Genomic DNA, 82,785 nt, shown 5'->3' with positions numbered 1-82,785 from the left:
TCCCAGTGAGTGCAACTCTATGCTTTGATATGCAAGGAAATCCTAAAAATGGAGTGATAAAAGAATACCATGAGAATGGGAATCTTGCCCATGAGGTGGAATTTAAAAATGGTAAGATACAAGGGGTAGAAAAGGCATATCATACAAATGGTAAGCTTAAAGCTAAAACCCCATACAAAGATGGCAAGAAAAATGGTATAGAGAAATGGTATTATGAAAATGGGAAACTTTGGAAAGAAACTCCATACAAAGATGGCAAGATAGAGGGTATAGAGAAATGGTATGATGAAAATGGGAAACTTTGGAAAGAAACTCCATACAAAGATGGCAAGAAAAATGGTATAGAGAAATCGTATTATGCAAATGGGAATCTTCGGAGAGAAGCTCCATATAAAGATGACGAGAAAAATGGTATAGAGAAATGGTATTATGAAAATGGGAAACTTTGGAGAGAAACTCCATATAAAGATGGCGAGGTAATAGTATTTGACTGATGAGGAACTCAAAGATGTGGAGAATCAGTAAGCTGTGCTATGCAGATAATTGATGGAATGATAAAAGGATAAGCAAATATGAAAAAACTAGCATTTATAGCATTGTTTGCGATGATAAGCGTGTATTTTGTGGGTTGTGGGATAAATGAGGATTCTATCCCTACTCCATCAAGCGAGGATTATAGTCATCTCCCAGAGTGTCAAAATAAAGAGGATAAGATAAAAGGTTGTCTATTGATAGATAGTGATGAGAGTGGGAAGTTTCGAAATGAAATGCCATTTAAAAATGGCAAAGTAAATGGTATGGCAAGAGAATATTTCGCTGATAAAACTATTTGTGAAACTCAATTTGTAGATAACATCGCAATGAGCACAGATATATGCTTTGATAAAGATGGCAAACTCAAAAATGGAGCGATAAAAGAATATTATGACGATGACAATCTCGCCTTTGAATACACCTTTAAAGATGGCAGGAAAGAAGGAGTGGCAAAGTCTTATTATGCAAATGGAAATATTCAGTATGAAGTCATATATAAAAATGGTAAAAGAGAGGGTGCAAGGAAGGGTTATTATGACAATGGCAATCTCGCTTTTGAAACACCATATAAAAATGGCAAAATAAATGGTATAAATAAAGGCTATCATAAAAATGGGAAACCCATTTGGGAAGTCCCATATCAAGATAGCCAAAGAGAAGGCGAAGCGAAATGGTATCACAAAAATGGCTCATTGCGTTTTATTATTACTTTTGAGAATGATAAGGCTATCAGTGGTAAATGTGGTAATGGCAAAGAGATAGAATCTCAAAAACTAAGTGAATTTAATGGTTGGGATATAAGCGTGCTTGGGTGTGATTAAGCCAATAGCGAAGCGTGGCGTCTGCTTGTAGTTACGAGTGCGTAGCAAAATCCAAAGCTAGTTTTGTCATTGCGAGATTTTTATGCAGTGGAAATCGTGGCAATCCAAGAATCTATTATATCAAATCTATTTCCTTTCATCATATTTAAGCGTTGGCTGAAGTATCCACAAGCGAATTTACTTTATCTAAAAATATTTAAAGCTATTTTTAAGATTATAAGCTATGCATATTTCGGCTATCGCCCTGAGTGTGATAAGTTAGATTCTATAGATACTTCGGGCAAGCCCCTTGAGTATGACGGATTAAGATTTTATGAGATTGTTTGGGGTTTTGGTTGTTTGGATTCTGTGGAGATTTCGGCTATCACCTCAATATGACGATAAGACTGCATAGAATCTTAATCTCCCAAAAATCTTTATGCTATAATATTATTTCTACAATCGCATCTTTAAAGGAAAACGATGAAAAAGCTAGTGTTGATAGCGGTATTTGTAGCGATAAGCGTGTATTTTGTGGGTTGTGGAGCAAATCTCCCAGAGTGTCAAAATGAAGAGGATAAGATAAAGGGTTGTATGGAGAGAACCTATTATTCTAGTGGGGAGCTTGAGTGGGAAGCTCCATACAAAGATGGCAAGAGAGAGGGTATAAAGAAATACTATTATAAAGATGGGAATCTTATGTGGGAAACTCCATACAAAGACGACAAGAAAAATGGTATAGAGAAAGAGTATGCGCAAGGGAATCTTCGGAGAGAAATTCCATACAAAGATGACAAAAGAGAGGGTATAGAGAAATTATATTTTAAAGATGGGAATCTTTTGAGGGAAGCTCCATACAAAGATGACAAGAGAGAGGGTATGTATAAATTATATAATAAAAATAAGAATCTTCGGAGAGAAGCTCCATACAAAGATGACGAGAAAAATGGTATAGAGAAATGGTATTATGAAAATGGGAATCTTTGGAGAGAAACTCCATACAAAAACAACAAGATAGAGGGTGTGGAGAAGTGGTATCGTGAAAATGGCTCATTGTGTTTTAGTATTACTTTTGAGAATGATAAGGCTATCAGTGGCACATGTGGCAATGGCAGAACAATAGGTTCTGAAAAATTGCGTGAGCATGAGGAATTTACAAGGTCCCGCACACTTGAATTTTATTGCGAAAAGCAATTAAATTAAAGGAGTAATATGAAAAAACTAGCATTTATAGCATTGTGTGCGATGATAAGCGTGTATTTTGTGGGTTGCGGGATAGGTGAGGATTCTCATGGAGATTCTATCCCTACTCCATCAAGCGAGGATTATAGTCATCTCCCAGAGTGTCAAAATAAAGAGGATAAGATAAAAGGTTGTCTATTGATAGGTAGTGATGAGAGTGAGAAATTTCGAATAGAAATCCCAATGAAAAATAATGAAATGAATGGCGTGATGAGGAATTATTATGGGAATACTCTATGTGAAACTAAATTTGTGGATTCTATCCCAGTGAGTGCAACTCTATGCTTTGATATGCAAGGAAATCCTAAAAATGGAGTGATAAAAGAATACCATGAGAATGGGAATCTTGCCCATGAGGTGGAATTTAAAAATGGTAAGATACAAGGGGTAGAGAGAGCATATCATACAAATGGAAAGCCTAAAGGTGAAATCCCATACAAAAATAGCAAAAGAGATGGAGTAACAAAAATATATAATGAAGATGGAAATCTCAGAGCGGAAATTCCATACAAAGATGGCAAAAAAGATGGGGTAGAGAAATGGTATTATGAGAATGGGAATCTTTGGAGAGAAACTCCATATAAAGATGGCAAGATAGAAGGTATAAAGAAAGAGTATGATGAAAATGGGAATCTTAAGTAGGAAACTCCATACAAAGATGGCAAGGCAATAGTATTTGACTGATGAGGAACTCAAAGATGTGGAGAATCAGTAAGCTATGCTATGCAGATAATTGATGGAATGATAAAAGGATAAGCAAATATGAAAAAACTAGCATTTATAGCATTATATGCGATGATAGGCTTAAATGGGGTGGCTTTTGCAGATTCTACAAACATAGAATCTAATCTTCCCGAGTGCAAGACTCATGAGGATAGAATCAAAGGCTGTGCGGAACGAGAATATTATACAAATGGCAATCTTTCTATTGAAATACCATTTAAAGATAGTATGTTGGAAGGCACAAAGAAAATATATGGCAAAAATGGGAATATTCTCAATGAGATTCCATTCAAAAATGGTAAATTTGATGGTATCGAGAGGCAATATTATGAGAATGGGAAGCTAGAGCTAGAAATACCACATAAAGATGGCGAGATACACGGCGTAGCTAAAACATATCACGAAAATGGGAGGCTTAGAGAAGAAATGCCACATAAGAATGATAGCTTAGATGGTGTAGTGAAATGGTATTATGATAATGGACGGCTTGAAGGTGAATTTCCATATAAAAATCACGAAGCAGATGGTATGTGGAAATGGTATCACAAAGATGGCTCATTGCGTTTGAGTATTACTTTTGAGAATAGTAAGGCTATCAGTGGTAAATGTGGTAATGGCAAGACAATAGAATCTCAAAAACTCAGTGAGTTTGATAGGTGGAATATAAGTAAGCTTGGCTGTGAATAAGCCGAAGTAGCATTGCTAGATAAAGATACTGCAAATTAAATAGTATGATGAAAGTTTTATTGATAATGAATGGCTCGTTAAGTTTGAGTTTTATTTTTGAAAATAGTAAAGCTATCAATAGCGAATAATGTAGCGATGGCAGGGAGATAGATGCTCAAAAATTGTATGGGTTGGTTTTGCAAATATATTTTGTCTTAACTTTGGTGAAATAATTTACTAAACACCTTGCTTGACAATTTCTGTATATTTGGACTAAGGGCTATAAACCGACTTCACTAGAAAATATCATAAAAAAATTTACTATAAATAGCATCTAAGTCATAACAATAAAAGATAACAAACAAAAAACTAAAAAACATAGCCATTTAATTTTGCAACATATAGATTTTTAGATTCTAAAATATTATTGATAAGATTAATAGTTGCTTAATCTATGAATTCTCCCATTGAATAGCAACTTCTCGCATAGATTCAAAACTTGTTTGAGGAGCAATTTTGCTATTTTGTTGCACTTCTTTATCTAAATAATCAAATGTACTTTTTCCAATAGCAATACCTCTGTATGAACTTTTCCAGCTAAAAAAACATTTAAAGGCATCATAGCAAGAGGGTGATCCAAATAAAATAATTGCTTTTTCATCAAGTAAAATTTTCTCTTTGGGTGGAACTTTTAAAGTTTTATAAAGAATGATTTCACAAATATTCAACTCGGGCAAAAGATTTGCTATGGGCGTAAAACTTTTTTGTGGACGAAAATAAATAATGGGAAATTCTTTATTAAGACGATGCCTAATTTCTTCCACAAAACGATGTCCATAACCACTTTGTGAACTATAAGTAACCTGCCCACAATAAGAAAGAACTGCCGCTTTTGTCTTTGAGCCAATTACATAACTAAAAGCATTATGGATAGGAATTTGAAGTCGCCTGAGGGCTTCAACACTTTGCTTTGAAGTAAAAATCAATGAAGTATTTTTTAATCTATCTGCAGGAATTTCTTCAGACTCTTTTAAGCCCAACGCATTTTTCCATACTAATGTGCTCGGTGTAAGAAATTCTCTTTGAATGATTGGCAAATTAACAACACCTTCTAATGATTGATTTCCAACAACATAAATCATCAACTGTAGCCCCCCTTTTCTCTCGTTATTGATATTTACGCGAAAATTTTTGAATAAAACCACAACGTTTACAAAGATCTTCTAAATGATTTTTTTGTTTAAAACCACGGATAATTGCTTGTGCGTAGGGTGATTTTAAAATATCTTTCAATGAATGTGTTTGGATATTACCTAAATTCAAAACACCTTCTGAATCAAGGCAACAAGGTACAACAGAACCATCATTTAAAATGCCAATATGGCTTTGCAACCCCAAGCAATAGCCATTTTCCTGTAAGATAGGATTCTGTAAAGATGGCCACTTGAATAAAGAATCTAATTCAAGAATCAAATGTTTTTTAAGGCGAATACGATGGCGTTGATTAGGGGTGAGTAGCGGAATTTGAATCTCTCCAAAGTAAGGTTTCAGCAAATCAAGTAAAATCTTCAGTTTATTACTTTTTAAATTCCAAAAACGCAAATTTAAAAAAAAGTCATTTTTTTGTTGTTCCTCACACACAAACCATATATTTTCCATATAAGATTCAAGAGTAATGGGTAAGGGTGATGAAAATAGGCTCGTTAGCGAAATATTGAGTTGTCTTAATGCAGAATGTGAGAATATTTGCAAATGATGCTGTTTAAAGACTACTCCTGTTGTCGTTAACTCAACTTGCAATCCATTTTTAGTTGCTATATCTAAAAAATCGCTTAAGTGGGGAACACAAAAAGGGTCGCCTAAAATATGTAAAGAGAGTAATGAACTCAATTCCTTTGATTCTTCACAAATTTTCTCAAAAAATTCTAAAGACATTGTACTTTGCTTTCCTGATCTTGTGTGATGAGGGCAAAAATCACAATGTAAAAAACACTCCCTTGTGATTTCAATATGAATACGATGAAATTTAAACATTAAAACGAAAATGTATTACATCGCCATCTTGCACGATATAATCCTTACCCTCAATCCTTAATGCACCTGCTTCCTTTGCACCATTTTCGCCCCTATACTGAATAAAATCTGCATAGCTGATAACCTCAGCACGTATGAAACCTCGCTCAAAATCCTTATGGATCACGGCTGCGGCAGAGGGAGCTTTACAATTTTTTTGAATCGTCCAAGAACGTACCTCTTTTACTCCAGCAGTAAAATAGCTAATAAGCCCTAATTTTGAAAAACCTATGCGAACAATGGCATCGAGTCCAGATTCTTGTAGTCCCAAACTCTCCAAGAATTCCGCTTTTTCCTCTTCATCTAAAGCAACCATTTCTTCTTCAATTTTAGAACAGATTTTCAATACTTCTCGTCCATAAGTTTTTGCATATTCCCTTACTTCTTTTACGAAATCATTATCCTGCCCTAAGCCATATTCATCAACATTTACCACATAAATGACTTCTTTATTGGTTAAAAAACGCAATTCTTTATCTAATTTTAAAAATATTTCATGTTCTTTTTGCCGAAAAAGACTCACACTATTTCCCTCATTGAGATGATTAAGTAAATTCTGTGCAAACTCTAATTCAAGAGTTGCTTCCTTGCTTGATTTAAGAGATTTTTTAAGTCGCTCGATACGATTCTCTAAGGTTTGCATATCACTAAGCAATAATTCTGTTTCTATAATTTCAATATCACGAATAGGATGGATTCCACCTTCAACATGCGTAATGTTTTCATCTTCAAAACAACGAACAATATGCAAGATTGCTTCTGTTTCCTTAATGTTAGCTAAAAATTGATTACCAAGCCCTTCACCTTTACTCGCTCCTTTAACAAGTCCGGCAATATCTACAAATTCAACAACTGAATGCTGGATTTTTTGAGGATTTACAATATCAGCCAAATGGCTTAAACGCGAATCAGGCAATGGTACAATAGCCTTATTTGGCTCAATTGTACAAAAAGGATAATTTGCTGCTTCTGCATTTTGAGTTTTAGTGAGGGCATTAAAGGTTGTCGATTTTCCTACATTAGGCAAACCAACAATTCCAATACTTAATCCCATATGAATTCCTTTACATAAAAATAAAGGGCAATTCTAACATAAATGCTCTTAAGAAAACAAAACTCTCCCTCATTTTTCGGGACTAATAAAATAACATGGCATTCATTAAGTAAACAACATTTTATGCTAAAATTGCAGTTCTCTTTGATAGTTTCTCTATAAATTTTCTCTTTTAAGGTCTATGTAATGTTGCGTTTTTTACTGCTCTTTTTTGTTTCTGTGGTCGGGGTGTATGCTGTAGATGCAGAGTCTTCCAAAAAAACTAAAGATTCCTCTTTAGAAAAAGTTTTACCAACAAGCGGACTTGTGCAATCCATTGCTTTTAATCAAAATAAGGGTCTATTGTATGTGGCAAATGATAATGGTATTGTAGATATTATTTCTTTTGCTAAACAACAACCGATTAGGCAAATTACTCTTGAGAAAATTACCAATTTCATGGGAGAACTTTTAGCACCTAAGATTTTTGAGATTGATGCATTCAATGACACAGTGCTGATGGTTGTTGAGGGCGACAATGGTGGGCGTAATATTTGGCTTTTTCAAAATAATACCTTAAGCAAATTAGCAATTAAAGGTGATTTAGCGATTAAAAAAGCACGATTCATTAATTCTGATTTAATCCTTATTGCCACATTAGGTAACGAAATTGGCCTGTATCACTTACCCCAAAACCATTTCTTATATAAATTTCATCTTTCAAGTTCACGCTTTTCAGATTTTTCCTTAAATGAGGATCGAACACAGGCTGCATTGAGCGATGAAAGCGGTGTTGTTCAGATTTTAGATGTTAAACATGCTTCCATCAAACATCAATTTGAAGAGGTGCATAAGGACAATATTTATCAAATCCAATTTGCTGGAGATAAAGTTATCACTGCTGGGCAGGATAGAAAAGTAGGAGTTATTGACATAAAAACTCTACAAGTCAAAACAATGGAGCAGAATTTTTTAGTTTATGCAGTAGGGTTAAACCAAAAAATGGGTGCATATATGGCTGATGAAGAAAACACCATCACCCTTTTTAACCCCAACGATTTATCAATTTTAACCACACTGGAAGGAGGGGAAACCGTTCCTAATACTTTATTATTTATCAACAAAAACTATCTTTTGAGTGCTGGTGATGAAATGGGTGTATATGTTTGGAATCTTAAGGGGGTAAAACAATGAATATTTCTAGTGTGATTGTATGGTTTAAAGAGGGCTGTCAGCAAAATATACGGCAGGAATTAGCACAGATTCAGGGCGTGGAGTGTCATCAAGAAGAAGCTGGTAAAATGATTGTAACCATTCAGGGTGAAAATGTTAGCGATGAGGTAAAGGCATTGCGGTGCATTGAATCATTGAATGGGGTAATCAGTGCTGAAATGGTTTATAGCTATTCAGAGGAAATTCAAACACAAAAGAATCAAATTGAAGGCTATGCTTATGAATCGCTAAATGACACTAAAAAAGCAGAACAACTTCGCTATGGTGGTAGCGTTTCTATTCAACTAGAAGAAGCTTTGAAGAAATAATCTTTGAATTTTAAGCTTAAAATTAAATTGATAAGGGGATATTTAATTTTAAATGTTACAAAAATAATCAAAAAGAGTAGTCTTGTTTTAAAAAGTAGCCAAAATAGCAGATTTTATGCTATAATCTGAGTTCAACATTATTTACTCGGAGGAGCTTATGAATAAAGCTGAATTTGTAGACTTAGTAAAAGATGTAGGTGGCTTTGATGCAAGAAAAGATGCTGAAAAAGCTGTAACTGCATTTGTCCAAGCGGTTGAGACTGCACTTAAGAAAAATGAATCTGTTGTTTTAGTCGGTTTTGGAACTTTCGAATCCGTTGTTCAAAAAGGAAAAAAAGGAAAAGTTCCAGGTAGTAACAAGGTTTATGAAACAAAAGATAAGTATGTGCCTAAATTCAAAGCAGGTAAGAATCTTAAGGAGAGCGTGGAATCAATTAAAGTAAAATAATCATAAAAATTAGCTCCCCTTTGTATGTTGGGGGGCATCTTCTGTCTTCGTAGCTCAGCTGGATAGAGCATTCGATTCCTAATCGAAAGGTCGTGGGTTCGAATCCCGCCGTGGACACCAACTCATATCTTAGTTTATGCCCACACGATAGTAGTTCAACAATTAAATAGTTAATGGTCAGTGCGTTTGTTCACAAAATATAACAAAGCCTTACAGGTAGCTACTCACCACAATAAAGATGGATAGGCTTATCGTATTTGCATAAAATATTTTTCAATATAGCGATAAGTTAGACTTGAGCAAATGATGATAGCTCCTAAACTAAGTAACACCAGCACCCAATTCAACCAAACTAGCCCAGTATCAATCATCTGATAATCCTCTTGAATCTGTAAAATTTCTACCCCAAAATATCTTGCAACCCGAACGCAAATAATCACGATACACATCCAAACCAAAGTGTGTGTCATATAGATAGAATATGAAATATTTCCAATAAAAACAAATAATTTATTTTTAAAAAAATAATGAAAAATACCCTTTGAAAATACAAAAATAAGAATCAAAAAACTGAATGCAACCACGCTCCATTCTCTATAATCCATAACAATCACAAAATATACAATCACCAAAATTAAGCTCTCCATCAAAGAATACACCCAAAAAGAAAAAATATTTTGAATTTGTATTGAATATAAGAATCTATACAAATAACAACAGAAGATACCAGCTGAAAAATAATATATTCCCTCCAAGACAGCTGTTGTTAAAAATGTAAATTCTAAGGAACTCACTAAAAATAGCACAGAAAAGATCAGTAAACGTATCTTAAAAAATAAAAATATTGAAATTCCAAAAAAAATATAAAGATAATATTCTACACTTAAACTCCACGCAACAGAATTAAAAGAAAGTGGATTGGCAAAACTTAACCATGATTGCAACAAAAACAAATGGGGAAGAATTTCACTGGTTGCATTCGCACCCACAAAGGGAACTGATTGTATAAATCCATATTGATAGGCAATGGCTTTTGAACACTCAAAAGCCAAAAACAGAACAAACATAAATAAATACAAAGGCAAAATTCTTAAACTACGTCTATAGAGAAAATTTTTAAAAGAAAAATTTTCTCTATCATAAGCATAAGTAATAACAAATCCGCTAAGAATGAAGAAAAAGTCAACAAAATAAAAAGAATGTTCAAAAAACTTCCATTCAGACATTGTCGCATTAAAATGAATATGAAAGAGAACAACACATAAAGCAGCAATACCTCTAAATGAATCTAAAACAATGAAATGATCGCTAGATTTCAAAATTTCTTCTTCATTAAATCTTCATAAATATCATTCGCAAGATTCAGCACCCTACTCGCTGTTTCTTCGGTTGTACGTGCCGTCTGAACATTATCTTCATTCGTGGATTCTAAATTATTCATCGCTGTATTTATTTTTTCCATACTATCTGCTTGAAGTGTAATGACTTCAATCACTTCTGTTACACTCTGCACAAGAGTACTAATATTTGATTCAATCTCACTCAAGCTCTTATTAGTTCGTTCAGCAAGACTTCTTACCTCATCAGCTACAACGGCAAAACCACGACCGTGCTCCCCTGCCCTTGCAGCTTCAATCGCCGCATTCAAGGCAAGCAGATTTGTTTGATTAGCGATATCATGTATAACACTTACAATACCGCGAATATTTTCCATTTGCGAAATAACCTCTGAGGATTGATTGCTAACCCCATGCATAGACTCATCCATTTGTTGCAAAATTGTTACACTTTCCTGTAAAGACTGAAATTGCAAAATAGCACCCTCATTCAATGTTGTTACGCTTTTGCTTAAAGTATCTGAATCACTCTCAAGTTGCTTGGCAAAATTATAAGACCTTTTAAGCATTTGACTCATTTCCGTTCCAAGGTGATTAATGCTCAATTCAAACGCACCTTCTGCATTCTCTATTGAAGCACAAAAATTAAATTGATTGTATTCCTTAATAGTTGCTGCAATGCGATTCATATCACAACCAAGATAGCTTTGCAATGTTGATAACATAGAATTAAACAATGCAATTAATTCATTAATCTGTTCATTGTGTGCCTTACTATCCACACGCATACATAAACTTCCTGATTCAACTTCTCGAAGTACAGATGCTACTGACTCAATCACTGCACAATCTTGTTGTAAATTCTGCTGTATTTCATCAACGCTCTTATTAATTGATTGAGCCATTTGACCCAAACGATCTTGTGAATAAAGTGGAATTGCTTCAACGCTTTGGATTTCTCGTCGCAAAAAAGAAAAGAATTGCTCTAAGCCTACATTTAAGGATTTAAGCGATTTAACAAAAGTATAAACTACCCAAATTACAATTGGTATAGCAAATAAAATATAAAAAATAATCGCTAAAAGCACAGCAACTTGCAGGTATTCTTGAAAAGCATTATCTACCTCTACAATCATATGTTCTAGTTTGTCGACATATACACCTGTTCCAATCCAAACATCTTCTAAACCACTCACATTTTTAACATACGAAATTTTTGGCGTATCCACAAAAGTATTTCCAACTTTTTTAGGCCACTCATAATGCACAAAACCACCGCCATTTTTAGCCGCCTTATATAATTCCCGAATTAAATATAAACCATTTGAATCTTGATGATTATATAAATCCTCTCCGATAATGCTTTGTCGAAAATAAGGATAAGCAACAGGTGTATATTTGTGGTATACAAATAAGTAGTTTTCATCTGCACCAAAAATAACATTCTGTAAAAGCTTATTAATTTTTTCTACCTTTTCTTCTTGTGTTCCTTTTTCATTCTCCAAAGCTGCAACAATCATTTTTTCTGCTGAATCTACAACATCTCGTAAGTGCAACTCAGTTTGTTGTGTAATATTTCGCCTTGTATCTTGTTGTGCCTTATTGTTAAGAATAACCCCCATCCCGACAACAACTATTATTGTCATGGCAAGCAAAACTGCAACTAAAATTCCAAGCTTTAATTCCAATCTCATATTACCAAATATCTTCATTTTAAACTCCCTAAATGAAAAAATTTAAGGCATTATAACCAAATTTAAAGCAATGATAAAAAATAAGAAAATACATCAATATTCTCTGATTATTTTTGTAACAAAAATTCACACTTCTAATACTTCATTTTTTGGAACACTAAATGCTTAAATACCTCAAAAGCTGAATTTTTCACAACAGGAGCAAAACAATGAAAAAGATGAGATTAGGCATTCTCTTTGTATTGGGGCTTTCTATTAGCGGTTGCTTGGGACCGCGACCAGAAGCATTTTTGATTGGGACAGGAGTTGGTATTGCAGGGACTTGTTTCTTTTTGTGGGGTAATCCATTTTGTCAAGACGGAAGTCAGTTCAGCAACGCACAATCACGGCGAACAACGCCCTTATGGCAGATTCATGACCCCTATTTTCCAGATGCCTCTGTACCTTATGACATGTATTAAAAATCTGTTTTCAATTATGTTCCTTTTAACCCTAAATGCGTTATTATATTAAAAATGTATTTTATGGTTTAAGAGGAAAATTATGATAGATAATAAGTTGTTATTACAAAACTTTGAGGAAATCAAGGAAAAGTTACAGATTCGTGGTGTCGCAGTAAGCACGCTAGAGCAACTTTACAAAGTCTCCACGGACTATAAGGCACTAAAACAAGAACTTGAGGAATATCAAGCTTTTCAAAATCGTGCTTCCAAACTCTTTGCAGAATACAAACAAAAAGGTGAGGATACCACTTCACTCAAACAAGATCTTGAAGAAAATAAACAAAAAATCTCTCAAAAAGAGGAAGAGCTAAACTTCTTAACAAAACAACTAAGCAAGTTAAGCCACTCTATTCCTAATTTACCTGATTCAATCACACCTATTGGAAAAGATGAGTCAGATAATGTTGAGATAAAAAAAATCCTTACACCAAGAATATTCAATTTTACACCTAAGGAACATTGGGAATTAGCTACGAAAAATGGCTGGATTGACTTTGAAGCAGGGGTAAAGTTGGCTAAAAGTCGTTTTTCTGTACTAAGAAAAATGGGTGCAAAAATCAATCGTGCCTTAATCAATATGATGTTGGATTACAATCAAAAGGCTGGATTTGAGATGGTTGCAACACCCGTGATTGTGAATGCAGAAATGCTATTTGGAACGGGGCAACTACCAAAATTTGAAGAAGATATGTTTAAAATTACCTCACCCCTAGAAGAAGATGTGAATGCAACTTTTTCTAATGATTTATATCTAATTTCTACCTCTGAAATCACCCTAACCAACCTCTATAATGATACAATCATTCCAAAAGAGGAACTCCCTATTCGTCTAACAGCACATACGCCTTGCTTTCGCAAAGAAGCAGGGAGTGCTGGGAGAGACACAAGAGGAATAATTAGACAGCATCAGTTTGATAAAGTGGAACTAGTTGCCATTACTACACCAGAACAAAGTGAAGAAATGCAACAAGATATGCTTCAAGCTGCAAGCCACATTCTAAAAGATTTGGAATTACCTCATCGCTTTATGCAACTTTGCAGTGGTGATTTAGGTTTTAGTGCAAGCAATACAGTAGACATTGAGGTTTGGTTACCTGGACAAAATTGTTATCGAGAAATTAGTTCTGTTTCTAACACACGTGATTTTCAGGCAAGAAGAGCAAAAATTCGCTACAAAGAAAATAAAAAAAATATGCTTGTGCACACACTAAATGGTTCTGCATTAGCAGTCGGCAGAACTCTTGTTGCATTAATGGAGAATCATCAACAAGAAGATGGGACAATCAATATTCCAAAAGCCCTCGAACGATATTTATAAGATAAAAGGAGAATAAATATGGCTGATAACACCATACGTCTTGATGATGAAGTAAATGAAGATACGCATACAGCAGATAAAAAAGAGACAAAAGAGTTAATTCAAGAAACAACAAAAGAGGCGATGGAGCAATCATTAAAAAAATACACCTTAATGGATAAGATGCGTCGTCTTTTTATTGCACTTGGACAAGGCACAAAAGGATTAAATCAATTAGGCAACATTTTAGATTCTCTACCACGTCCGGCTAGACTTGGAATTTACATTGTCGCCGCACTCATTGCATTCTTACTTATTTTACTTTTAATTTATCAAATTGTCAGTAGTTTTTTTGATCAAGAACTCACCTTGCCCGCAATCCCTACAAGACCACAAATTCAAGCGCCCTCAGCCCCACCAATCTTAGACGCTTCCACGATTGAAATGATGATTAAAAAAGCAAATATTTTATATGAACAAGGGCAAAAAAATGAGGCACTGGACTTATTTTCAACTATCTCACGTTATTCGGAATCTCTCTCAAATTTCAATCTTGGTGTAGCACAATTTAATGACAATAACTATCAAGCAGCTATTGAATCATTCCAAAAGGCTATCGATGCTGGGGAAGATCGTGCAATGAGTGCAATTAATGCCGCTATGATTGCATTTTTAATGAGAAATGAACCATTATATAACTATTATGTCAATCTTGCTGAGGCATATTTGACAGAAGCTGCCGGACTTCCACTTTATCCCTTTATTTTTGCTCTTGTGCAATACTATAAAGGAAATTATTTTGAGGCTATTTCACCCCTAATTCACGACCAAACACCTTATTATCGTAAAGAAAAGGACCAGCTCCTTGCAAAACTTTTCCTCTATTATGGTGATACACAAAATGCTTTGGAATATCTCTCTCGTTCTGCGGAAGCAAAGGATTTTTTTGATTTAGGTATGCTTTATGCACGCACAGGAGACTATGTTGCCGCAAGACAGCATTTACTCTCCTATATGGAACAAATTGATAACGAAAGTGTTGCCCCTAAAATTGCCTATGAACTGACTGCCCTTAAAGAAGGGCGTATGGCAATTGCTGCTTCTGTTTTAAACAATCTCAACAAAGATGATGATAATAAAAATGCTACAATATTCCCTATTCGTGTACGGCTTAAAGAATCACTTTTTGATGTGCATGAATCCCAACGCACTTTTTGGAAAGATTTTTCAGAATACAAGGTGAATGCTTATAAAATCTTATTTTATTATGCCCCTTATCGCGTGTTTGATGCAAAACAAGCTTTGGAATTTATTCGCGATGGTGGCATCAATATTGAGCTAAACAACCTAGAAGAAGCAAAAACAGAGCTTACAGCCGGTTCTACAATCTCACGCGTAAATTTGGATATTGCACAAGCCTTAAAAGCTGTCCTAAAGAATCATTCACAAGAGGCTAATCGCCTATTAAAAGGGGCCATTCAACAATTTCCGAATCATAGTATTCTACATTACAATCTTGGCTTATCTTATGCACAATTAGGAGATTTTGACAATGCTTATAAACATTTTTTACGCAGTTATCACTTAGATACTCGTGATATTCTTGCAGGGATTTTTGCAATGATTACTTCTGATCTCACTTACCGCAATCGTACACGTTTAAATAATGGTTTTGGTGAGGATTTAGAGGCAGCACCATTAACGCCTGATGAAGAAGTATTTTTGAAATCTTTGCTAGGCTTTACAAATAATGTCCCTCAACCTCCCCTTGAGTGGATACATACTGCACAAAAGCCACGTAGCATAGACTATGCTTTAGATTATGTTGTTGCAGTGCAAAATAAAAATCAAGCAAGAATGAAAGAAGCGGCAGAAAGGCTTTTAAATCTTAATCAAAATGATATAGTTTCCTCTCTATTATGGCTACTTGCGGATAATTTCGAAAAAAATCCTAAAGAGATGGCACAAAGTGTCAATATTTTTTACAAAGAATCTAATGCATCTTTAGACCCCGTCTTTTATGGACCAACCCTTGCAAGGGAACTTTATGTACGGGTAGGTTACAATATCGGTGCTTTAAGAAGGGTAGAACAAATTCTCAATGATAAAGTCTTGAGTGTTCAAGAAAGTAGTGTGGGTATTATGCAAGCGTTGGCACTCACAAGCATTTATTTACGTGAATTTGAAAAAGCATATATCATTTACAATTCGCTAATTGATGATGCAAAGCAAACTGACGCACAAACAATGTTTTTGGCTTCTGTTGCAGCAATTGGAGCAGGACACAACGAAAATGCCACTGCCCTACTCTCACTTTCCAAATTAGAAGCACCTACAAATTACGAGAGTCGCTATGGACTGGGTTTACTGCATCAAGAGGCTAAAAATTTAAGAGCTGCTTTGATTCAATTTGGTGCAATGGGTCCAGTTGAATTCAAGTCAGAATATTTTGATTTTGAAATCGACACCCATCAAGAATTGTTACCTGTATTGCCCTTTTCAGCAGAACAACCGAGTATGCCCGTAGCACAAACTCAAGAGACAAATAGCACAGCTATTTCACCTATTATTATGCCAACGCAACAATAAAGGATTAAAAATGAGTGTTTTAGATGGATTAAATCAAAAACAAAGAGAGGCAGCCTCTATCATTGATGGCCCTGTATTAATTCTTGCAGGGGCTGGTAGCGGAAAAACAAAAACAATCACGACAAGACTTGCTTATTTTATTGATGAAGTAGGCATTCCGCCCACCCAAACTCTTACCCTCACATTCACCAATAAAGCAGCGGCTGAAATGCGTTCTAGAGCATTAAGTATGATTACAAACCCAAATATTCCGCCACCCCTCTTATGTACATTTCACCAATTTGGGTTAATGTTTTTGCGACTTTATATGCAAGAATTAAATCGAAAAAATACTTTTATCGTGATTGATAGCAATGATAGACAACAGATCATTAAAGATATTCTACAAACTTTTCCTCTATTCAAAGACAAATCACCATCTGTTATTGAATCTGAAATTTCGCGTTTTAAGAATATCTTTTTAACCGCAGAAGAATTTAAAGTTCAAGATGTCGCAAAAAACTCTGATGCAGAGGTTGTGCAACATATCTCTGGTTATTACGAAAAATATTTGATTGAAAATAATTTAGTTGATTTTGATGATCTTTTGCTTTTACCCTATCGCATTCTAAGTCACAATATAGATTTGTGCCACAAAATTAGTGAACAATATCGTTATATCATGGTTGATGAATACCAAGATACCAATGATGTTCAAAATAATTTACTTGAAAAAATATGTTCTGTTTATCAAAATTTATGCGTTGTAGGTGATGATGACCAAAGCATTTATAGCTGGCGAGGAGCAGATATTCAATATATTTTAGATTTTGAAGTCCGCTATAAGGATACAAAAGTTGTAAAACTGGAGCAAAATTATCGTTCTACACATCAGATACTAGAAGTTGCAAACCGCCTCATTGCACACAATGAAAGGCGGTTAGGAAAAGAATTAAATAGTCTTGTTGGAAATGGTGCAAAAGTTGAAGTGCTTGAATCCTTAGGTGATTATGAAGAAATTGGACGCATTAGTGATAAGATTATTCAACTCATTGAAAAAGGAACAAAGAAACAAGATATTGCTATTCTCTTTAGGCTTAATGCTCTAAGTCGCTCTATTGAAGAGGGCTTAATGCGTGCAGGCTTACCTTTTAAATTAATTGGGACAATACGATTTTACGAGAGGCAGGAAATCAAGGATTATATTGCTTATTTTCGCCTAATCGTGAATCTACATGACAATTTCTCATTCAGTAGAATTATCGATAAACCAAGACGCGGTATCGGAAAAGTCAGTCTACAAAAAGCCATCCTTAGGACATTAGAAATGGGTTGTTCTTTATATGATTTCTCCAAAACAGAAGAATTTCTCTCCTTGCTTGGAGGAAATCGTGCAACAATTATTCGCCAATTGTTCGCCGACTTAGAAGAACTACAAAACATAATGCAACATTCCATCATCGACTTCATTCAGGAATTTGACAAAAAAATCCCCCTTAAAGCTTATTATAAAGAACAGGAAAATGGCAATGAAAGAGTTGAAAACATTCAAGAATTCCTCGGTGTTATTGCACAAATGGTTCAAATGAATCCAGCAATTACCTTAGAAGAGATTCTTAACAAAATCTCTCTTAGTAATGCTTCAGATGATATTCTTGAAGACGGAGATGCAATTTTATGTATGAATATCCATGCAAGTAAAGGCTTAGAATTTAAACATGTTTTTGTTGTTGGTATGGAGGAAGGGTTCTTTCCTCTTTTGCACAAAGGGATTGATATTGAAGAAGAAAGAAGGTTAGGCTATGTTGCTTGTACACGAGCTAAAAAAAGTCTAACTTTAAGCTATGTTGATGTTCGATTTTTTTATGGTAAACAAGAACATCGCAAACCTTCAAGATTTTTGAGGGAAATGGGGCTAATTGCACAAGATTCTACAATGCCTAGTTTTTTTTGCAATGACCTTGGATTAAAAAAAGGTGATATTGTCCAACATAAAACTTTTGGAAAAGGTTGCGTTCAAGAAGTCAGTAAAGAAGAAGGGAGAGAACCAAAGGTAAAGGTCAATTTTGGTGGGCTTTATCGTGATATTCTTGCCTCTTTTTTGATTAAAATCGGATAAGGAAAATAAATTCATGTATAAAATTCAAGACATTCAACAAAGCCTCAAAGCACACAAACTCACACAACAAGATTTCAAACAGATTTGTTCTCTTTTGGGCAGAGAACCCAACCTTGTGGAGCTGGGTATTTTTTCGGCAATGTGGAGTGAACATTGTAGCTATAAATCGAGTCGTATCTACCTTAAGGGTTTTCCGACAAAGGCTGAATGGGTAGTACAAGGACCCGGTGAGAATGCGGGAGTAATTGACATTGGAGGAGGAATTGTAGCTGTTTTTAAAATGGAATCACATAACCACCCAAGCTTCATAGAGCCTTATGCTGGAGCAGCAACAGGTGTGGGTGGAATCCTAAGGGATATTTTTACAATGGGTGCAAGACCTGTCGCTTCTTTGAATTCTATCCGCTTTGGTGACTTATGCAATAAAAATACATTAGGCACAAAACATCGTTATTTACTTCGTGGTGTTGTTAAAGGAATTGGCGATTATGGCAATTGTATGGGCATTCCTACTATTGGCGGGGAATTCAGTACGGAATCCTGCTATAACGGCAATATTTTAGTAAATGCTTTCAGTATAGGTATCGCCAAAAAAGAGGAAATTTTTTATGGACGTGCAGAGGGTATCGGCAATCCTGTTATTTATATGGGCAGTAAAACCGGCAGAGATGGATTAGGTGGAGCAGTGATGAGTTCTGATAGCTTCAATGAACATTCTGCTTCCCTGCGTCCAACAGTTCAACTAGGCGATCCTTTCACAGAAAAATTACTTCTTGAGGCCTGCTTAGAAATTTTTAAAGAAAATCTAATTATTGGCATTCAAGATATGGGTGCAGCAGGATTAACAAGTTCTAGTTTTGAAATGGCTGGACGTGCAAATAGCGGAATGCGTTTGCATTTGGACCGTGTCCCTATGCGTGAAAATAATATGAATCCTTATGAATTGATGCTTAGTGAAAGTCAAGAACGTATGTTACTCTGTGCAAAAAAAGGTTGCGAAAAACGTATCTTAGAAATTTGTCAAAAATGGGAATTAGATTGTGCCATCATTGGAGAGGTTTGCGAGGGAGATACAATGGAGTTACTTTGGTATGATGAAGTTTGTGCGAAACTCCCTATTTCTCCCATTAGTGAGAATGCACCTATCCTACAACGACCTGTTAAGATACCTCAATACCTCTCTCAAACCACACACAAACAAGTCGGTTTTCATCCATCGCATTCTTTAGAAGAAGTCTTTAAAACTTTATGGAATTCTTTAGAAATCTCTTCCAAGCAATGGATTTACGAGCAATACGATTCTAGTGTACAGGGAAATACTTATCGTAGCAATGAAGGCGATGCAAGTCTTTTGCGCATCAAAGAAAACGGTGTGGGGTTAGCTTTGAGTATTGGCTGTAATCCAAGATTATGCTATCTAAATCCTAAAGAAGGTGCAAAGAGAGCTGTTGCAAAATGTGGAAGAGAAATTGCAGTATTAGGTGCGAAACCACTTGCACTCACGGATTGTCTCAATTTTGGAAGCCCGGAAAATCCAGAAGTAATGTGGCAATTCAAAGAATCTTGTGAGGGAATAAAAGAAGCTGCAGCATTTTTGCAAACACCCGTTGTAAGTGGTAATGTTTCATTGTATAATCGTAGTGACGATATGGAAATTTTTCCTACCCCAAGTATTGCAATGGTTGGGATAATTCAAAACCCAAATGAAGCAATGGATGCAAAATTCAAAAAAGTGGGCAATGCCCTGTATTTGTTAGGAAAAAACAAATTAGAATTTTCTGGAAGTCTTTACCAAAAGTATTGCCTTAATGAGCTTATGGGGGATTTAGATCCTTTAGACTTGAAAGCAGAGCAACAATTATGGAAATGTTTATATCAGGGAATTCAGACGCATTGCATTCAAAGTGCAAAAGAGGTAGGGAGTGGTGGGATTGCCATCACTCTTGCAAAAATGGCAATTCTAAGTGAATTAGGTTGTAAAATTCAGCTTGATGTTGCAGAATTATTTTCAGAATCTCCATCGTTAGCCATTGTTGAGATTCCACAAGACAGAATACAAGATTTTGAACGCATTACAAAAGAATATGGCATACATTCAACCTACTTAGGTTACATTCTTAAAGAATCTTATGTTCAACTTAATGATATTAGATTTAAAATAAAAGATTTACGCCAAACTTTTTATCATCACTTTGTAGAAATTGCACAAAAACTTTAGAATGTTCAGTATCGCTCCATTCTTAATAGACATTTTCACTATTCTAAAAAAATACCATTTTGAGGGTTATTTAGTTGGTGGATGTGTGCGGGATATGCTGTTAGGTGTTCCCCCCAAAGATTACGATATCACAACCAATGCAACTCCCACACAAATGAAGGAAATTTTTTCTCCCCATTTTTATGTTATTGAAAGTGGAATTGCACATGGGACTTTAAGCCTTTTTCGGAAAGATTTTGGACGCGTGGAGATTACAACCTACCGTAGCGATGGTGAATACATTAACCATCGTCATCCGCGTTGTGTGAAACTTGAAACAAGCCTTAAGCAAGACTTAGCAAGACGAGATTTCACAATCAATGCCCTTGCATATGACCCTTTTGACAACACAACAATTATTGATTTATATGGTGGACAAGATGACCTGCAACATAAAATTATCCGTGCAATTGGTAGCCCTCATGCAAGATTTTCAGAAGATGCATTGCGTATACTTCGTGCATTACGATTCGCTTCTGAAAAAAACTTCATCATTGAAACTAGTTGTGCTGAAGCACTATACCAGCAACATACACTTTTACAGCATATTTCTGTAGAACGTATACGAGAAGAATGGAATCGTATTCTGCTTGGAGAATCTGCATTTAAAGTTATTAATCATTTTTTTTCACTCTTTCAAAATATATTTCCTTACCTAAAAACACAAAAACAAGAATCTTTAGAATCCCTACAATATGCACCATACGACCTAATTGTGAGACTCTGTCTCACTTTTCAACAAGTACCAATGCAAGATATCCAAAGTTTTTTAAATACTTTCAAATATGACAATCACACAAAAAAGATAATTTATAAGCTACTCAATGCAAAGCCAATTCAAAGTTCTAAAATTTCTCTCAAACATCTTGCCCATGAATTATCTATTTCAATATTAGACCAACTTATTGCTATTCAAGAAGCACAATTTTTTCATAAACAACAATACAAACAGGAATTGCAACATACAAGAATACTTCTGGCAGAAATTCAAAAAGAGTGCTACACATATCAACAACTACAGATTAATGGAAAAGATTTATTAATGCTTGGATTTCCAGCATCCTCCATTATCGCAAAAACACTTCAGGAAATATTATTTGCAGTAATTGAGGAAAAAATTCCCAACGAACGTACACATTTAATAGAGTTTGCAAAGCAATTTTTAAAAAACTGAATATTGTAATATCAGCTTATTTTTAGAAAATAAGAAGTATAATTCAAGCCCTTAAAGACAGGTGTCCGAGTGGTTGAAGGAGCACGCCTGGAACGCGTGTAAGGTGCAAGCCTTCAGGGGTTCAAATCCCCTTCTGTCTGCCATTTTTAGACTGGAAACTAGATGTGATACATACTTTGATCCAAAACGCGTTCCTCATACTTAAGAAGATCGACTAGTTTAATATTATATAATTCATTAATTCTTGCATTAACATCACCCCAAAACAAATTTAAAGCGGGGCTATAAGTTTCAATCTCTTTATGCCAAGAACCATTTTCAAGGGTATCTAATAATGTGCCTATTGTAAGATTTTTTGTTTCTTCTGGAATATAATATCCCCCTTTAGGTCCACGTGTACTTCTAAGGAAATTCTTGTTTCTTAAAACAAACAGAAGTTGCTCTAAATAATTTTGTGGCACCCCAATCGCTTTGGAAATTTCTCCTGCTTGCACTGTTCTTTCATGACTATTTAAAAGAATGTAATAGACTGCACTTAAACCATAAATTCCACGAGTAGATATACCCATTTTCTAAAACTCCTTATTAAGACTTTATATTGTATTATTACACTTTTATTAAATAATGTCAACTCAACATATCAAGAAAACCAACCTTTAATTTTTTCAAATAAACTTGTTAAACCACTTTCGTGCGAATTTGCCTCATAACCAAAAGATTGATTGAGTTGCTCCAAAAGCACCCTTTGTTCATCATTAATTCTTTGTGGATAAGTAATCTTAATCTGAACGATTAAGCGACCTTTTTGCTTTGTTCGTACATCTGCCACGCCCTCACCATTAAAAACAAACTGCTCTTTATCCTTCACAAAGGCAGGAACAGCCAAATCAAGTTCCTTGTAAGGAGAGGGGATTTTTAAATTTGCACCCAATGGTACACTTGCAAAAAATAAAGGGACTTCCAAATACAAATCATTACCATGCCGCACATAATGTTCATCTTCAGCAATCGCACAAACGAGGTATAAATTTCCCCTTTCAATTTGTGGTAAAACATTTCCTTTTTTGTACGCACGCAACTGCATTCCGTTATCTACACCTGCTGGAATATCAATTTCAACTTCTTCTTGTTTAAGATGATAACCATTCCCTTTACATTCATTACAAGTTTCCTTAATATTCTCTCCAGAACCCTTACATTGTGGACAAGTTTGAGAAAATTGCAAAAACCCCTGCCTTAAGAATACTTGCCCTTTACCGCCACATTGTGCACAAGTCTGATACTGACCATCCTTTGCCCCTGTACCCTTACATTTTTGACAATACTCCTTATATTCGCTTTGAATAGTTTTTTTTACCCCAAATAAAGCTTCCTTAAAACTTAAAGATAATTCTATTGCAATATCAGCAGAAAACTTTGTCCTTTGTCCTCTTGGACGAGAATTAAACCCTCCACCACCAAATACAGAATCAAAAATTGAACCCAAATCCTCAAAAATATCTTCAAAACCTTTACCAGAAAAACCACTATAACCTTGTTGCTCCAAACCTTGTTTACCATAGCGGTCATATAAGGTACGTTTATTGTCATCACTCAAGACTTGATAAGCTTCATTCACACGTTTAAACATCTCTTCTGCTTCACTACTTCCATCATTGCGGTCTGGGTGATATTTCATTGCCATTTTACGATACGCTTTTTTAATTTCCTCTCCACTTGCATTACGTTCTACGCTTAAAATTTCATAATAATCAAACTCTTCCAAAATATATCTCCCATTTTTGTCGTATTTTTTATAAAACCCACATTGTAACAAAAACTTTTTTAGTATTGGTTAAAAAAAATTAAGATAGGATACACTTATGAAAGAGGAAAAATATTTTAACGATTTAATTAATATTTTACAATCGTTGCCTTCTGTAGGCAAAAAATCAGCCACACGTTTAGCTTATTTTCTTGCTGTAGAAAATAAATTTGCTGCTCTTAGAGTCGCTCAAAGCATTCAAGATGCAGTAACACATATTCATCAGTGCCTTGAATGCGGTGGCGTTAGCGAAGATGAGTTATGTTCAATTTGTGCAGATTCAGGACGTCATAATGGGGAACTTTGTATCGTTCAACATCCAAAAGACATTCTAGTTTTAGAAGAATCTAACTTCTTTAAAGGTTGTTATTTTGTGTTGCAAGAAAACAATGATTTTGCTGTTGAAAAACTCAAAAAAATTATTCGACAACACCATATTCAGGAGATTATTTTTGCCTTTTCTCCATCACTTGCCTCAGATACTCTTGCACTATGGCTGGAAGATAAACTTAAAGATTGCTCATTGTTGTTTACACGAATCGCACAGGGCGTCCCAAGTGGGGTAAGTTTTGAAAATATCGACCAAATTTCATTATGGAAAGCGTTTGAAACAAGAACAAAAATCTAAACAATGAAAAAATACTCACTTTAATATTGTTTTAATTTTTATAGGGCTAAAATTGCTCTAATCCTTAGTGACTTTTTTAAAGTTAAGATAAGGGGAATCTCAAACTAGATGAAAGGAGTATCGAGATGAAAAAAGCAATGATCGTAGGTATTCTTTGTGCAAGTGCAAGCTTGATGGCAGCAGATGGTGCAACAATTTTTAAGAAATGTATCGCCTGTCATGGACCAAATGCAGATAAGGTAGCACCTGGAAGCAAAGGTGGGGTAACCATCAATGGTGCTGACAAAGCTTTGATTCTTGAGAATCTTAAGGGATATGCTGCTGGAACAGCTGATAATGGTGGAGCAAAGCAAATTATGTATAACAACATGAAAATGTGGAAACTCACTGAAGAGGATATGGATGCTGTGGCAGATTATATCTCTAAGCTTCCTGCAACTGCTTCAACTGTAAAGAAGTAGTTTACTTTACAAAATTGGGGGTGCTTTAACCCCCCGTATTAATTAAATAGGTTAGTTTGTTACTCCAAGTCGTTAACTATATTTAAGTGTAATTGCATATTATTGTTAACAATAAAGATTTCAGGATGTAAGCTAGAAACAAGGATTTTATATGGAAGCAGAGCTTATGCGTTTAGCAGTTGAAACATACAAAATTACCCTCACTCTTTCGTTACCTATGCTTCTCTCGGGGCTTGTTATTGGTCTAATGATTAGTATATTTCAAGCAACAACACAGATTAATGAGCAAATTCTTGCTTTTGTGCCTAAAATTCTTGCCGTTGTTGTTGTGATTATCGTAACAATGCCTTGGATGTTAAACCTTCTGATGGATTTTACAACGCGCCTACTGAATCTTATTCCGACTTTTCCCTTTTGATAATGAAGAATGAATGGATTGAAATTGATTTCTCACGCTATACAAGTATTCGGATTGGTGCAAAACATTCTGTAGAAGTAATCCATTCGCTTACACCAAAAGAAAATAGGCAAATCTTAGGACATGGTTTTAATCTTCTCGTTGCCCCATCAGCAAGCCATCTCGCTATTCTTGGTCAAGAATTTTCAACCATTGAAGAACTTCCCCATCACCTCTTAAGAGTAGGTGCAAATCTTTCTGGTCCGCGTCTTTTTTCATACGCAAAAAAACATAACTTAAATGGTTTTGAAATGCTTTCTCATCTACCTGGTAGCGTTGGAGGACTCATCACGATGAATGCAGGAATGAGCTTACAACAAGATGGGCAACTCAAACGATATGAAATTTCCCAAATACTGGAAGGCATTTATACTCAACAGGGCTTTATCCATAGCTGTGAGCTAGAATTTGATTATCGCTATTCAAATATTCCAGATATTATTTATTATGCAGTTTTTCGTCAAGAAAAGGGTTTGGATGAAACATTAATCAAGCATTTTCAAGCTATCCGTAAACGACAACCCAAAGAACCAAGCTGTGGTTCTGCATTCAAGAATCCGCAAGGAGATTTTGCTGGTAGACTCATTGAATCTGTTAACTTAAAAGGTGTACATTACGGCGATATGTGCTTTAGCCCCCAACATGCAAACTTCTTAATCAACTGCGGTCGTGGTACTTTTGAGGAGGCAGATTCATTATTAAAAGAGGCTCAAAGACGCGTCTTTCAAGAATATGGCATCTCGTTAGAAAAAGAAGTGGTTATTATCCAATAAATTGTATAGATTCTTTTTTGCCTCTTAGAAATCTTACTTTTGAATATCTTTGTAGTCCAACAAGAATTCACACTATATCCCGCACTTCATCTTAAATAATTTGAGATAAATCACTCTTTTGGAGAAGATTCTGTTATCTCTTCTTATTTCCCTGCTTTGGGTAAGTCCAACTGGGCGGTTAATTCTATTAATCAGATTGTAAAGATTGATGCTGTAATTGATGTCAAAGAGCTCAGTAAGGCTTTAGGTTTGCCTATGAATGAGTTTGATTGCTTTCAAAAGCGGTTTTGTCTTGTTTCTTTGGTGGATACTTATAGCAGTGTGTGTAGTTTTCATATCTGTGACACTGAAAATTCTTTAGGTGTGGCTAGGGCGGTAGCCCATAGTTCGAAGAATACTTAATATTTATTAAAAAAATATTTAATCATTTAAAATTATTTATTTTTTACAACCCATCTCCCACAAAAAACCTATTATGGAAGTACCTATCCATTCGCTTAAATTTTGGTTTTTTGGTTTAAAAAAATTTTCAAATTATGAATCAACTTTTTCAAGTTCTCTTTTAATTATTTGCTCTATCTTTATGTATTTTTGAATTATTCATCATCTATAGTTTTAGTAAAGACCATATTATCAGTATCTTTAGGTTAAAATCTAACTCATCAAGCCTGTTTCTCTATATTTTGTTTCTTTTAATACTAATTGAAGTCAATTCTCCTTTGTAGGCTTTATCTCCTCATTACCCAAAGCCTCCTGTACATTGCTTTACCCTATTTTGAGATATAGTTTTGTCTAATATTTCAAACCCTCTTTCCATTTGCAATTCTTTACTTAATATGCGTATCACCTTGTTGTAAACAAAATTCTATCTCCCCCACTGATTATATTTATTTTAGATTTTTCGGTCAACTCTGCTCCTTTAACATCCTTACCACTATCCACTTAAACCATTCCCCCTTCTTTACTTCTTGTATATCCCCCTTAAATTTTAAACACAAAGATAAATATATTAGAATATTTTAAATAAAAATCATAAACTTTACAGTAAACTATGGAATATTTTACAAAAACAAGCTATAATCCCATATTCATTTTTTCATTTTAGCAAGGAGATAAGCAGATGATTTACACCATCAAAAGCCCTATTTCAGGTTTAGAGCAAATTGCAAAGGTAGAATTAGAACAAATTGATGATCGATTTGTAAAGGTTCGTGGCTTAAAAGAGGATGACACAGATTGTGGAATTGAGCTTCGTTTGATTAATCCTTACACTCTTAAAAGAGATTATTCTCTCACCATACCGACAAATATCCAGACTTTGCTTGACATTCATAACAATTCAAAAGTTAAAATTTTTTGCATGATGATATTACAAAAACCGATTGAAAGTTCACTTGTAAATTTCCTTGCCCCTATCGCTTTTAATGACGATAACCAGAGTGCTGCACAAATTGAGTTACAGGCAATAGAGTATCCAGATTTTCATGTTGCAGAACCCATTAGCAATTATATTCACATTTACGATGTAAAATCGCCCATTCTCGGTTTTGAACAAATTGTTAAACTTGAATTCATAGAAATTGACCATATGTTTGCAAAGATTCAAGGTTTAAGAGAAGATGGTTCGGAATGTGGCGTGTCGATGACTTTAGCTAACCCCGCAATGTTAAAAAAAGATTATATCTTCGATGTTCCTGTTGCAATTCAAACATTAATGGATATTTCCAAACACACAAAGGTTTTTATCTATTGCCCTGTATGGTTTAAAACACCTATTGAAGAATCAACAGTGAATCTGCTTGCACCCATCATCCTAAATCCGGAAACACATACGGCAGCACAAATTCCTCTACAAGCACATGATTACCCTAATTATGGTATGATTGAACCGATTAAAAAATTAAGAGAAGCACTATCATAAATTGTGAACCTAAATACTGAACAAACTCTTGCCTCCACTGCCCCGCTAGGACATAACCTTATTATTGCTTCAGCGGGGACGGGAAAAACAGCCACAATCGTTGCACGTATCGCTTTTTTGCTTGAGCAGGGTATTCCGCCAACAGAGATTCTTCTTCTCACATTCACAAATAAAGCCGCACAAGAGATGCTCATAAGATTAAATCGCCTTTTCCAGGAAGATATCGGTATAGAGGCAGGGACTTTCCATTCTTTAAGCTATCGCTATCTAAAAACTCATAAAAAAATCACCCTCAAGCAACCACGAGAACTAAAGAAACTTTTTGAAGGTATATACGAAAAATACACCTTTACGCATTCGGGCATAAAACCTTATGGACATTCTTATCTTTACGAACTCCATTCCTACTATCAAAACATTTTTCAAGATTTAGATTTTGGGGAGTGGTTAGCACAGACAAAAGAAGAACAAAATATCCACACCAAAACTTATATGCAAATTCTTACAGAATTTCAAGCATTAAAACAAACTTATGGTTATGCAGATTTTAATGACTTACTAATTTTATACCGCCAAGAGATTCTTCACAAACGGCAAACACAAAATATCTATCAAGAAGTATTAGTTGATGAATACCAAGATACAAATCCACTCCAAGATTCCATACTTAAAGCCTTAAACCCCCCTAGTCTCTTTTGTGTTGGTGATTACGACCAAAGCATTTATGCTTTTAATGGTGCGGATATTTCTATTATTGCAAGTTTTAAAGACCGCTTTGCTTATGCTAAAGTCTTTAATTTATCTAAAAATTATCGCTCCAACGCACCCATTTTAGAATTAGCAAATCGCGTAATTGAACACAATGAACGCATTTATCCAAAAAAATTAGAAGTCGTTAAACATTCTAAAAATGCATCTGAAGTAAAATTGCTTGAATATTCAGAATTATTTGAACAATACAAAGGCATTGCAGAAAAAATCTCACAATCCCATACCCCACATTCAGAAATTGCGGTTATCTTTCGCAATAATGTTACCGCTGATGGAATTGAAGCGTGTTTGCGCGAAATAGGTATTCCAAGTCGTCGTAAAGGAGGAGTTGGATTCTTTGAATCTAAAGAAATTACATTAATGCTTGATTTACTCTCTTTATTTCACAATCCACGCGATATGATTGCTTTTATCCATATTTTAAGCTATGCAAAAGGGGTAGGCAGTAGTATTGCACAAGACATTTATACACAACTCATTGCATTTGGACATGGCGATTTATATCAAGGCTTATTCAAACCAGACCATTCACATAAAATCACCCAAGAACAAATCTCTCTATTTAGTGAGCTAGATAGAAATGATAAAATTTCTACATTCCAAGCAGAAGGTATTCACCAACATTTTTTACATCACCCCATTCTTACTCACCCAAAATTACATTCCCATGCACGTCTTTTTTTGAATGAATTATTTTGCTTACTTAGAGAAAGAGACTTAAGCACAATTCAGCTTATTCAAAAATGTGAAAACTCTAAACTTTTTCAAGATATTATCTCTATTTTTGCACGCGAACGTTCCACAAAAAATGGGCATTTTGATGAAAATCGTTATATAGAATCCTTAGATAAAATCGCTACTAAAATAAAAATTCTAAAAGATCTCAGCAGAAACTATAATCATTTAGGAAGTTTTTTAAATGCAATGATATTGGGTGGAAATGAGATGAGTGAGGGCAGTGGCGTGAATTTATTAAGCGTGCATAGCTCTAAAGGTTTAGAGTATGAAGAAGTTTTTGTAATTGATTTAATGGAGGGACGTTTTCCAAACCGCAAACTCATGGCAAAGAGTAACACTAATATTGAAGAAGAAAGACGTCTATTTTATGTTGCTGTTACAAGAGCGAAAGAAATTTTGTACCTCTCTTATGCAAAAAGCGACCGTGTAAAAAATCTACAATACCAAGCCTCTATTTTTCTAAAAGAGGCTGGTTTCGCCGTAGAAGTTGAAGAATAAAAGATGACAACATTCAATCAAAAGTATAAATTTATAAATAATTTATTACAATAAAAGTTATGTTTTCTGTGTTTCCTGCATTAGCACATTACACCAATATCCACATAAAATGACAACACAAAAAAGTATTTTCAAAAAGACTCCATTCGAGGGACAGAGACTAGCGATTATAGTAGATGCGGATATAGATTTGGCGTTAGGAAAAATCCCTAAAAATCAATATCTTGATATGCTGAAGTTTTATTTAGAGAATCTCTAATGTGGTTTTTATTCTTTTTTATTGTTATTCCATTGGTGCTTTTTGTAGGATTGTATCTTTTTAGTGTAATTGTAATATTTTTAATCAATAAAATACTTCATAAAAAATACTCTCAATATCTTTCTTTGATACTCCCTTGTCTTTCATCTATCTTTTATTTTATGCTCATTATGGGTGGAATCTCATTTAAATCTATAGACCCGCAATATTATGAGTTTAAGAGGTTGTGTGAAGAGGTTAAAAACGAAAGAACGGTGCATAATGAAAACTTGTATAGGATATATCAATATTTCACTAATGGATATGACTATTATTTAGATGATGAAAAAACACAAAAGACATATTATAAGAGTGATTTCACAACAAGAGAACGTGTCCAACTACAAAAAATTTCTAATAAAATAAGCGAATATAAGGAATGGTTATACTATGAAGATATGCCACTGTTATCCTATAAGGATTACACTTACAAGTATTTTGGCATATTTCTTGGTGGTGATGAAGGAGCTGGGTGGCATATAAACCCTAAATATAAGGCATTGGAATGTAAAAATATAAGATATTAACATGCAAACACACTTAGGAAATTGGTAAGGAGTATTAAATGAGTAAAAATATTCAAACTGCTGAAGCAAAATTGGAATTAGTAAGTAAATTCTTGCAATATGCACATGTGGCTAATGTGAGTTATGCAATGTTGTATTATATATACGAAAATGCAGAAAATAAAAAAAGCAAAAGCTGATAACTTAATTTTTAAAGATAAATTAGAGCAAGATATTGAAGTAATGGGTTTAGACAATAAACCAAAATTTTTAAAAAAATAGCACAAGCAGTTAATACTTCTAAAAATGAAAAAAATCAAAAACAAAACCCCAGGAAATCAATCCCTAAACTTAAAGCATTTTATTTTATTCATATCTCATTTATGCTAGAATCCACACATTATTTTCAAAAATCAAGGAATTTCTAATGATTAAGAGGCTTGTTCAGTCTGTTCTTGGCACAAGAAACGATAAGATTATTAAAAAATACTCCAAACGCGTGGCAGAAATTAACGCTTTAGAACCTAAAATGCAAAGCTTAAGTGATGAGGAATTGCAACAAGAATTTGCAAAACTCAAGCAAAGGGCAATTGATGGAGAGAATTTAACCTCTTTGCTTGTCCCATCTTTTGCGATTACGCGAGAATCTAGTCGCCGTATTCTTAATATGCGTCATTTTGATGTGCAACTGATTGGTGGGATGGTTTTACATGATGGACGCATTGCTGAAATGAAAACTGGTGAAGGAAAAACTCTTGTTGCGACTCTTGCTGTCGTTTTGAATGCAATGAGCCAGAAAGGCGTGCATGTTGTTACCGTTAATGATTACCTTGCAACAAGAGACGCCACAGAACTCAAGCCTCTTTATGAATTTTTAGGATATAGTGTAGGCATTATCACAAGCAATTTACAAGGTGATGAATATCGCATAGAACAATATAAGAATCCGATTGTCTATGGGACAAATAATGAATTTGGATTTGATTATTTACGCGATAATATGAAGTATTCCTTAGACGATAAAGTGCAAAATGGACATTCTTTTGTTATTGTTGACGAAGTCGATTCTATTTTGATTGATGAAGCAAGAACGCCACTGATTATTTCAGGTCCAGCAAATCGTAAATTAGAAAATTATAAAAAAGCTAATGAGGTCGCATTATTATTAGTCAGGGAGGAAGATTTCAGTGTTGATGAAAAAAATCGTGTAATTCTTCTTAACGAGAACGGTATTAAAAAAGCAGAAGAAAAGTTTCAGGTTGAGAATCTTTACAGTATTGATAATGCAATTTTATCCCATCACCTAGATCAAGCTCTTAAAGCAAATCATCTTTTCTTGCGTGATAAAGATTATGTTGTGCAAGATGGTGAAGTTATTATTGTTGATGAATTCACAGGAAGATTAAGCATTGGACGACGTTTTAGCGAAGGGTTACATCAAGCTTTAGAGGCAAAAGAGGGTGTAGAGGTTAAAGAAGAATCCCAAACCCTTGCGGATATTACTTTCCAGAACTACTTTAGGCTTTATAACAAGCTAGCAGGAATGACAGGAACAGCCCAAACAGAGGCAACGGAATTCTTACAAATCTACAAACTTGAGGTTATTTCTATCCCAACAAATGTACCAATCCAAAGAAAAGACCTCAACGACCTCGTCTATGGAAGTGAAAAGGATAAATTCAAAGCAGTGATTCAAAAAATTAAATCTTTGCATAAAAATGGGCAACCAGTATTAGTAGGAACGGCTTCTATCGAAAAAAGTGAAGTTCTACATAGCTTGCTACAAAAAGAACGTATACCGCATACCGTTTTGAATGCAAAGCAGCATGCAAAAGAGGCAGAAATCATTAAGAATGCGGGGGTAAAAGGGGCGGTAACAATTGCCACCAATATGGCTGGACGTGGCGTGGATATTAAAATTAATGATGAAATTCGTGCTTTAGGTGGATTGTATATTATCGGCACTGAACGTCACGAAAGTCGACGCATTGATAACCAATTACGTGGAAGATCTGGGAGGCAGGGTGATCCGGGTGTGAGTCAATTCTATCTTAGCCTTGAAGATAATCTACTAAGAATTTTTGGTAGCGACAGGATTAAAAATATTATGCAACGACTAGGTTTAAAAGAAGGGGAACATATTGAATCTAAAATGATTACCCGGTCAGTTGAAGGAGCGCAAAAAAAGGTGGAAACTATGCACTTTGAATCGCGCAAACATTTACTTGAGTATGATGATGTCGCCAATGAACAACGCAAGGCTGTTTATCGTTTGAGAAATGAGCTACTCACCCCCGATTACGACTTAAGCGAAAGAATTATAGATAATCGTCTCACAAGCGTTGAAGCTCTTTTACAACGTTGTGAGATTTTTGAAATGGGTGAAGCAGAAAGTTATGACTATGAAAAATTGCAAGCTTCATTTTTGGAAGAATATAGCATCCCCTTAGAAAGTAAAGATTTACAAATACAGGGTTTTGAGGAACTCAAAAACTCCTTAGTTGCAATACTGCAACAACATTATGAGGAAAAATTTTCTATCGCTGTTGACCAGCGAAGTGAGATTGAACGCATTATTTATTTGCAGGTTTTAGATGGATTATGGAGAGAACATTTATATTTAATGGATAATCTTAAAACAGGAATTGGGTTGCGTGGATACAATCAAAAAGACCCACTTGTTGAATACAAAAAAGAAAGTTATAATTTATTCTTAGAGTTAATTGAAAATATTAAGCTAGAAACAATAAAAACATTACATAGCCTAAGATTGCGTCACAAAGAAGAATCTGAAGAACAGATTGGAGAAGAGATTAAAGAAGCTATTGAACGTAGCGTAGAACAATTAGAACAAGGCGTAAGTGATGCTGTGCGGGGTTCTGAAGGGATTGCAAAAGCACCTCCACAAAAGAAAATCTCCCGAAATGACCCATGCCCTTGTGGAAGCGGTAAAAAATATAAAAATTGTTGCGGGTTAAGTGGACCAAAAAAAGGTATTCTTGCACAAAATATGAACCTACAAGAAAAAGAGTTGTAATAGATTAATGAATGCTGAATCTCTTTTATGTCATCTATTCACACAGCACCATCTTTTATTTTTATGCACTCTCTATGAAGATGAACCGCAGTGTGCACCACTATTTTATGCCTTTGCAAAAAAACCTTATCGCTTAATTGTTGCAAGCGACCCAAAAACCAAACACGCAAAGGCAGCCTTACAAAACCCAAAAGTTGGTGGTGCAATTGGTTTAGAAACATCAGAAATTGGAAAAATCAGCGGTATTCAATTTAAAGGTTTTTGGAGGGAATCTACCCTGCAAGAAAAGGCTATTTATTTTTCTAAATTCCCCTACTCTGCACCTATGCTACCGCATTTATGGTGTATCTTACTTATTGAAACCAAAATTACAGATAATGAGCATTTAGGTTTTGGGCAAAAGGAAATTTTATATTTTTCAACACAAAATATTGATTATTAAGTTTGGATTATGTCCATTTAAAGTAGAATATCTAAATGTGGTTATAAGGAAGAATAATGAAAAAATATATTAAGATAAGTTTATATGCATCTTTATCAGCTCTATTGATTTATGGTTGTGCGAATACCGCACTCAAAAATAGCGATCCTGATCGCTATATGTCCTTATGGGAAGCACACAATCAATATGAAGAGGGCGTTAAACAAGAAAAAGTCGCTTATCTCACCAAACAAAAAAAGCAAAGAGAAAGTAAACGTTCTGATGGCTTGAGTCGAGGTAAAAGATTCTTACTTGCCGCTACCGATATTACATCATTCGCGATTATTGGCACACTTTCACCACTTTACACTAATGAATCCTTAAGTACTCCTAGCTATATTATCGAAGACATACTCTATGATATTCCACTTAATTAGTAACAAAAATAAGTTGCTTCAGCTTTGATAATTTGCATAGCATCACCTCTTAGTGGAATCTCTGCCTGATATTCAAGAATCCTTGATTCAGCAAAAAAGGAAGTGATATGATTTGTTTTACTCGACACTGCAGGCTCTATGCTTGTCCGCAAAATAGGCGGTAAGAATGTTAGATTTTTCAAGTAACATCTTTTATCCATTATTTTTGAATATTCCCTAACCTTAGCGACAGCCTGTGTCATAATAACACTATAGGCTTGTTCTTTTAGTAAATTTAACTCTGTGTGGGTCAATAAATATTCTGTCTGTGGAAGCTGGAATTCTAAAAGCGGATTTTTGCTGACATTTTGTTCTATCTCCTCCATTAATCGGTTAATACTTGTTTTATCATTCTCTCTAAATAGACAATGAATAGGCATTGTTACACGATAACCCATATTCTTCCTCTCTTGTACACTATACTGTGGCTCTAGTAATGGATTTTTTGGTTTACATAATGCATTCAATGCACTCAAAGTACTAATTTCTTTGAAGCTTTCTAAAATTGCCTCTCTTTCTTTTGCATTTAAACTTCCTTTGTTTCTTAAGTGCACGTTCTCTGTAATGATTGGAATGAGTCGCAAAGTAGAGGGTGTAATAGGGTTAGAAATGGAAAACTCATGAACAAGTAATGTCTCTTCTCTTCCCCACAATATTGTAAAAAATATAAATATAATCACAAAAAAACGCATTATTCTCTCCTAAAGTTTTATGATGGTTTTAGCTCTAACAAGGTGATTTCTGCACGTGACATTAAACGCATAGGCGGTCCCCAAAAACCTGTTCCACGATTCACATACAATTGTGTTCTTTCATTTACAGAATACAATCCTTTCAAAAACCCCTGTTGCATACGCACAAGAATAGAGAATGGAGCGATTTGCCCTCCGTGCGTATGCCCACTTAACACTAAATCAATCGGTGCATTTTGTTGTGCGACAAATTCTTTCACGAAACGCGGTTGATGGGCAAGTAGGATTGTTGGTAAAGAAGAATCTACCCCTTCTAACGCCTTATCTAAATCTGGTGGCATACCCAACTTTGCCCCAAACAAATCGCTAACACCCACAACATTAATTAATCCATCAACTACCGCACAATCATTCAACAAAGATCTTATTCCTGCTGATTGCATTGCCCCTAGAGCATCACTAACACCATGAAAAAATTCATGGTTGCCCAAAACATAATAGATTCCAAGCCGACTTTGCATATCACCTAATAAGGCAACAGATGTTGCAATTTGGTGAATTGGTGAATCCGTCATATCACCAGTAAGAAATATTATATCTGCTTGAAGTCTATTAACCGATTCCACAAGTTGACGCACATAAGATTCACCAATCAAGCCACCAATATGCAAATCACTCAATTGCACAGCCTTTAAAGGTTGTTTAAGATTCTTGATTGTAAGTTGCACAGATTCGACCTGTGGAAATAAATGTCCCTCATAAATAGCAGCAGAACTATAGCCAACCATAAACACACTTCCACCCAATGCCGCCATTTTTTTAACACTTTTACGGCGATTTCTTGAAAAAGGAATTAGTAATAAATAACGCAGAACAATCGTTGCAACAGAGGAAAGCATAACAATAAAGCTCATTCCAATCGAAAGCGATAGCAAATGATAAAGCCACAGCGGAACTTCAATCTCATAACGTGCAAAAAAATAGGCCACATTTGCAATATAATTAATAATAAGTAAAAAGATGAAAAGTCGACGCATATTCTGATTCTGCACCCAATAAGATAACCAAAAACGATAGCCAACATAATGAAAAAGGGCAAAAACACTCAAGACAAGCAAGGAGAATAGATTCATTGAAAGCCTTTTTTAGCACTATTATAACAAAATTTCTAACTAAAAGGGTTAAGATTACAGGATTTTATTTGTTTATATGGGAAATATTTGATATTCTCCACTCACAGAAAGAATTGTGTTATAATGATGAGTAAAATCAAATATCTTAAAAGCAGTAAATCGCCCTCTTTTAAGGTGGATTGCACACTGTTGCCTAAGCATTTGATAATGCTTAGATTTGTTATACTATGGATATTAAAGTATGCCCTTGAAATAGGAATTTTATCTACTTCTATATGGTTGATTACTCCAAAATCTACAGAAGTAGTTTATCTTTATAAAGTGGAACTGTAATAAAACTATTTTGTAAACATTTGCCAAGAATCAAAGTGAAGTCTCACTTTGGTTTTATATGAGAGAGCGATTTGAGGCGATACATAGATACCCTCAGATATCCTCATATTTTTCGCTGAATCCTCAAGCTATTTCCTACAACAATTAAGGAACTTAAAGACATTGAGGCTGCCGCTACTACAGGAATAACCATTCCACACAACGCAAGAGGAATACTACACGCATTATAAAATAAGGAAATAAATATATTTTGCTTAATCAACCTAAAAGTAGATTGGCTAATTTCAAAGGATTTTTGCAAACTACTCAAATGCTCATCAAGCAATACAACATCACCCAATGCAATAGCTACGTCAACGCCATTTCCCATCGCAATCGCAATATCACTTTGTGCTAAGGCTAGAGCGTCATTCAAACCATCGCCCGCCATCACAACAACCTTGCCTTCCTTATGTGCTTTTTTAACAATTTCTGCTTTATCCAATGGAGTTTGTTCAGCATAAAACTTCACATTCAATTCTTGTGCGACTTTTTGTGTCGGATAAAATCTATCCCCACTGACAATCATAATTTCTAAACCACTTTTTTGTAAAGATTCAATACAAGTTTTTGCTTCTGGCTTTAAAGTATCTTCTAGTAAAAAAATTGCTTTCAGCTCTGAATTTTTTGCAAAACAAAATAAAGAATATGGCTCTTGCTCTAAAGACTGAGGATAAGAAATTCCTAATTCTTGTAAAAGCGTTAAACTACCACCAACAAAACGATTTTCTCCCAAATACCCAACCATTCCTCTTGCCTTTTGTTCCAAATTCGTTAATTTCTGCTCACAAAAAGATATTTTATTCTCCAAAAAACTTTGCACACCCTTTGCAATAGGATGATGAGTGTGCTGCAATAAATCATACAAAGCCCATTCTTCTTCTTTTTCTAAAGGGATAAGCATCATTTCCTTTACTACTCTCAAAGAACCTTTTGTTAATGTTCCTGTTTTATCTAAAATTAATAAATTTGCATGGGCTAAGGTTTCTAAAAATCTTGCCTCCCTAAAGAGAATTCGCCGTTTAATTGCCTCACTCAACCCCACCACAGATGCAATTGGCGTAGCTAAAGCTAGTGCACAAGGACAAGCAATAATAATCACAGAAATAGCCACGCTAAGACTTTCTTGTACATTTTGTGTTGATATATACCATACAACAAAACCAATAGTGGCTAAAATAAGAATCGTTGATGAAAAATAACGGGAAAGTGCGTTGGCTTGTTCTTGAATCTTTGGACGTTTATTTAGAGATTCTTCAACTAAATTCACAATCGAACTCATTAAAGAATGTGAAAGTTTTTTAGTTGTCTTATAAAGTATCGGGGTTGCCACAACAATAGAACCAGATAAAATTTTATCTCCTTTTTTCTTCTCAATCGGTAGAGATTCTCCATTTAAGGCACTTTCATCACAACTACCATATTCACTTAAAAGCTCTCCATCTAATGCTATACACTCTGCAGGTAATGCCTCAATCACCTCTCCTACCTCAACCTCTTCTGGTGAAATAGAAATTTTTTGCCCCTCTCGCAATACATTTACCTGCAAAGGAATGCTTGCAGACAAAGAATCCAAAGCATCAATGGCAATTTTCTTACCCCTTTGCTCTAGAAATTTACCAATTAAAACAAAAGTAATAATCATCGTAATAGATTCAAAATAGGTCTCAAGCCCAACAAAAGCTGCGTAAATTGAATACAGATAAGCAAGGGTTGAACCACTGACAACTAATGTATCCATACTTAAAGCACGATTTTTGATAGCGTAATACGCCCCTTTCCAAAAAATACTTCCACTAAAAAATAGTGTCGGCGTACAAAGCAAAAAAGAAGCAAAGTCCAAAATAGCCTTAATTTCTCTACTCATTCCACTAAAATAGCCCGCATATTGTGCAACAGCAATCCACATAATATTCATTGTACAAAAAACGCCCACAATCATACGCACATAATATTTACGTCTCTCTTTATTAGCGTATTCCTCCTGCATAGCTGGATCATAAGCATGTGCGTCATAACCAATAGAACGAATTAGCATTACAATAGAAGAAAGAGAAATCTCGTTTTTATCAAAAAGAATTGTTGCTTTATTATTTGTATAATTTATTTTTATATCATATATTCCTGCTTGTCGCATTAAAATTTTTTCATTCAACCATACACAAGCTATACAATGGATATGCTCCAAAATCAAGGAAACTTCATCAAGATGATTTTTCTTAGAGACATATTTTCGCATAAAACCTTCAGAATCAAAACGACTTAAGGATTCTTGGTTTTCAACAACAGGAGAAAGCTCATTTTCCTGCAAACGTTCGTAAAATTCCTCTAAGCCTTGAGAATGCAAAAAAGTATAAACTCGTTCGCAACCCTCGCAACAAAAATATAAAATTTCCTCTCCTTTTTTTTGTTGCTTAAGAATCTCTTCATTAAACTCTAATTGACAATGGCTACAAGCCCTTTTCATAATACTTCCATTTGTTGTGCTAATTTTACTTCAATATTTTTATTTTCATTAAAAATATCTTGCACAGAGGGCAATTCATATTCAAGCACAATCCCCATTCTTTTTAGCTTTTCCAAACCTAAATAATGAATATAACTTTTTAACGCTTTTGCAATTTCAATATGCTCAATACTGCCCTTTCTAGCATTTGCGACAATATCCATTATCGCTGACATTAATTTTGGAATTTCTTGTGCTGGATTCTCACTTAAAGACTCCGCCTCTTGCAATAAATCTTGAAGTGTGGAATCCTTAAGATGTTGAGGGAGATAGATAGAATTCATAAAATACCTCATTGATTTTCTTTAAAACTTAGGGAGAATTTTGACATATTTTTATTTAAGCTTATCTGTTTTTACATAACAAAGTCCAAGATAGCCACACCCTTTTAGTTTTTGTATCCTTAAAATTTACTTAACAGCAAAAGGTAAAAAATGAGAAAATACACTAAATTAGATACTAAAGCAAAGTTCTAAAGTTTATTTAGAATCTTAAAAGCAAAAAATTATTTTGCTATCCAACCATGCTTTTTCCATACCTTCTGTGCGTCTTTACTTTGCACAAATTCAACAAATTCTCTTGCAACCTTATTCTGCAAACTATCCTCAGTAAGAACTATCTCACTTGCACGATAAATCACATTTTCATCTCCTAGTTTGATAAACTTTGCATCTTTACCAATTGCATGTACCCAATGAGGCCAGATAATAAGCGCGTCGATACTTTTATCACTATTCCACCTTTCTACTGCTATTTTAGAATTAGGTGCATAGAATGTAATATTCTTGCGGAGTTTTGCTAAAGTTGTACTATCACCATTTTTAAGTGCCATATCTTCATAAAGACCAACCTGCCCTGCTCCATCAACAACCATCACATGCGTATCAGCTTTCAATAAATCGCTGAATTGAGTGATTTTTTTCGGATTATCAGAACGTACAACAATACCAGACGGACGAACATTCAAAACATTGATAGCCCTAGCATTAAGCTTGGTTGGCATCAGTTTAATGAAGCTATCCATCATTGATGAATTTCCGGAAAAAATAATATTAGCATTTTTTTTCGCATCTTCTATCCACGCACTTGCTGGACCCGCAGTAACAATAATCTTTTCACCACTCTTTTGGCTAAATTCCTGTGCAAGTTCCTTGATAACTGGTGCTGGACCGCCTGGACCATAAACAAATACTTCTGCATTTAACATATTACACAGTATAGCAATAGGCAACATCAATAACTTGATTTTCACTTAATCCCCTTAATTAAAAATATCCTGCAAATTATTTCGCAGGATAGAAGAGTAACACAGAAGTTTTAATCAAGATACAACAACACCAACATTTTATGGAGATAAAAGCAGTCTTCCCCCAGAAGGGGGATAAATATTAATCAAGCATTGGCTTTGGAGTTGCATCTGTAGAAATTGGGAACATAGGATATTCAATCTTTGGTTTAGTTCCTGTCAAAGAACCTAAGAAAGTCTCAATCTGTTCTGCCTCTTTATCTGTAATTTCAATACCTAATTGAACACTACCCATTTCTTTAATAGCATCGGTGAGCTTCCAAATTGCACCATTATGGAAATAAGGAGCAGTCTCTGTGATATTTCTCAAAGTCGGGGTTTTAACCATTCCATTTTTATCACCCTTAAAATCCCCTAAATTAGCAAATTTATATTTTCCGGCAACTTCAAAACTTTGCATTGAACCACCAAGATTCACACCGCTATGGCATGCTATACAACCCTTATCCATAAATACCTTCAAACCTTCCTGCTCTTTTGCACTCAATGCTTTTTTATCACCCGCCAAGAATTTATCATAACGCGATGGAGTAATTAAAGTGCGTTCAAAATTTGCAATCGCATCAGCGATATTATCAAATGTTACGCCCTCTTTTCCATAAACCTTCTTGAATTCACTAACATATTCTGGCAATGAAGAAATTTTCTCTACAGCTAATTTTGCAGGAGTTGCCATTTCAGGTTCTGCCTCAATAGGACCTTTTGCTTGATCCGCAAGAGTTCCAGCGCGTCCATCCCAGAATTGCGTTGTATTCAATACAGAATTATACACTGTAGGTGAATTTAAATGATGAGGATTTGCAGTCCATTTATGCCCAACTGCTGCAGCCACGCCGTCCGTCCCACCTAAACCCAAATTATGACAGGTATTACAGGAAATTAAACCACTTTTAGATAATCGAGGTTCAAAGTAAAGTTTTTTACCTAATTCAGCTTTCTCTTTTGTGAATTTAGACGCCTTTACACCATTCTCTTTAAGAATCGCATCAACACCTTTTTGGTCTTTAGGTAATGGCAACAAGCCAACAGCTTTTGCATCTGCAGCCAAATCTGCGGCACTCAAACCCACGGAAGCAACAAACAAGGGAACCAATGTTCTAAGAACAACTTTTTTCATAACAAGCTCCTTTAAAAATTACAATCAACAGAAAAATTTTATCCATAAGTATATTAAAGAAAGATAAAAGATAAAAGTTTTTATATTTAGTAAATAATAATCATAGGTATTTTTTCTTAACTTCCTACAAATAGCTAGGCACTAAAATCAATACAACACTTTTTTAACGACATCACTCTAAGCCATACTTAACTACTGAAAGCAAGAAAACAATTCTCAATAAGAATGAATTTGAAGTGCTTTTCCCCACATCCCAAGAAGAATGTGGAGAACAAATTAGATATAATTCACCATTGAAAGGGAATTAATTTTAGAAATTGCTGAAAGCAACGATTGATAATTGATTGACTGCTGGATAAATTGGCTAAAAGTTACAGCAATATCTGTATCCATTACTGTTGACTGCAATGACTTTGTTTGTACCATCAACATTTCAGAACGTTCAATCTCATCTTCAAAAGTGTTATATTGTGCACCTGTTTTGGATTGAACCTTAAGGAGTTGGTCTTCAATATGTTCCACCCATTGTTTTCCACCTTGAATTCCTACACTTCTTAAGCTATCATTATAAGCCCCCACTGGCACATCTCCTGCACGGTAGATTTCAAGCTCCACCGCCTTAATGGCTTCATCAAGCTTTTGAAAAATATTCACATGTGGATCATCAAGAACAAGAGCATTATTGCTTTGGAATGTCATCGCTGAACCCGTGCGATAAGGTACATTACTCATAGGTAATTCTAGCTGATTGCCATCAATATCCAATCCAACAGGTGGCATATTGCTATAATCTCCACTCCCATTCGTAAGGTAAGTTTGCTGCACCCCATTCACATTCGTATAAGTGATTTGACGTTGAGACTCATAAAGGCTAAATTCCATCTGTGTAGGTGCTCTCGTATTATCTTTAATCTCTAATTGCCCAAAACCATTGACATACACATCAAGATTATTGTTAGAATCTTTAAGTAACTGCTCATAGGCATCTTTTCTATCTTGCTCTGTGATAGGACGTGCACCAGGAGTGTTTGGAGCAACAGGAGTATTAGTCGTTGGGTCAATCCATACAGGATTACCGCCAGCATCTTGCCCTTCAATAATATCAAGACGTGTCGTATCTGTTCGACTTGAATTCAAAGCAACACTAATTGCATCTGTGAATTGCTGATAAGTCATATTATCTGGTGTAATGGGTTCTACAGTAACGCCATTGGGTGGTGGCATAGAATTATTATCCAGAGGCTTATAAAGTGGCACTTCTACTTCTCGTCCATTATTGTCTGTAAAAGTCAAAGTAACACGATTCTCAAAACCTGGCTTACGATTACCATCCCCATCAACTGGATTATCACCATAGAAGTTAACCACCGCTGTTCGCACATTACCATCAATATCTTTGTATTGCATTGTATATTTTGTATCTTTTAAAGACGCACCTGCTGCCTCTGAAAGTTTTGTATCCATTGATACATATTGACTGCTCCCATTAATAATTTGAGGAACATTACTTGTAAGTTTAGAGCCATCTTTAATAAAATTCACGCGGTCATATTCTACAGTATAATCATTTGCAAAAACATTAATATTATTACCAGCACCTGTCGTTACCGTCAATATCGCATTTAAGCTACTTTCTCCATCATAAGGTGCATCTCGGTTAGCAGGTAATTCTGGAATTAAACTTTGATGAACATTTTGATCAACAAGTGTAATTTTGCCATTTGCCATCTCTGCCCTTACGCGGTCTCTGCCACCATAGGTATTTTCCATCGCATCCATTAAATCACGCATCGTCATACTATTCATGTTAGTTTGGTCAATTGTAATTTGTCCAGCAGCTGCACCACCGGGAGTGTCTTTGTCTACATTTGCCATAAAACCGCTTAAATCAATCGTAATACTTCCGCCTCCTCTAATTTCTGCTAATGCCTCAGGTCCTAGAACATCAATCAACCTTGTCCGTTCGTCAGCAAGAACATTCCCATCTGTTCTAAAAGTGGTTGGAATAGTATGGCGACGATGGTCAGATTGGTCCTCTGTTGTAGTGATTGTATTACTTGTTTTTTCACCTAAGAAATTACTTTGAATATAAGTCGTTACCCTTGCTCCATCTTGTGCAAGTTTATTAACATCACCATTAAAGCCCATCATATCATTAATTTGAGGTAGAGTTCCTGCGACGACGGTTAAAGGTGGAGTTCCTGTTGCAACCTCTTTATAACTAAAAGTACCATCATGGTTATAAATCACTTCAGCACCATTTAATGTTAATTGTCCTGTATCTGGGTCTTGTACAATTGCTCCTAAATTATTTCCTTGATTATCCTGCAATTCAATAACATCACCATTTTCATCAAGAATATTGTTGTTAGCATCCACATTAAACTTTGGCACAGCAGGGCTAGAAACCATATAAAAGTCAATATTACTGCGTCCTGCAGTCATATCTTTAATGTTAATTTGCCCATATTCATTCAAGGTAACATCAACCACTTTATTATCGCTTGTGTTACCATATAACTCACCAATTTTATCCAATAAATCCTGCACCTTTGTTGCATCTGACTTGTTGACTGTATCCTTAAAATTCACATCTAAAGAAAATTTTGCTTTAAATGAAGAACCATCGGGGCGAACACCTTGCACATAAAAGACTTCTGGGGCATTATTGCTTGTATTCCAATCATTATCACCTACCAAATCTCTAAGTGTGTCCTCCGCTGTTAGATACACTTCTTTAGGTAATTCTGTTCGATTAACTTCGTCCATTATTCCGGGATTCAGATAAGATTGATTGTAATGTTTCACATTACTAACAATCTCGCGATGATGGTCGCTATTCATTCCAAAAAATAATTCCGAACCTGTAATATTATAAGGAAGAGAGTTTTTATCCCCTAATACCGCTTGTAAAAGCTGGCTATTGCCATTATATGTGCCATCGGCATTAAAAGGTCGCTTTGTAACTGCACTACCTGCAAAAATAAAATCACCATTCACTTGTGTGTTAGCAAGGGAAAGGAGAGTTGCACGAATACCCCTTAAATCTTGTGCAATTGCTTGCAAAGAAGTACTATTGTTTGAATCATTGGCTGCCTGAACCATCTTTTGATTAAATTGCTCCACAGCCGTTACCATTCCTTTAATGGCATTACCCGAATTTGCTGTAAAGGTTTTTGCATTTTCTGACAAACGAATCGTTTGCCCAATTAGGTTCACAGAATTCATCAAACCCAACCCCTTACTAAAATTACTTGCATTCTGGTAGCCAAACTGGAAATCACGTCCACTGCTAATTTTATAGAGATTATCAGTCATACCAGACATAAGGTTTTGCTGATAATTATGAAATGAAGTATAACGAGAAGCGTAACCTATACGCATAAGAACTCCTTAAAGTAAAAAATGTTGGTCATACCAAACTAAAAAGATACAAGCAAATAGAGTTCCATTATAGTGAATTTTTTAAAAAGAATTATCAGAAAATACCGTCTTCGATGCCCACTTTTCAGTGGGCTTTCCTGTTAGAATTGTTTTGCGTTCACATCATCTAAAATTTGATTTGCGATACTATCCACAGATTGACTAATTTCTTGTGAATGATTTGCAATGTCAACATTTTGTTGTGTAATTTCATCAAGTTGTGATACTGCCTCATTAATTTGGGTAACGCCCAATGTTTGTTCTCTGATGGATTCAGCCATATCATTAATAGACTGCACAAGAATATTAGTATTTGCTTCAATTTCGCTTAAACTTTTTTGGGTTCTTTCAGCAAGGCTTCTAACTTCATCAGCCACCACTGCAAAACCTCTGCCATGCTCCCCTGCCCTTGCAGCCTCAATAGCAGCATTGAGGGCAAGCAGATTAGTTTGGTCTGCAATATCACGAATAATACCAATCACATTCTTAATATCCTCGCTTTGGTGAATCACCTCATTTGTTCGTTCACTCATATTTTGCATAGAGCTTGTTATCTGTTCTAATGCTGAAGCAGTTTGCACCAAATTTGAAGCTTGTGTGTTTGCCCCTTGCGTAAGATTTTGCACTGCAACCCCCAAATCACTTGAACGTTCGTCAAGCGATTTTGCAAAATTCGCTGAAGTATGCAACATTTTTCTAATCTCTTCCCCTAAAGCATTTGTAACAATCTCTATACGTCCATGTGCATCACTAATATTTGTTGTAAAATCCAACCTAGAATATGAATCAAAAACACGCATAATCTCGTTAATGTCGCTCCCTACTTTTTCCTGTAAAACTTCTAACATTTGATTTAATACTTCTTTTAACTCTTTAAGTTGAGGATTAAAAGGATCTTCTGTGATTCTCGCACGCAAGTTACCTGATTCAATCATCTTAACTGTTTGGACAGATTGACTCACCGCCTTTGCATCCTGCAAAATCCCATCTTGCGTTCGCCGAATATTCTCATCAATAGCTAATGCCATTTGCCCAAACTCATCTTTAGAACGAATACCCAATGGATCTGGAATGTTTTTTGTTTCATAATTTAAAAATTTAAAGAAAGATAGCAAAGCCTGACTAATCACACCCAAAGGACGCAAATACATACTTACAACAACATATAAAACAATACTTGAAAGAATGGCAAAAATAAATGCTATTGCCAATTGCATATATCCCGCTCTTAGAATAGGTTGTTCTATCTTACTTAATTCTTCCACATTGCAAAGTGTATAATCAGCAAAAAGACCACCCCCTTTATTCACCTTACACATTGCGAGTTTTGCGATACCATTCTGTTCAATTTCAAATGACTCAAAATCCGCTAGTTGGCTCGCTCTTTTCTGAATCTCACCATAAAAAGGATCATCTTTCATAACAATTGTTCTATCTGTCGCAGCAAAGGGCGTATTCACTGCATCTAATACAAATAAATTTGTACGATTTGTTTTGGCAATATAATCAAATTCTTTCTGTAAATAACTCAACAAAAAATCCACGCCAACAACGCCAATTACCTGCCCATTTTTATGTAATGTTACACCATAAGAAAAACTTGCTTCACCTGTGATAGAATCTTCATAAACATCTGTTTGGTAGATTTGTTTAGGATTTTTCAAAGCACCCAAATACCACGGACGCTGATTAGCTTGATAGTCACTGCTACCTCCACCGCGTACGCCATAAGATTGCCCTGCCTCATCCGTCTTAACAGTGCTTTCAATCACCTCTCCAGTAGGTAGCCCTACATAACTTGACATCATACCCGACGCATTTTTATGCGGACGAAATAAAGGACCTAATTTCTGAATTATTTTTTCTTTTGTATCTAATTCATCTGCAGGAATAGAATCTACATCCCTTACAAATGCTTCAAGTGCTACTCTTGCGGAGTTATTTGTATTCTGAATCAATAAGTCTACTATAGCAATTTCTTGTTTTTGTGCAAGTATTACCCGCTCAAGAGTATTAGAACGACTTACCATAACACCAACAATACCAAATGCAATGAGAGCCACCAAGGAAACTATACTGGCAATAATCGCTACTTTAGTCTTGATGTCTAGCTTCATTTACTTCTCCTTAATTTAATTTCTTTATTTTTTGGGAGTCGTATTCTACCAGAAAAATATATTGAACACAAGATTAGATATTGAAAATCTTATACTTTTTAGTCAAGCTTTAACTTCCATAATAAGGGGGCTAAAAGCTTTAATACTTAAATGTACAACCTGTCCAACATTTAAATCTGGAAAATCTTTTTCAAATTCTAAACGCGATAAAGTCGTTTTAATAATATCTTGATAAACCAACAATGTAAGAACAACCATAATTTCACCTTTTTGGATTCTTAGCACCTCTGCATGTAAATTGATTTTTGCACTTAAAGATGAATGGATAAAAAACTCACTCGCTGATTTATCTTTCACAACCTTACCCTTTGCAATCTCAATGACACGCGATGATAACTTCATTACCTCCTTGATGTCATGGCTAATCAACAAAGTTGTCATGTTAAAATGTCGTTGCATAACCAAAACCTCATCTTGCAAACGATTTTTCATACTTGAATCCAAAGCACTAAAAGGTTCATCAAGCAAAAGAATCTTAGGTTGCCCAATCAATGCACGTGCTAAAGCAACGCGTTGAGATTGTCCGCCTGAAAGCTGGGAGGGATAACGTTTAGCTAATTCTTGTAAATCCATCATCTCAAGCATTTCTTGAATCCTTGAGACATTGCGAGAAGTAAGACCATAACACAAATTCTCAAACACATTCATATTTGGAAACAAAGCATATTCCTGAAAAACAAAGCCAACCTTTCGCTTCTGTGGTGGTAAAAAAACTTTTTTAGAACTATCAAACCACACTTCTCCATCGACTTCAATGTAACCTTTTGTAGGGCGAACTAATCCAGCAACAATACGCAATATTGTGGTTTTTCCTGCACCACTTTCACCAAAAATTGTTGTAATTTGCTCTTTCTGAATCTCTGCATTAAAAGCAAGATGAGTGTCACCATATGCCGTCTTTATAGGATATTCAATATCAATAATAATCTTTTTATCAGCCATTCGTAAACCTTTTATTAATAGCATACACAATACATAGCACGATAAAAGAAATAATAAAAAGCGTGAACGCATATTGATGGGCAAGTGCGTAATTACCTACCTCCACTTCTGTATAGATAGCAATACTTGCAACATGAGTTTCTTGACGATTTCCGCCAATCATCATTACCACACCAAACTCACCCACAGTGTGAGCAAAAGACAAGACGCAACCCGTCAAAATTCCCGCCTTAGAATTAGGGAGAATGACTGATAGAAGTGTACGAAATTTGCTTTTGCCCAATGTGTAAGACATTTCAATAAGATTTTTAGGAATAGCAGTGAATGCAGATTGAATCGGATTCACCATAAAAGGTAAGTTAAAGATTAATGACGCAATGACCAACCCTTGAAAACTGAAAACCAAACTTAATTCAAAATATTCTTGCAAGAAAGAACCTAAAAAATAATTAGGGCTGAATGTTAAAAGCAAATAAAAACCCAATACGCTTGGAGGTAAAACTAAAGGTAAGGAAATAACTGCATTCAGTATCACTTTATAAGGAATATTTACGAATGCAAGAATATAACCCAAAAAAATACCAATAAAGAATAAGATAGCTACTGTTATACTCGCAAGCTTTAAAGTCAGTAACAAAGTATCTAAAAACGATGCTTCAAACATAGAAACTGCTTTATTTTAAAGATTTAATGGCGTACGGAGGGTAATTTCTGAAGTGTGAATACACCATAAACATTCTTCTTGTATAAGCAATTCTTCTTGCGGAGAAACAAGAATGGCTGAAAGTGCAAAATCGCCCCACTGTGTATCTACTTGCCATAACAATTCGCCCTTTTTAATCGCTATAATGGGCGACTTAAATGTGTTAGATAAAATATTTGAAAAAGGCTTTGCAAGAATTACAGCTGTTTCATTAAAACACAATTCAATCCAGGCACCCACATAAAGATTCCTCAAGCTAGAAATATCAAGCATAAGCGAGGAAAACCTTGAATTCTGGCAAAGTGTCGTTACGCAAACAATCTCACCCTCTTGCCTAATTTCTTGCACACAACCCCTCAAAACATTCATTGAGGAATTCCAAACCCATACTTTTGAATAATCTTTCTCCCTTCATCACTCACAACAAATTCAGCAAATCGCTTTGCTAAAGCATTATCTTTTGCAAATTTTGTGACTACAAAAGACTGCTCAAGTGGAGAATGTAAAGAAGAATCAACAATCGCATAATGTCCTTTTTGCCCTTTAGAAATCAAAGAGAACGCAACCAAGCCAACTTCAGCTGCACCAGTTTCTACAAACGAAAGTGCTTGAGAGATATTCTCACCCTGCACAATTTTATCTTTCATTCCATCGTATAAATTCGATTTTTGCAAAATCTCTAACGCTGCTGCACCATAAGGAGCAAGCTTAGGATTTGCAATGCTAAAATGTGCAATTTTCTGCTCACTTAGCCCCTCTAAACCTTTCTCAATATATTTTTTATCTAACGCGTAAAGAGCAACAACTCCCAAAGCATACACATGTGGTTGACCCGCCGCATTCCCATCTTTTGCTATTAAATTTGCATAATGTGCATCGGCAGAGAAGAATAAGTCATATTTCAAACCATTCTTAAATTGTTGATATGCCTTACCTGATGAACCAAAACTCAATTCAATTTGGTTGTTTGGGTGCATCTTTAAAAAAGTATCCTTAACTTCCGTCATTGCATCTCTAGCACTCGCAGCAACAAATACATTGAGGCTATCCGCCATCAAAGGAATCATAGAAAAAAGGCTTAGAACAAATAAAAATATACGCATAAAACAACCTCCAAAGCTAAAATTTGCTGAATTATATATGACGATCACTAATAGAAGATTTAATTTTTTTAAATTCAATTTTTAAAATAAGCTTCCTATTAGTCATTTTTGGTTAAAATTCCGCCCTTTTAGGATTGAAACCTAAAGAACAAGAAAGGTAAAAATTTAATTTCGGGGGATTAAATGCGACATTTTCTAACTTTAAAAGATTTTAGTGCTAAAGAGATTAAGGAAATCGTAGGTTTAGCCATTAAAATCAAAAAAGATTTGAAAAATGGGAAGAGAGAATCGCTTTTGCATGGCAAAACTTTAGCGATGATTTTTGAAAAAAACTCAACACGAACACGTGTAAGTTTTGAAGCAGGAATTTACCAACTTGGTGGCATTGGGCTTTTTTTGTCTAATCGCGATTTGCAGTTAGGGCGCGGGGAGGATATGAAAGACACAGCACGTGTCATATCCAGAATGGTCGATATGGTTGTTATTCGCACAGATTCACATATGCGTTTAGAGGAATTTGCAGAATTCTCACATGTCCCTGTCATTAATGGTTTAAGCGATTCTTATCACCCTACACAGCTTCTTGCGGATTATCTCACAATGATCGAATGCAAGAAAGATAAAAATCCGATTGTTGCCTACATCGGTGATGGTAACAATATTGCCCATTCTTGGCTTATGCTTGCAGCAAAAATGGGCTTTGAATTGCGTATTGCAACACCAAGCGGATACGAACCTAATATCTCTATTTATGAAGATGCACTAGAGATAGCTGAAGAAAGTGGTGCAAAAATTATACTTTCTAATGACCCAAAAGAGGCAATTAAGGACGCAACAGTTGTTACAACAGACACATGGACATCAATGGGACAAGAAGAACAAAAGGAACAACGTTTGATGGATTTTAAGGGTTTCTGCATTGACACTGCCCTATTCTCTAAGGCTGACCCTGAAGCAATTTTTTTACATTGCCTTCCTGCCTATCGTGGGCAAGAGGTAAGCGATAGAGTGCTAGAAGGTGAAAGAAGTGCGGTTTTTTTAGAGGCTGAAAATCGCCTACACATACAAAAAGGGATAATGGTTTGGCTCGATCAAAAAAGAAACTAGAAGATTCAAAGAATAATCTAATTCGTCTGCAACGATTAGAAAGAATTCTTACCCAAAGCAGTAAGCAACTTCGTGCACAGACGGGCTCACAGAACGATAATATTCTTTTGCGCTATCCAGATGATTTTCAAAATAATCAAGTCTATTTTCTTGACACACATAATCAAGAATCTGTTCTAATTTCAAAAGAAATTTTTTCGGAAATGTTACAGATTCTTTATTCCAGTTTTGAAGAAAATTTTTGCATTCTTTTAGAACAAGAAATTGCGGAACAGATGCCTTATGATTTTGATGATGTGTGGGAAATTGCAATAAGGGAAGCAAGAAAAAATGAAGATTCTTGGCTTTTTACAAACGATCCCAAGCAAATTGTTGCCAACATAAAAAAGCAGAATCCCCATCTTTTTTTGCAATTTAAACTTAAATTTTAAAGAGAGTATAATGTTTGATGTTAAAAAATTTGCAACTTATTCGACACCCGGTCCACGTTATACAAGCTATCCTACCGCAAATGAATTCCATACAAATTTTACGCAAGAGGAATACCTGCATTTCATAAAACTTTCTCAATCTCCACTTTCATTATATATTCATCTCCCTTTTTGTCGTTCAGCATGCTATTTTTGCGGTTGCAATGTAATTTACACAAGCAAACAAGACAAAAAAACGCGTTATATTCAATATCTCAAGAAAGAATTAGCCCTCCTAAAAGAAACACTTGATTGCAATAAACCCGTTGTTCAGTTACACTTCGGTGGTGGAACACCAACTTTTATGAGCGCACAAGAGTTGGAGGAAATTTTACAAGCGATTCATGAAACCTTTCCAAATTTTGCGGCAGATTCTGAAAATAGTTGTGAAATTGATCCGCGTTTTTTTGAACCACAACAAATGGAAGTCCTCAAAAATGGTGGTATCAATCGCCTTAGTTTTGGGATTCAAGATTTTAATTCTTCTGTGCAAGAGGCAATCCACCGTATCCAGCCTCAAGAACTTGTTGCAAAAGCTGTCCAACTAGCTAGAGATTATGGCATTTCCTCAATTAATTTTGACCTCATATATGGATTACCAAAACAAAATCTGACCTCCTTTCAACAGACTTTAGAAATTGTCAATAGCCTAAATCCAGATAGATTAGCTATCTTTAACTATGCCCATGTACCATGGCTAAAAAAAAGTATGCGAAAAATTAATGAAACAGAATTACCAAGCCCTGAAGAAAAATTATATATTCTTCAATTTAGTATCCAATTCTTACAAGAACATGGTTACAATATGATTGGGATGGACCACTTTGCAAAAGCTACTGATGAATTATTTTTAGCTCTAAAACAGGGGAATTTACGACGCAATTTTCAAGGCTACACAACAAAAGGCGGAAGCCAGACAATTGGTATTGGAGTTACTTCTATTGGTGAGGGAGAACAATATTATGCCCAAAATTATAAAGAGATGATAGATTATGAAAGGGCAATTGATGAGGGTAGACTTCCTCTATTTAAGGGAATTTCCCTCACACCTGAAGATCGTTTGCGCAAAGCAGTTATTATGCAATTAATGAGTAATTTTCATCTCTGCTATGCAGATATTTATCAAGAATTCAAGATTAATTTTACAGAATATTTTGCAAAAGAGTTACAGCAGTTACAACATTTTGAGGAAGCGGGACTGTGTGTTCTGAATACAGACTCTTTAGATATTACACAAGAGGGAACAATGCTCGTTCGCAACATCGTTATGCCCTTTGATACATTCTTGAAGTCTAATTCTCAAGAACGAAAATTTAGCAAAACAATATAGGAATATCAATGTTTGATTATCAAAAAACAGCTGATGCGTGCGTAAAATGTGGTCGTTGCATTCCAGATTGCACCATTTATTCTATCAGCGGTGACGAAACTCGTTCACCACGTGGTTTTATCGACTTGCTCGGACAATATCAGCAGAACCGACTTCCATTAAATGAACAAACAAAGGATATTTTTGAAAGTTGTTTTTTGTGTACACACTGTGTAAGTGTCTGTCCTAAATCTTTGCCCACAGATGAGTTAATTGAAGAAATAAGAATTGATATTGCAAAAAAATTTGGCATCAAATGGTATAAACGATTCTTTTTTTACCTGCTCAAGAATCGTTCTTTGATGAATGCATTATTCAAAGCCTCTGCATTCTTTACACCACTCTTTTTTAAAAGTACGCAAGAAGGGATAGTTGGACGTTTTCCTTTACCTTTTATTCAAAAAAGATTACTCCCACCAACTCCCCGCCAAACCTTTTTGGAAAAATATCCAGAAATAATTAAAGCAAAAAATGCAAAACAAAAAGTAGCCATTTTTATAGGTTGTTTGAGTAATTATAATTATGTTCAAGTGGGTGATTCTCTACTTAAGATATTAGCACATCTGCAAATTGATACATTTTTAGCAAAAGAACAAAAATGCTGTGGAGCACCAGCCCATTTCACAGGCGATTCTCAAAGCGTCCAAAACCTCATGGAACACAACATTACTTATTTTGAAAAAATTATCCAAGAAGTTGATGCAGTGCTTATCCCAGAAGCAACATGTGCTGCAATGATTCTGCATGATTATCAACGCATTGCAAAAAATGATGAAGTGATGACGCAAAGAATCCAAAACCTTATTCCCCACTTTTTTATGGCAAGTGATTGGTTATTTCGGTATACAAATTTGGCTGAAATTCTTGCAACAAAGCCAAAGCAAAACTTACAAATTACCTATCATGACCCTTGTCACGCAAGGAAAGTACTACAAATCTATAAAGAACCACGAGCCTTAATCTCTCAAAATTACACGCTCAAAGAGATGAGTAACCCAAATGCGTGTTGTGGGTTTGGAGGAATCACTATGCAAACAGAAAAGCATCACTATGCTTCAAAAGTTGGTCAAAGCAAAGCACACATGATTCAACAAACTCAAGCAAATATTGTTAGTGCAGAATGTAATGCTTGTCGTATGCAACTCAGTAATGCAATGCGACAAGAGGGCGTTAATGTTCATTTTGCTCACCCCCTAGAACTCATTGCACAAGCTCTCCAAACGGAAAAAGCATAATGGCAACCCCTACAGATTCCCAACTTTTTGAAGATATATATGATATCGCTAAAGCGATGTTTAATAAGAATTTTTTTGGTATTTTTCATGGCTCTTTATCTGTTAAAATTAATAACAATCGATTCTGCATCAATAAACGAAATGCAATTTTTAGCCACCTAGATGCAGAATCCTTGATTTATGTCTATGACAAAGAAGATTATCGCTGGAATGAGGCAAGTATTGATACACCCATTCACCTTTCAATTTACCAAAATTTCAGCGATGCAAAATGTATTGCGTATTGTCTTCCGCCATACACTGTTGCCTATTCCCTAAATCGCGACATTATCATTCCTCGTGATTATTTTGGAAGTCGTTTACTGAAAGAAATTTCAGTTTATGACCCAAGAGATTTTGAAAGTTGGTACGAAAGGGCTGAAGTAGAAATTTATCGCTTTTTCAAGGAACAAAAAAATAGAATTATGGTTATTCGTGGCTATGGTGTCTATCTTTACGCAAGAGATCTAGCACAACTTGCAAAAAATATTGCCGTTCTTGAAAATAGCTGTCGGATTCTCCATCTAAGTGCATCAGAACAAAAAACAACCACAAACACCCCACTCTTGTTAGAGATTGACGGAGATGACCAATGGATATTATAAAACTTTTTACAATTCACAACTTTCTTTAAAACGGATAGCCTGCTTACAAGCCTTACAACGAAATTGTGTCTTACCGGATTGAATTTTCTGGTGTGCGTCAAAGGGAACAAGATGAATCTTTTTAGGGCAATCACAAATATATTGAACACGAGTATCATTTTCCACATTTGAAAGTTGATCCTCTTTATATTCTTCCTTGTTTTGATAAGTTTTTTCAGCAATATGCGTTACATTATCCGCTTTTTTTAACGCTTCTTTAGCCATTTTAAGAGATTCTTCATCACTATCTCCTTGTTGTTTGCCCTCTTGTTGCTTTTCTTCTTTATTGCGTTGCTTTATTGCTTTTAAACGATATTGTTCAATCTGCATATCTTCCTTTAAAATATGCTGTAAAAGCCAATTTTTTGCGACAATGCCAAGTTTTTCCTTCAAATCATTCGTATTAGCAATATTCTGCACCATTTCTGCAAGCCCAGAGACAATTTGCCTATGTAATTCTTGATGTTCTTTTAAGAGGGGATAGCCAATAGACCTCATATAATTTTCTTCATCTTGAAAATGTTCTTTCATATAATTAAAAAAGCCACTTAATAATTCTCTAATTTCAGCTCGAGAAATCTTGCGGTCTGCACAAATATAAGCATACCCCGCTAATTCAAACAGCTTCTTATGCTGCTCATCAATTTTTTCATTGTGCACACTAAAACTATCATCCCATACCGGTAGCATTTCTACCTCCTTGTCTAATGAAATCTTCGAGGGTCACACTTACAACCCATTCCCCCTAAATACCGCTATAATAATATAAATTATTAGCTTAAGAGTTGTTTTAATGTCAAAATTCCCAATTTCATCATTAACGCAAATTATCAGATTTCTGCTGACACTCAGGACATAACCCCATAAAGGCAATGCAACTTCGATTAATGTAATAACCACTATTTTCTACACATTGCTGTTGCAATTCTTCACAAGGCAACAATAAATCTCTAATTTCACCACATTGCTGACAAACCAAATGCACATGAGGGTCCTTAGCAATCTCATAATGTTGCTTTTGATTAGGAATTTTCACCTCATCAACAACATTAACTTCCTGTAAAGACGATAAATTCTTATAAACAGTTGCCAAAGATAAAGAGGGGTATAAATATCTAATCCTTTCATACACTTCCTCGATAGTCGCATGCCCAAGCCTCTGTAACTCACCTAAAATAGCCGTTCTTTGAGGCGTTATTTTTAGGTTTCGCGACCTTAATAATTGCTCGATATTCATTTCATACTCCTAAAAATACTCAAATAATAAATTTTATTAATAAATACTATCAGAATTTTAGAAAAATGTCAAGTGGACTTTATATTGATAGATGAGTGCTCTTGCAAAACCTTTAGAACTGCCTTAGGATAAAGGCGATGTTCAATCTCGTGAATCTTCGCTTCAAACTCCTCTCTTTGCCAAGAATCTTCACGACAAAAAGCTTCTTGTGCGATAATTTTACCTGAATCTAATTCCTGATTAACATGATGGACACTCACACCCGCAACCTGCATATCAGATTCAAAACTCTCCTGGATTGCATTTGCACCTTTAAATAGAGGTAAAATAGAAGGGTGAATATTAATTACTCGCATCGATTCCAAAAAAATAGGGGATAGAATACGCATATAACCCGCCAATAAACAAAAGTCTGGCTGATATGGCTTTAGAATTTCCAAAACTGCACAATCAAATTCTTCACGTTCACTAAAACCCCTATGTGAAAGCAACTCACATCGAACACCCAAATTTTCTGCCCTCTTAATACCATAAGCTTGAGGATTATTAGTAAATACTATCGGAATTTCAATGCTAAAATCCTTAGAAGAAAAACCATTTAATGCCTTGAATAAGGCTTCCATATTGCTGCCATTTCCACTAAATAAAATCACTAATCGATATTTTCGCACACTAAGCATCCTGAATTAAAAAAATAGATTCTTATTATTTTTTTTCATATCCTCAATGATTTTTATCATTGCTTCTTTGTTATATTCTGCATTATCATCAAAATAATCTAAAGCCTCTACATAAACATTCATTGCATCTTGCAAACATTCTTCCTTAACACCCGCAAAATGTAAAGCAACTGCCAACATATCACTTAGTTCCATCGCCATTTCTTCTGAAATATCCAATTCTAATTCTTCTTTCACACCGCACTTCCTCGTAAAATTTTTACAACTGATTCTTTCACATCACGATATAAAAAACTTTCTTTAAAGCCATCAATCCTACCCCCAGAGGCATTTTTATGTCCACCTCCATTAAAATAAACTTTTGCCATTTCGCTTACATCACAACGATCACAAGAACGCAAACTCACACTTCCACGCATCCCAACATCAATAAAAAAATCAAATTCTTTACATCTTTTCAAAAAGGCATTCGCCAAAACAGAAATATTACCAATCCCGTAGGAGAGAAAACCGCGGTAGCCATCGCAATATATTTCACATTCTTCTCGTTTTGCACAAAGCAAATCAACCTGCATAGCAGAGGCTATATTATCCAATGTGTCACTCAAAGCACTCCCACCTAAAATTTCCTTCTTAAATGTATGAACAGCATTATCTAGTGCAATATGTCCATCTTTTTGGCCCAAAAAATGACTACTCTTAATCAACATATCCATTTTATAGTCTCGATGAGCATTGTCAAACATTAAGCGATTTACCTCCTTAGTCTCCACAATCATACGCATCAATACTTTACCCATTTCAAAGCCAGAAGAATCTTCCTTCCATAAGTCGATAGCATTGATCACCTCAACCATTTGGGAAAGCCATTGGTGATCTTTATCTAAAATTTCACCATATCGTTGCTTAAAAAAATCATAAGTAATTTTTGTTGCACATCGATCATTATCCAAAAAATACCACTGATAATTCTGAGCCGATTCTTGCCCGCTTAAGTGATGATCTAAAACCTGTAAATCAACATTTTTTCCTTCCATACGCAAATCTTCAATCTCTTCTTCTACAATACGACATTCATCTAAAGACAAATTCAAATCACTAATCAAAAACAATACCTTTTCGCAATCGCTTTCATAAATCATATCACTCATCTCAAAAATACGCATCATTACTTCTTTGCCATAATTCGCATTATAATAAAAACTTTTGTTCCATATCTTTCCTTGTAGAAATCGCGTAACCAGCTGACAACCATAACCATCGAGGTCAGTGTGTGAAAGATGATATAAATCCATTTTATTCCTTTATTTTATTTGTTATATTTTTCTAAGTTTTTCTGAATATCTTCAATTTCTTTCCAAATATAGCTCAACTCCTTTTTATGATCTTCGTGCATATTTTCCTTAAATTTTGTGAATTCCTTAGTAATTAAGGAGATAAATTCTTTAAGGGCAGATTTTAATTCCGCATCATTCACTTTTATATTTTCCTTAACAGATGATACTTTATCATAGTGAGGTTGTTTATGAGAAATTAGTTTCAAATGTTTTTTTTCAAGTAATTCTTTATCATAAATTTTTATTTCCTCTGCCCCACCATCACGGTCAATATAAATCGCAATAGAATCACCCATCTTTTCTACATCATGCACAAGATACCCTTCTTCCTGTGCTCTATCACTAAAGCGGTCAAATACACATAAATTTCTTTGGTATTCCACCACAACCTGACGCATTTGATCTTTTTTAAAAAAAATTGGCTTTGCTTTACCGGAGCGAGAATAATTTCCCAAAGTTTTATAATGAAAGGTTTCTAAATTTACACAAGCCGAAATATTATCATTCTTAAAACTTACCTGATGTGCAATATTCACCATCATTTCATTCACTTTATCCACACCCAAAGTATTTTCTAATAATATGCGATCCTGAACACTCATAATGTATTCAAAGCAATTTTCACGACATAAAGAAACTTCTGGTAAAGTATTAGGTGTAAGAATTTTGTGTGCCTCATCAATAAAAATACTCACTGGTTGAATTTCTTTCAAAAAAATTGTACGACGAATCAAAAATTTAAAAATTCTTTCATTCAAAAGTCGAGAAATATTATCACCCAATGTGTCTGCATAAATAATGATAATTTTTTTCTCAGTAACCATTTCTTGAATATCAAAAAACCCTGTATTAATTGCTTCACAATTAATACCATCTTGAATCGTATTCATCAAACACGAAATAACACCATAATTTCCGTGTTCTTCTCCATCTTCATTATCTTTTAACTTAGCATAACGATTTAAAAAAGGTTGATATTGTTCCATATCATTCAATAACGATAATAAATAATGTCTATCAACATCTCTTAAAGAATGATTTTCTAAAATAAAAATTAAATACCGACTCATTGTTTGAAAATTTGCAAAAAGTGTTTTAAGGATTGTTAGATTTAATGCTGCACCAATACTACTGAAACTAGGATACACAAAAGTCTGTGTAAGTGGCTCAACACCATCGCAATAATGACAAATCTGCCCCAATATCCCATTAGCGTGAAACAAAAAACGTTCTATTCCATACAAAGTTTTAAGAAGATTGCAAGCAGCAATTTCCCAATAGCCATATTTACTAGAATGTCCGAACAAAGATCGATACCAAGATTCTATATCTTTTGTTGCAATCTTATCGAGAATGTTAATTTTATGTCCCCATAAAGGACCAATCTCAACCACATCCGCTAATCTCCCTGCCTCTTTTGCAAGGATCTTAATATGTGAGTGCAAATTACCTTTAAAATCAAAGGCAATAATTGCATGCCCTAGTTCTAAACGCTTTTGAATATTAGGAAGAATATAGCCCGTTGTCTTGCCACTCCCTGTCTGCCCAAAACAAATAGAATTCTTAAACCCTTCTGGAACAATAATCCCCTCATTATCCATGAATTCATTATAAAGAAAGCCAACAGCCATTTTTTCTCCATTTATCTCTACCGCATCACTTCCAAAAACCACTCATCATCGATTAAATTTAATATAAGAAAACCAGCTTTTTTCCAGTCAATGCGAATACTTCCCTCACCACATAAATAAGAAACAGTTTTCGAAAGATCATATTCATGCCCAACAATTGCCACAATCACATTCCCTTCTTCTCGTGCCTCCTTAAAAATAGACTCGTAACCACAACAACCACTATCAGGATTGACAAGAGGTGAAACCACACAAGAAAGATCTTTAAAGCTTTTTAAGATTATCCTTGCTGTCTCATAAGAACGCACTGCCTCTGAAGCATATATTGCCTCCAAACGTTCCCCCTGCTGTTCAAGAAAACGTGCCAGTCTCTTACCGCTCTTTTTTGCAACCTTCTCACCCTTTGGAATTAACGGACGTGCTAAATCACTCCCCTCCCACATATGACGTTCATAAGCATGGGCATGGCGTATTAAAATCAAACGAAACTCCACAGAACTCACTTCTCACCTCATAATATGATTTTTTAAACCAATGTATCAAGCATTAAAAATAAAAAATCCGCACTTTCTTTAGCAGATTCATGCAAAAAAGTATCAAAATTAAAACTCGCATCCGTATCAGCAGCATCACTAATTGCACGCAAAACACAGAATGGACGATTAAGTGCAGCAGCGACAGCAGCGACACTCCCACCTTCCATTTCCAATGCAATAGCCCCAAACTCCTCTCCAATCCATTGTTTCCTTTCTGTAGAAGCAACAAATTGATCTCCTGTTGCAATGATGCCTTCTTTCAATACAATGCCCTGTTTTTTTGCAACATGACGTGCAATTTGATTTAATTTATCATCACTTTCATAGAAAAGTTGTCCGCCGGGAATAAAACCAAAAGGATGGGAAAAGGCAGTTATATCAACATCGTGTTGGCATAATTTTGTTGCAAGAAGTAAATCTCTAATTTTCAGTTCGGGAGAAATTGCCCCCGCCACACCACTGAAAATCAACGCCTCACAACTAAAGTGATTTAGCAAAATAGATGCACTTAGTGCTGCATTAACCTTTCCAATCTTACTATACGCAATAACAAGAGACAAACCCTTATATTTACATTCATAGTAAACATTACCCGCTAAATTACATTCCACCACCCCTTCTACCCTATCCAACATCGGGGCGATTTCCTCTGCCATTGCTCCCATAATTGCTATTTTTTTCATTGTTACTCCTGCAATGCGTCTATCGTTGCCTTAAGTGTTTCTGTATCGCTTACATTCAAAGTAGGTTTTGTCGAAATACGACGATTCAGCCCTTTAAGAATACTTCCATGCCCACACTCAATAAAACAATCCACACGCTCTTCATGCTTCTGAATCGTTTGTTTATAAAGAACAGGCAAAACAAGTTGCGATCCTAATAACTCAATCGCTTCCTCCCGTGTTTTGTAAGGATCTGTTGTTGCATTAGAAAGAATTTCAAAAGAAAAATGACCGTTAACAGGGGAGAGAATCTCTTTAAAAACACTAACGATAGGTTCTAACAATGGGCAATGACTAGCAATTGAAATATCCAAGAGGAGCGTACGTTTAGCTTTTTTTTCTTTCAGATCGGACTCAAGACTTTTCAAGTCTTCCTTAATTCCAGCTAAAACAGCCTGCCCACCGCCATTATAATTTGCAAACCACACCTTTTTACCTATTTTCTGTTGCGACTGAATATACTCCTCTAATACAGAGTCCTCAATCCCCATCACAACCATCATACCTGCATCATTATGAAGACTCTGCATCAACTTACCCCTTTCATGCACAATCTTCACCGCTTCCTTTAAAGTAAAAAAACCCGTTGCACACAAGGCACTTAGTTCACCCAACGAATGCCCAAGCCCAAAAACTGGATTAATCTCAAACTCCCGTTTCAACGCTTGAAACGCTATCGTACTAATGAGCAAAATCGCTGGTTGCGTAAAAGATGTTTGGTGAATCTGCGTATTCTCCTCAAAAAGTAATTTCCGCATATCAAGATTCAAAGCATCACTCGCCTCTTCAAAAGATTCTCTTGCCCATACAAAATTTTCATAAAAGTTACTTCCCATACCAATAGCCTGGCTTCCTTGACCCGGAAAAATTACCGCACAACGCATCACTCACCCTTAATGATGATGCCCACCGCCACAGCAACCGCCACCACCACCGCCACAGCAACCGCCACCACCGTGTGCTTGATTATAGCCAACACCATAAAGAATCTCATTTTCTGTTGCATCACGAATACCTAAAACTTCCACATTAAAAATCAGTTGCTTACCTGCTAAAGGGTGATTGTAATCTACAATCACAGTACTATCATTGAAGTCTTGCACAATAACCTGAACATGTTCCCCGTTCTCTCCCTCACCAAAAAGTGTCATACCTCTTTCGAGAGTAATACCATCAAATTGTCCAATCGGTAACTCCTCAATCGCCTCTTCCTTACGTTCGCCATAGCCCTTTTCTGGAGAAACAATAGTTTCAATTCTATCACCCGCTTTAGCATTCAACAATGCCTCCTCAAGACCTTCTAACACTTCATTATTGCCTGCAATAAATTCTAAAGGGTGCTTTCCGATATTACTATCAAGAAGTTGCAAACTCTCCCTCTCTCTCACCTCATAAGCAATTTTAAAAACTTTTTTTGTCATATCTATACTCCTTAATTTTAATGGATTTTACTTCATTTTAGCTAATGATTGTTTAGCAACCTTTGCTTCTTTTGAATTTGGATAAAGTGAGATGAGTGTATCAAAAAACTTTTTTGCACTCGCTGAATCCTTTAAAAAAACAAAAGACTCGGCTGTATGTAAAAGTAAATTCGGCATATACGATGCTTTATCATAACGCGTTGCACTCTCCTTGTAAAATCGTATTGCATCTTCATATTGCTTACCTTTAAATGCAATTTCCCCTAAGTAATAACTACTTGTCGCGGGTTTATAATTATTTTCATAGCAATAAGTAAAATAGCTCTTCGCTGATTCATAGTCTGACTTAGAATAAAAAGCAACTGCTTCTTTATAAACATCAGCCTTTTTCATTGTTTTCAAGTCAACTTTTTGTATTTCCTCTTGTGTTTCCTTTATCTCCTTAGAATCTTTCTTTTGAGATGATTGCTTAGAATCCTCTAGCTTTTCCTTAGGAGAACCTTCTCTAGCTTTAACTTCAATGTCTTTAATCTGTTGTTGTAAAACAACAATTTGCTCTTGCATACTCACAATTTCTTTTTTTTGTTGTGCATTAATATCTTGAATTAATATACCCAATGCCTCCAAACTTCCCGAAATTTTATCAAAATTCTCATCATATTGCTTAAAATTATCATTCAATGTAACCTTAAACTCAGCAATTGTAGAATTGATTTCTGATTCCCTTTCTTGTAGAAATTTGTGCGTAACAAAAGGAGATTCTTTGTTTTTAATATAAATTTCCTGGAGTTTTTTCGTGTGAGAATCAAAAAGACTTTGTAATCCCTCTTGAGATTCCTGGATACTCTTGACTGTTGTGAAGAGATTAAAAAGTTCCTTCCGCATCTCTTGTTCAGCATTCTTCTTTTTTTCTGCAGCAGAGAACATAGACGGCTCTGCCACGAGAAAAGAGACAGAAGCACAGGCAATAACCCCTATAATGTAGTTTTTCATTCAGCCCATGCCCAATCTATAATAGACCTCACTTGGGCTCAAGAACAAGCTTGAAATCAACGCGACGATTCTTTGACCAGCAATCATCAGTCTTTTCAGAACAAACAGGATTGGTTTCTCCATAGGTTACATGCTCAATCACATCCCTTGTAAAGCCATTACCCACCAAAGCATCACGTACGGAAACCGCTCTCTTATTTCCTAATGCTTGATTGTATTCATCTGTTCCCCACTCATCTGTGTTGCCCTCAACACGAATACGCAAAGAAACATTAGCAGCATTAGCAGCCGCCTCTGGTGCAATACCAGCAGCTAAATCAGCAACAGTTGCCTTTAAAAGTTCACTGTTACTATTCACCGCATCAACCATATCTGACCTAATATTAAACTTATCATAATCAAAGTAAATAGTCTGAAGTTGTTGTTCGATAGCCATAACTTTTTCTTCAACACTATTATATTGACCTGCTGTCCCATCAGTACCAGCAGTCTCTGTTGTATTCCCCGCTCCTCCTTGAGTTGTTTGACAACCCGTGATAAGCAACATTGTTGCCAAGGATCCTAGCAAAAGATATTTCTTCATCATCTTTCCCCTTTTTTTAAAAATAATTCGTTATTCTACACTATTAAAACTTAAAAAACTATACCTTGAACAAGAATTTAGATAGACCTCTCCTTATTGTTCTTAAATAGAATTTAGCCTATTCTAGGAAAAACATACATTCGTCGCGTTTCTAAAACTTTCATAGATATCTCAAACTTGAACATTATTTTTATCTATATTATCTTTATGTTTTTTTGTCAGAAAACTTCCCACATTCTTAACAATGTATTCATTTGTCCCTTAAACGATAACAATACAAATATAACACAACAGCCACCATCGCTATTCCATTACCCACAAACAAGGAGACAACCTCTAGTTTCCCAGCATTAATTAATGCTAAAACCATCACAATAAAAATCATATACGCCATAAGCCTTAAAGGTGCAAAAGATAAAAATAATCCATTACGTAAGCGATATGGACTTAAGAATGTCATTTTAGATTGTTGTTTTTTAAGTTTTTTCAATGTTTTTAAGCTTACTTCTTGATTTTCTTGATTTTTAGATTCTTCATACTTTAAATATTGAGTATCAGCACTCTTGAATTCTTCCTCCTCATCATCATCTTTGCTTTGGGTATTCTGATGTGCAAGCTCTACTTCAGCAGGTGACTGCAAAGCAGCTTGAATTCTTGCATAGCTCCGATAAAGTGTTGCAATAATAATCAACAAAGCACCAATAAACCCAACAAAAAAACTCTCCAAACTTCCATCAAAATACCAAACAACAAAAACAACTAAAAGGAGTGGTAAAAATACACTACTTTTCTTCATTTTTCTTTTTTTGCTCCTCTAAATCTTTTTTATAACGATAACGAGGTTCTTGCTGGAGTTTTTCAAATTCTTTCATTTGTCGCTGATACGCCTTAAACATGTTATTAATTGCAGCACCAATCCCAAAACAAATCCCTACCCAAAACAACCAAGCATAACCAAAAATTTGTTCTAGACCATAACCCATTCCAGCCCCGATAGCAACGGCAACAACCATTGAAATTCCAAGCGTCAAATCATTGAATCCTACGACAAGATTGCGATATTTTGGTGTTTGGTCTTGCTGACTTGTTTCCTCTGTTTTTATATCTTTTTCCATTCTGCTCCCTGCTCTTCAAAATTAATCCATAATGTGAAGCTTGTATCTGGATTGCGTCCCTTATGGAAATGACAATTTTTTTGTTGCAAAAATCGCTCAATACTCTCAACAGCCATACCACAATCACAAATAATTCTTAATTGGCTAAAATCTTTTTTTAAAATCTCCTGCACCCGCAACAAAGGTTCAGGATTAGAAAGTCCACATACATTAATCTGCTCCATACCACTCATGATTTTACCCGACTCAAGTAAGCTAAAATTCCACAAAAAGCCAAACCGACAAGAATAACAAAGGGTGCATAGCTAGAAGCTCCATCAACACTAGAAGCGAAATTAAAATTATATGCAAAGGCAGCACCAACTAACATCCCAATCAAAAAAATACCAGCATCATTATCCCCTTCTCCACTTAAAATCAGCTGTCGAATCGGACAACCTCCAGCAAGAGTCAAAGCTAAACCACAAAGAAGCATACCCAAAAAATTCCACAACCATTCATTATGGACTGCATTCTGTCCAATAAACCCACCATTAAATTGATTAAGAAAAATATTAATAAAAAATGCAACAAAAATAAAAGCAACAATGCCTTGCATCATATGTAAATCCCTTAAAATAAATAAATCCCTAAAAGCGGTAACCATACAAAAACGGCTCTTTTGAAATAATGCACCAAGCAACAATCCTGCACATAATGATATAAGCCATGGGGCATATATAGACGCAATACCTTTTTGAGAGAAATTCAGCATATTCCATTCAGGATTAAGGGTTTTAAATAATCCAACAACGAGCAAGAAAAAGGCTAAAGAGGCGAATAAATAACCAACAATGGGGCTTGTTTGCTTAGATTTTCCTAAAGAAAAACCCTGTTTCAAAAAAAAACTTCCAACCCCAACCCCCGCAACAAAGCCGAAAATTCCTGCTATCGCAGACCAATCCCCACCACTAAAACGTAGAGTCGCACTCAGTGGACATCCCAAAAAAACTAATGCTCCGCTCATTGCAAAAAACCCTAATAAAAATCTTGCAACTGGCGATGAACCGCCTCTAGGGTTAAATTCACCAAAAAAAATCGCACTCCCTAAAGCACCCAAAACTAATCCAAAAATTTCTGGACGCAAATATGCAAATGATTCTGCTTGATGAATTTTTAACGCTCCTGCAATATCCCTTACAAAACAAGTGGTACAAATTCCCATATTTTCTGGATTACCTACATATGCCAAAAGAGGGGCTATCACACCCAAAACAATACCTGCAAGAATAGGTAAAAAAGCTAATCTAACAAACAAATCCTACTCCTTAAATGTCGCTTCTGTTTCAAGTACACACTCAATCGCAACTTGCCCTAGAATGCGTGAAACCTCATCATAAACGGCAACAACACGATAAAATTGTGAATCCCCTTCTAAATCCTTTTTTTGTTGTTGTGTTGCCACAAGCAAAACAATACGCGTTTGAGGATATTCCTTCATAATTTCTTTACTGATGTGTTGGTTTTGTGCAATATCTTCCAAGGTCATTACAACCACACTTGCCTCTTCAACACGAATTTTCTCAATAATGGATTTTTGCACAATATTACCAAATAGAATATTATCACCATTTGCATAACCTGCATTCACAGCCTTAATATCGGCATCAACTGCAATATAAGCTTGATTTTGATTCTTTAAGTAAGCCACAAGCTCCCGACCATAACGCCCATATCCACACACGACAATATGCCCTTCAAGGACAGAATACTGCCCCTCCTCTGCCATAAGGGAAACTTTTTGTCTGCCATGCACAAGAATCATCAAAAAAGAACTAATCTTATGCAAATTTTTGAGTAAGAATGGCGTTAAAATCATCGATAAAATCACACATAAAAGCAAAATCTGATGCGTATAAGAATCTAGCAAATGCATTTGTGCATTAGAAAGTGCAAAAATTGCAAAAGAGAATTCGCCCACCTGACACAATGCAAACGCAGTATTAATGGAAGCCGTACCACTACGATAAAAGCGCGTTATACCATAAATAATTAATGCCTTCAAGAACATCACAGCCACAAGTAAACCAACAATAATGTGAATATGGGTTAATAGAAAATGAATATTAACCTGCATACCTACCGTCATAAAAAACAAACCTAAAAGCAAATCTCTAAAATGCGTCAAATCTGCCTCGACTTGAAATTTATAACGCGTTCCAGCAATAATCATTCCTGCAATAAACGCCCCAAGTGAATAAGAAAAACCAAATAGATGTGCCAATAAAGAACTTGCAAAGACGATAAAAAGTGTAGCACCCATAAAAATTTCATCCATTCTACTTTTTGCCGCATTCCTCAATAAGGTTACAATTACCCATTTTGCAGGATAAAACAAAACAAGAAGTAAAACCAAAGCATTCAAAGTTGTATGCATAATTAATAATTCAAAATTAACATCATCGCTACTTAAAATAGAAATCATCAGTAAAATAGGAATAACGGCAATATCTTGCATAATGAGAATACCTACAGCATTGCGTCCATAGGCAGTGTTCACTTCTTTTGTTTCATTAAAAATCTTTAAAACAATGGCGGTCGACGACAAGGAAAGTGCTGCTCCAACAACAAAAGCCACGCGAATATCCAATGAAAAAACAAAATACCCAATAGCAAAAAATACCAACGTTGTGATAGCAACCTGCAATCCACCAAAAAACAATACCTCTTGACGCATATTTTGCAATACGCTGAAAGAAAATTCAAGCCCTATCATAAACATTAAAAAAACAATTCCAAATTCTGCGAAATGGTCCAACACCTCTAAATCAATCACGTCAACAATATGCAAAAATGAGGAAAGCACGACTCCTGTAAAAATATAACCAATCACCACAGGAACACCTAAACGATTGAATACAATATTTACAACCAAAGCAATGCCTAAGCCAATCACACCGGCTACAAACAACTCCAAGATGACTCCTCAACTGAATTCACTATCGCATTATACTATAACTTACAGATAAAGAAAGAAAAAAAGAATCAATAACTTTGCAAAAGGCATTCGCTTTTTAACTAAATAACTGCTACAATTACGCCCACATAATTTTGATTTGTTAACATTTAAGGAGAATATACATGGAATATCTTTTACTGGTAATTGCTGTAGGTGTGATTTTCTTTATGTTTAAAACACTTAAAGAATATTTAGCTAATCCCAAATCTTATGGACCACTCAAAAATCAGGAAGCAGAACCCATCTTTGATGATCCTTACGCAGATTATTCTCAAAAAACAGATATTGAGCATTCAGAATGTGGCTTAATTCTTGCCCTTATTGCAAAAGTCGTACAAAGCGATGGTAAAGTATGTGAATTTGAAGAACGGCTTATCGCAGAACTCATCAACGATATGGTTATCTCTTATGATAACCAAGCATTCACACAAGAATCATTAAGTGATTATTTTTACTCACAAAAAGTTTCCATTGGTAATGTTGAAGAGTTTGCGTTGGAATTTGTAGATAAAACCAAAGGGCAATATAAAAAGCGTCTAAAAGTAATTGAATTCTTGTTTGTTGTTGCTTATGCCGATGGCGTTTTAGCAGAAGAAGAGAGAGAAACAATCATCGATATTGCGGCTTATTTTGAACTTAGTAATGAAGACTTTAACCGCATTTATGACCGATTTGAAGAATTTATGCAAAACAAAACCAGTCAAGCTGAATCACAAAATTCTCTTGAATCCGCCTTGCAGACTTTTGGACTCACCGAAGAAAGTGAGGAAAATATCACATCAGAGCTCATTAAGAAACGTTACCGAGAGCTCGTTAAAAAGTATCATCCAGATATTATACAAGGACAAGGTGGTAGCCAACGCGACACTCTCAAAGCAAATGAACAATTAACTAAAATTAATGATGCTTACGAGATTCTTAAGGATAAATACAATAAAAATGCAAACCGAGATTCACAAGGAGAAAATTGATGAAAAAAGCCTTTTATGCAGATTTAAATCAGTTTTGCCAAATTGTGCAATGGAGAGATGATAGCCTAAACCGCCTCTATTTAGAGCTAGAAAACGATAAAAATCCAGAGATTCAAAATCTTATTCAAATGCTAAATACACTCAATATTCAAGATACTCAACCCCATCGCTTAGCCTTACTGACGCGTCTTGTACAACTTCAAGAAAGTGCAATAATTCAAATACTTAAAAAAGCACAAAAAAGTGATGAGGAAATTAAGGAAGCTAAAAAAATTCTGTATAATTGGGTAAAAGACTATCATACCCAATGGCATCAAAAAATCCTTAATCGTTGTGATGAGGAAGAATTATTCACACCTTTTTATCGCCAAATTTTACACGGTATTCATGCAATCGGGAAAGCTTTTAATACATTTCATACACGATGGCGTTTTCGCCTAATAGAGGAAATTAACCCAAAACTAGCCAAAGAGTATCCAGATAAACAGGATTTATTTAAAATCCTAGAATCCTTAAGAGAAAGAACTGCTGATGGAGAGCAGAGCGATAGAAGCTATTCTATCCCTCAATACAATCCAACACAAAAATGTTGGAATGCTATCCCCTACTCTCTTGCATTCAAATCTGAAATTAAAATAATCACTAAAGAAATTAAAAAGCTTTTAAAAGAATTAAAGAATGAAGGTGATGAAATTTTTCTTGCCAAAAAACATTATATTCAATATTTTAAGGCTATCGAAAACGCATTTACGGAGGAAAAGTTAGAAAATTTGCTTGAATGTTGGAGAGAGGTTGATAGAGCATGGATGAAAATCCAAACACCTTTACAACCCGCTCATCCACTTGAATACTATGAGGACCATTATCGTCGTAGTGTCGCACCTGAATGGGATATGCGCGTTCTACAAATTACCCATAATAAACACTTGCCCATTCAAACGCAAATGCAAGATTCTTTTTTAAATCTTTATAAAAAATGGGCAATTTCAGATTTTGAAACACAGAGCATGAAAGATAACGTCTTACATTCCTTAAACAAAACCTCTCTTTACCTCTCCCTGCCTGCCCTATATTATGGTGCTGAAATGGATGGATTATTTTCAGCTCAAGTTGTTCCAAATGATGAACGAGTCTCTCAAAAATATGGAAAAAAAATTTTTGCTTTTCCGACACGCGTTTTGCATTCAGCTCAATATCGTCCATTTATGCGTATTGCAAAAGAAATATTTGATGAAAATTTCTTAAAAGAACGACGAGAAATTCTTTTTTTCAATGAGGAAATATGGCTTGCACTCTATCAAATCTCAACAATTGGACATGAATTCGGGCATATTTTATGGATGGATATAGATACAGAAATCTGTATGAACACTGAAGGAAATTTCAAGAATATTGAAGAATGGAAAGCGACAACCGGAGGGTTATTGAATTTCTTTCTGAATGATACATTAGAGATCTATCAGCCCTTAAGACTCCCATTACTAGCTGATGTGATTACAAGAGCTGTTGGATTAATTGCTTGGAGAGAACAAGAGGAAGTTAAACCTTACTATTGTGAAGGTTTGATTCACCTTAGCCTTTTGTTTTCTGCCAATATTCTTGCATATAAGAATTCTCGACTACAATTAAATCTTACACAAGAAAGCTATGAGACATTTAAGGCAATTTACTTTGAATCTTATGAAAAAATAGCTAAACTCTACATGCAAAAAGCAAATGCTTCAATTTTTTTGAACTATTTTACACAACAAGATGCAGAGGGTTACCACATTCCTAAAGATCAACAAACAAAAGAGTTTGTAGAGTTTTACTGGACTCTTTACAAAGAAATTGGGCAAGAAACACAACAAGATAATGAACACTTAGAATATCTACAAGAAAAAGAGAGAAGAAAAAATGAATCAACAAGTTGATATAACACGGGAATTCCTCGACCAAATTCGAACAGAACTTTACGAAAAAACAGGAATCTTTCTTGATAAAAGCAAAGATACCCTAATCACAAATCGCATTAAAAGATTAATTAAAGATTTGGGCATTTTAAACAACAAAGATTTTTTTGAGAAAATCAGTCGACATGAACAAGATTTTATCAATGCTTTCACAACAAATAAAACAGATTTTTTTCGTGAAGGTTTCCATTTTTTAGATATGATTGACCGAGTTATGCCACGTGTCTGTGCTGAAAATCGCCCATTCAAGGTTTATTGTTCTGCAAGCTCCACAGGTGAAGAACCCTACTCAATTGCAGCAACTTTACTGCATGCAAAAAATATTTATGGCACTCCCAATCTGCCGATTTCCATTCTTGCTACAGATGTTGATACAGATGTGTTAGAAATTGCGAAAAAAGGTGTCTATCAGGTTAATACACGTTTGAGTCCATTGCCAACTTGGCTGAATATGTCAGATTACTTCAATATCAGAAATGTCGGTACTGCAGAAGTGAGTATAGAAGCAGTGGCAGCCCTCAAATCAATGATTACATTCAAGGTTTTCAATTTATTTACCAAAAAATATCCTTTTCAACCCGAAGAGTTTGATATTATTTTCTGTCGCAATGTACTGATTTACTTTAAAGTTGAAGATCAAGCAAAAATTTTAGAAAATTTATTCAAATGTTTAAAAATGTATGGAACACTTTATCTAGGACATTCAGAAAATGTATTATCGTTAAGTCATCGCGTTGAACGATTAGGACAAAATTGCTTCGTCAAGATTGCACATTAAAAAGGATAAAATATGACAGATTTACTCTCTAAAGATCTCATAAAACATCCACCAGATGTGATTCTTCCTTCACAACCATGCAAAAAAGATTCAGGTAAAAAGCTTGTTCTTATTGGTTCTTCTACAGGAGGAGTGGAAGCTCTCACACGCATTATTCCAAAGCTACCGGAGGGACTTCCACCTATTGTTATTGTCCAACACATTCCAGTGGGCTTTTCAGGTTCTTTTGCATCAAGATTAAATCTACTTTCAGCAATTCGTGTTTTAGAAGTCTCTAGCAAAGAAGTCTTACAACCCTCCCACGCCTATATCGCTTCTGGGGATAGGCACTTAGTGATTGAATCACGTGGTAATGATTATATTGCAAAAGCAATTGAGGGAGAGAAGGTCAGTCGCCACAAACCAAGCGTTGATGTTTTATTTCGGAGCGGTAATAACACTGCTGGACGCAATACATTGGCAATTATTCTTACAGGAATGGGTGATGATGGAAGTATTGGTATTAAAGAACTTTACGACAACGGAGCACATACAATCGCTCAAGATGAAAGCAGTTGCATTGTCTTTGGAATGCCTAAACGAGCCATCGCCGTAGGTGCAATTAAAGAAATTGTTCCTTTAGATAATATTGCAGAAAAAATTATTCAATTCGGAAAAGCAATCAAGGGTTATTGATGTTAGATATTGTTCATTTGCACGATATTGCAGAGCTATACTCCAAACGTGCAAAGCAATTTGGCTATACGCATAAAGCAGTTTTTTGGCAAAATCAAGATGAACAAATCCAACGTTTTACCCATCTTTTATCCCTATTAAATCTCCAATCCCATTCAACACTCAACATCAATGACTTTGGTTGCGGATACGGGGCTTTGTATTCCTTTTTGGAAAAATCTGGCTTTCAGATTCGACTCTACAACGGCTATGATATTAGTAAAAATATGCTTAAAGAGGCAAAAAAATTTCTACATGCCTATTGGTGGAACAAAAAAATCCGTTTATATTTTGCAAATTCTGCACTATATATGGCTGATTATACTTTTGTGAGTGGCACTTTCAATCTTTGTCATCACCATCCCAAACAAATCTGGGAAGAATATATTTTTTTCACGCTAAGAAACCTTTTTCAGCAAAGCAACAAAGCGGTTGTCTTTAACCTTTTGAGCATACATAAACAACCGCAATACGAGGGATTATATTATGCGAATATTTCTCCTATTTTGGATTTTTGTCAGAAATTGGGTTACATAAAAAATTATTATGATACCCATTTATGCGAATGGAGTATTGCAATTTTTAAGGATAAATATTAATGCAGGGATTCCAAACAATTAAAGAATGTGCATCTTCATCACTTACGCAAAAGGGCTCGCATTTTTTAGGCTTTTTATATCCCATTCATCTCTTTGAAGAATCCTTAAAAGCATTGAGGGAGCAACACCCAAAGGCTGTTCATTTTGTCAATTCTTCACGTCTCTTGAATGATTTTTTACAGATTGAAGAAAGTTTCAGCGATGATGGTGAACCTAAAGGAAGTTCTGGAATGCCGACCTTAAAAGTCTTACGTGGACATAATCTCTTGAATGTTGGTTTTGTCAGTGTGCGATATTTTGGTGGGACATTACTTGGCATAGGTGGACTTGTACGTGCTTATACAGAAAACGCAAAACAAACAATCGCTGTAGCAAGACTAGAACCCTTCAAGATTTTATCTAAAGAAGTTTTTAAAATTTCTTTTGATAAGCTTTCTCACGCAACTTATCTTGCCCAAAAATTTGAAATTTCATTAGAGAGAGAATTTCTTAGTGATGGTGTTTGTATTAAGTGTGTGGGTGAGGAGCAATCTTTAGCCTCTTTTCAACAACAATTATTTCAGCTTTAAGGAGTATTTATGTTATATCTTTGGATAAAAATTTTCCACATTATGGCGTTCACCTCTTGGATGGCAATGCTTTTTTATTTACCACGTTTATTTGTTTATCACACTGAAAATGCTGATAACAAAAACTTTGTTTCAGTGATTAAGATTCAGGAATCTAAGCTTTATTGGTTTATTGGACTACCTGCCCTCATTGGCGTATTGATTACAGGTGTTGCACTTATTGCTTATGATGTTTCTATTTTCAAAGGAGGTTGGCTACACGCAAAAATAATGTTTGTCCTTTTCTTGATTATTTTCCATTTTCTGTGTGGATTCTACCTTAAGCAATTAAGTGAGGATCGCTGCATGAAGAGTGGTAAATTCTTTCGGATTTTCAATGAGATTCCAACGATACTGATGTTCATCATTGTTGTATTTGTTATCCTCAAACCCTTTTAATCTAACCAAAGGAATAAAGTGCAAAATTTTTCTAATCAACAAACCAAACAACAACAAATCATTGAAATGTTTGATTCAATTTCAGAACGTTACGATATAGCCAATCGTGTTTTAAGTATGGGAATTGATATTTCTTGGCGTAAAAAAGGTTGTCAAATTTCCTTAAAGGAAGTTCAAAAAACAGATGTGGATATTGTCGATGTCGCCTGTGGAACAGGGGATATGATTATTCACTGGCGCGAGGTTGCCACAAAATTAGGTGTTAATATTGCAAGCATCTGTGGAATTGATCCTTCAGCAGGAATGTTAGAAGTTGCACGCAAAAAATTGCAGGATACACATTTTATACAAGCAGAAGCAATAAAAATTCCTCTTGAATCTGAAAGTGTGGATATTATTTCTATTGCTTATGGCTTGCGTAATGTTGTCGATCGTGATAATGCATTCAAAGAATTTTACCGCATTCTTAGAAAAGGTGGGATTCTCGTTATTTTGGAGTTTACAAAGAATGAAAACAATGGTTTTTTAGAACAAATCGCTGGATTCTATACGCGTAAAATTCTCCCCAAGATTGGTGGATTAATCAGCAAAAATATGGCAGCATATCAATACCTACCCAATTCTATTGAAGAATTCCTTACACTTAGTCTTTTAGAACAAGAATTGAGACAAAACAAGCTAGAACCTATTTACTCCAAATCTTATTCGGCAAATATTTCCACGCTCTGTATCTCAAAAAAATAGGGAAGATTGACGTGATCCTCTCACGCCAACGCCAATAAGACTACTGGATGACGACATCGTATTTTTGGAATACTTCATCAATCACTTCTTGCATTTTAATTAAAGCTTCTTGCCCTTGTATATGTTGTACTTCCTCTAAAGATTGCATAGAAAATACGATTGGTGTTGCATTTGGACGCAATGTTGCCCCTACGCTAAATTCCTTAACCTCATCAACTACAAATTTACCAACAGAATCGCTTAAATTAGTAATAGCCTTTTTTGCCTCCTCAAAACCAACAATATTAACCAAAAATGCAGGAAGGGCAGAACGCATGTTGTTGACTGTCGTCTTGTATTCATCAATAGAGGCAACCGATGGAGAAAGTTGCTGATAAATAGACTCCGCAACGCTCTTTTTTGCCCCTACTTTCAAAGAAAAATCAAGTAAGCTAATCCCCATATTTTTAATAACTTCCTCATTTAAAATATCTTTATTCTTAGCAACTTGCTCCATAGTTTGATTTGCAAAGCTAGGATGTGTAATCTGCGTTTTTTCTACAGAATCAAAGCGAATCAGACTGGAATCAAACTTACATGTTGCCCCTGCTGTCAAGTAGTCATCAATCTCCTTTTCTTTGCTGTATTGATTAACACAATCATACTTAATCGTTACAGGAAGAATCTGTGCTATTTGTTCTGAAACCATAGACATATCCTCGCTTGCTGAAAAAGTCATTTCTAAAAGGACATTTGCCCTAACTTCTTTATCATTAAAGCTCAAGAGATTCACATCCGAATTCACTTTTACCATCACTTCGTCCATACTCACATTCATCGTTGCACCTGTACATTTATAATCCTTATCACAACTCATAGGGGTGCTTGTTATCTCCATTCCATTAATACCCTGTGACTGCAACGACTGAATACCGCCAACCCGAAGAAGATACTCATTTCCAATTTTTGCAAATTCCTCTGGAGTAACATTAATTTTTCCTTTCGTTAATGTTTCACTTCCTTCGCCACAGCCCGCAAAAATTAATGTAGCTATCGCCCCAAAACACACAAAACAAACTTTTTTTAAATTCATTACTTTCCTTCAATACCATAATTTTCAGAGATTACTCTCAAACTATTCCACTTGCACTTGAATATCATAATTTTCAAGAAAAACTTGCAACACCTCCTCTCCATTTTTGGTATAGTTTTCACCTATCTCTTCATTAAACATAGGTACATTCTTGCCTTTTTTAAGCTGAACAGATAACGCTAAATGCTGACTTTTCTCTTTGAGAATTTTAACAACACCTTCAGAAAGAGTTGTTGCAGCACTCAAAAGAGACTGAATATCAACCCCCTTAACTTGTACTGCACCCCCAAGCAAAACCGCACCAAACAAACTAGCTCCCTTGTCAATATCTTGATAATATACCTCCTTTGAAGGATATTGATGCATCGACTGAGCAACATGGTAAATAGTATCTGCTAATTGATCTTTTCCATTTAATTCAAATTTAATATAGTCGAAACCAATTTTGTGCATATTCTCACCCATCTTTTGCTCTATCTCATTCAACACATTCTCGTCATCTTCTATAATAGCTTGGGCAAACTTCATTAGCTGTAACAAATCTTTACCTTCATAGAATGTGCTTTGCGAATACCCCTTTGTTGCAAATTGAACATGGGCAACAGGGAGTTCTAAATAAACTTTATCCTCTTGTACAATCAAGCCCTGCTTTGAATCTATCTTAAAATTAACATCATAACGCATCTTTGATGGAATAAAGGGCTTCCCAACTTCTGGAATTGAAGAGATTTGAGTAGCAATATCAAATTCCAAAATACCCTTAAAATGATTTAGGTTAAACTTATTAATTTTTAAATATATATTCTTGAATGCAATGAATTCATTTTCATTCTGAATGGTCATTTGGTTTGACCTACATTCAAGGTTTAAGCAACTAAATTCCTCGTATTGGATTCTATCTCTACTGATTGCTTGTTGGGCGAATCTCATCCCATCATTAAGGTATTTTTCAATTTCACTTGATGGTATCAGCTGATTGAGATTTTGCGAAAAATAATACCCCGCTAAAACTCCTGCAATAATCAAAGCACCTAAAATGCCCAGAATTAAACCTTGCTTACTCATATGTACTTTTCTCCTCTATCGATTAAAAAACAGGCATTATATCAAACAAAAATTAATAGTATTCGACCTTAAAATCATAATTTTGAATCAGAGAACGCAAAATAGAATGCGGACGATAACCTAAATTATACTGCAACTCTTCTAGCAATTCTTCATTTGCAAAGGGTATATTCTCATGGTTTTTTAATCGTACAAATAACGCAAGTTCCCTACCATTTGCGGTTAAAATAGATACCCCTCCCTCCTTTAACCTCTCAACCGCACGCACAAACGCACTCACATCAATAGGGACTTTTCGTACAGATTCTATCAAAAAATTAGATGCCACACTCGCACCATAGTCAATGCTTTTTTCATAAATTTCACGCGTAAACACACTCCCATGTGCTGCTTCTAAAATATTATAAATCGCATCATCGAGGCTTTTTGAAGTAATTTTAATATCAAATGAACGAATAGCCACTTTGATATTTTCACGCATTTTTGAATCTGCATAATGATTGGGTTCTCCTAAAAGATTCTCAAATATCGCATTCGCATAAGCAAAACTAAAGGTATCCATATCAACACTGAATTGATACATAATCGCATCACTAAAAAGCGTACATGTACTATCACTATTTGCAATAGATTTTGTGCCATACACAGAATGCGTGAAATGACAACTTAAACGTTTGGGCAACAAAGGTTTAATGAGAGAAATTTCTCTTTTTTCTTCTATAGAAAGCTCATTTTCATTAAACTGAAACTGAAACTCCGTTTCTAATGTTCCCTTTGCTTGAGTGGAGGAAAGCCACTTAAGTGTTAAAGAATTATTTTGTAAAATAATAGCCTCATTTGGCGTATCAAGCCATCCAAGTACAATTTTTGGACTAAAACATTGAATGGACCCCTCGCAGATAAAAGGTTCCCACTTCAGAATCTGTGGTTCTCCATAATACGCCCTCTCATTAAAATGAGTTGTGAGTAATTCTGCATGACGATTTATAATTTTTTCAAACTCTTTTGCACCTAACAATAAACCAAAGCCAAATAACCAAAAATAAAGAATTGCAAAAAGTGCCACGCAACCCACTAAAATAATAAAAAGAAAATTTCTATTTTTGACTTTCTCTACAATACCACCAAAATTAATCTTTTTCAATTCTGCTCCTCTTGCATACACTCACCATCAACAGAACGTTCACCTTTTTTCTTTGCTTCAATAAAAATGGGAACACCGCTAAAGCCAAATTCTTTACGCAATTGATTAATCAAATAACGTTTATAGCTAAAATGTAAAGCTTTTGGGCGATTCATTACCAAAGAAATATGTGGTGGGGCAATTTTATACTGTGTGGCGTAATAAATGCGAACAATTTTGCCCTTTTTGCTAGGAATGGGATGTTTAGAATACGCATCAAGAATTGTTTTATTTAACATTGCCGTAGGAATACGATAAATCAACTGTTGATACACTTTTATGATTGCTTCTTTTAGCTGCATAATGTGTTTTTTATTCTTTGCAGAGATGGTTACAATAGGGGCGTAAGACAGATATTTAAAACGTTCCTTAATATCTTTTTTAATTTCTTCAATTTCCTTATGACGAACATCCCATTTATTCAAAACAATAACAACACCTAAACCATACTCAAGCACTAAGGAGCCAATTTTTTCATCAAGCTCAACAAGTGGTGCTGAAGCATCAAGCACCAATAAAGCAATATGGGCATGCTGGTCAAGCATTTCTCTTGTTCGCTGCAAAGCATATTTCTCAATCCCCTCAATCTTACCTTTGCGTCTCAAACCTGCCGTATCAATAAAGGTTAATTTTTTGCCTTCATAATAAAAACTCTCATCGATTGGGTCAATCGTCGTCCCAGCAACTTCTGAAACGATAGAACGTTCTTCGCCTAAGAGTGCATTCAATAAGGAACTTTTACCGACATTAACCCTACCAATAATGGCTGTTTTAATTTCATCATATTCTTCTTCTTGTGTTTTATCCTGATGTAATCCTAAACTTAACATCTCTTCTTCTAATGACCCCATAAAACCATCACTAAATTCATATCTTAAAGGCTGAATATTTAATACCTTAATGATTGCTGATTTTAATGCAGCAAAGCCACGATTATGAGTAATAGAAACCGCAAAAATTTCTGAAATGCCAAAAACAACAAAAGAATGTATGCGCTCCTCTTCTTTAGCATTATCCAATTTATTTACCACCAAAAAAAGAGGAATTTTTAACTTTTGTAGGTCACGAAAAAGAGATAAATCTTCATCTAATGGAGCTAATTTGCCATCAACGACAAAAAGAATCAAATCAGCCAATCCCGCTTCCTTTAACGCCTGCTCTTTGATACTTTTAAATAAAAACATGGTTTCTTGATGATTTCTCTCTTCAATTCCGCCAGTATCACTCAAGGATAGCGATAAACCCTCTAATTCTATGCAATCCCGCTTCACATCATGTGTCGTTCCTGCCAAATCAGAAGTAATGGCCTTGCGACTTTGCAAAAAACGATTAAAAAGAGAACTTTTTCCAACATTTGGACGTCCAATAATTGCAATTTTTTTCATTATTCCATTCCCTCAAAAATACTAAAATACCCAATCAGAAAGCGAATTATAACCAAAAAAAGTTTATTTTCACAGGAATAATGAGTAAAAGTTATGAAATTTTGACTATACACTTGGAAAAACCAAGTGTACTGATCACTGAAGGTTAAGAAGTTCTTTTTTGTAAACATTGCTTACACGATACAAATAACCGCATATCATGACTCACCAATACAGCTTCATAGGATTTGACAATTTCATTTTGTAGTTGTTCTAAAGCCTCATTATAGAATTCAATAATCTCACCACATTCTGTACAAATAATGTGATCGTGATGAAGCCCACCAGCAATCTCATACTTTCTACCACTGCTGTCCACCTCAATAGATAGAACAAAACCTTCCTTTTCTAAGAAAGCTAAAATACGATAAATGGAACTTAGGCTTGCACCTTTATGATTCTTGCGTGCGATAGTAAAAATTTCTTCAGGAGAAAGATGCCCACCATTCTCATACAAAACTTTAAGGATATACTCCCGCTGCTTGGAGTTTTTCAAGCCATTCTTTCGTATAGAAAGATGCAACCTTTCCAAAATTGTTTCAAAGCTGTCTCTATATTGTCTCACAACAAACCTCCCACAACAAATTCTTGAAAGCAAAGAGAATTATACACAAAGAAGTTAACAAATTACAATAAATTTTATACTTTTTGAGAAATATTTAAAAATATAACTCCCCTAAAGCACAGACTTACCCCAACTAATGTGGTAAAAATCTTAATTCAAAGTGAGAACTTAATTCTTCTACAACCTCTATATCCACATCTTTTTTAGAATTCTTGAAATGTCGGTGATAGCTTCGCATAAACCACACAAAAGACTCAACTTTAGGATTTGCAAAAAATTCTTCTCGCGAAAAGTGAGCTATCCTAAAAGAGAATCGTCCTGAATCTAATGTGATTACACCTTGATGATTCTTATTTTGCATATAAGACTCAATACCCTGCAAACAAAGCAAAAAAAGTGTTCGCATTCGGTATTCCTCGCCCACCTCTCCTAGAATCAATACATCTTCTTGAATCTGCACCCCTATTTCAAATGACTCAAAAAAAGATTTTAAGGATTCTAAAATAGTACAAACAGAAAATAATTGCCAATGGTTTTGTATTTGAATTTGGCTATTTTTTTGTATTTTTTCACTCAAGCCTTCGACAAGAGAGTCTAGGTGATTAACCTGCTTTATAAGCACCCTAGCATATTCATTCAAATATTTTTCATCAATTTCATGATAACGATACGCCTCAAGAATATCACTACCTAATAGCTTTAAAGTACTCAATGGTTGACGATAATCATGAAAAAACTTCCGCATATTTTCTAAAAAAGCAGAAAATTCACCCCCAAATTCTAATGCCTTCAAATCCGAATTTTGCGGACTTTTAATCATCGTATTTAGGTTTTTATTGCAATTTTCATCATTTTTTATCTTAGTTTTATCGAAATATGAGATAATCACAGTTGCAGAACCTCCTTTTATAGAGTTTTGTCAATTGGAATTTTATCTCAAAAATCATTAAAAATAGGAGAACGGACATGAAAAGAGATATTCTTGATGATCTTCATGATACAGAAATATTACTAGTTGAGGACGATGTAGACCTCCGCAATCTCATTGATCGTCATTTAAGGCGGCATGCAAAAGCCCTTTACAGCGTAGGAGAAGGAAAAAAAGCTTTAAAAATTTTCCAAGAAAAGTCTCCACATGTAATTATCACCGACCTTGATTTACCCAAGATGAGTGGATTAGAGTTCATTAAGGAAGTTAGAGATATAAATCCGCGTGTTGCTGTAGTCATTATTACCGCTTTTGGAACACGCGAAAATTTGATTGAAAGCTATGATTTGGGTGCTTGTTCTATTTTGAAGAAACCCATTGATTTAGAAGAATTATCCATCATCCTTCTTGCAAATACACCCAAGAAAATAACTAAAACAACTGTGTCTTTGGGAAATAACTTAAGCTATAATCCAATTGAAATGACACTTTATGATGGCTCTAAATCTGTTGTTTTAACAAAAAAAGAGAATAAAATACTCTCATTATTGTTGCAATATAGAGGTGGTGTTGTATCTTATGATGAATTTCAATCAATGATTTGGGGTGAGACTCCCATGACTTTGGATACACTTCGTATGCATATTAATTCCATTCGCAAAAAATCTCACCAAAACATTATCCGTAATCTTTCTGGTGTAGGCTACAAACTCACAATGGAATGACCCTCTCACATTAAAACTTTTCCAGAGACTTGTGTTAGATTTTAGCAAATCTCTGGAACACTTCTGCAATCATTCACTTAAAGGCCTAAGAATCATATTCTCTTTCAAAACTACCATCATCCTGATCATCAGCTGTGGCACGTTGGACAAAATGAGCATAAATAATACGAATAGCCTCAATAATTTCTTTAGAGATATTATCAATAAATGAAGAATCATTTAAGACAGATGTACCTTGACTAACTGTGATTTTCTTTTCAGAAATTAATGCTTCGACCTTTGAAAGTGCTTCCTTATCTCTGACTTCAAAGAATTTCTTTGCCTCATTTAATTGAGAAACAATCAGTGCAATATTCTCAGGCGTCATCTTTTTTAAATCCTCACCACTACGCAAAAGCTCTGCCAATTCCATCCTTAGAGTATTGTATAATCCACTTAAAGCTGGATTTGGGGAGGTGGAATAAGTCTTTAGATTTTTTTGTGCAAGCTTAAGAATCTTCACTGCTTCAAGCAAACTTCTTGCCGCAACTTTAAGACTATAAACCCTTTCAATACGACTTTGGTCATCAATGTATGCTTGTGCCTCTGATGAAAAATCCATAATTGCATCAAACAAAGCTTTAATTTTTTTCTGATAAAGATAGTCTATATCAACATCTCCCTTATACC

Annotated in this window: 84 protein-coding genes and 2 tRNA genes (1 of these 86 cut by a window edge); 43 read left to right on the top strand and 43 right to left on the bottom strand. The window is 35.1% G+C overall.

Features of this window, described 5'->3' with window-relative positions:
- The 6 genes from CCZ01_RS04030 to CCZ01_RS04005 all read left to right on the top strand — a co-directional run.
- A partial coding sequence (locus CCZ01_RS04030) for a toxin-antitoxin system YwqK family antitoxin (protein WP_146745215.1) occupies window positions 1–494 on the top strand: 494 nt, incomplete at its 5' end.
- A 78-nt stretch (window positions 495–572) separates the two neighbouring features.
- On the top strand, window positions 573–1,355 hold the full coding sequence (locus CCZ01_RS04025) for a toxin-antitoxin system YwqK family antitoxin (protein ID WP_112051945.1): 783 nt from the start codon (window positions 573–575) through the stop codon (window positions 1,353–1,355).
- Window positions 1,356–1,418: 63 nt separating this feature from the next.
- A complete protein-coding gene (locus tag CCZ01_RS04020; RefSeq protein ID WP_112051944.1) occupies window positions 1,419–1,733 on the top strand; it encodes a hypothetical protein in 315 nt (104 codons plus the stop codon).
- 84 nt (window positions 1,734–1,817) lie between these two features.
- Entirely contained in the window at window positions 1,818–2,537 is a 720-nt protein-coding gene (locus tag CCZ01_RS04015; RefSeq protein WP_112051943.1) for a toxin-antitoxin system YwqK family antitoxin, read from the top strand.
- A gap of 9 nt (window positions 2,538–2,546) precedes the next feature.
- Window positions 2,547–3,218, top strand: a complete 672-nt coding sequence (locus tag CCZ01_RS04010) for a toxin-antitoxin system YwqK family antitoxin (protein ID WP_112051942.1) — start codon at window positions 2,547–2,549, stop codon at window positions 3,216–3,218.
- Between the two features lie 120 nt (window positions 3,219–3,338).
- Window positions 3,339–3,986 (top strand): toxin-antitoxin system YwqK family antitoxin, encoded by a 648-nt coding sequence (locus tag CCZ01_RS04005; protein WP_112051941.1) that lies wholly within the window; start codon window positions 3,339–3,341, stop codon window positions 3,984–3,986.
- A 431-nt stretch (window positions 3,987–4,417) separates the two neighbouring features.
- On the opposite strand, the gene CCZ01_RS04000 is transcribed toward CCZ01_RS04005, so the two are convergent.
- From CCZ01_RS04000 to ychF, 3 genes are read right to left on the bottom strand one after another with little or no spacing between them, the layout of a single operon-like run.
- Window positions 4,418–5,107, bottom strand: a complete 690-nt coding sequence (locus CCZ01_RS04000) for a uroporphyrinogen-III synthase (protein WP_112051940.1) — start codon at window positions 5,105–5,107, stop codon at window positions 4,418–4,420.
- Between the two features lie 25 nt (window positions 5,108–5,132).
- On the bottom strand, window positions 5,133–5,999 hold the full coding sequence (locus CCZ01_RS03995) for a radical SAM/SPASM domain-containing protein (protein ID WP_112051939.1): 867 nt from the start codon (window positions 5,997–5,999) through the stop codon (window positions 5,133–5,135).
- The gene (ychF, locus tag CCZ01_RS03990) at window positions 5,992–7,092 is read right to left on the bottom strand and encodes a redox-regulated ATPase YchF (protein ID WP_112051938.1); all 1,101 of its coding nucleotides are present in this window, start codon (window positions 7,090–7,092) and stop codon (window positions 5,992–5,994) included. The genes CCZ01_RS03995 and ychF overlap by 8 nt, the downstream gene beginning before the upstream one ends.
- A gap of 186 nt (window positions 7,093–7,278) precedes the next feature.
- Between ychF and CCZ01_RS03985 the strand changes: the two genes are divergently transcribed.
- From CCZ01_RS03985 to CCZ01_RS03970, 4 genes are all read left to right on the top strand, one after another.
- The gene (locus tag CCZ01_RS03985) at window positions 7,279–8,265 is read left to right on the top strand and encodes a WD40 repeat domain-containing protein (RefSeq protein ID WP_112051937.1); all 987 of its coding nucleotides are present in this window, start codon (window positions 7,279–7,281) and stop codon (window positions 8,263–8,265) included.
- On the top strand, window positions 8,262–8,612 hold the full coding sequence (locus CCZ01_RS03980) for a chaperone NapD (protein WP_112051936.1): 351 nt from the start codon (window positions 8,262–8,264) through the stop codon (window positions 8,610–8,612). Before CCZ01_RS03985 ends, CCZ01_RS03980 begins: the two co-directional genes overlap by 4 nt.
- Before the next feature lie 157 nt (window positions 8,613–8,769).
- The gene (locus tag CCZ01_RS03975) at window positions 8,770–9,060 is read left to right on the top strand and encodes an HU family DNA-binding protein (protein ID WP_112051935.1); all 291 of its coding nucleotides are present in this window, start codon (window positions 8,770–8,772) and stop codon (window positions 9,058–9,060) included.
- Between the two features lie 43 nt (window positions 9,061–9,103).
- Window positions 9,104–9,180: transfer RNA gene (locus CCZ01_RS03970), tRNA-Arg, on the top strand.
- Between the two features lie 128 nt (window positions 9,181–9,308).
- On the opposite strand, the gene CCZ01_RS03965 is transcribed toward CCZ01_RS03970, so the two are convergent.
- Both CCZ01_RS03965 and CCZ01_RS03960 read right to left on the bottom strand, forming a co-directional pair.
- Window positions 9,309–10,379: an acyltransferase family protein gene (locus CCZ01_RS03965; protein WP_181566301.1), complete on the bottom strand. Its 1,071-nt coding sequence runs from the start codon at window positions 10,377–10,379 to the stop codon at window positions 9,309–9,311.
- Window positions 10,376–12,109, bottom strand: a complete 1,734-nt coding sequence (locus CCZ01_RS03960; RefSeq protein ID WP_112051933.1) for a methyl-accepting chemotaxis protein — start codon at window positions 12,107–12,109, stop codon at window positions 10,376–10,378. Before CCZ01_RS03960 ends, CCZ01_RS03965 begins: the two co-directional genes overlap by 4 nt.
- A 191-nt stretch (window positions 12,110–12,300) precedes the next feature.
- Here CCZ01_RS03960 and CCZ01_RS03955 point away from each other — a divergent pair, with 191 nt between their 5' ends.
- The 7 genes from CCZ01_RS03955 (at window position 12,301) to CCZ01_RS03925 (ending at window position 22,152) form a co-directional block, all read left to right on the top strand.
- Window positions 12,301–12,552 (top strand): hypothetical protein, encoded by a 252-nt coding sequence (locus CCZ01_RS03955; protein ID WP_112051932.1) that lies wholly within the window; start codon window positions 12,301–12,303, stop codon window positions 12,550–12,552.
- A gap of 82 nt (window positions 12,553–12,634) precedes the next feature.
- Window positions 12,635–13,912: a serine--tRNA ligase gene (serS, locus tag CCZ01_RS03950; RefSeq protein WP_112051931.1), complete on the top strand. Its 1,278-nt coding sequence runs from the start codon at window positions 12,635–12,637 to the stop codon at window positions 13,910–13,912.
- Between the two features lie 18 nt (window positions 13,913–13,930).
- Entirely contained in the window at window positions 13,931–16,480 is a 2,550-nt protein-coding gene (locus tag CCZ01_RS03945; protein WP_112051930.1) for a tetratricopeptide repeat protein, read from the top strand.
- Between the two features lie 10 nt (window positions 16,481–16,490).
- Window positions 16,491–18,578 (top strand): ATP-dependent helicase, encoded by a 2,088-nt coding sequence (locus CCZ01_RS03940; protein ID WP_112051929.1) that lies wholly within the window; start codon window positions 16,491–16,493, stop codon window positions 18,576–18,578.
- Between the two features lie 13 nt (window positions 18,579–18,591).
- A complete protein-coding gene (gene purL / locus CCZ01_RS03935; protein ID WP_220106534.1) occupies window positions 18,592–20,796 on the top strand; it encodes a phosphoribosylformylglycinamidine synthase subunit PurL in 2,205 nt (734 codons plus the stop codon).
- Window position 20,797: 1 nt separating this feature from the next.
- Window positions 20,798–22,009 carry a CCA tRNA nucleotidyltransferase gene (locus CCZ01_RS03930; protein ID WP_112051928.1) on the top strand — a complete coding sequence of 404 codons (1,212 nt, stop codon included), beginning with the start codon at window positions 20,798–20,800 and terminating at the stop codon, window positions 22,007–22,009.
- 55 nt (window positions 22,010–22,064) lie between these two features.
- A tRNA-Ser gene (locus CCZ01_RS03925) sits at window positions 22,065–22,152 on the top strand.
- A gap of 15 nt (window positions 22,153–22,167) precedes the next feature.
- Here the strand turns inward: CCZ01_RS03925 and CCZ01_RS03920 are convergent.
- Together CCZ01_RS03920 and dnaJ are read right to left on the bottom strand one after the other, a co-directional pair.
- Window positions 22,168–22,578 (bottom strand): RrF2 family transcriptional regulator, encoded by a 411-nt coding sequence (locus CCZ01_RS03920; protein ID WP_112051927.1) that lies wholly within the window; start codon window positions 22,576–22,578, stop codon window positions 22,168–22,170.
- Between the two features lie 71 nt (window positions 22,579–22,649).
- Window positions 22,650–23,774, bottom strand: a complete 1,125-nt coding sequence (gene dnaJ, locus CCZ01_RS03915) for a molecular chaperone DnaJ (RefSeq protein WP_112051926.1) — start codon at window positions 23,772–23,774, stop codon at window positions 22,650–22,652.
- Window positions 23,775–23,871: 97 nt separating this feature from the next.
- Here dnaJ and recR point away from each other — a divergent pair, with 97 nt between their 5' ends.
- The 12 genes from recR to CCZ01_RS03860 all read left to right on the top strand — a co-directional run bounded on the left by recR (window position 23,872) and on the right by CCZ01_RS03860 (window position 34,759).
- Window positions 23,872–24,441 (top strand): recombination mediator RecR, encoded by a 570-nt coding sequence (gene recR, locus CCZ01_RS03910; RefSeq protein WP_112051925.1) that lies wholly within the window; start codon window positions 23,872–23,874, stop codon window positions 24,439–24,441.
- A 125-nt stretch (window positions 24,442–24,566) separates the two neighbouring features.
- Window positions 24,567–24,902, top strand: coding sequence for a c-type cytochrome (locus tag CCZ01_RS03905; protein ID WP_112051924.1), 336 nt, complete (start codon window positions 24,567–24,569; stop codon window positions 24,900–24,902).
- A 151-nt stretch (window positions 24,903–25,053) separates the two neighbouring features.
- Entirely contained in the window at window positions 25,054–25,320 is a 267-nt protein-coding gene (gene fliQ / locus CCZ01_RS03900; protein ID WP_112051923.1) for a flagellar biosynthesis protein FliQ, read from the top strand.
- Window positions 25,321–25,322: 2 nt separating this feature from the next.
- Entirely contained in the window at window positions 25,323–26,132 is an 810-nt protein-coding gene (locus CCZ01_RS03895) for a UDP-N-acetylmuramate dehydrogenase (protein WP_112051952.1), read from the top strand.
- A 255-nt stretch (window positions 26,133–26,387) separates the two neighbouring features.
- Window positions 26,388–26,534, top strand: coding sequence for a hypothetical protein (locus CCZ01_RS10335; RefSeq protein ID WP_181566300.1), 147 nt, complete (start codon window positions 26,388–26,390; stop codon window positions 26,532–26,534).
- 718 nt (window positions 26,535–27,252) lie between these two features.
- A complete protein-coding gene (gene fliW, locus CCZ01_RS03885; protein ID WP_112051921.1) occupies window positions 27,253–28,053 on the top strand; it encodes a flagellar assembly protein FliW in 801 nt (266 codons plus the stop codon).
- A 3-nt stretch (window positions 28,054–28,056) separates the two neighbouring features.
- Entirely contained in the window at window positions 28,057–30,060 is a 2,004-nt protein-coding gene (locus CCZ01_RS03880; protein WP_258436589.1) for an ATP-dependent helicase, read from the top strand.
- 429 nt (window positions 30,061–30,489) lie between these two features.
- On the top strand, window positions 30,490–30,885 hold the full coding sequence (locus CCZ01_RS03875) for a hypothetical protein (RefSeq protein ID WP_146745212.1): 396 nt from the start codon (window positions 30,490–30,492) through the stop codon (window positions 30,883–30,885).
- 38 nt (window positions 30,886–30,923) lie between these two features.
- Complete coding sequence (locus CCZ01_RS10330) at window positions 30,924–31,064, top strand: hypothetical protein (protein ID WP_181566299.1); 141 nt, start codon at window positions 30,924–30,926, stop codon at window positions 31,062–31,064.
- A 227-nt stretch (window positions 31,065–31,291) separates the two neighbouring features.
- On the top strand, window positions 31,292–33,901 hold the full coding sequence (gene secA, locus CCZ01_RS03870; RefSeq protein WP_112051918.1) for a preprotein translocase subunit SecA: 2,610 nt from the start codon (window positions 31,292–31,294) through the stop codon (window positions 33,899–33,901).
- 7 nt (window positions 33,902–33,908) lie between these two features.
- A complete protein-coding gene (locus tag CCZ01_RS03865; RefSeq protein ID WP_112051917.1) occupies window positions 33,909–34,343 on the top strand; it encodes a hypothetical protein in 435 nt (144 codons plus the stop codon).
- Window positions 34,344–34,399: 56 nt separating this feature from the next.
- Window positions 34,400–34,759 (top strand): hypothetical protein, encoded by a 360-nt coding sequence (locus CCZ01_RS03860; RefSeq protein WP_112051916.1) that lies wholly within the window; start codon window positions 34,400–34,402, stop codon window positions 34,757–34,759.
- Here the strand turns inward: CCZ01_RS03860 and CCZ01_RS03855 are convergent.
- The 12 genes from CCZ01_RS03855 to modA form a co-directional block, all read right to left on the bottom strand.
- Window positions 34,756–35,490 carry a hypothetical protein gene (locus tag CCZ01_RS03855; protein WP_112051915.1) on the bottom strand — a complete coding sequence of 245 codons (735 nt, stop codon included), beginning with the start codon at window positions 35,488–35,490 and terminating at the stop codon, window positions 34,756–34,758. The genes CCZ01_RS03860 and CCZ01_RS03855 overlap by 4 nt on opposite strands.
- 17 nt (window positions 35,491–35,507) lie before the next feature.
- Window positions 35,508–36,623: a metallophosphoesterase gene (locus tag CCZ01_RS03850; RefSeq protein ID WP_258436585.1), complete on the bottom strand. Its 1,116-nt coding sequence runs from the start codon at window positions 36,621–36,623 to the stop codon at window positions 35,508–35,510.
- Between the two features lie 436 nt (window positions 36,624–37,059).
- Complete coding sequence (locus tag CCZ01_RS03845; protein ID WP_181566298.1) at window positions 37,060–39,462, bottom strand: heavy metal translocating P-type ATPase; 2,403 nt, start codon at window positions 39,460–39,462, stop codon at window positions 37,060–37,062.
- Window positions 39,459–39,785, bottom strand: coding sequence for a hypothetical protein (locus tag CCZ01_RS03840; protein ID WP_112051913.1), 327 nt, complete (start codon window positions 39,783–39,785; stop codon window positions 39,459–39,461). Before CCZ01_RS03840 ends, CCZ01_RS03845 begins: the two co-directional genes overlap by 4 nt.
- A gap of 221 nt (window positions 39,786–40,006) precedes the next feature.
- Window positions 40,007–40,735 (bottom strand): substrate-binding domain-containing protein, encoded by a 729-nt coding sequence (locus CCZ01_RS03835; protein ID WP_112051950.1) that lies wholly within the window; start codon window positions 40,733–40,735, stop codon window positions 40,007–40,009.
- A 154-nt stretch (window positions 40,736–40,889) separates the two neighbouring features.
- Complete coding sequence (locus tag CCZ01_RS03830; RefSeq protein ID WP_112051912.1) at window positions 40,890–41,924, bottom strand: cytochrome-c peroxidase; 1,035 nt, start codon at window positions 41,922–41,924, stop codon at window positions 40,890–40,892.
- A 276-nt stretch (window positions 41,925–42,200) separates the two neighbouring features.
- Window positions 42,201–45,308 carry a flagellin N-terminal helical domain-containing protein gene (locus CCZ01_RS03825; protein WP_112051911.1) on the bottom strand — a complete coding sequence of 1,036 codons (3,108 nt, stop codon included), beginning with the start codon at window positions 45,306–45,308 and terminating at the stop codon, window positions 42,201–42,203.
- 140 nt (window positions 45,309–45,448) lie between these two features.
- Entirely contained in the window at window positions 45,449–47,464 is a 2,016-nt protein-coding gene (locus CCZ01_RS03820; RefSeq protein ID WP_112051910.1) for a methyl-accepting chemotaxis protein, read from the bottom strand.
- A gap of 102 nt (window positions 47,465–47,566) precedes the next feature.
- Window positions 47,567–48,466 carry an ATP-binding cassette domain-containing protein gene (locus CCZ01_RS03815; RefSeq protein ID WP_112051909.1) on the bottom strand — a complete coding sequence of 300 codons (900 nt, stop codon included), beginning with the start codon at window positions 48,464–48,466 and terminating at the stop codon, window positions 47,567–47,569.
- Window positions 48,459–49,130 (bottom strand): molybdate ABC transporter permease subunit, encoded by a 672-nt coding sequence (modB, locus tag CCZ01_RS03810; RefSeq protein ID WP_112051908.1) that lies wholly within the window; start codon window positions 49,128–49,130, stop codon window positions 48,459–48,461. Before modB ends, CCZ01_RS03815 begins: the two co-directional genes overlap by 8 nt.
- Window positions 49,131–49,145: 15 nt before the next feature.
- Window positions 49,146–49,538, bottom strand: a complete 393-nt coding sequence (locus tag CCZ01_RS03805) for a hypothetical protein (RefSeq protein WP_112051907.1) — start codon at window positions 49,536–49,538, stop codon at window positions 49,146–49,148.
- Window positions 49,535–50,272, bottom strand: coding sequence for a molybdate ABC transporter substrate-binding protein (modA, locus tag CCZ01_RS03800; RefSeq protein WP_112051906.1), 738 nt, complete (start codon window positions 50,270–50,272; stop codon window positions 49,535–49,537). Before modA ends, CCZ01_RS03805 begins: the two co-directional genes overlap by 4 nt.
- A 183-nt stretch (window positions 50,273–50,455) precedes the next feature.
- Between modA and argF the strand changes: the two genes are divergently transcribed.
- From argF to CCZ01_RS03775, 5 genes are read left to right on the top strand one after another with little or no spacing between them, the layout of a single operon-like run.
- Window positions 50,456–51,379 (top strand): ornithine carbamoyltransferase, encoded by a 924-nt coding sequence (gene argF / locus CCZ01_RS03795; protein WP_112051905.1) that lies wholly within the window; start codon window positions 50,456–50,458, stop codon window positions 51,377–51,379.
- Window positions 51,355–51,810: a DUF2603 domain-containing protein gene (locus CCZ01_RS03790; protein ID WP_112051904.1), complete on the top strand. Its 456-nt coding sequence runs from the start codon at window positions 51,355–51,357 to the stop codon at window positions 51,808–51,810. The genes argF and CCZ01_RS03790 overlap by 25 nt, the downstream gene beginning before the upstream one ends.
- Before the next feature lie 10 nt (window positions 51,811–51,820).
- Complete coding sequence (gene hemN / locus CCZ01_RS03785; RefSeq protein ID WP_112051903.1) at window positions 51,821–53,179, top strand: oxygen-independent coproporphyrinogen III oxidase; 1,359 nt, start codon at window positions 51,821–51,823, stop codon at window positions 53,177–53,179.
- A gap of 8 nt (window positions 53,180–53,187) precedes the next feature.
- Entirely contained in the window at window positions 53,188–54,453 is a 1,266-nt protein-coding gene (locus tag CCZ01_RS03780; protein ID WP_112051902.1) for a (Fe-S)-binding protein, read from the top strand.
- Window positions 54,453–55,097, top strand: a complete 645-nt coding sequence (locus tag CCZ01_RS03775; RefSeq protein WP_112051901.1) for a class II aldolase and adducin N-terminal domain-containing protein — start codon at window positions 54,453–54,455, stop codon at window positions 55,095–55,097. Before CCZ01_RS03780 ends, CCZ01_RS03775 begins: the two co-directional genes overlap by 1 nt.
- Before the next feature lie 6 nt (window positions 55,098–55,103).
- Here the strand turns inward: CCZ01_RS03775 and CCZ01_RS03770 are convergent, their stop codons facing one another.
- The 17 genes from CCZ01_RS03770 to CCZ01_RS03690 all read right to left on the bottom strand — a co-directional run bounded on the left by CCZ01_RS03770 (window position 55,104) and on the right by CCZ01_RS03690 (window position 68,347).
- On the bottom strand, window positions 55,104–55,826 hold the full coding sequence (locus tag CCZ01_RS03770; protein ID WP_112051900.1) for a bacteriohemerythrin: 723 nt from the start codon (window positions 55,824–55,826) through the stop codon (window positions 55,104–55,106).
- A 127-nt stretch (window positions 55,827–55,953) separates the two neighbouring features.
- Window positions 55,954–56,373, bottom strand: a complete 420-nt coding sequence (locus CCZ01_RS03765) for a Fur family transcriptional regulator (RefSeq protein ID WP_112051899.1) — start codon at window positions 56,371–56,373, stop codon at window positions 55,954–55,956.
- A 68-nt stretch (window positions 56,374–56,441) separates the two neighbouring features.
- The gene (gene purN, locus CCZ01_RS03760) at window positions 56,442–57,053 is read right to left on the bottom strand and encodes a phosphoribosylglycinamide formyltransferase (protein ID WP_258436576.1); all 612 of its coding nucleotides are present in this window, start codon (window positions 57,051–57,053) and stop codon (window positions 56,442–56,444) included.
- Window positions 57,054–57,059: 6 nt separating this feature from the next.
- Window positions 57,060–57,290 carry a hypothetical protein gene (locus CCZ01_RS03755; protein ID WP_181566297.1) on the bottom strand — a complete coding sequence of 77 codons (231 nt, stop codon included), beginning with the start codon at window positions 57,288–57,290 and terminating at the stop codon, window positions 57,060–57,062.
- Window positions 57,287–58,348: a DHH family phosphoesterase gene (locus CCZ01_RS03750; RefSeq protein ID WP_112051897.1), complete on the bottom strand. Its 1,062-nt coding sequence runs from the start codon at window positions 58,346–58,348 to the stop codon at window positions 57,287–57,289. The genes CCZ01_RS03755 and CCZ01_RS03750 overlap by 4 nt, the downstream gene beginning before the upstream one ends.
- 14 nt (window positions 58,349–58,362) lie before the next feature.
- Window positions 58,363–60,021 carry a type IV secretory system conjugative DNA transfer family protein gene (locus tag CCZ01_RS03745; RefSeq protein WP_112051896.1) on the bottom strand — a complete coding sequence of 553 codons (1,659 nt, stop codon included), beginning with the start codon at window positions 60,019–60,021 and terminating at the stop codon, window positions 58,363–58,365.
- 17 nt (window positions 60,022–60,038) lie between these two features.
- Window positions 60,039–60,524: a SixA phosphatase family protein gene (locus CCZ01_RS03740; protein WP_112051895.1), complete on the bottom strand. Its 486-nt coding sequence runs from the start codon at window positions 60,522–60,524 to the stop codon at window positions 60,039–60,041.
- Between the two features lie 23 nt (window positions 60,525–60,547).
- A complete protein-coding gene (locus tag CCZ01_RS03735) occupies window positions 60,548–61,240 on the bottom strand; it encodes a 5'-methylthioadenosine/adenosylhomocysteine nucleosidase (RefSeq protein ID WP_112051894.1) in 693 nt (230 codons plus the stop codon).
- Between the two features lie 2 nt (window positions 61,241–61,242).
- Window positions 61,243–62,163 (bottom strand): ACP S-malonyltransferase, encoded by a 921-nt coding sequence (gene fabD / locus CCZ01_RS03730; protein ID WP_112051893.1) that lies wholly within the window; start codon window positions 62,161–62,163, stop codon window positions 61,243–61,245.
- Between the two features lie 9 nt (window positions 62,164–62,172).
- Window positions 62,173–62,700 (bottom strand): FKBP-type peptidyl-prolyl cis-trans isomerase, encoded by a 528-nt coding sequence (locus tag CCZ01_RS03725; RefSeq protein ID WP_112051892.1) that lies wholly within the window; start codon window positions 62,698–62,700, stop codon window positions 62,173–62,175.
- A 27-nt stretch (window positions 62,701–62,727) separates the two neighbouring features.
- Window positions 62,728–63,693 carry a tetratricopeptide repeat protein gene (locus CCZ01_RS03720; RefSeq protein ID WP_112051891.1) on the bottom strand — a complete coding sequence of 322 codons (966 nt, stop codon included), beginning with the start codon at window positions 63,691–63,693 and terminating at the stop codon, window positions 62,728–62,730.
- Between the two features lie 28 nt (window positions 63,694–63,721).
- Window positions 63,722–64,279 carry an OmpA family protein gene (locus tag CCZ01_RS03715; protein WP_112051890.1) on the bottom strand — a complete coding sequence of 186 codons (558 nt, stop codon included), beginning with the start codon at window positions 64,277–64,279 and terminating at the stop codon, window positions 63,722–63,724.
- A 247-nt stretch (window positions 64,280–64,526) separates the two neighbouring features.
- Window positions 64,527–65,072 (bottom strand): hypothetical protein, encoded by a 546-nt coding sequence (locus CCZ01_RS03710; RefSeq protein ID WP_112051889.1) that lies wholly within the window; start codon window positions 65,070–65,072, stop codon window positions 64,527–64,529.
- Window positions 65,059–65,391 carry an AtpZ/AtpI family protein gene (locus CCZ01_RS03705; protein WP_112051888.1) on the bottom strand — a complete coding sequence of 111 codons (333 nt, stop codon included), beginning with the start codon at window positions 65,389–65,391 and terminating at the stop codon, window positions 65,059–65,061. The genes CCZ01_RS03710 and CCZ01_RS03705 overlap by 14 nt, the downstream gene beginning before the upstream one ends.
- On the bottom strand, window positions 65,376–65,624 hold the full coding sequence (locus CCZ01_RS03700; protein ID WP_112051887.1) for a sulfurtransferase TusA family protein: 249 nt from the start codon (window positions 65,622–65,624) through the stop codon (window positions 65,376–65,378). Before CCZ01_RS03700 ends, CCZ01_RS03705 begins: the two co-directional genes overlap by 16 nt.
- Window positions 65,621–66,688 (bottom strand): YedE family putative selenium transporter, encoded by a 1,068-nt coding sequence (yedE, locus tag CCZ01_RS03695; protein WP_112051886.1) that lies wholly within the window; start codon window positions 66,686–66,688, stop codon window positions 65,621–65,623. The genes CCZ01_RS03700 and yedE overlap by 4 nt, the downstream gene beginning before the upstream one ends.
- A 3-nt stretch (window positions 66,689–66,691) precedes the next feature.
- The gene (locus tag CCZ01_RS03690) at window positions 66,692–68,347 is read right to left on the bottom strand and encodes a cation:proton antiporter (RefSeq protein ID WP_112051885.1); all 1,656 of its coding nucleotides are present in this window, start codon (window positions 68,345–68,347) and stop codon (window positions 66,692–66,694) included.
- A gap of 164 nt (window positions 68,348–68,511) precedes the next feature.
- Here CCZ01_RS03690 and CCZ01_RS03685 point away from each other — a divergent pair, with 164 nt between their 5' ends.
- The 8 genes from CCZ01_RS03685 to ubiE are packed head-to-tail and all read left to right on the top strand — an operon-like array spanning window position 68,512 to window position 75,154.
- Window positions 68,512–69,360, top strand: coding sequence for a TerB family tellurite resistance protein (locus CCZ01_RS03685; RefSeq protein ID WP_112051884.1), 849 nt, complete (start codon window positions 68,512–68,514; stop codon window positions 69,358–69,360).
- Window positions 69,360–71,273 (top strand): invasion protein CiaB, encoded by a 1,914-nt coding sequence (gene ciaB, locus CCZ01_RS03680; RefSeq protein ID WP_112051883.1) that lies wholly within the window; start codon window positions 69,360–69,362, stop codon window positions 71,271–71,273. Before CCZ01_RS03685 ends, ciaB begins: the two co-directional genes overlap by 1 nt.
- Window positions 71,257–72,090 carry a CheR family methyltransferase gene (locus tag CCZ01_RS03675; protein ID WP_112051882.1) on the top strand — a complete coding sequence of 278 codons (834 nt, stop codon included), beginning with the start codon at window positions 71,257–71,259 and terminating at the stop codon, window positions 72,088–72,090. Before ciaB ends, CCZ01_RS03675 begins: the two co-directional genes overlap by 17 nt.
- A 12-nt stretch (window positions 72,091–72,102) precedes the next feature.
- Window positions 72,103–72,765, top strand: a complete 663-nt coding sequence (locus CCZ01_RS03670; protein WP_112051881.1) for a CheB methylesterase domain-containing protein — start codon at window positions 72,103–72,105, stop codon at window positions 72,763–72,765.
- Window positions 72,765–73,403: a class I SAM-dependent methyltransferase gene (locus tag CCZ01_RS03665; protein WP_112051880.1), complete on the top strand. Its 639-nt coding sequence runs from the start codon at window positions 72,765–72,767 to the stop codon at window positions 73,401–73,403. Before CCZ01_RS03670 ends, CCZ01_RS03665 begins: the two co-directional genes overlap by 1 nt.
- A complete protein-coding gene (locus CCZ01_RS03660) occupies window positions 73,403–73,972 on the top strand; it encodes a YigZ family protein (RefSeq protein ID WP_112051879.1) in 570 nt (189 codons plus the stop codon). Before CCZ01_RS03665 ends, CCZ01_RS03660 begins: the two co-directional genes overlap by 1 nt.
- 9 nt (window positions 73,973–73,981) lie before the next feature.
- The gene (gene hemJ / locus CCZ01_RS03655; RefSeq protein ID WP_112051878.1) at window positions 73,982–74,410 is read left to right on the top strand and encodes a protoporphyrinogen oxidase HemJ; all 429 of its coding nucleotides are present in this window, start codon (window positions 73,982–73,984) and stop codon (window positions 74,408–74,410) included.
- 18 nt (window positions 74,411–74,428) lie between these two features.
- The gene (gene ubiE / locus CCZ01_RS03650) at window positions 74,429–75,154 is read left to right on the top strand and encodes a bifunctional demethylmenaquinone methyltransferase/2-methoxy-6-polyprenyl-1,4-benzoquinol methylase UbiE (RefSeq protein WP_258436561.1); all 726 of its coding nucleotides are present in this window, start codon (window positions 74,429–74,431) and stop codon (window positions 75,152–75,154) included.
- Between the two features lie 40 nt (window positions 75,155–75,194).
- On the opposite strand, the gene CCZ01_RS03645 is transcribed toward ubiE, so the two are convergent.
- From CCZ01_RS03645 to CCZ01_RS03620, 6 genes are all read right to left on the bottom strand, one after another.
- The gene (locus CCZ01_RS03645) at window positions 75,195–76,226 is read right to left on the bottom strand and encodes a hypothetical protein (RefSeq protein ID WP_112051877.1); all 1,032 of its coding nucleotides are present in this window, start codon (window positions 76,224–76,226) and stop codon (window positions 75,195–75,197) included.
- Between the two features lie 42 nt (window positions 76,227–76,268).
- On the bottom strand, window positions 76,269–77,291 hold the full coding sequence (locus CCZ01_RS03640) for a hypothetical protein (RefSeq protein ID WP_112051876.1): 1,023 nt from the start codon (window positions 77,289–77,291) through the stop codon (window positions 76,269–76,271).
- Between the two features lie 52 nt (window positions 77,292–77,343).
- Complete coding sequence (locus CCZ01_RS03635) at window positions 77,344–78,435, bottom strand: hypothetical protein (protein WP_112051875.1); 1,092 nt, start codon at window positions 78,433–78,435, stop codon at window positions 77,344–77,346.
- Entirely contained in the window at window positions 78,432–79,859 is a 1,428-nt protein-coding gene (gene der / locus CCZ01_RS03630) for a ribosome biogenesis GTPase Der (RefSeq protein ID WP_112051874.1), read from the bottom strand. Before der ends, CCZ01_RS03635 begins: the two co-directional genes overlap by 4 nt.
- A gap of 145 nt (window positions 79,860–80,004) precedes the next feature.
- On the bottom strand, window positions 80,005–80,463 hold the full coding sequence (gene fur / locus CCZ01_RS03625; protein WP_112051873.1) for a ferric iron uptake transcriptional regulator: 459 nt from the start codon (window positions 80,461–80,463) through the stop codon (window positions 80,005–80,007).
- Between the two features lie 133 nt (window positions 80,464–80,596).
- Window positions 80,597–81,352, bottom strand: a complete 756-nt coding sequence (locus CCZ01_RS03620) for an ATP-binding protein (RefSeq protein ID WP_112051872.1) — start codon at window positions 81,350–81,352, stop codon at window positions 80,597–80,599.
- A gap of 77 nt (window positions 81,353–81,429) precedes the next feature.
- Here CCZ01_RS03620 and CCZ01_RS03615 point away from each other — a divergent pair, with 77 nt between their 5' ends.
- Window positions 81,430–82,116 carry a response regulator transcription factor gene (locus tag CCZ01_RS03615; RefSeq protein ID WP_112051871.1) on the top strand — a complete coding sequence of 229 codons (687 nt, stop codon included), beginning with the start codon at window positions 81,430–81,432 and terminating at the stop codon, window positions 82,114–82,116.
- Between the two features lie 85 nt (window positions 82,117–82,201).
- Here the strand turns inward: CCZ01_RS03615 and CCZ01_RS03610 are convergent, their stop codons facing one another.
- Window positions 82,202–82,785, bottom strand: the end of a protein-coding gene (locus tag CCZ01_RS03610; protein ID WP_112051870.1) for a Na/Pi cotransporter family protein. The gene runs 1,207 nt beyond the window's last position; the window shows 584 of its 1,791 coding nt (coding positions 1,208–1,791); its start codon lies beyond the right edge, outside the window; it ends in the stop codon at window positions 82,202–82,204.

Source organism: Helicobacter monodelphidis (assembly GCF_003288845.1).
GTDB lineage: Bacteria > Campylobacterota > Campylobacteria > Campylobacterales > Helicobacteraceae > NHYN01.
The sequence above is the reverse complement of the archived record's forward strand: the minus strand, read 5'-3'. Positions and strand labels throughout refer to the sequence as shown.

Excerpts from the sequence above, each read along its gene's own strand:
- CCZ01_RS04025 (WP_112051945.1), top strand. The coding sequence starts at position 573 with ATGAAAAAACTAGCATTTATAGCATTGTTTGCGATGATAAGCGTGTAT.
- CCZ01_RS04015 (WP_112051943.1), top strand. The coding sequence starts at position 1,818 with ATGAAAAAGCTAGTGTTGATAGCGGTATTTGTAGCGATAAGCGTGTAT.
- CCZ01_RS04010 (WP_112051942.1), top strand. The coding sequence starts at position 2,547 with ATGAAAAAACTAGCATTTATAGCATTGTGTGCGATGATAAGCGTGTAT.
- CCZ01_RS04005 (WP_112051941.1), top strand. The coding sequence starts at position 3,339 with ATGAAAAAACTAGCATTTATAGCATTATATGCGATGATAGGCTTAAAT.
- CCZ01_RS04000 (WP_112051940.1), bottom strand. The coding sequence starts at position 5,107 with ATGATTTATGTTGTTGGAAATCAATCATTAGAAGGTGTTGTTAATTTG.
- CCZ01_RS03995 (WP_112051939.1), bottom strand. The coding sequence starts at position 5,999 with ATGTTTAAATTTCATCGTATTCATATTGAAATCACAAGGGAGTGTTTT.
- ychF (WP_112051938.1), bottom strand. The coding sequence starts at position 7,092 with ATGGGATTAAGTATTGGAATTGTTGGTTTGCCTAATGTAGGAAAATCG.
- CCZ01_RS03985 (WP_112051937.1), top strand. The coding sequence starts at position 7,279 with ATGTTGCGTTTTTTACTGCTCTTTTTTGTTTCTGTGGTCGGGGTGTAT.
- CCZ01_RS03980 (WP_112051936.1), top strand. The coding sequence starts at position 8,262 with ATGAATATTTCTAGTGTGATTGTATGGTTTAAAGAGGGCTGTCAGCAA.
- CCZ01_RS03975 (WP_112051935.1), top strand. The coding sequence starts at position 8,770 with ATGAATAAAGCTGAATTTGTAGACTTAGTAAAAGATGTAGGTGGCTTT.
- CCZ01_RS03960 (WP_112051933.1), bottom strand. The coding sequence starts at position 12,109 with ATGAAGATATTTGGTAATATGAGATTGGAATTAAAGCTTGGAATTTTA.
- CCZ01_RS03955 (WP_112051932.1), top strand. The coding sequence starts at position 12,301 with ATGAAAAAGATGAGATTAGGCATTCTCTTTGTATTGGGGCTTTCTATT.
- serS (WP_112051931.1), top strand. The coding sequence starts at position 12,635 with ATGATAGATAATAAGTTGTTATTACAAAACTTTGAGGAAATCAAGGAA.
- CCZ01_RS03945 (WP_112051930.1), top strand. The coding sequence starts at position 13,931 with ATGGCTGATAACACCATACGTCTTGATGATGAAGTAAATGAAGATACG.
- CCZ01_RS03940 (WP_112051929.1), top strand. The coding sequence starts at position 16,491 with ATGAGTGTTTTAGATGGATTAAATCAAAAACAAAGAGAGGCAGCCTCT.
- purL (WP_220106534.1), top strand. The coding sequence starts at position 18,592 with ATGTATAAAATTCAAGACATTCAACAAAGCCTCAAAGCACACAAACTC.
- CCZ01_RS03930 (WP_112051928.1), top strand. The coding sequence starts at position 20,798 with ATGTTCAGTATCGCTCCATTCTTAATAGACATTTTCACTATTCTAAAA.
- CCZ01_RS03920 (WP_112051927.1), bottom strand. The coding sequence starts at position 22,578 with ATGGGTATATCTACTCGTGGAATTTATGGTTTAAGTGCAGTCTATTAC.
- recR (WP_112051925.1), top strand. The coding sequence starts at position 23,872 with ATGAAAGAGGAAAAATATTTTAACGATTTAATTAATATTTTACAATCG.
- CCZ01_RS03905 (WP_112051924.1), top strand. The coding sequence starts at position 24,567 with ATGAAAAAAGCAATGATCGTAGGTATTCTTTGTGCAAGTGCAAGCTTG.
- fliQ (WP_112051923.1), top strand. The coding sequence starts at position 25,054 with ATGGAAGCAGAGCTTATGCGTTTAGCAGTTGAAACATACAAAATTACC.
- CCZ01_RS03895 (WP_112051952.1), top strand. The coding sequence starts at position 25,323 with ATGAAGAATGAATGGATTGAAATTGATTTCTCACGCTATACAAGTATT.
- CCZ01_RS10335 (WP_181566300.1), top strand. The coding sequence starts at position 26,388 with ATGAATGAGTTTGATTGCTTTCAAAAGCGGTTTTGTCTTGTTTCTTTG.
- fliW (WP_112051921.1), top strand. The coding sequence starts at position 27,253 with ATGATTTACACCATCAAAAGCCCTATTTCAGGTTTAGAGCAAATTGCA.
- CCZ01_RS03875 (WP_146745212.1), top strand. The coding sequence starts at position 30,490 with ATGGGTGGAATCTCATTTAAATCTATAGACCCGCAATATTATGAGTTT.
- CCZ01_RS10330 (WP_181566299.1), top strand. The coding sequence starts at position 30,924 with ATGAGTAAAAATATTCAAACTGCTGAAGCAAAATTGGAATTAGTAAGT.
- secA (WP_112051918.1), top strand. The coding sequence starts at position 31,292 with ATGATTAAGAGGCTTGTTCAGTCTGTTCTTGGCACAAGAAACGATAAG.
- CCZ01_RS03865 (WP_112051917.1), top strand. The coding sequence starts at position 33,909 with ATGAATGCTGAATCTCTTTTATGTCATCTATTCACACAGCACCATCTT.
- CCZ01_RS03860 (WP_112051916.1), top strand. The coding sequence starts at position 34,400 with ATGAAAAAATATATTAAGATAAGTTTATATGCATCTTTATCAGCTCTA.
- CCZ01_RS03855 (WP_112051915.1), bottom strand. The coding sequence starts at position 35,490 with ATGCGTTTTTTTGTGATTATATTTATATTTTTTACAATATTGTGGGGA.
- CCZ01_RS03850 (WP_258436585.1), bottom strand. The coding sequence starts at position 36,623 with ATGAATCTATTCTCCTTGCTTGTCTTGAGTGTTTTTGCCCTTTTTCAT.
- CCZ01_RS03845 (WP_181566298.1), bottom strand. The coding sequence starts at position 39,462 with ATGAAAAGGGCTTGTAGCCATTGTCAATTAGAGTTTAATGAAGAGATT.
- CCZ01_RS03840 (WP_112051913.1), bottom strand. The coding sequence starts at position 39,785 with ATGAATTCTATCTATCTCCCTCAACATCTTAAGGATTCCACACTTCAA.
- CCZ01_RS03835 (WP_112051950.1), bottom strand. The coding sequence starts at position 40,735 with ATGTTGCCTATTGCTATACTGTGTAATATGTTAAATGCAGAAGTATTT.
- CCZ01_RS03830 (WP_112051912.1), bottom strand. The coding sequence starts at position 41,924 with ATGAAAAAAGTTGTTCTTAGAACATTGGTTCCCTTGTTTGTTGCTTCC.
- CCZ01_RS03825 (WP_112051911.1), bottom strand. The coding sequence starts at position 45,308 with ATGCGTATAGGTTACGCTTCTCGTTATACTTCATTTCATAATTATCAG.
- CCZ01_RS03820 (WP_112051910.1), bottom strand. The coding sequence starts at position 47,464 with ATGAAGCTAGACATCAAGACTAAAGTAGCGATTATTGCCAGTATAGTT.
- CCZ01_RS03815 (WP_112051909.1), bottom strand. The coding sequence starts at position 48,466 with ATGGCTGATAAAAAGATTATTATTGATATTGAATATCCTATAAAGACG.
- modB (WP_112051908.1), bottom strand. The coding sequence starts at position 49,130 with ATGTTTGAAGCATCGTTTTTAGATACTTTGTTACTGACTTTAAAGCTT.
- CCZ01_RS03805 (WP_112051907.1), bottom strand. The coding sequence starts at position 49,538 with ATGAATGTTTTGAGGGGTTGTGTGCAAGAAATTAGGCAAGAGGGTGAG.
- modA (WP_112051906.1), bottom strand. The coding sequence starts at position 50,272 with ATGCGTATATTTTTATTTGTTCTAAGCCTTTTTTCTATGATTCCTTTG.
- argF (WP_112051905.1), top strand. The coding sequence starts at position 50,456 with ATGCGACATTTTCTAACTTTAAAAGATTTTAGTGCTAAAGAGATTAAG.
- hemN (WP_112051903.1), top strand. The coding sequence starts at position 51,821 with ATGTTTGATGTTAAAAAATTTGCAACTTATTCGACACCCGGTCCACGT.
- CCZ01_RS03780 (WP_112051902.1), top strand. The coding sequence starts at position 53,188 with ATGTTTGATTATCAAAAAACAGCTGATGCGTGCGTAAAATGTGGTCGT.
- CCZ01_RS03775 (WP_112051901.1), top strand. The coding sequence starts at position 54,453 with ATGGCAACCCCTACAGATTCCCAACTTTTTGAAGATATATATGATATC.
- CCZ01_RS03770 (WP_112051900.1), bottom strand. The coding sequence starts at position 55,826 with ATGCTACCGGTATGGGATGATAGTTTTAGTGTGCACAATGAAAAAATT.
- CCZ01_RS03765 (WP_112051899.1), bottom strand. The coding sequence starts at position 56,373 with ATGAATATCGAGCAATTATTAAGGTCGCGAAACCTAAAAATAACGCCT.
- purN (WP_258436576.1), bottom strand. The coding sequence starts at position 57,053 with ATGCTTAGTGTGCGAAAATATCGATTAGTGATTTTATTTAGTGGAAAT.
- CCZ01_RS03750 (WP_112051897.1), bottom strand. The coding sequence starts at position 58,348 with ATGGATTTATATCATCTTTCACACACTGACCTCGATGGTTATGGTTGT.
- CCZ01_RS03745 (WP_112051896.1), bottom strand. The coding sequence starts at position 60,021 with ATGGCTGTTGGCTTTCTTTATAATGAATTCATGGATAATGAGGGGATT.
- CCZ01_RS03735 (WP_112051894.1), bottom strand. The coding sequence starts at position 61,240 with ATGAAAAAAATAGCAATTATGGGAGCAATGGCAGAGGAAATCGCCCCG.
- fabD (WP_112051893.1), bottom strand. The coding sequence starts at position 62,163 with ATGCGTTGTGCGGTAATTTTTCCGGGTCAAGGAAGCCAGGCTATTGGT.
- CCZ01_RS03725 (WP_112051892.1), bottom strand. The coding sequence starts at position 62,700 with ATGACAAAAAAAGTTTTTAAAATTGCTTATGAGGTGAGAGAGAGGGAG.
- CCZ01_RS03720 (WP_112051891.1), bottom strand. The coding sequence starts at position 63,693 with ATGAAAAACTACATTATAGGGGTTATTGCCTGTGCTTCTGTCTCTTTT.
- CCZ01_RS03715 (WP_112051890.1), bottom strand. The coding sequence starts at position 64,279 with ATGATGAAGAAATATCTTTTGCTAGGATCCTTGGCAACAATGTTGCTT.
- CCZ01_RS03710 (WP_112051889.1), bottom strand. The coding sequence starts at position 65,072 with ATGAAGAAAAGTAGTGTATTTTTACCACTCCTTTTAGTTGTTTTTGTT.
- CCZ01_RS03705 (WP_112051888.1), bottom strand. The coding sequence starts at position 65,391 with ATGGAAAAAGATATAAAAACAGAGGAAACAAGTCAGCAAGACCAAACA.
- CCZ01_RS03700 (WP_112051887.1), bottom strand. The coding sequence starts at position 65,624 with ATGAGTGGTATGGAGCAGATTAATGTATGTGGACTTTCTAATCCTGAA.
- CCZ01_RS03685 (WP_112051884.1), top strand. The coding sequence starts at position 68,512 with ATGGAATATCTTTTACTGGTAATTGCTGTAGGTGTGATTTTCTTTATG.
- ciaB (WP_112051883.1), top strand. The coding sequence starts at position 69,360 with ATGAAAAAAGCCTTTTATGCAGATTTAAATCAGTTTTGCCAAATTGTG.
- CCZ01_RS03675 (WP_112051882.1), top strand. The coding sequence starts at position 71,257 with ATGAATCAACAAGTTGATATAACACGGGAATTCCTCGACCAAATTCGA.
- CCZ01_RS03670 (WP_112051881.1), top strand. The coding sequence starts at position 72,103 with ATGACAGATTTACTCTCTAAAGATCTCATAAAACATCCACCAGATGTG.
- CCZ01_RS03665 (WP_112051880.1), top strand. The coding sequence starts at position 72,765 with ATGTTAGATATTGTTCATTTGCACGATATTGCAGAGCTATACTCCAAA.
- CCZ01_RS03660 (WP_112051879.1), top strand. The coding sequence starts at position 73,403 with ATGCAGGGATTCCAAACAATTAAAGAATGTGCATCTTCATCACTTACG.
- hemJ (WP_112051878.1), top strand. The coding sequence starts at position 73,982 with ATGTTATATCTTTGGATAAAAATTTTCCACATTATGGCGTTCACCTCT.
- CCZ01_RS03645 (WP_112051877.1), bottom strand. The coding sequence starts at position 76,226 with ATGAATTTAAAAAAAGTTTGTTTTGTGTGTTTTGGGGCGATAGCTACA.
- CCZ01_RS03640 (WP_112051876.1), bottom strand. The coding sequence starts at position 77,291 with ATGAGTAAGCAAGGTTTAATTCTGGGCATTTTAGGTGCTTTGATTATT.
- der (WP_112051874.1), bottom strand. The coding sequence starts at position 79,859 with ATGAAAAAAATTGCAATTATTGGACGTCCAAATGTTGGAAAAAGTTCT.
- CCZ01_RS03615 (WP_112051871.1), top strand. The coding sequence starts at position 81,430 with ATGAAAAGAGATATTCTTGATGATCTTCATGATACAGAAATATTACTA.